This is a genomic window from Microbacterium sp. (genome assembly GCF_041641055.1).
Lineage (GTDB): Bacteria > Actinomycetota > Actinomycetes > Actinomycetales > Microbacteriaceae > Microbacterium.
The window spans coordinates 139,699-251,742 of the sequence record NZ_JBEPZB010000001.1 but is presented as its reverse complement, the minus strand read 5'-3'; the positions used below and the strand labels follow the sequence as shown (position 1 = coordinate 251,742).

The 112,044-nt window shown below is 69.0% G+C and carries 113 protein-coding genes and 1 pseudogene (1 of these 114 only partly in view); 71 read left to right on the top strand and 43 right to left on the bottom strand.

Annotated features, from left to right (window positions below):
• Both kdpA and ACESK8_RS01150 read right to left on the bottom strand, forming a co-directional pair.
• A protein-coding gene (gene kdpA, locus ACESK8_RS01155; RefSeq protein ID WP_372966934.1) for a potassium-transporting ATPase subunit KdpA crosses the window boundary here: on the bottom strand, positions 1-1,201 show its 5' portion. 485 nt of this gene lie to the left of the window's left edge; the window shows 1,201 of its 1,686 coding nt (coding positions 1-1,201); its start codon is at positions 1,199-1,201; the stop codon falls past the left edge of the window.
• On the bottom strand, positions 1,201-1,290 hold the full coding sequence (locus ACESK8_RS01150; protein WP_056276367.1) for a potassium-transporting ATPase subunit F: 90 nt from the start codon (positions 1,288-1,290) through the stop codon (positions 1,201-1,203). Before ACESK8_RS01150 ends, kdpA begins: the two co-directional genes overlap by 1 nt.
• A 468-nt stretch (positions 1,291-1,758) precedes the next feature.
• On the opposite strand from ACESK8_RS01150, the gene ACESK8_RS01145 reads away from it, so the two are divergent.
• Positions 1,759-3,129 carry an RNA polymerase sigma factor gene (locus ACESK8_RS01145; RefSeq protein WP_372966933.1) on the top strand — a complete coding sequence of 457 codons (1,371 nt, stop codon included), beginning with the start codon at positions 1,759-1,761 and terminating at the stop codon, positions 3,127-3,129.
• Positions 3,126-3,482: a YciI family protein gene (locus ACESK8_RS01140; protein ID WP_060928286.1), complete on the top strand. Its 357-nt coding sequence runs from the start codon at positions 3,126-3,128 to the stop codon at positions 3,480-3,482. Before ACESK8_RS01145 ends, ACESK8_RS01140 begins: the two co-directional genes overlap by 4 nt.
• Positions 3,483-3,531: 49 nt before the next feature.
• On the opposite strand, the gene ACESK8_RS01135 is transcribed toward ACESK8_RS01140, so the two are convergent.
• The 3 genes from ACESK8_RS01135 to ACESK8_RS01125 form a co-directional block, all read right to left on the bottom strand.
• Entirely contained in the window at positions 3,532-4,122 is a 591-nt protein-coding gene (locus tag ACESK8_RS01135; RefSeq protein ID WP_372966932.1) for a GNAT family N-acetyltransferase, read from the bottom strand.
• Between the two features lie 199 nt (positions 4,123-4,321).
• Positions 4,322-6,286, bottom strand: coding sequence for an APC family permease (locus ACESK8_RS01130; protein WP_372966977.1), 1,965 nt, complete (start codon positions 6,284-6,286; stop codon positions 4,322-4,324).
• A gap of 227 nt (positions 6,287-6,513) precedes the next feature.
• The gene (locus ACESK8_RS01125) at positions 6,514-6,873 is read right to left on the bottom strand and encodes a nuclear transport factor 2 family protein (protein WP_372966931.1); all 360 of its coding nucleotides are present in this window, start codon (positions 6,871-6,873) and stop codon (positions 6,514-6,516) included.
• 106 nt (positions 6,874-6,979) lie between these two features.
• Here ACESK8_RS01125 and ACESK8_RS01120 point away from each other — a divergent pair, with 106 nt between their 5' ends.
• From ACESK8_RS01120 to ACESK8_RS01100, 5 genes are all read left to right on the top strand, one after another.
• Positions 6,980-7,678: a GTP pyrophosphokinase family protein gene (locus ACESK8_RS01120; protein WP_372966930.1), complete on the top strand. Its 699-nt coding sequence runs from the start codon at positions 6,980-6,982 to the stop codon at positions 7,676-7,678.
• A gap of 378 nt (positions 7,679-8,056) precedes the next feature.
• On the top strand, positions 8,057-8,326 hold the full coding sequence (locus ACESK8_RS01115; RefSeq protein ID WP_060928277.1) for a hypothetical protein: 270 nt from the start codon (positions 8,057-8,059) through the stop codon (positions 8,324-8,326).
• A 115-nt stretch (positions 8,327-8,441) separates the two neighbouring features.
• Positions 8,442-10,061, top strand: a complete 1,620-nt coding sequence (locus tag ACESK8_RS01110; RefSeq protein ID WP_372966929.1) for a molybdopterin-dependent oxidoreductase — start codon at positions 8,442-8,444, stop codon at positions 10,059-10,061.
• Positions 10,062-10,101: 40 nt separating this feature from the next.
• A complete protein-coding gene (locus tag ACESK8_RS01105) occupies positions 10,102-10,590 on the top strand; it encodes a molybdenum cofactor biosynthesis protein B (RefSeq protein WP_372966928.1) in 489 nt (162 codons plus the stop codon).
• Positions 10,587-11,027 (top strand): molybdenum cofactor biosynthesis protein MoaE, encoded by a 441-nt coding sequence (locus ACESK8_RS01100; RefSeq protein ID WP_372966927.1) that lies wholly within the window; start codon positions 10,587-10,589, stop codon positions 11,025-11,027. The genes ACESK8_RS01105 and ACESK8_RS01100 overlap by 4 nt, the downstream gene beginning before the upstream one ends.
• Before the next feature lie 262 nt (positions 11,028-11,289).
• On the opposite strand, the gene ACESK8_RS01095 is transcribed toward ACESK8_RS01100, so the two are convergent.
• The 4 genes from ACESK8_RS01095 to ACESK8_RS01080 are packed head-to-tail and all read right to left on the bottom strand — an operon-like array spanning position 11,290 to position 14,013.
• On the bottom strand, positions 11,290-11,526 hold the full coding sequence (locus ACESK8_RS01095; RefSeq protein WP_372966926.1) for a MoaD/ThiS family protein: 237 nt from the start codon (positions 11,524-11,526) through the stop codon (positions 11,290-11,292).
• The gene (gene moaC / locus ACESK8_RS01090) at positions 11,523-12,002 is read right to left on the bottom strand and encodes a cyclic pyranopterin monophosphate synthase MoaC (protein WP_372966925.1); all 480 of its coding nucleotides are present in this window, start codon (positions 12,000-12,002) and stop codon (positions 11,523-11,525) included. Before moaC ends, ACESK8_RS01095 begins: the two co-directional genes overlap by 4 nt.
• Entirely contained in the window at positions 11,999-13,246 is a 1,248-nt protein-coding gene (gene glp, locus ACESK8_RS01085; RefSeq protein ID WP_372966924.1) for a gephyrin-like molybdotransferase Glp, read from the bottom strand. Before glp ends, moaC begins: the two co-directional genes overlap by 4 nt.
• Complete coding sequence (locus ACESK8_RS01080) at positions 13,243-14,013, bottom strand: ThiF family adenylyltransferase (RefSeq protein ID WP_372966923.1); 771 nt, start codon at positions 14,011-14,013, stop codon at positions 13,243-13,245. The genes glp and ACESK8_RS01080 overlap by 4 nt, the downstream gene beginning before the upstream one ends.
• 149 nt (positions 14,014-14,162) lie before the next feature.
• Between ACESK8_RS01080 and ACESK8_RS01075 the strand changes: the two genes are divergently transcribed.
• From ACESK8_RS01075 to ACESK8_RS01060, 4 genes are read left to right on the top strand one after another with little or no spacing between them, the layout of a single operon-like run.
• A complete protein-coding gene (locus tag ACESK8_RS01075; RefSeq protein ID WP_372966922.1) occupies positions 14,163-14,555 on the top strand; it encodes a molybdopterin-binding protein in 393 nt (130 codons plus the stop codon).
• 1 nt (position 14,556) lies between these two features.
• A complete protein-coding gene (modA, locus tag ACESK8_RS01070; protein ID WP_372966921.1) occupies positions 14,557-15,336 on the top strand; it encodes a molybdate ABC transporter substrate-binding protein in 780 nt (259 codons plus the stop codon).
• On the top strand, positions 15,333-16,121 hold the full coding sequence (modB, locus tag ACESK8_RS01065) for a molybdate ABC transporter permease subunit (RefSeq protein WP_372966920.1): 789 nt from the start codon (positions 15,333-15,335) through the stop codon (positions 16,119-16,121). Before modA ends, modB begins: the two co-directional genes overlap by 4 nt.
• On the top strand, positions 16,118-17,167 hold the full coding sequence (locus tag ACESK8_RS01060; RefSeq protein ID WP_372966919.1) for a sulfate/molybdate ABC transporter ATP-binding protein: 1,050 nt from the start codon (positions 16,118-16,120) through the stop codon (positions 17,165-17,167). The genes modB and ACESK8_RS01060 overlap by 4 nt, the downstream gene beginning before the upstream one ends.
• A 122-nt stretch (positions 17,168-17,289) precedes the next feature.
• On the opposite strand, the gene ACESK8_RS01055 is transcribed toward ACESK8_RS01060, so the two are convergent.
• Positions 17,290-17,484, bottom strand: a complete 195-nt coding sequence (locus tag ACESK8_RS01055; RefSeq protein ID WP_372966918.1) for a hypothetical protein — start codon at positions 17,482-17,484, stop codon at positions 17,290-17,292.
• 185 nt (positions 17,485-17,669) lie between these two features.
• Between ACESK8_RS01055 and moaA the strand changes: the two genes are divergently transcribed.
• Positions 17,670-18,755, top strand: coding sequence for a GTP 3',8-cyclase MoaA (moaA, locus tag ACESK8_RS01050; protein ID WP_372966917.1), 1,086 nt, complete (start codon positions 17,670-17,672; stop codon positions 18,753-18,755).
• Positions 18,756-19,055: 300 nt separating this feature from the next.
• On the opposite strand, the gene ACESK8_RS01045 is transcribed toward moaA, so the two are convergent.
• Together ACESK8_RS01045 and ACESK8_RS01040 are read right to left on the bottom strand one after the other, a co-directional pair.
• The gene (locus ACESK8_RS01045) at positions 19,056-20,270 is read right to left on the bottom strand and encodes an amidohydrolase (protein ID WP_372966916.1); all 1,215 of its coding nucleotides are present in this window, start codon (positions 20,268-20,270) and stop codon (positions 19,056-19,058) included.
• Positions 20,271-20,280: 10 nt separating this feature from the next.
• Positions 20,281-20,928 (bottom strand): TetR/AcrR family transcriptional regulator, encoded by a 648-nt coding sequence (locus tag ACESK8_RS01040; RefSeq protein WP_372966915.1) that lies wholly within the window; start codon positions 20,926-20,928, stop codon positions 20,281-20,283.
• Between the two features lie 168 nt (positions 20,929-21,096).
• Between ACESK8_RS01040 and ACESK8_RS01035 the strand changes: the two genes are divergently transcribed.
• The 6 genes from ACESK8_RS01035 (at position 21,097) to ACESK8_RS01010 (ending at position 28,940) form a co-directional block, all read left to right on the top strand.
• Positions 21,097-22,767: an ABC transporter substrate-binding protein gene (locus ACESK8_RS01035; protein WP_372966914.1), complete on the top strand. Its 1,671-nt coding sequence runs from the start codon at positions 21,097-21,099 to the stop codon at positions 22,765-22,767.
• Between the two features lie 73 nt (positions 22,768-22,840).
• Positions 22,841-23,665, top strand: a complete 825-nt coding sequence (locus tag ACESK8_RS01030) for an ABC transporter ATP-binding protein (RefSeq protein WP_060927632.1) — start codon at positions 22,841-22,843, stop codon at positions 23,663-23,665.
• Positions 23,662-24,468, top strand: coding sequence for an ABC transporter ATP-binding protein (locus ACESK8_RS01025; protein WP_060927631.1), 807 nt, complete (start codon positions 23,662-23,664; stop codon positions 24,466-24,468). Before ACESK8_RS01030 ends, ACESK8_RS01025 begins: the two co-directional genes overlap by 4 nt.
• Complete coding sequence (locus tag ACESK8_RS01020) at positions 24,465-25,553, top strand: ABC transporter permease (protein WP_372966913.1); 1,089 nt, start codon at positions 24,465-24,467, stop codon at positions 25,551-25,553. Before ACESK8_RS01025 ends, ACESK8_RS01020 begins: the two co-directional genes overlap by 4 nt.
• A 1-nt stretch (position 25,554) precedes the next feature.
• The gene (locus tag ACESK8_RS01015) at positions 25,555-26,694 is read left to right on the top strand and encodes an ABC transporter permease (RefSeq protein WP_372966912.1); all 1,140 of its coding nucleotides are present in this window, start codon (positions 25,555-25,557) and stop codon (positions 26,692-26,694) included.
• Positions 26,694-28,940: a glycoside hydrolase family 3 N-terminal domain-containing protein gene (locus ACESK8_RS01010; RefSeq protein ID WP_372966911.1), complete on the top strand. Its 2,247-nt coding sequence runs from the start codon at positions 26,694-26,696 to the stop codon at positions 28,938-28,940. Before ACESK8_RS01015 ends, ACESK8_RS01010 begins: the two co-directional genes overlap by 1 nt.
• A 37-nt stretch (positions 28,941-28,977) precedes the next feature.
• On the opposite strand, the gene soxR is transcribed toward ACESK8_RS01010, so the two are convergent.
• Entirely contained in the window at positions 28,978-29,460 is a 483-nt protein-coding gene (soxR, locus tag ACESK8_RS01005) for a redox-sensitive transcriptional activator SoxR (RefSeq protein ID WP_372966910.1), read from the bottom strand.
• 79 nt (positions 29,461-29,539) lie between these two features.
• Between soxR and fdxA the strand changes: the two genes are divergently transcribed.
• The 4 genes from fdxA to ACESK8_RS00985 all read left to right on the top strand — a co-directional run bounded on the left by fdxA (position 29,540) and on the right by ACESK8_RS00985 (position 31,500).
• On the top strand, positions 29,540-29,866 hold the full coding sequence (fdxA, locus tag ACESK8_RS01000) for a ferredoxin (protein WP_060927626.1): 327 nt from the start codon (positions 29,540-29,542) through the stop codon (positions 29,864-29,866).
• Positions 29,863-30,387, top strand: coding sequence for a flavin reductase family protein (locus tag ACESK8_RS00995; RefSeq protein WP_060927625.1), 525 nt, complete (start codon positions 29,863-29,865; stop codon positions 30,385-30,387). The genes fdxA and ACESK8_RS00995 overlap by 4 nt, the downstream gene beginning before the upstream one ends.
• Positions 30,388-30,397: 10 nt before the next feature.
• Positions 30,398-31,027: a superoxide dismutase gene (locus ACESK8_RS00990; protein WP_372966909.1), complete on the top strand. Its 630-nt coding sequence runs from the start codon at positions 30,398-30,400 to the stop codon at positions 31,025-31,027.
• A gap of 158 nt (positions 31,028-31,185) precedes the next feature.
• Positions 31,186-31,500, top strand: a complete 315-nt coding sequence (locus ACESK8_RS00985; RefSeq protein WP_372966908.1) for a YciI family protein — start codon at positions 31,186-31,188, stop codon at positions 31,498-31,500.
• Between the two features lie 33 nt (positions 31,501-31,533).
• On the opposite strand, the gene ACESK8_RS00980 is transcribed toward ACESK8_RS00985, so the two are convergent.
• The 4 genes and pseudogenes from ACESK8_RS00980 to ACESK8_RS00965 form a co-directional block, all read right to left on the bottom strand.
• Complete coding sequence (locus ACESK8_RS00980) at positions 31,534-31,938, bottom strand: arsenate reductase ArsC (RefSeq protein WP_372966907.1); 405 nt, start codon at positions 31,936-31,938, stop codon at positions 31,534-31,536.
• A gap of 79 nt (positions 31,939-32,017) precedes the next feature.
• Complete coding sequence (locus tag ACESK8_RS00975) at positions 32,018-32,416, bottom strand: low molecular weight phosphatase family protein (protein WP_372966906.1); 399 nt, start codon at positions 32,414-32,416, stop codon at positions 32,018-32,020.
• Positions 32,413-32,805: a low molecular weight phosphatase family protein gene (locus ACESK8_RS00970; RefSeq protein ID WP_372966976.1), complete on the bottom strand. Its 393-nt coding sequence runs from the start codon at positions 32,803-32,805 to the stop codon at positions 32,413-32,415. The genes ACESK8_RS00975 and ACESK8_RS00970 overlap by 4 nt, the downstream gene beginning before the upstream one ends.
• 120 nt (positions 32,806-32,925) lie before the next feature.
• Positions 32,926-33,111, bottom strand: a pseudogene (locus tag ACESK8_RS00965) (ArsR/SmtB family transcription factor); the annotation flags it as partial.
• Positions 33,112-33,159: 48 nt separating this feature from the next.
• Between ACESK8_RS00965 and ACESK8_RS00960 the strand changes: the two are divergent.
• The gene (locus tag ACESK8_RS00960) at positions 33,160-33,921 is read left to right on the top strand and encodes an MIP/aquaporin family protein (RefSeq protein ID WP_372966905.1); all 762 of its coding nucleotides are present in this window, start codon (positions 33,160-33,162) and stop codon (positions 33,919-33,921) included.
• 10 nt (positions 33,922-33,931) lie between these two features.
• Entirely contained in the window at positions 33,932-35,317 is a 1,386-nt protein-coding gene (locus ACESK8_RS00955) for an FAD-dependent oxidoreductase (protein ID WP_372966904.1), read from the top strand.
• A 62-nt stretch (positions 35,318-35,379) separates the two neighbouring features.
• On the opposite strand, the gene ACESK8_RS00950 is transcribed toward ACESK8_RS00955, so the two are convergent.
• A complete protein-coding gene (locus ACESK8_RS00950) occupies positions 35,380-36,684 on the bottom strand; it encodes an NAD(P)-binding domain-containing protein (protein WP_372966903.1) in 1,305 nt (434 codons plus the stop codon).
• A gap of 83 nt (positions 36,685-36,767) precedes the next feature.
• Between ACESK8_RS00950 and ACESK8_RS00945 the strand changes: the two genes are divergently transcribed.
• The 3 genes from ACESK8_RS00945 to nhaA all read left to right on the top strand — a co-directional run bounded on the left by ACESK8_RS00945 (position 36,768) and on the right by nhaA (position 38,662).
• A complete protein-coding gene (locus ACESK8_RS00945) occupies positions 36,768-37,109 on the top strand; it encodes an ArsR/SmtB family transcription factor (RefSeq protein ID WP_372966902.1) in 342 nt (113 codons plus the stop codon).
• A 35-nt stretch (positions 37,110-37,144) separates the two neighbouring features.
• Positions 37,145-37,318 (top strand): hypothetical protein, encoded by a 174-nt coding sequence (locus ACESK8_RS00940; protein ID WP_167347480.1) that lies wholly within the window; start codon positions 37,145-37,147, stop codon positions 37,316-37,318.
• A gap of 63 nt (positions 37,319-37,381) precedes the next feature.
• Positions 37,382-38,662 (top strand): Na+/H+ antiporter NhaA, encoded by a 1,281-nt coding sequence (gene nhaA / locus ACESK8_RS00935; RefSeq protein ID WP_372966901.1) that lies wholly within the window; start codon positions 37,382-37,384, stop codon positions 38,660-38,662.
• Positions 38,663-38,701: 39 nt separating this feature from the next.
• Here the strand turns inward: nhaA and ACESK8_RS00930 are convergent, their stop codons facing one another.
• The 3 genes from ACESK8_RS00930 to ACESK8_RS00920 all read right to left on the bottom strand — a co-directional run bounded on the left by ACESK8_RS00930 (position 38,702) and on the right by ACESK8_RS00920 (position 42,957).
• Positions 38,702-40,174, bottom strand: a complete 1,473-nt coding sequence (locus tag ACESK8_RS00930) for an alanine/glycine:cation symporter family protein (RefSeq protein WP_372966900.1) — start codon at positions 40,172-40,174, stop codon at positions 38,702-38,704.
• A gap of 46 nt (positions 40,175-40,220) precedes the next feature.
• Positions 40,221-41,228, bottom strand: coding sequence for a LacI family DNA-binding transcriptional regulator (locus ACESK8_RS00925; RefSeq protein WP_372966899.1), 1,008 nt, complete (start codon positions 41,226-41,228; stop codon positions 40,221-40,223).
• 67 nt (positions 41,229-41,295) lie between these two features.
• Positions 41,296-42,957, bottom strand: coding sequence for a glycoside hydrolase family 13 protein (locus ACESK8_RS00920; RefSeq protein ID WP_372966898.1), 1,662 nt, complete (start codon positions 42,955-42,957; stop codon positions 41,296-41,298).
• Positions 42,958-43,095: 138 nt separating this feature from the next.
• Between ACESK8_RS00920 and ACESK8_RS00915 the strand changes: the two genes are divergently transcribed.
• Positions 43,096-43,524 (top strand): DUF1761 domain-containing protein, encoded by a 429-nt coding sequence (locus ACESK8_RS00915; RefSeq protein WP_372966897.1) that lies wholly within the window; start codon positions 43,096-43,098, stop codon positions 43,522-43,524.
• Here the strand turns inward: ACESK8_RS00915 and ACESK8_RS00910 are convergent.
• Positions 43,521-43,967: a VOC family protein gene (locus tag ACESK8_RS00910; RefSeq protein WP_372966896.1), complete on the bottom strand. Its 447-nt coding sequence runs from the start codon at positions 43,965-43,967 to the stop codon at positions 43,521-43,523. The genes ACESK8_RS00915 and ACESK8_RS00910 overlap by 4 nt on opposite strands.
• Positions 43,968-44,139: 172 nt before the next feature.
• Between ACESK8_RS00910 and ACESK8_RS00905 the strand changes: the two genes are divergently transcribed.
• On the top strand, positions 44,140-45,405 hold the full coding sequence (locus ACESK8_RS00905; protein ID WP_372966895.1) for a hypothetical protein: 1,266 nt from the start codon (positions 44,140-44,142) through the stop codon (positions 45,403-45,405).
• Positions 45,406-46,138: 733 nt separating this feature from the next.
• On the opposite strand, the gene purQ is transcribed toward ACESK8_RS00905, so the two are convergent.
• From purQ to ACESK8_RS00890, 3 genes are all read right to left on the bottom strand, one after another.
• Complete coding sequence (gene purQ / locus ACESK8_RS00900; RefSeq protein WP_372966894.1) at positions 46,139-46,846, bottom strand: phosphoribosylformylglycinamidine synthase subunit PurQ; 708 nt, start codon at positions 46,844-46,846, stop codon at positions 46,139-46,141.
• Complete coding sequence (gene purS, locus ACESK8_RS00895) at positions 46,843-47,091, bottom strand: phosphoribosylformylglycinamidine synthase subunit PurS (protein ID WP_060927613.1); 249 nt, start codon at positions 47,089-47,091, stop codon at positions 46,843-46,845. The genes purQ and purS overlap by 4 nt, the downstream gene beginning before the upstream one ends.
• Before the next feature lie 81 nt (positions 47,092-47,172).
• The gene (locus ACESK8_RS00890; protein ID WP_060927612.1) at positions 47,173-47,703 is read right to left on the bottom strand and encodes an adenine phosphoribosyltransferase; all 531 of its coding nucleotides are present in this window, start codon (positions 47,701-47,703) and stop codon (positions 47,173-47,175) included.
• 300 nt (positions 47,704-48,003) lie between these two features.
• On the opposite strand from ACESK8_RS00890, the gene ACESK8_RS00885 reads away from it, so the two are divergent.
• The 5 genes from ACESK8_RS00885 to ACESK8_RS00865 all read left to right on the top strand — a co-directional run bounded on the left by ACESK8_RS00885 (position 48,004) and on the right by ACESK8_RS00865 (position 53,919).
• Positions 48,004-49,320, top strand: coding sequence for an ABC transporter substrate-binding protein (locus tag ACESK8_RS00885; RefSeq protein WP_060927611.1), 1,317 nt, complete (start codon positions 48,004-48,006; stop codon positions 49,318-49,320).
• A gap of 115 nt (positions 49,321-49,435) precedes the next feature.
• Complete coding sequence (locus ACESK8_RS00880; RefSeq protein ID WP_372966893.1) at positions 49,436-50,545, top strand: carbohydrate ABC transporter permease; 1,110 nt, start codon at positions 49,436-49,438, stop codon at positions 50,543-50,545.
• Positions 50,542-51,432 carry a carbohydrate ABC transporter permease gene (locus ACESK8_RS00875; protein WP_060927609.1) on the top strand — a complete coding sequence of 297 codons (891 nt, stop codon included), beginning with the start codon at positions 50,542-50,544 and terminating at the stop codon, positions 51,430-51,432. The genes ACESK8_RS00880 and ACESK8_RS00875 overlap by 4 nt, the downstream gene beginning before the upstream one ends.
• 5 nt (positions 51,433-51,437) lie before the next feature.
• On the top strand, positions 51,438-52,868 hold the full coding sequence (locus tag ACESK8_RS00870; protein WP_372966892.1) for a glycoside hydrolase family 1 protein: 1,431 nt from the start codon (positions 51,438-51,440) through the stop codon (positions 52,866-52,868).
• A gap of 55 nt (positions 52,869-52,923) precedes the next feature.
• The gene (locus ACESK8_RS00865) at positions 52,924-53,919 is read left to right on the top strand and encodes a LacI family DNA-binding transcriptional regulator (RefSeq protein WP_060927607.1); all 996 of its coding nucleotides are present in this window, start codon (positions 52,924-52,926) and stop codon (positions 53,917-53,919) included.
• Between the two features lie 93 nt (positions 53,920-54,012).
• On the opposite strand, the gene ACESK8_RS00860 is transcribed toward ACESK8_RS00865, so the two are convergent.
• The gene (locus tag ACESK8_RS00860; RefSeq protein WP_372966891.1) at positions 54,013-54,810 is read right to left on the bottom strand and encodes a DUF1266 domain-containing protein; all 798 of its coding nucleotides are present in this window, start codon (positions 54,808-54,810) and stop codon (positions 54,013-54,015) included.
• Between the two features lie 117 nt (positions 54,811-54,927).
• Here ACESK8_RS00860 and ACESK8_RS00855 point away from each other — a divergent pair, with 117 nt between their 5' ends.
• A complete protein-coding gene (locus ACESK8_RS00855; RefSeq protein WP_372966890.1) occupies positions 54,928-55,593 on the top strand; it encodes a TetR/AcrR family transcriptional regulator in 666 nt (221 codons plus the stop codon).
• Between the two features lie 34 nt (positions 55,594-55,627).
• On the opposite strand, the gene ACESK8_RS00850 is transcribed toward ACESK8_RS00855, so the two are convergent.
• Positions 55,628-56,284, bottom strand: a complete 657-nt coding sequence (locus ACESK8_RS00850) for a GntR family transcriptional regulator (RefSeq protein WP_372966889.1) — start codon at positions 56,282-56,284, stop codon at positions 55,628-55,630.
• Positions 56,285-56,458: 174 nt separating this feature from the next.
• Here ACESK8_RS00850 and ACESK8_RS00845 point away from each other — a divergent pair, with 174 nt between their 5' ends.
• Genes ACESK8_RS00845 through ACESK8_RS00825 form a run of 5 tightly spaced genes read left to right on the top strand, consistent with a single transcriptional unit; the run spans position 56,459 to position 62,611 of the window.
• A complete protein-coding gene (locus ACESK8_RS00845) occupies positions 56,459-57,736 on the top strand; it encodes an NRAMP family divalent metal transporter (RefSeq protein ID WP_372966888.1) in 1,278 nt (425 codons plus the stop codon).
• A gap of 4 nt (positions 57,737-57,740) precedes the next feature.
• The gene (locus tag ACESK8_RS00840) at positions 57,741-58,505 is read left to right on the top strand and encodes a LamB/YcsF family protein (protein WP_372966887.1); all 765 of its coding nucleotides are present in this window, start codon (positions 57,741-57,743) and stop codon (positions 58,503-58,505) included.
• A 1-nt stretch (position 58,506) separates the two neighbouring features.
• Complete coding sequence (locus tag ACESK8_RS00835) at positions 58,507-59,307, top strand: putative hydro-lyase (protein WP_372966886.1); 801 nt, start codon at positions 58,507-58,509, stop codon at positions 59,305-59,307.
• Positions 59,307-60,902 (top strand): carboxyltransferase domain-containing protein, encoded by a 1,596-nt coding sequence (locus tag ACESK8_RS00830; protein ID WP_372966885.1) that lies wholly within the window; start codon positions 59,307-59,309, stop codon positions 60,900-60,902. The genes ACESK8_RS00835 and ACESK8_RS00830 overlap by 1 nt, the downstream gene beginning before the upstream one ends.
• A complete protein-coding gene (locus ACESK8_RS00825; protein WP_372966884.1) occupies positions 60,899-62,611 on the top strand; it encodes a biotin carboxylase N-terminal domain-containing protein in 1,713 nt (570 codons plus the stop codon). The genes ACESK8_RS00830 and ACESK8_RS00825 overlap by 4 nt, the downstream gene beginning before the upstream one ends.
• A 163-nt stretch (positions 62,612-62,774) precedes the next feature.
• Here ACESK8_RS00825 and ACESK8_RS00820 read toward each other — a convergent pair whose 3' ends face one another.
• Both ACESK8_RS00820 and ACESK8_RS00815 read right to left on the bottom strand, forming a co-directional pair.
• The gene (locus ACESK8_RS00820; protein WP_060927061.1) at positions 62,775-64,130 is read right to left on the bottom strand and encodes a uracil-xanthine permease family protein; all 1,356 of its coding nucleotides are present in this window, start codon (positions 64,128-64,130) and stop codon (positions 62,775-62,777) included.
• A 250-nt stretch (positions 64,131-64,380) separates the two neighbouring features.
• Positions 64,381-65,259: a phosphoribosylaminoimidazolesuccinocarboxamide synthase gene (locus ACESK8_RS00815; RefSeq protein WP_372966883.1), complete on the bottom strand. Its 879-nt coding sequence runs from the start codon at positions 65,257-65,259 to the stop codon at positions 64,381-64,383.
• 207 nt (positions 65,260-65,466) lie between these two features.
• Here ACESK8_RS00815 and ACESK8_RS00810 point away from each other — a divergent pair, with 207 nt between their 5' ends.
• The 12 genes from ACESK8_RS00810 (at position 65,467) to ACESK8_RS00755 (ending at position 74,261) form a co-directional block, all read left to right on the top strand.
• Entirely contained in the window at positions 65,467-65,889 is a 423-nt protein-coding gene (locus ACESK8_RS00810) for a hypothetical protein (protein WP_372966882.1), read from the top strand.
• A 577-nt stretch (positions 65,890-66,466) separates the two neighbouring features.
• Positions 66,467-67,042, top strand: a complete 576-nt coding sequence (locus ACESK8_RS00805; RefSeq protein WP_372966881.1) for a hypothetical protein — start codon at positions 66,467-66,469, stop codon at positions 67,040-67,042.
• A 19-nt stretch (positions 67,043-67,061) separates the two neighbouring features.
• Entirely contained in the window at positions 67,062-67,328 is a 267-nt protein-coding gene (locus ACESK8_RS00800) for a hypothetical protein (RefSeq protein WP_372966880.1), read from the top strand.
• A 78-nt stretch (positions 67,329-67,406) separates the two neighbouring features.
• A complete protein-coding gene (locus ACESK8_RS00795; RefSeq protein ID WP_372966879.1) occupies positions 67,407-67,724 on the top strand; it encodes a hypothetical protein in 318 nt (105 codons plus the stop codon).
• A gap of 80 nt (positions 67,725-67,804) precedes the next feature.
• Positions 67,805-68,029 (top strand): hypothetical protein, encoded by a 225-nt coding sequence (locus tag ACESK8_RS00790; RefSeq protein WP_372966878.1) that lies wholly within the window; start codon positions 67,805-67,807, stop codon positions 68,027-68,029.
• A gap of 97 nt (positions 68,030-68,126) precedes the next feature.
• Positions 68,127-68,342 (top strand): DUF2945 domain-containing protein, encoded by a 216-nt coding sequence (locus tag ACESK8_RS00785; protein WP_372966877.1) that lies wholly within the window; start codon positions 68,127-68,129, stop codon positions 68,340-68,342.
• Between the two features lie 51 nt (positions 68,343-68,393).
• On the top strand, positions 68,394-68,942 hold the full coding sequence (locus tag ACESK8_RS00780) for a GNAT family N-acetyltransferase (RefSeq protein WP_372966876.1): 549 nt from the start codon (positions 68,394-68,396) through the stop codon (positions 68,940-68,942).
• Between the two features lie 81 nt (positions 68,943-69,023).
• Positions 69,024-69,650, top strand: a complete 627-nt coding sequence (locus ACESK8_RS00775; protein WP_372966875.1) for a PadR family transcriptional regulator — start codon at positions 69,024-69,026, stop codon at positions 69,648-69,650.
• Positions 69,647-71,221 carry a DHA2 family efflux MFS transporter permease subunit gene (locus ACESK8_RS00770; protein WP_372966874.1) on the top strand — a complete coding sequence of 525 codons (1,575 nt, stop codon included), beginning with the start codon at positions 69,647-69,649 and terminating at the stop codon, positions 71,219-71,221. The genes ACESK8_RS00775 and ACESK8_RS00770 overlap by 4 nt, the downstream gene beginning before the upstream one ends.
• A 121-nt stretch (positions 71,222-71,342) precedes the next feature.
• Positions 71,343-71,873: a GNAT family N-acetyltransferase gene (locus ACESK8_RS00765; RefSeq protein ID WP_372966873.1), complete on the top strand. Its 531-nt coding sequence runs from the start codon at positions 71,343-71,345 to the stop codon at positions 71,871-71,873.
• A gap of 247 nt (positions 71,874-72,120) precedes the next feature.
• Positions 72,121-73,536 (top strand): amino acid ABC transporter substrate-binding protein/permease, encoded by a 1,416-nt coding sequence (locus ACESK8_RS00760; RefSeq protein WP_372966975.1) that lies wholly within the window; start codon positions 72,121-72,123, stop codon positions 73,534-73,536.
• Positions 73,533-74,261, top strand: coding sequence for an amino acid ABC transporter ATP-binding protein (locus tag ACESK8_RS00755; protein WP_372966872.1), 729 nt, complete (start codon positions 73,533-73,535; stop codon positions 74,259-74,261). Before ACESK8_RS00760 ends, ACESK8_RS00755 begins: the two co-directional genes overlap by 4 nt.
• A gap of 501 nt (positions 74,262-74,762) precedes the next feature.
• On the opposite strand, the gene purD is transcribed toward ACESK8_RS00755, so the two are convergent.
• Positions 74,763-76,040 (bottom strand): phosphoribosylamine--glycine ligase, encoded by a 1,278-nt coding sequence (gene purD, locus ACESK8_RS00750; protein WP_372966871.1) that lies wholly within the window; start codon positions 76,038-76,040, stop codon positions 74,763-74,765.
• A gap of 604 nt (positions 76,041-76,644) precedes the next feature.
• A complete protein-coding gene (locus ACESK8_RS00745) occupies positions 76,645-77,325 on the bottom strand; it encodes a CoA pyrophosphatase (protein ID WP_372966870.1) in 681 nt (226 codons plus the stop codon).
• 277 nt (positions 77,326-77,602) lie between these two features.
• Here ACESK8_RS00745 and ACESK8_RS00740 point away from each other — a divergent pair, with 277 nt between their 5' ends.
• A complete protein-coding gene (locus tag ACESK8_RS00740) occupies positions 77,603-77,974 on the top strand; it encodes a sterol carrier family protein (protein ID WP_060927072.1) in 372 nt (123 codons plus the stop codon).
• An 80-nt stretch (positions 77,975-78,054) separates the two neighbouring features.
• Here the strand turns inward: ACESK8_RS00740 and ACESK8_RS00735 are convergent, their stop codons facing one another.
• The 3 genes from ACESK8_RS00735 to ACESK8_RS00725 are packed head-to-tail and all read right to left on the bottom strand — an operon-like array spanning position 78,055 to position 81,097.
• A complete protein-coding gene (locus tag ACESK8_RS00735) occupies positions 78,055-78,867 on the bottom strand; it encodes a heme ABC transporter ATP-binding protein (protein ID WP_372966869.1) in 813 nt (270 codons plus the stop codon).
• Positions 78,864-79,937: a FecCD family ABC transporter permease gene (locus ACESK8_RS00730; protein WP_372966868.1), complete on the bottom strand. Its 1,074-nt coding sequence runs from the start codon at positions 79,935-79,937 to the stop codon at positions 78,864-78,866. Before ACESK8_RS00730 ends, ACESK8_RS00735 begins: the two co-directional genes overlap by 4 nt.
• Entirely contained in the window at positions 79,934-81,097 is a 1,164-nt protein-coding gene (locus tag ACESK8_RS00725) for a hemin ABC transporter substrate-binding protein (protein WP_372966867.1), read from the bottom strand. The genes ACESK8_RS00730 and ACESK8_RS00725 overlap by 4 nt, the downstream gene beginning before the upstream one ends.
• A 161-nt stretch (positions 81,098-81,258) precedes the next feature.
• On the opposite strand from ACESK8_RS00725, the gene ACESK8_RS00720 reads away from it, so the two are divergent.
• Positions 81,259-84,711 carry an HtaA domain-containing protein gene (locus ACESK8_RS00720; RefSeq protein ID WP_372966866.1) on the top strand — a complete coding sequence of 1,151 codons (3,453 nt, stop codon included), beginning with the start codon at positions 81,259-81,261 and terminating at the stop codon, positions 84,709-84,711.
• A gap of 112 nt (positions 84,712-84,823) precedes the next feature.
• The gene (locus ACESK8_RS00715; protein ID WP_372966865.1) at positions 84,824-85,138 is read left to right on the top strand and encodes a potassium transporter Trk; all 315 of its coding nucleotides are present in this window, start codon (positions 84,824-84,826) and stop codon (positions 85,136-85,138) included.
• A 15-nt stretch (positions 85,139-85,153) separates the two neighbouring features.
• Here the strand turns inward: ACESK8_RS00715 and ACESK8_RS00710 are convergent, their stop codons facing one another.
• Entirely contained in the window at positions 85,154-85,786 is a 633-nt protein-coding gene (locus tag ACESK8_RS00710; RefSeq protein WP_372966864.1) for a zinc-binding alcohol dehydrogenase, read from the bottom strand.
• A gap of 91 nt (positions 85,787-85,877) precedes the next feature.
• Positions 85,878-87,485, bottom strand: a complete 1,608-nt coding sequence (locus ACESK8_RS00705; RefSeq protein WP_372966863.1) for an FAD-dependent oxidoreductase — start codon at positions 87,483-87,485, stop codon at positions 85,878-85,880.
• 156 nt (positions 87,486-87,641) lie between these two features.
• On the opposite strand from ACESK8_RS00705, the gene purM reads away from it, so the two are divergent.
• From purM to ACESK8_RS00690, 3 genes are read left to right on the top strand one after another with little or no spacing between them, the layout of a single operon-like run.
• Positions 87,642-88,772, top strand: a complete 1,131-nt coding sequence (purM, locus tag ACESK8_RS00700) for a phosphoribosylformylglycinamidine cyclo-ligase (RefSeq protein ID WP_372966862.1) — start codon at positions 87,642-87,644, stop codon at positions 88,770-88,772.
• Between the two features lie 6 nt (positions 88,773-88,778).
• On the top strand, positions 88,779-90,251 hold the full coding sequence (gene purF / locus ACESK8_RS00695) for an amidophosphoribosyltransferase (RefSeq protein ID WP_060927079.1): 1,473 nt from the start codon (positions 88,779-88,781) through the stop codon (positions 90,249-90,251).
• The gene (locus ACESK8_RS00690; protein WP_372966861.1) at positions 90,224-91,573 is read left to right on the top strand and encodes an MFS transporter; all 1,350 of its coding nucleotides are present in this window, start codon (positions 90,224-90,226) and stop codon (positions 91,571-91,573) included. The genes purF and ACESK8_RS00690 overlap by 28 nt, the downstream gene beginning before the upstream one ends.
• Before the next feature lie 30 nt (positions 91,574-91,603).
• On the opposite strand, the gene ACESK8_RS00685 is transcribed toward ACESK8_RS00690, so the two are convergent.
• Both ACESK8_RS00685 and ACESK8_RS00680 read right to left on the bottom strand, forming a co-directional pair.
• Positions 91,604-92,410 carry an MOSC domain-containing protein gene (locus ACESK8_RS00685; RefSeq protein WP_372966860.1) on the bottom strand — a complete coding sequence of 269 codons (807 nt, stop codon included), beginning with the start codon at positions 92,408-92,410 and terminating at the stop codon, positions 91,604-91,606.
• Positions 92,411-92,507: 97 nt separating this feature from the next.
• Complete coding sequence (locus tag ACESK8_RS00680) at positions 92,508-92,696, bottom strand: DUF3073 domain-containing protein (protein ID WP_045254362.1); 189 nt, start codon at positions 92,694-92,696, stop codon at positions 92,508-92,510.
• Between the two features lie 150 nt (positions 92,697-92,846).
• Between ACESK8_RS00680 and ACESK8_RS00675 the strand changes: the two genes are divergently transcribed.
• Positions 92,847-93,389, top strand: coding sequence for a universal stress protein (locus tag ACESK8_RS00675; RefSeq protein WP_372966859.1), 543 nt, complete (start codon positions 92,847-92,849; stop codon positions 93,387-93,389).
• Positions 93,390-93,520: 131 nt separating this feature from the next.
• Here ACESK8_RS00675 and ACESK8_RS00670 read toward each other — a convergent pair whose 3' ends face one another.
• Together ACESK8_RS00670 and ACESK8_RS00665 are read right to left on the bottom strand one after the other, a co-directional pair.
• The gene (locus ACESK8_RS00670) at positions 93,521-94,147 is read right to left on the bottom strand and encodes a PadR family transcriptional regulator (protein ID WP_372966858.1); all 627 of its coding nucleotides are present in this window, start codon (positions 94,145-94,147) and stop codon (positions 93,521-93,523) included.
• Complete coding sequence (locus ACESK8_RS00665; RefSeq protein WP_372966857.1) at positions 94,144-94,983, bottom strand: DUF4097 family beta strand repeat-containing protein; 840 nt, start codon at positions 94,981-94,983, stop codon at positions 94,144-94,146. Before ACESK8_RS00665 ends, ACESK8_RS00670 begins: the two co-directional genes overlap by 4 nt.
• Positions 94,984-95,170: 187 nt before the next feature.
• Between ACESK8_RS00665 and ACESK8_RS00660 the strand changes: the two genes are divergently transcribed.
• From ACESK8_RS00660 to ACESK8_RS00650, 3 genes are all read left to right on the top strand, one after another.
• Entirely contained in the window at positions 95,171-95,959 is a 789-nt protein-coding gene (locus ACESK8_RS00660; RefSeq protein WP_372966856.1) for a MerR family transcriptional regulator, read from the top strand.
• Between the two features lie 283 nt (positions 95,960-96,242).
• Positions 96,243-96,617 carry a hypothetical protein gene (locus ACESK8_RS00655; RefSeq protein ID WP_372966855.1) on the top strand — a complete coding sequence of 125 codons (375 nt, stop codon included), beginning with the start codon at positions 96,243-96,245 and terminating at the stop codon, positions 96,615-96,617.
• 4 nt (positions 96,618-96,621) lie between these two features.
• Positions 96,622-97,446: a nitroreductase family protein gene (locus ACESK8_RS00650; RefSeq protein WP_372966854.1), complete on the top strand. Its 825-nt coding sequence runs from the start codon at positions 96,622-96,624 to the stop codon at positions 97,444-97,446.
• A 47-nt stretch (positions 97,447-97,493) separates the two neighbouring features.
• On the opposite strand, the gene ACESK8_RS00645 is transcribed toward ACESK8_RS00650, so the two are convergent.
• Together ACESK8_RS00645 and ACESK8_RS00640 are read right to left on the bottom strand one after the other, a co-directional pair.
• The gene (locus tag ACESK8_RS00645) at positions 97,494-98,732 is read right to left on the bottom strand and encodes an ATP-binding protein (RefSeq protein ID WP_372966974.1); all 1,239 of its coding nucleotides are present in this window, start codon (positions 98,730-98,732) and stop codon (positions 97,494-97,496) included.
• 64 nt (positions 98,733-98,796) lie between these two features.
• Positions 98,797-100,326: an FAD-dependent oxidoreductase gene (locus ACESK8_RS00640; RefSeq protein ID WP_372966853.1), complete on the bottom strand. Its 1,530-nt coding sequence runs from the start codon at positions 100,324-100,326 to the stop codon at positions 98,797-98,799.
• A gap of 86 nt (positions 100,327-100,412) precedes the next feature.
• Here ACESK8_RS00640 and ACESK8_RS00635 point away from each other — a divergent pair, with 86 nt between their 5' ends.
• From ACESK8_RS00635 to ACESK8_RS00595, 9 genes are all read left to right on the top strand, one after another.
• Positions 100,413-100,802 (top strand): CrcB family protein, encoded by a 390-nt coding sequence (locus ACESK8_RS00635; RefSeq protein ID WP_372966852.1) that lies wholly within the window; start codon positions 100,413-100,415, stop codon positions 100,800-100,802.
• On the top strand, positions 100,799-101,158 hold the full coding sequence (locus ACESK8_RS00630) for a CrcB family protein (protein ID WP_372966851.1): 360 nt from the start codon (positions 100,799-100,801) through the stop codon (positions 101,156-101,158). The genes ACESK8_RS00635 and ACESK8_RS00630 overlap by 4 nt, the downstream gene beginning before the upstream one ends.
• A 139-nt stretch (positions 101,159-101,297) precedes the next feature.
• Positions 101,298-102,569: a sugar ABC transporter substrate-binding protein gene (locus ACESK8_RS00625; protein ID WP_372966850.1), complete on the top strand. Its 1,272-nt coding sequence runs from the start codon at positions 101,298-101,300 to the stop codon at positions 102,567-102,569.
• Between the two features lie 6 nt (positions 102,570-102,575).
• Complete coding sequence (locus ACESK8_RS00620; RefSeq protein ID WP_372966849.1) at positions 102,576-103,535, top strand: carbohydrate ABC transporter permease; 960 nt, start codon at positions 102,576-102,578, stop codon at positions 103,533-103,535.
• Positions 103,528-104,421, top strand: a complete 894-nt coding sequence (locus tag ACESK8_RS00615; RefSeq protein ID WP_372966848.1) for a carbohydrate ABC transporter permease — start codon at positions 103,528-103,530, stop codon at positions 104,419-104,421. The genes ACESK8_RS00620 and ACESK8_RS00615 overlap by 8 nt, the downstream gene beginning before the upstream one ends.
• A 3-nt stretch (positions 104,422-104,424) precedes the next feature.
• The gene (locus ACESK8_RS00610; protein WP_372966847.1) at positions 104,425-105,489 is read left to right on the top strand and encodes a LacI family DNA-binding transcriptional regulator; all 1,065 of its coding nucleotides are present in this window, start codon (positions 104,425-104,427) and stop codon (positions 105,487-105,489) included.
• 45 nt (positions 105,490-105,534) lie between these two features.
• Complete coding sequence (locus ACESK8_RS00605; protein ID WP_372966846.1) at positions 105,535-106,704, top strand: Gfo/Idh/MocA family protein; 1,170 nt, start codon at positions 105,535-105,537, stop codon at positions 106,702-106,704.
• A 112-nt stretch (positions 106,705-106,816) separates the two neighbouring features.
• A complete protein-coding gene (locus ACESK8_RS00600) occupies positions 106,817-107,428 on the top strand; it encodes a TetR/AcrR family transcriptional regulator (protein ID WP_372966845.1) in 612 nt (203 codons plus the stop codon).
• Positions 107,429-107,450: 22 nt separating this feature from the next.
• A complete protein-coding gene (locus tag ACESK8_RS00595; protein WP_372966844.1) occupies positions 107,451-110,708 on the top strand; it encodes an efflux RND transporter permease subunit in 3,258 nt (1,085 codons plus the stop codon).
• A gap of 239 nt (positions 110,709-110,947) precedes the next feature.
• Here the strand turns inward: ACESK8_RS00595 and ACESK8_RS00590 are convergent, their stop codons facing one another.
• Positions 110,948-111,844, bottom strand: a complete 897-nt coding sequence (locus ACESK8_RS00590; RefSeq protein WP_372966843.1) for an aldose 1-epimerase family protein — start codon at positions 111,842-111,844, stop codon at positions 110,948-110,950.
• Between the last annotated feature and the right edge of the window lie 200 nt (positions 111,845-112,044).

The following is a 112,044-nucleotide window of genomic DNA, read 5'->3' as shown; positions in this document are numbered from 1 at the left end:
GAGTGCGACCGACGAGCAGCCCGCCGACGAACACCGCGATGATCGCGAGCACGAGCATGCCGTAGAGGCCGGAGCCGACACCGCCGGGGGCGACCTCGCCGAGCATCATGTTGAGCATCGGCATCATGCCCCCGAGCGCCGTGTACGAATCGTGCATCGAGTTCACCGCGCCGGTCGACGTCAGCGTGCTCGCGCTGCCGAACAGGGTGGAGCCGAGGATGCCGAAGCGCACCTCCTTGCCCTCCATCGCCGCGCCCGCGAGCTCCGGAGCGGAGCCGCGCCCCGCGAGTTCCAGGGCCGACAGGGCGAAGGTCGAGATCAGGAAGATCGTTCCCATCACGGCGGCGATCGCGTAGCCCTGACGGTTGTCGCCGATGAGGCGGCCGAAGGTGCGGGGGAGCGAGAACGGGATCACGAGGATGAGCAGGATCTGGAGCATGCTGGTCCAACCGGTCGGGTTCTCGAACGGATGCGCCGAGTTGGCATTGAAGAAGCCGCCGCCGTTGGTGCCGAGCAGCTTGATGGCCTCCTGCGAGGCGACGGGCCCGCCGGGAATGCTCTGGGTGCCGCCGGACACGGTGGTCACATCGGTGAAGCCGGCGAAGTTCTGCACCACGCCGCCTGCGATCAGCGCGATCGCGGCGAGCAGGGCGATCGGCAGCAGGATGCGTCCGAGACCGCGGATCAGGTCGACCCAGAAGTTGCCGATCGTGGTCGACCCGCGGCGAGCGAGACCCCGGATCAGCGCGACGGCCACGGCCAGGCCGACGGCGGCCGAGACGAAGTTCTGCACGGTGAGTCCCGCGAGCTGGACGGTGTAGCCCATGGTCTGCTCGGGTGAGTAAGACTGCCAGTTGGTGTTCGCGACGAACGACGCGGCGGTGTTGAACGCGAGCCCCTCCGGCACGGCCGGGAGCCCGAGCGACTCGGGCAGGAAGCCCTGCAGTCGCTGCAGCCCGTAGACGAGCAGGAGCCCTGTGACCGAGAACGCGAGGACGCTGCGAGCGTAGGCCCGCCAGGTCTGCTCGGATGCCGGGTCGACGCCGATCAGACGGTAGAGGCCCCGCTCGACCTTCAGGTCACGCGGCGTGCGGAAGACGTGCGCCATGTAGTCGCCCATCGGGCGGTACAGCAGCACGAGAGCGACGATGAGGACGGCGGCCTGCAGGATGCCGAACCACAGTTCGGTGCCGGCGCCCATCAGAACTTCTCCGGGGCGACGAGCGCCACGACCAGGTAGACGACGGCGGCCACGGCGAGGGCGGCGGCGATGATCTCGAAGACGATCATCGTCGCTCCACCCCCGCAGCGATCAGGGAGACCAGGGCGAACAGCGCGAGAGTCAGCGCGATGTAGAAGATGTCGAGCACGAGACTCGATACAACTCTCTCCCCAGGCGCAGAATATCGATCCTCACGCTTTGCCTACGGGACCGTGCGGGATGCATACGGGATGCTCACGATTGCGCTCCTGCGAAGATCTTTCCGCGCTGCTGTCGCATCCGCCCCCTGCCGTTCGTGGTGAAGGTGAAGGGCGGCCGATCGGCTGTCCTCGACCACGACGGCAGGGGGATGACGTGTACAACGATCCGATGGTGGCGAACCTGGTCTACCGGCTCGAGGCGGAGGAGGCCGACGAGCAGATCGCGCGACGGCGCGCGGCTCTCCAGCATCCGGGACTGGTCCGGCGGCCGTCACTCGGGACTCGCGTCCGCTGCCTGTGGGCCCGCATCGCTTCCCGTGGGAACGGGGAACCGGGATGATCGTCCTGGAGGCAGGGCCGGAGCAGGCTCTGCGGGAGCGGGCGGAGGAGATCACGGATGCCGCGGAGCCGGGACTCGATGGAGAGACCTTCGTGAGCCTCGACGTCGAGGCGCGCGTCACGCAGGTGTACCGGGAGGAGTGGGCGCGGATCGTGGCGGGTCTCACGCGTCGGTGCGGCGACCTCGATCTCGCCGAGGAGATGACCGCCGACGCCTTCGCCGCGGCAGCGGAGCGCTGGCCGGAGGAAGGCGTGCCGCCGAACCCGGCCGGCTGGATCACCACCACCGCCTATCGCAAGGCGATCGATCGTCTCCGCCGCGAGTCGTTCCGCGACGCCAAGCACCGGGAGGCGCTGATGCTGCACGATCCCGAGCCGGCCGAGCCGACCGGAGTCATCGAGGATGACCGCCTCCGGCTGCTGTTCACGTGCTGCCACCCGACCCTGTCCCTCGAGGCGCGCGTCGCCCTGACCCTGCGGATCGTCGGCGGTCTCACGGTCGAGGAGATCGCGCGGGCCTTCCTCATCGGGGAATCCGCCGTCCGGCAGCGGATCACCCGCGCGAAGGCGAAGATCAAGAACGATCGGATCCCGTATCGGGTGCCGGCCGCCCAGGATCTGCGCGCCCGGATCGACGGCGTGCTCGCGGTGCTCTATCTCATCTTCACCGAGGGCCACTTCGCCTCGGGTCCCGATACGCCGCCGCTGCGCGACGAACTGACCACCGAGGCGATCCGACTCACGCGCCTGGTGCGCGAGCTCCTGCCCGACGACGCCGAGGTCACCGGTCTGCTGGCGCTGATGCTGCTCACGCAGTCACGCGCCGCGGCCCGGCTCTCCGACGAGGGCGAGCTCGTGCGCCTGGACGAGCAGGACCGGACGAGGTGGGATCGGGGGCTCATCGAGGAAGGCACAGCCCTCCTCGAGCGGATGCCGGACTCCGGGCGCGGGCGGTACGCGCTGCTCGCCGCGATCAACGCCGTGCATGTCGGGGCAGCGCACGCGGCCGACACCGACTGGGCGCGGATCGTCGGCCTGTACGAGCGGATGGAGCGCATCGACCCGAGCCCGGCCGTCACCCTCGCCAAGGCGGTCGCTCTCGCGGAGCGCGACTCTCCCGAGGAGGCCCTCGTGCTCGTGGAGTCGCTGCGCGCCCCGCTCGAGGATTTCCACGGCTTCCACGTGACCCGTGCGGAGCTCCTGCGTGCCGTCGGCAGAGCGACCGAGGCACGTATCGCGTACGAGCGGGCGATCACCCTGGCGGACAACACCGCCGAGATCGCCCACCTGACCCGGCGTCGCGACGATCTCGCGGCGCCATCCCCTCCCGGAGAGTCCGGGCGCACACCGAACGGAGAGAGCCGATGACCAGCAAGTACCTCGTGATCCACATGACCGACCCGACCGGCGGCACCATGCCGCAGGGCGAGGACCAGCGTCTGCTGGAGGACTGGGCGGACGAGGGGAGGTCTGCCGGGAGTCTGGGCGAGGGCGCGCCGGTCGCCGGTGCCGAGGAGGCGAAGTCGGTCGCCGTCCGGGACGGGAAGGTGCTCGTCACCGACGGACCGTTCCCGGAGTTCAAGGAGTGGTTCGCCGGCTACGACATCGTCACCGCGGAGTCGATCGACGAGGCCGCGAGCTTCATGGCGAAGCATCCGACCGCCGTGATGGGGCGGATCTACATCCTGCCGGTCGTGAAGCTGCCCTGGGATCAGGACTGAGCGCGCGCCCTGCCGTCGGCGTTCTTCGGGGCGCCGACGACGGGGCGGATCAGCGGGTCGGCCACTCCTCCGCGAGGATGCCGTAGCTCATCCCATCGAGCCACTCGCCCGAGCGGTGCAGCGCCGTCCTGCGGCTGAACTCCTCCCGGCGCATGCCGAGTCGCTCCATCAGCCGCCACGACGGCTCGTTGTCGGCGAAGCATCCGGCGTGCACGCGGCGCAGGCCCAGCGGTCCGAAGCACACGTCGATCACCGCTCTGATCGCCTCCGTCGCGTAGCCGCGTCCCGTGTGCGCGGGGTCCAGGACCCACCCGAGCTCGGCCTCGACGCCCTTCGCCGCATCGGCGACCTCGAGCTGCGCCCACGCATCCCCGAGCTTGATCATGATGTCGCCGATCGGCACGGGCGCGGTCGCGGGGTCCGGCAGCAGTTCGAGGATGTGCATCGCGGCGAGCCGCTCGGGGTCGAGGTAGCGCTCCCGGAAGGCCTCGATCGTGTCGGGTGCGAGTCCGAGCCAGCGGTTGACGTCGGGGAGCCGCCGCCACTGCCACATCGTGTCGATGTCGGACGCGGTCATCGGCCGGATCTGCAGTCGAGCGGTGCGGAGGGGCCAGACCTCGGTGTGCGGCGTATCGGTCATCGCCCCAGCCTACGAGCAGCCCGGTTGCCGGCATCCGTGTGGCCGCCGCTCCGGGCTCTGGTCGGGTGTCCCGATCTGCACACGATGCCCCGGACCGCACATGCTCGTGGTCGAAAGCTGTGCGATCCGGGGCACCGTGTGCAGACCGTACGCCGAGGCCGCCGGGATCCTGGGGGCTGTGCTCGCGCGCTGACCGCGGTCAGCTCTCCGGCGGCCCCTCGGGGCGATGCGCGCGGCGCCCGTTGACGACGACCGGGCGACCGGCGCGCTCCTGGCCCGGGAGGGGTCGCGACCGCCGACCGTAGATCAGCTCCGACGAGTCGAGCAGCCACGGCACGAGGGTGATCGAGACGCCGTGCACGAGCATCAGCTGGTTCGCGAGACGGCGCGAGCGCCGGTTGTGCAGGAACGTCTCCCACCAGTGCCCCACGATGTACTGCGGCAGGTAGACGGTCACGACCGACGAGCCGTGCTTCTCGCGGTACTGCTTGATGAACTGCGTGACCGGCTGGGCGAATGACCGGTACGGCGACTCGACGATCACCAGCGGGATGGGCACGAGGTGGTCGGCCCACTCCTTCTGCAGCTGGGCGGCGTCGTCGGAGGCGACGGCGACGTGCACCGCCAGAGTCTTGCCGTGCTTCGCCGCGACCGCGTAGTCGATCGCCTTGATGACGGGCTTCTGCAGGCGGTTGACGAGCACGATCGCCAGGTCGCCCGTCGCGCCGAACTTCGTGGTGTCATCGATCGCGATCTCATGCTCGACGTCGCGGTAATACCGCTTGACGCCCATCATCAGGAACGCGAGCACGGGGATCGCGAAGAACACCAGGTAGGCGCCGTGCGTGAACTTGGTGATCGTGACGATCAGGAGCACGAGCACCGTCATGACGGCGCCGGCCGAGTTGATCACGAGGCCGATCTTCGCCGAGCGGCGATCGGATGCCGAGGCGCCGTCGACCCCCGAACCGGGAGTCGTCTCGGCAGGACCGCGCAGTACGCGTCGCCAGTGCCGGACCATGCCGATCTGTCCGAGGGAGAACGACACGAAGACGCCGATGATGTACAGCTGGATCAGCGTCGTCAGCTTCGCCTGGAACACCACGAGCACGGCGATCGCGGCGATGCCGAGCACGATCATGCCGTTCGAGAACACCAGGCGGTCGCCGCGGGTGTTCAGCGACTTGGGCGCGTAGCCGTCGCGGGCGAGCACCGAGCCGAGCAGCGGGAAGCCGTTGAATGCGGTGTTGGCGGCGAGCAGCAGCACGCAGGCGGTCGCGGCCTGGATGATGAAGAACAGGATGCTGCCGCCGCCGAACGTCGCCGAGGCGATCTGCGCCATCAGGCTCGGCTGCGGGTTCGAGCAGTCGAAGCCGATCAGGTCGCACGGGTTCTCGGCGTAGTGGACGCCGGTGATCAGTGCGAGCGCCGTGAGCCCCGCGAACAGGCACGCCGCGATCGAGCCCATCAGCACGAGGGTGGTCTGGGCATTGCGGACCTTCGGGGTGCGGAAGGCGGGCACGCCGTTCGACACCGCCTCGACGCCGGTCAGTGCGGAGCACCCGCTCGAGAACGCCCGCAGGATCAGCAGGATCACCGCGGCCTGGCCGAGGTCTTCGGAGTGCACGGCGAATTCGGCGCTGGAGGCGACCGGCGCATCACCCAGGACCGTGCGGATGAGTCCGGTGACGATCATGAAGCCGACAGACGCGATGAACACGTAGGTCGGGATCGCGAAGACGAGGGATGCCTCACGCACCCCGCGCAGGTTCACGATGATGATGAGGATCACGAAGCCGACCGCGAGCTCCACCCGCAGGGGGTCGAGTCCCGGCACGGCCGAGATGATGTTGTCGACACCGGATGCCACCGAGACCGCGACCGTCAGGACGTAGTCGACCAGAAGAGCCGCCGCGACGATGACCCCGGGGATCTCACCGAGGTTCTTCGACGCCACCTCGTAGTCGCCGCCGCCCGAGGGGTAGGCCTTGATGAGCTGGCGGTAGCTCAGCACGACGACGATCAGCAGCACCACGACGGCGATCGCGACGAGAGGAGTGAACGACAGGAAGGTGAGTCCGCCGATGAGCAGGATCATCACGAGCTCCTGCGGCGCGTAGGCGACCGAGCTCAGAGCGTCAGACGCGAAGATCGGCAGCGCCATCTTCTTCGGAAGCAGCTGGTCGTCGACCTGCGCGCTCGTCAGAGGGTCGCCGATCAGGATGCGCTTCACGCGAGGGGGAGCGTCTGTGTTGTCCCTGGTTTCATCTGACACGTCCGGCGACGTTACGCCCGCGCACGCTTCTCTCACGGTTTCCTCACGGAATCCCTACAGGCGCTCGGGCGTCCCTAACGGAATCCTCACGCCGCGCGGCCAGGGGTGCGCGGACGTCACCCGCCGTGGGGGCGTGGCATGTACCACTCGGTGAACTCGGTCGCCCGGCCCTCGGCATCCAGGCGGATGATCCAGAGGTTGAGGTAGTCGCGTTCGGCGGGGTACTCGGTGCGTCCCTGGACGACGACGAAGCCCTCATGCTCGTGCAGCACCGACCACTCGAACGTCCAGGTGCCCGGATCGTCGAGATCCTCGAGCCAGCCGTCGACGATCACCTGACGACCGACGCGCGGCTCCGAGTCGGGACTCGTCAGGTATCGAGCATCCTCGGTGAAGAGCGCGCCGATGCGCTCCGGATCGTTCGATCGCCACGCCTCGATGTACGCCTCGGTACACTTCTCGCCTGCGCTGGTCATGTGCTCCGTTGTAGACCCGGCCTCCGACATCGTCAAGAGAGCGCCCGCCGATTTCTCATCGGCGATCCACAGCCCGTTCCGATCACGGACGCGTAACGTCGGAGGCATGACGTCCCTTCAGGTCACCGACGACGCCATCCAGCAGACTCGGGAGCTCCGCGATGAGTTCCAGCGCTTCCTGCGCGAGTACGAGTTCGGGATGCGGGAGGTCGAGACGAAGATCTCGATCCTTCGTGACGAGTTCACCCACCACCACGCGTACAACCCGATCGAGCACGTCAAGAGCCGGCTGAAGACACCCGACAGCATCGTCGAGAAGATCGCCCGCAAGGGGATCGCCGAGCCCGACTTCGAGCGCATCCGGGCCGAGATCACCGACATCGCGGGTGTCCGCGTGACCTGCAGCTTCGTCGCCGACGTGTACCGGCTGTTCGATCTGCTCACCGCGCAGGACGACGTCACCGTGCGTACGGTCAAGGACTACATCGCGACCCCGAAGGACAACGGCTACAAGAGCCTGCACGCGATCATCGAGGTGCCCGTGTTCTTGTCGACCGGAGCGCTGTCGGTGCCGGTCGAGGTGCAGTTCCGCACCATTGCGATGGACTTCTGGGCCAGCCTGGAGCACAAGATCTACTACAAGTTCTCCAATCAGGTCCCCTCGCACCTCGTCGAGAGCCTCACCGACGCCGCCGAGGCCGCCGCTGAGCTCGACAGCCGGATGGAGCGCCTGCATCGCGAGGCGCACGGCGTCCCGCAGCGGCAGCTCGCCCCGCCGCCGCCCCCGCGTATCGTCCAGGTCTGACCCGCGTTCCCTCGCGCGCCATGACTCCGGAGAAGTGAGCCGACAACCCGTCTGAGGGGCTGCTCGGGTGCAGTCGCTGCCGGATCTCCGGAGTTCTGGAGTTGCAGCGCGCTGCCTCCTGGCCGTTCCGGACGCCGCTCGTTCACGACTCAGCACGACCGCCGGTGCCGGGCCCGTATTCGGTGCTGAACTGTCGGTTCTCGACGGTTCGTGCTGAGTTGTGAACGCCCGGGCCGCCAGAACTCCGGAGAACTGGGCCGACAACCGGGCTGAGGGGCTCTCTCTGTGCGGTCGGTGCCGGATCTCCGGAGTTCTGGAGCAGCCACGCGCGAGAGCTCCGGTGTTGCGCGCGGTCGCGCCACCCTGGAGCATGGGCAGGTGGTGAAGACGCAGCTGCCCCCGGTCTCGGATCTCGAGCGAAGCCTCGTCGAGATCCCGGGTCTCGATCGCGGACGACAGCTGTGCGAGTGCGACCACGGCGACGACGAGGCCTACGCCGCGTGCGGCCGCAAGGCCAAGTGGCGGGTGACGGTCGACTGCGTGTGCGGGGAGAACCACCCGCGCCGGGTCGAGATCCTCTGCTCGCGCTGCCTGCGCACTCTGCGGCAGCTGCAGGATCGCGACACCATCACCGCACGTCGCCTCTAGGGACCGCCTCTCGCACCGTCTCCGATCGCGACGCATCAGATGCCGCGACCATCCGTTCGCGCGTCTGCTCCGAACAACCCGAGACCACACCGTCCTCGGTGCGAAGGAGCAGACCATGGCACAGCGCAGCACCGCGGATGAGCGCGGCACGGGCACACGGCACAGCAGGGGTAAGAGGTTCTTCTTCTGGGCCGCACTCTCGGGGGTCATCAGCGGACTCGTGTTCCTCGCCACGGCCGAGCTCTTCGCGTTGATCTTCGCGCGCTCGGCCAGCCCGATCCTCGCGGTCGGCGGATTCGTGATCGACATCGTGCCGCAACCGTTCAAGGAGTTCGCGATCGCCACTTTCGGCGAGTACGACAAGATCGCCCTGCTGGCCGGTCTCGGTCTCGCGGTGGTGATCGCGTCGGCGATCGCCGGCATCCTGCAGCTGCTGCGTCCCCCGCTCGGCGTGATCGCCCTGGTGGTCGCGGGCGCCCTCTCCACCGCGGCGATCGTGACCAGGGCCGGCGTCACGGCCCTCGCCTTCCTGCCGCCCGTGCTCGGAACGATCGCCGGATCGATCCTCATCGTCCTCCTGATCCGCCGACTGCAGAGGTGGAAGGCGGCTGCCGCCACCAGCGAGGAATCAACCAGCCAGGACGCCACAGAGCAGACCCCGAAGTCGCTGGGTCGTCGGCAGTTCTTCCTCCTCGCCGGGATCGCCGGGGTGTCGGCCGTGATCGTCGGCATCGCCTCGCGCACGGTGAGCATGACCGTCGCCTCGGTCGCGAACATCCGCGATGCGCTGAAGCTCCCGTCCCCGAAGTCCACCGTGGCGGTGCCGAAGGGCGCCGAGCTCGACATCCCCGGGCTGAGCACGCTCTTCACCTCCAACAAGGACTTCTACCGCGTCGACACCGCACTGACCGTGCCGACGATCGACCCGAGCACCTGGCGGCTCGTGATCGACGGCATGGTCGATCAGCGAGTGGAGATGAGCTTCCAGGACATCCTCGACATGGGGCTGGACGAGTACGTCATCACGTTGACCTGCGTCTCGAACGAGGTCGGCGGGGAGCTCGTCGGCAACGCGAGATGGCTTGGGGTGCCGCTGCGCGACGTGCTGAAGAAAGCCGGCGTGAAGTCGGGGGCCGACATGGTGCTGTCGAAGAGCGTCGACGGGTACACCGCGAGCACGCCGCTCTCGGCGCTGATCGATGACGGCCTCGATGCGATCCTGGCGGTCGGGATGAACGGCGAGCCGCTGCCGCTCGAGCACGGCTTCCCGGTGCGCATGGTCGTGCCCGGACTCTACGGATACGTCTCCGCCACCAAGTGGCTGACCGAGCTCAAGGTGACGACGTTCGACAAGGACGAGGCCTACTGGACGCCCCGCGGATACAGCGCCGAGGCACCGATCAAGTTCGCGTCCCGGGTCGACACCCCGAAGGTCGGTGAGGCGGTCCAGGCCGGTCGCATCCCGATCGCCGGCGTCGCGTGGGCGCAGTCGGTCGGCATCGAGCGGGTGGAGGTCCGCATCGATGAGGGCGACTGGGTTCCGGCCACGCTGTCGGCGCCGATCAACGAGGACACCTGGGTGCAGTGGTTCCTCGAGTGGGACGCCACGCCCGGAACGCACTACGTGGCTGTGCGGGCGATCAACAAGAACGGCGACCTGCAGATCGAGGAGCGTGCGCCGATCGCGCCGAACGGCTCATCCGGGTGGCAGCGCTCGCTGATCCGCGTCTCCTGATGCCGGTGCGAGGGGCAGGGCGAGCACCTAGGGTGGAGCCATGACGTCGCTCCCCGCCTGCGTGATCACCGTCTCGGACCGCTCCTTCGCCGGAGAACGAGAGGACAGGGGCGGCCCGATCGCCGTCGGTCTGCTGAGGGATGCCGGGTGGCACTGCCCGGATGCCGAGGTCATCGCCGACGGAGCGACCTCGGTCGCCGACGCCCTGCGTCGGGCCGTCGCCCGCGGCGTGCGACTGATCCTGACGACCGGCGGCACGGGTGTCGGTCCGCGGGATGAGACGCCGGAGGGAACCCGTCGGGTGATCACCCGGGAGGTGCCCGGTCTCGCCGAGGAGCTGCGCCGCAGCGGTCTCACCGACACCCCGCTGTCGGTGCTCTCCCGCGGTCTCGCCGGGGTCGTCGACCCCGCGGGTGCACTCGTGGTGAACCTGCCCGGATCGCCGCGTGCCGTGGCATCCGGTATTCCTGTCGTGCTCACCGTCGCCCGACATGTCGTCGACCAGGTCGAGGGCGGTGATCACTCGTGAACGAGGTGCGGATCGCGGCGATCTCCGAGGAGCCGCTCGACGTGGAGGCCCACCTGTCGGCGGTCGATGACCCGGCCCTCGGCGGCGTCACGACGTTCATCGGCCGCGTGCGAGACAACGACCCGGATGCGACGACGGTCGTGGTCGGCCTCGAGTACAGCGCGCATCCCGATGCGGAGGTCGCGCTGCGCGGCCTCGCCGAGCAGGCGGGGGCGGATGCCGTCGGCGATGCCAGGGTCGTCGTCGCCGTGAGCCACCGCGTCGGTCGTCTCGAGGTCGGAGACGCGGCCGTCGTGATCGCGGTCGCGGCCGAGCACCGGGCCGAGGCCTTCGAGGTGTGCCGCGCGGTGATCGAGGACATCAAGCAGTCGCTGCCGGTGTGGAAGCGTCAGGTCGAGTCCGATGGGTCCACGTCGTGGAAGGGCATCGGGGGCTGAGCCGGGTTTCGGGTCAGCCGGGTGGCGGCGTGTGCGCCTCCGCAGTCCGTGTGCGCTTCCGCAGTCCGTAAGCGCTTCCGGAGTCCGTTTCCGGCGTCCTGTGACTTGTGAAGCGCAAGGTGACTTGTGAAGCGTGAGGCGACTTGTGGGGCGTCCGCGAGCGCTTCCGCAGTCCGTGTGCGCTTCGGAAGTCCGTTTCCTGCGTCCGCGGACTTGTGAAGCGCATTGTGACTTGTCGGGCGACCGCCGGCCGGCCCGCGGGTCAGCCCCCGGCGAACGGCGGCAGCACGTCGATCAGCTGCGCGTCATCCAGCGGCCGGTCGTCGTCGCTGCGCACGCCGTCGACCATCACGGCGCACCGCGGAAGGATGTCGGTCAGCGCCGGATGGTCGGCGACGACTGCGGCCCGCAATTCCGCGAGAGAGCGCTCGCCGCGGTCCTCGGCGTCGGTACCCGCAGCCTCGGCGGCCGCCGCGAAATAACGGACTCGGGTGGTCATCGCGACTCTCCCTCGCGCACCCAGTCGCCCGAACGTCCGCCGGATTTCGCGACGATGCGCACATCCTCGATGACGACCGAGCGGTCGAGGCCCTTGATCATGTCGACGATCGCGAGGGCGCTGACCGAGACGGCGGTCAGCGCCTCCATCTCGACGCCGGTGCGGTCGGCGGTGCCGACGGTCGCCTCGACGTGCACGCCGTCGTCGACGATGTCGAGCTCGACCGAGGCGCGGTGCACGCCGATCACATGGGCGAGGGGCAGCAGAGCGGGGGTCGACTTGGCGGCCTGGATGCCGGCGATGCGGGCGACCGCGAGCACGTCGCCCTTGGGCGCGGTGCCGTCGCGCAGTGCGGCGATGACCTCGGCGCTGCAGCGCACGAATCCGCGCGCGGTGGCGGTGCGGACGGTCGGCTGCTTGCCGGTCACGTCGACCATGTGGGCATGGCCGGCCGAATCGAGGTGCGTGAAGCTCATCCGACCAGCATGACATCGATCGCGTCGCCCACGGCGACGGCCTCGACCTCGGCGGGTACGACGGCGAAGGCCTGAGCGCGGGCCAGGCCTCCGGCGAGGTGCGACCCCGACCCGCCGGCGGTCGCCGGGCGCACGGTCCTGTTCGCGAGGTCGACGACGGCGGGCAGGTATTGGCGACGTCCCGGTGGGGTGGTCCACGCCTCCGCGGCGGTGAAGGATGCGCGCGGGCGGTGGATCTCGGAGCGGCCCTGCAGCGCGAGCAGGGCCGGACGCACGAAGACCTCGAACGAGACCGCCACGCTCACGGGGTTTCCGGGCAGGCCGAACACCAGAGTGCCCGCGTCGAGCACGCCGAACGCCTGCGGCTTGCCCGGCTGCATCGCGACACTCGCGAACTCGACTTCGCCCCGTCCGTCGAACGCGCCGCGCACGGGTTCGTACGCGCCGGCGCTCACGCCGCCGGTGAACACGATGACGTCGGCGCCGCGTTCGACGGCGGTCGCCGTGACGGTGCGCACAGCATCCGCGTCATCGGCGACGCGGGCGACGAGCACGACCTCGGCGTCGGCATCCGAGACGAGGAGCTCCAACAGGGGCCCGTTGGAATCCGGGATGCGCCCGCGTTGTGCCGCTTCGCCAGGCGCGAGCAGTTCGCTGCCGGTCGATACGACGGCCACCCGGGGTGCGCGGGTCACCGCCACGCTGTCGACCCCGGCGGCGACGGCGGCGGACAGCTGGAATGCTCCGAGGCGCTCGCCGGCGAGCACCACCGCGTCGCCGGCGTGCAGGTCGGCGCCGCGGCGGCGGACGAACGCTCCGGGCTTCGTCGGCGCGTGCAGCACGCGCGCCTCGCCGAGTGAATCGGCGAGACCGCCGGCGGTGTCCTCGAACGGCACGATCGCGTCGGCATCGGTGGGCGTGGGGGAGCCGGTCATGATGCGCGCCGCTTCGCCCGCGGCCAGTGCCGGGTCGTCGGAGACCCCGGCGGGAAGGTCGGCCACCACCCGCAGAACGACGGGGTTCTCGGGGGATGCCGTGGCGACATCCGCTGCCCGCACGGCGAAGCCGTCCATGGCCGAGTTGTCGAAGAGCGGGATGTCGTGCGCCGCCGTCGCGGGTTCGGCGAGCGTGCGGTGGGCGGCGTCCCGGATCGCCCGTGTCTCGGCGGGCAGTGTGCGTACGGCATCCAGCACCCGCGCGAGCTGATCCTCGACCGACCGGCGCGGTCCGTTCGCGGCGCTCATGCCGACACCGCCGATCGGATCGCGATCTCGTGCTGTCGCGCCGTGAGGGAGTCGATGATCGCGAGGCGTCCGAGCAGCGGCTCGCCCGCGCCGGTGATGAGCTTCACGACCTCGCCCGCCAGCATCCCGCCGACCTGCACGCACAGCGCGCCCAGCACGCCGACCTGCGCGCAGCTGGGCGGCTCGCCCTCGGTGCCGAGCGGGAAAAGGTCAGCGAGTACGACGGGCGAGTGGCCTTCGGGGGGATTCGACCAGAACACGGTGGCCTGCGCGTGCCACTCCTGCACGGCACCCCACACAAGGGGGATGCCGAGGGCCTCGGTCGCGGCGGCGACGTCGCGGCGGGTCGCGAAGGAGTCGCTCGTGTCGACCACGATGTCGGCCCCGGCGAACAGGCGCTCGGCGTTCTCGGAGTCGAGTCGCTCGGATGCCGTCACGACCTCGGCACCCGGCGACAACGCGGTGATCGCCCGGGCGGCCGACGCGGTCTTGGGGCGGCCGATGTCCTCGACGCGGTGCGCGAGCTGGCGCTGCAGGTTGGTGAGCTCGACGATGTCGTCGTCGATCACGGTGATGCTGCCGACACCGGCAGCCGCGAGCGCGAGCAGCACCGGAGACCCGATCCCGCCTGCCCCGACGACCGCGACATGGGCGGCGGCCAGGCGCCGCTGCCCTTCTTCGCCGATGCCTGCGAGCACAGCATGCCGGGCGGTGCGCACGAGCTCAGCCGGATCGAGAGCGGGCGTGGGAGCGACGATCGGCTGCATGGCACCAGGCTATGCCCGGGGAGCACCCGTGCGGCCTGCGAGTCGGGTTCCGACCTCTGCCCTCCGGGGTGTGCGGCGCATAGCGAGGATCCTATCCGCGGATGCGGATTCATCGGCCATCTGCATCCGCATCTGCGGTAACCTCACATATGCAGACTTTTCGCATCGCCCGTGCCGCCGAACTGCTCGGCGTGAGTGACGACACCGTCCGGCGCTGGATCGACCAGGGTCTCCTTCCGACCACCGACGCGGTGCCGGCCGAGATCCCCGGTGACGCGCTCGCCGCGCGCGCTGTGGAACTCGCCGAGGAGGCACAGGCGTCGGATGATGCGCTCTCGAGTGCCCGGAACCGGTTCGTCGGCATCGTGACCCGTGTGCAGATCGACGGGTTGATGGCACAGATCGATGTGCAGTCCGGGCCCCACCGGGTCGTGTCCCTCATGTCCGCCGAGGCCGCGAGGGAGCTGCGCCTGGAGGTCGGCTCGCTCGCCACGGCATCCGTCAAGGCGACGCAGGTCGTCGTCGACGTGCCGAAGTCCTGACATGCGCACGTCCCTGCGCCGAACCCTCACCGCCGTCGCCGCCATGGCGGCGCTCGTGCTGACCGGGTGCGCGTCCGAGTCGCCCGCTCCGGCCGCGCCCGGTGCGGCATCCGAGAGCACTGTGGCCGGGGAGCTCACGGTGTACGCCGCGGCCTCTCTGTCGGCGGCCTTCGACGCTCTCGGAGACGCGTTCATCGCCGAGCATCCGGACGTGCGATTCAGCCCGGTCTACGACGGATCGTCGACGCTGGTCACCCAGTTGCTGGAGGGCGCCCCGGCCGACGTCTTCGCCTCGGCCGACGAGGCCACCATGGACAAGCTCGAGGATGCCGCGGTCGACCCGACCCTGTTCGCATCCAACACCCTCGTGATCGTCGTGCCGGCCGGCAACCCCGCGGATGTCGACAACCTCGCCGATCTGGCGGACGTCACCACCGTGCTGTGCGCCCCCGAGGTGCCGTGCGGCGCCGCCTCGGCGACGCTGCTCTCGAATGCCGAGGTCACGGTCGACGCCGCGAGCCTCGAGCAGAACGTCGCCGCGGTGCTCACGAAGGTCGCGGCCGGCGAGGCGGACGCCGGGCTCGTCTACGCCACCGATGCGATCGGCCGTGACGACGTCGAGGTGATCGTGCCCGACGGCGCGGGTGAGGTCGTCAACCGCTATCCGATCGCGACGCTGGCCGAGGCTGCGAACACCGAGGCGGCCGACGCCTTCGTCGCGTTCGTGCTGTCGGGTGAGGGCCAGAGCATCCTCGCCGACTTCGGCTTCGGGGCGCCGTGAGCACCGCCGGAGCGCCGGGTTATGCGCCACGGAGCCTGGCCGTCCCGGCGCTGATCGGCCTCGCGTTCCTCCTCCTGCCTCTTGCAGCCCTCGTCGCTCGCGTCGAATGGTCGACCTTCCTCGCCGATGTGACGTCGGAGGCCGCGCGCTCGGCTCTGCTCCTGTCGCTCGGCACCGGCATGGTCGCCACGCTGCTCTGCATCCTCATCGGTGTGCCGCTCGCGTTGACCATCGCCCGGTCAGGGCCGCGGACCGCCGCCCTGCTGCGAGCGGTCGTCACGGTGCCTCTCGTCCTGCCCCCGATGGTGGGCGGCGTCGCTCTGCTCTACCTGTTCGGACGTGCCGGCTGGCTCGGCGGACTCGGCATCGCCTTCAGCACCCCGGCCGTCGTCCTCGCGCAGACCTTCGTGGCGCTGCCGTTCCTCGTGCTCGCGGTCGAAGGGGCTGTGCGCACCTCCGGTGTCGAGTACGAGCGGACAGCCGCCGCGCTCGGGGCCGGACGTTGGACGATCCTGCGCCGCATCACGCTCCCGCTCGCAGCACCGGGGATCGTCGCCGGAGTGGTGCTGTGCTTCGCCAGAGCCATCGGCGAGTTCGGGGCCACCGCCCTCTTCGCGGGCAACCGCCCCGGGGTCACGCAGACGATGCCGCTCGCGATCTACACCGCCTTCAACGGGGCCGGGGTGACACAGGGAACCGCCGTCGCGCTCGCGCTGCTCCTGCTCGCCGCAGCGATCGTCGTGCTGCTGCTCGTGCGCGGCTGGCGACCGGGGGCCGCCCGATGAGCGCTGGCCTGCACGCCCACGTCGTCGTGCAGCGGGAGCATTTCACTGTGGAGGTCGCGCTGCAGGTGGCCGTCGGTGAGACGGTCGCCGTGATGGGTCCCAGCGGTGCGGGCAAGTCGACGCTGCTGCAGGCGCTCGCAGGACTCCAATCCCTGGATGCCGGGGAGATCGCGGTCGAGGGCCGGGTCGTCGATCGGGTCGCGAGCCCGCGGGTGCGGACGCCGCCGATGGATCGGGGCGTGGTGCTGCTCGGGCAGGAGCCGCGGCTCTTCCCGCACCTGACCGTGCGGGAGAACGTCGCCTTCGGGCCGCGTGCCGCACGCACTGACGTCCGCGCGGCGAGGAGCGGAGCAGACGACTGGCTCGCACGCGTCGGCCTGCCCGGTGCCGGCGATCGGATGCCGCGCGACCTCTCCGGAGGGGAGCAGCAGCGGGTCGCGGTCGCCAGAGCGCTCGCCGCATCCCCTCGCGTCGTGCTGCTCGACGAACCGCTCGTCGCCCTCGACCCCGAGACGGCAGGGGACATCAGGCGGATGCTGCGCGATCAACTCGTCTCGACCACCACCGTCGCGGTCACGCATGATGCCGCGGATGCTGTCGCGCTCGCCGATCGGCTGATCGTGGTCGAGACGGGGCGCGTCACCCAGTCGGGGCCGGTTCGCGAGGTGCTCGCCTCACCCGCATCCGGTTTCGTCGCCTCGATCGCCGGCGTGAATCGTCTGGTCGGGGTGGCGGACGGCGGAGGCTGGCGGCGCGGGGAGATGCGGCTGACCAGCGCGGATGCTGCGTCGCGGGCGCTCGCTGCGACCGACGGCGCTGCGCTCGCCGCGGTGTTCCGCCCGGGGGATGTGCGGATCGCCGAGGCGGGACCGGAGTCGTGGCCGGCCGTCGTGACCAGGGTCGAGCCGACCCTGGGCGGGGTGCGGGTCCACACCGACTCGGGCGCCGTCGACCTCTCGCTCGATGCGGGCGCGGGTGCGCGTGCGGGAGACGTCGTACGGCTGGGGATCGACCCGGCGCTGGTGCGGTTCGTCGCGGTCGGCTGACCGTGCGCAGGGCCGGCAAGGCACGTCGCCACGCCGTCTCAGGGAGTGAGGCCGACCGCTCGTGGTTCGCACCCGTCACGGGTCCCGTCGCCGTGTTCCCGGAACCACGCGGTCCGTCGGATCTACGCGTCTACGGACGCAGTGGCCCTCTCCTGACGCGTGTCGAGGATCCCTCGGATGAGGTACGCCGCGCTCGCCGCGAAGGTGACGACCACAGTCACGATCGACCACCAGGCCGACTGTGGGCCGAGCAGCAGCGACATGGCGATCATGAAGAACAGCCCCGCGGCCAGCAGGTGGTGGGAAGAGGAAGGCACGAGAACACCGTAGGCCGGGCAGCTGAGATGAGCAACCATGGCCGGGGTGACCGGTATCCGATCCGCGGACGATTTGCTTGAGGTGCCGACCTGCCAGGAGATCGTCAGCTGGATGAGGCGACGAACGGCCCGGCGGCACGACACGCGGGATAGTCTCGGAACATGTCGGGGAGTGGGAGACAGCGATGACGGCCGTGCCGGTCGTGATCGGAGTGCGCGCCCCGAATCCGGTGCACGCTGCCGACGCCGCGCCCGCAACGAGCGGCCTCGTCGACACGCATGGCCGCATCCACCGCGACCTGCGCATCTCGTTGACGGACAGGTGCTCCCTGCGGTGCACGTACTGCATGCCGGAGCAGGGCAACGAGTGGCTCGCTCGCACCAGCATCCTGTCGACGGATGAGATCGTCGAAGTGGCACAGGTCGCCGCTTCGCTCGGCATCCGCACCTTCCGTCTGACCGGAGGTGAGCCCCTGTTGCGCGCGGACATCGTGGAGGTCGTCCAACGGATCTCGCGGATCGAGGGCGAGGACGGCCCCGTCGAGGTCGCGATGACGACGAACGGCATCAGCCTCGCGCAGAAGCTGCCCGCGCTCATCGACGCCGGCCTCACGCGGCTGAACATCAGCATCGACACGGTCGACCGGCAGCGCTTCGCCGACCTCACGCGTCGTGATCGCATCGACGACGTTTTCGAGGGCATCGCGGCAGCGGCGGCATCCGAGCTCCGTCCCCTCAAGCTCAACGCCGTCGCGATGCGCGGCGTGAACGATGACGAACTGCCCGACCTGGTCGCGTTCGCGATGGAGGTCGGCGCGCAGCTGCGCTTCATCGAGCAGATGCCGCTCGACGCCGGCCACACGTGGGATCGCGCCTCGATGGTCACCCGCGAGGAGATCCTCGAGAAGCTCAGCGCGCGGTGGGATCTCGAGCCCGTTCCCGGTCGCGGCGGCGCGCCGGCGGAGAAGTGGCGCATCGACGGCGGGCCGCACGAGGTGGGTGTGATCGCGTCGGTCACCGCCCCGTTCTGCGGCGCGTGCGACCGACTGCGCCTGACCGCGGACGGGCAGCTGCGAAACTGCCTCTTCTCGAACGCGGAGTACGACCTGATCGGGGTGCTGCGCGGCGACTCGGCCGCCGATGCGGGTCAGCGCGCGGAGGGGATCGGCGCCATGCTGCGCTCGTGCGTGCACGGCAAGCTGCCCGGGCACGCGATCAACGACCCGTCATTCCTGCAGCCCGCCCGCGGCATGAACGCCATCGGCGGCTGAGTCAGCGTCCCTTCGCGTTCACAACTCAGCAGAGAACGCACGTTCCCGGGACTCACGCCGCGGTTTCGACCAGGTTCCGGCTGTCCATGCTGAATTGTGCACGGCTGGCCGCTGTCACGACGGCCACCTCGCTGCCGTGACCGAGTCCCGGTGTCGAGTTGCGGCGTCGAGCGCAAGTGGCGGAGTCAGCGCTGCGCCGCGTTCACGACTCAGCAGAGAACGCACGTTCCCGGGACTCAGGTTGCGGTTCCGACCCGCTTCCGGGCGTTCGTGCTGAATTGTGAACGGCGAAGGAGTAGCTCAGCCCAGGAACTCCCGCGCGGCGGCCGAAAGTGCCGTGACGCCGACCTCGATCGTCGGGTGGATCTCGGGCGCGAAGAACGGCGAGTGGTTCGTGGGGATGTCCTTGTCGAGCGTCCCGGCGGCGGCGGATGCAGCGAAGGTCGCCGCATCGATGCCGCCCCAGAACCAGAAGACCAGCGGCGCGCCCGTGTCGCGGGCGAACCAGGAGACGTCCTCGCTGCCGGTGAACATGCCGGGATCGATGACCGAGGTCTCGCCGAGCGCACGCTGCAGCGCCGAGGTCACGCGCGCTGTCGCGTCGACGTCGTTGATCGTCGGCGGCAGGGTGTGGTCGGTGCGGATCTCGGGCTCGCGCTCGGCTCCCGATGCCGCCGCCTCGGCCCGCACGATGCGCTCGACGCTCGCGAGCACCTTGTCGCGCATCTCGTCGTTCGGGTAGCGCAGGCTCAGCTCGAGCTTCGCCTCGGCCGGGATGATGTTGTTCTTCAGGCCCGCGTGGATCGAGCCGACCGTCACCACCGCGACATCGCGGGGATCGACTTCGCGCGAGGTGATGGTCTGCAGCCGCATGACGGTCGCCGCAGCCATGACCACGGGGTCGATCGTTGAGTGCGGGCGCGAACCGTGTCCGCCGCGTCCGTGCAACACGACGGTGAGTCCGTCGGATGCCGCCATCTGCGTCCCCGGGCGCACGCCGATGGTGCCGGCGGGCAGCGGGGTGACGTGCTGGCCGAGCACGATGTCGGGATGCGGCACGAGGTCACGCAGACCGGCGTCGAGCATGGCCCTGGATCCGGCGCCGTACTCCTCGGCGGGCTGGATCAGCACGACCACTGTCCCCGACCAGTCGGCCTTCTCGGCGACCAGCTTCTCCACGGCGCCGATCATCGCGGTGACGTGCATGTCGTGGCCGCAGGCGTGCATGACGGGCACCGTGTTGCCGGCGGGATCGATGCCGGTCGCGGTGCTCGCGTACGCCAGGCCGGTCTCCTCCGCGACGGGCAGGGCGTCCATGTCGGCGCGCGCCCAGACGACGGGGCCGTCTCCGTTGCGCAGGATGCCGACCACGCCGGTCACGCCGATTCCCTCGTGCACCTCGAGGCCGAGGTCGCGCAGGTGGGCGGCGGCGATGCCGGCGGTGCGCGTCTCCTGGAATGAGAGCTCCGGATGCTGGTGCAGGTCGGTGTAGAGCGCTTCGAGGTCGATCGTCATGGCCCCGAGCCTAGTCGTGGCGGTACGACTCCAGTGTGGGCCCCGGGTGCAGCACGCCGTTGACGATGGAGCGGATCGCGAACTCGCTCGCCTCGCCCAGGCCGAACACGTCGCGGTGCAGCAGCCACTGCAGCTGGAGTCCGTCCATCACGGCGAGGATGCTGGCGGCCGCGGTGGCGACGGTGTCGGGTTCGGTCACGCCCTCCTGGGCGCACAGCAGGTGGAACGCGTCGGTGACCTCGCGGCGGAGCGTCGTGTAGCGGTCTTCGAAGTAGTCGCGACCGGGGTGGTTGTCGGTCACCGATTCCGAGGAGAGCACGGTGTAGGCCTGCACGATGCCTGGACGCCGCTCGTTCGCGATCGCGGTGCGCACGAGGTGCAGGAAGAGCTCTGGTCCGCCGGGGATGTGCTTCTCGGCGAGTTCGGCGACATCGGCCTGGTCGCGGTAGGCGAGGACCTCGAGCAGCAGCTTCTGCTTCGAGCCGAAGTGGTGCAGCACGCCGGCGTGCGTGATGCCGACCTGCTCGGCGACGTCGGCGAGGGTGCCGTTGGTCGAGCCCTTGTTGCCGAAGATCTCGACGGCGGCTTTGAGGATCTGCTCGCGCTTCTCCCTCGTCGCGGGGCGGACGGTGGTGTTGCCGTCGGCATCCTTGGCCATGGTCCCCTCCTCTCCCTGTCGCATCCTGCACTGGATCGTACTTGCCAACTCTACTTACCAACGAGTAACCTCGCACCAGCTTACTTTCTCGCCAGTAAGCAAACTTCGTCGGATGCCCGAGCAGCCGGCAAGCCACACAGCACAACGACCCGTGCCCAAGGAGAAGCAATGAAGCTCAGAAAGTCCCTCATCGCCGTCGCGGCGATCTCCGCCCTCAGCGTCTCGGCCCTCGCCGGCTGCGCAGCGGGTGGAACCGATGACAGCGACGGCGCAGCCGGCGGTGGTGCGGCCCTGACGATCGCCAAGCCCGACGGTGCGATCACCACCGAATCGAACAACCCCTACGTCGGCGACTCCGCGGCGTCGAAGTACGGCTACGGCAAGGTCATCTTCGAGACCCTCGGCCTCGTGAACCAGACCGGCGACCGGGAGGTCACCCCCTGGCTCGCCGAGAGCATCGAGTGGAACGACGACTACACGGCCGTGACCGTCGTGCCCCGCAAGGACGTCACCTGGAGCGACGGCGAGCCCTTCACCGCCGACGACATCGTCTTCACCTACGAGCTCGTCTCGACCCCCGCGCTCGACACCGCCGGCCTCAAGTTCGAGGGAGCGACCGTCGACGGCGACGCCGTCACCCTCACCTTCGGCGAATCGAAGTACGTGAACCAGGCGCGCGTGCTGCACGTGCCGATCGTGCCGAAGCACATCTGGGAGAACCTCGACGAGCCGGCGACCGACCCCGTCAAGGGCGACGACCTCGTCGGCACCGGTCCCTACGCGATGTCCAACTGGTCGACCGAGTCGGTCACCCTCGAGGCGCGCGACGACTACTGGGGCGGCGACCTCGCCGTGCCCGAGCTGCACTACGTCTCGTACGGCGACAACACCGCGCTGACCACCGCTCTCGCGCAGGGCGAGGCCGACTGGGCGCAGGCGTTCATCCCGCAGATCCAGGAGCAGTTCCTCGACGCCGACCCCGAGCACAACAAGTACTTCGTGGCTCCGACCACGGGTTCGGCGACGCTGTTCATGAACCTGCAGCAGAAGCCGTTCGACGACGTGGCGTTCCGCCAGGCTCTGGCGTGGGTCATCGACCGCGACGCGTACGTCGACATCGCCCGCGAGGGTGCGAGTGAGCCGGTCTGGTCGGTCACGGGCCTCTCCTCGATCCTCGAGGACGAGATCCAGCCCGAGTTCGAGGGCGAGGAGTACTCGGTCGACGCCGACAAGGCCCGCGGCATCCTCGAAGACGCCGGCTACACCTGGGACGGCGACGCGCTCATCGACCCGGACGGCACCCCCGTCTCGTTCACTCTCTCGGTGCCCTCGGGCTGGAGCGACTGGAACACCGCACAGGAGCTGATCGCCGAGGACATCACCGAGTCGATCGGCGCCGAGGTCAAGATCGACATGCCCGACTGGGGCGGCTGGGCAGGCCCCCGCGACGACGGCTCGTTCTCGGCCATCATCCACTGGCTCGAAGACAGCGGCACGGCATACGGCCTCTACACCTCGACCATGGATCCGCGCTGGATCTCGCCCGAGGGCATCGCCGGATTCAACTTCGGACGTTTCGAGGACCCCGCCGCGACCCAGGCGCTGAACACCTACGCCAACGCGTCATCCGATGAGGAGCGCACCGAGGCGATCACGACGCTCGAGCAGATCTTCGTCGAGCAGGTCCCCGCCATCCCGCTGGGCGCGCACCCGCTGCTCGGCCAGTACAACACCCGCAACTACGTCGGATGGCCCTCGGAGGACGACCCCTACGCGTCGGGCGACCCGACCCAGCAGAACATCGTGATGATCCTCACGAAGCTGAAGCCGGCCGAGTAAGCAGTCCACGGAGGGGCGGATGCCGCGTGCATCCGCCCCTCCCACCGACCTCCCGACCGACGAAGGACCCCTCATGTCAGAACCTCTCCTCAGCGTGCGCGACTTCTCCGTCGTGTACGACGTCGATCCGCCCGTCGAGGCGGTGAAGAACGTGACGCTCGAACTGCAGCGGGGAGAGATCCTCGGTCTCGCCGGGGAGAGCGGATGCGGCAAGACCACGCTCGCCTACGGAGTGCAGCGTCTGCTGCGGGCGCCGGCCGTCATCGCCGGCGGCAGCGTGACGTTCCACGATGCATCCGGTGTCGACGTGGACATCAACGCGCTCGACGTGGATGCCATGCAGAAGTTCCGCTGGGACAAGGTGTCGATGGTGTTCCAGGGCGCCATGAACGCGCTCAACCCGGTCGCCACGATCGGATCGCAGCTCGAGGACGTCTTCGAGATCCACCGCCCGCAGATGACCCGACGCCAGCGCAGGGCGGAGGCCGAGGAGCTGCTCGAGATCGTCAAGGTGGGCCGCCAGCGCACCCGCTCGTTCCCGCACGAGCTGTCCGGCGGTATGCGCCAGCGCGTCATGATCGCGATGGCGCTGGCCCTGCGCCCGCAGCTGATGGTGATGGACGAGCCGACGACCGCGCTCGACGTGCTCGTGCAGCGCGAGATCCTGAAGCAGATCTCCCAGCTGCGCCACGAGTTCGGGTTCTCGGTGATCTTCATCACCCACGACCTTCCGCTGCTCCTGGAGATCAGCGACCGCATCGCGATCATGCGCGAGGGCGAGATCGTCGAGCTCGCCCCGGCCGAGCAGATCTGGACGAACCCGCAGAACGACTACACGAAGACGCTGCTGTCCTCGTTCCCCCGTCTCACCGGTGCGAGAGGAGTGCTGACCCGATGACGACCCTCGAGTTCGCCGACGTCACCAAGATCTACAACGTCCGAGGAGCCGGTCAGCTCAAGGCCCTCGACCGGGTCAGCTTCACCCTGGAATCCGGCCAGACGATCGGCCTGGTCGGCCAGTCCGGCAGCGGCAAGTCCACGATCGCGAAGATCCTCACCCAGCTCGAGACGCCCACCAGCGGCGCGGTGCGCCTCGACGGCAAGCCCATCCCGCGACGAGGCAAGGGCCTGCGCGCGTATCGCCAGCAGTTGCGGATGGTGTTCCAGGACCCGTTCGCCTCGCTCAACCCGTACCACTCGATCAGGTACCACCTCGAGCGCCCGCTCCGTCTCGACGACGTCGTGCCCAAGAAGGAGACCGAAGCGGAGGTGCGCAGGCTTCTCGAGCGTGTGCGCCTCGACCCGGATGCCGTGATCGACCGCCGCCCGCACGAGCTCTCGGGCGGACAGCGTCAGCGCGTGGCGATCGCCCGCGCCCTCGCCTCCCGGCCGTCGCTCCTCGTGGCCGATGAGCCGGTGTCGATGCTCGACGTGTCGATCCGCCTCGGGGTGCTCAACCTGCTCGCCGATCTGCAGCGCGAGGAGGGGCTCGGCGTGCTCTACATCACCCACGATCTCGCCACCGCCCGTCACTTCAGCGACAAGATCATGGTGCTCAATCAGGGTCGCGTCGTCGAGTACGGCGATGCCGACGACGTCATCCTCACCCCGCAGGACCCCTACACCCGCGAACTGCGGGCGGCATCGCCCGACCCCGACAAGCACTTCGCCACGACAGGCTCGCACGGAGGTGCCCAGTGACCACCGCATCCCCCCGCCTCGACCAGGTCGACGACGAGCGGCGTGACGCGCTCGAGGTCGGCACGACGGCCACCACCGCGCAGAAGGGGCGCGCCCTCGTCCCGTGGCGCTTCTTCGCCGGGCGGGCGGGTTTCTACCTGTTCACCCTGTGGGCCGCCATCACCATCAACTTCTTCCTGCCGCGCTTCATGAAGGGCGACGCGGTCAGCTCGTACCTCGCGCGCAACCGCAACATCAGCCCGGAGGCGGCGGACTCGCTGCGGGTGCTGCTCGGCATCGACACCGACAAGTCGATGTGGCAGCAGTACATCGACTACTGGGCGATGCTCTTCCGCGGCGACCTCGGCATCTCGACGCTGCACGGTCTGCGGCCGGTGGGGGAGGTGCTGGCATCCGCTCTCCCGTGGACGCTCGGCCTCGTCGGACTCGCGACGATCATCTCCTTCGCGCTCGGCACGGTCGGCGGCGCGATCGTCGGCTGGAAGCGCGGCAGCAGGCTCGACGCCCTCATCCCGATCACCACGTTCTTCAACACGATCCCGTACTTCTGGCTGGGTCTCATCGCGATCGCGATCTTCTCGTCGACCCTGAAGTGGTTCCCGTCGTCGCACGCCTACGACAAGGGGCAGTCGCCGGAGTGGAGCTTCGACTTCATCGGCCAGGTGATCATGCACGGCACGTTGCCGGCGGTAACGATCATCATCGCCTCGCTCGGCGGATGGATGCTGGGCATGCGCAACATGATGCTCACTGTGCTCGACGAGGACTACATCACCGTCGCCCAGGCCAAGGGCATGCCGAACCGCCGGGTGCTCTGGGCGTACGCAGCGCGCAATGCGGTGCTGCCGCAGATCCAGAGCTTCGCGCTGTCGATCGGCTTCATCGTCGGCGGGACGATCGTCATGGAGATGGTCTTCAGCTATCCGGGTGTCGGCAAGCTGCTGCTCGACGCCACCAACGCGAAGGACTTCGCCCTGATGCAGGGCGTCTTCCTCGTGATCACGCTGTCGGTGCTCGTCGCGAACGTCATCGCCGACATCGTCTACGCATACCTCGACCCGCGCACGCGCCAGACGGAGGCCTGACATGAGCGTTCCCACCTCGACCGGCACCGCGCCGGACGGCAGCACCATCCCCACCGGGATGCCGGAGACGGCGACCTTCCGCACCGCACCGGAGGCCGCGCCCACCCGCAAGACGTTCTGGTCGCAGCTCGCGCAGTCGTTCGCGATGTTCCGCAACCCGAAGTCGATCGCGGGACTGATCATCCTCGGCGCGTTCGTGCTGGTGGCGATCTTCGCCCCCCTGCTCGCGCCGTACGGGCCGACGCAGAAGGACCGCACAGCGCTGCGGCAGGCCCCATCGCTGGAGCACTGGCTCGGCACCACGCACATGGGCGAGGACGTGCTCAGCCAGCTCATCTTCGGCACGCGAGGCGTGGTCGTCGTCGGGTTCCTCTCCGCCATCATCGCCACCGTCATCGCGATCACGATCGGCGTCATCGCGGGCTACGTGCGCGGCTGGAAGAGCGAATCGCTGTCGGCGCTGACGAACGTGTTCCTGGTGATCCCCGGCATCCCGCTCATCATCATCGTCGCGTCGCAGTTCGAGAACCCGCCGCTCATCGTGATCGCCGCGGTGCTGGGCCTCACGGGCTGGGCGTGGGGCGCGCGCGTGCTGCGCGCGCAGACCATGTCGCTGCGCAACCGCGACTTCATCCAGGCGGCACGCGCCAACGGCGAGCCGCTGCACCGCATCATCACCGTCGAGATGCTGCCGAACCTGATGGCGCTGATCGCGTCGAGCTTCGTCGGCACCGTCACCGCGGCGATCCTCGGACTCACCACCCTCGCCTTCATCGGCGTGATCCCGGTGAGCAATCTCAACTGGGGGACGATCCTGTTCTGGGCGCAGCAGAACGGCGCCTTCCCGCGGCTGTGGTGGTGGTACGTGCCCGCAGGTCTCTGCATCGCGATCATCGGCGTCGCGCTGTCGCTGATCAACTTCGGGATCGACGAGTACGTCAACCCGAGGCTGCGGTCGGCAGGTGAGCGCGCCCGCGCGATGAAGAAGAAGGGGCTCGACGTGAATGCACCCGTGACGGCGGTGCGGAGCGTGCCGACAACCGAGTCGGGTACGGTGCAGAGCGCCGCGGACGACACGACAACTCCTCCGAAGACACAGCACACGAAGACACAGAACACGAAGACACAGAACACGAAGTGATGACCTCTCAGACCCTGACCGAAGCCCTGCCCTACCTCGACCCCGAACTGCCGATCGCCGCCCGCGTCGCCGACCTCCTCGACCGCATGACGGTCGAGGAGAAGATCGGTCAGATGCTGCAGCTCGACGCCCGCGACGACCTCGACGACCACGTGCTGGGTAAGCACGTCGGCTCGATCCTGCACACCTCGCCCGAGCGCATCCTGCGCGCGAACGAGCTGACGTCGCAGACCCGGCTGCGCATCCCGCTGCTCGTGGCGGAGGACTGCATCCACGGCCACTCGTTCTGGCCGGGCGCGACGATCTACCCCACCCAGCTCGGGATGGCAGCGACATGGGACGCCGCACTGGTCGAGAAGGTCGCCAGGGCCACCGCGATCGAGGTCGCGGCCACCGGCGTGCACTGGACGTTCTCGCCGGTGCTGTGCATCGCGCGGGATCTGCGCTGGGGGCGCATCGATGAGACGTTCGGCGAGGACCCGTTCCTGATCGGCGAGCTCGCCTCCGCCATGGTGCGCGGGTACCAGGGCGAGGGCCTCGACGACCCGACCGCGATCCTCGCGACCGCCAAGCACTTCGCCGGCTACTCCGAGACGCAGGGCGGTCGGGATGCCAGCGAGGCCGACATCTCGCGCCGCAAGCTGCGGTCGTGGTTCCTGCCGCCGTTCGAGCGCGTCGCCCGTGAGGGGTGCCGCACGTTCATGCTCGGCTATCAGACCACCGACGGGGTGCCGATCACGGTGAACGACTGGCTGCTCAGCGATGTGCTGCGCGGCGAGTGGGGCTACACCGGCACCCTCATCACCGACTGGGACAACGTCGGCCGAATGGTCTGGGAGCAGCACGTGCAGCCCGACTACGCGCACGCCTCGGCCGCCGCCGTGAGCGCCGGCAACGACATGGTCATGAACACCCCGGGCTTCTTCGAGGGCGCGCTCGAGGCGGTGGCGAACGGGCTGCTCGCCGAGGATGCCTTCGACGACGCCGTCGCGCGCATCCTGACCCTGAAGTTCGAACTGGGTCTGTTCGAGAACCCGAGACTTCCGCAGGCGGATCTGGATGCCGTGGTCGGCAGCGCCGTGCATGCCGAGCTCAACCTCGAGACCGCCCGTCGTTCGATCGTGCTGCTCGAGAACGACGGCCTGCTGCCGCTGGATGCGTCCGCGCCGCTGAAGGTCGCGGTCGTCGGGCCTCTCGCCGACGACGCGCAGACGCAGCTGGGCGACTGGGCCGGCGGCTCCGGACAGGCCGGCTGGCTCGACGGGCAGCCCCGCGAGATGATCACGACCGTGCTCGACGGTCTGGTCGGCGTCGACGGCTGGTCGGTGACGCACGCGCGTGGTGCCGACATCCTCACGCTCGAGGAGGACCCGCGCGGGGCGAAGTTCCCCGACGGTCAGCCCAGGCCGTCGGTCGTGGTGCCGAGCGCACCCGACGAGGCGATGATCGCGGAGGCCGTCGCGGCAGCCGAGGCATCCGACGTCGTGGTCGCGGTCGTGGGCGACCGGATCGAACTCGTCGGAGAGGGGCGCTCGACCGCGACCCTCGAGCTGATCGGCGGACAGAACGCGCTGCTCGACGCACTGATCGCGACGGGGAAGCCCGTCGTCGTGGTGCTGCTCGCGTCGAAGCCGCTCGTGCTGCCGGCATCCGTCTCGCGTGCCGCCGCCGTGATCTGGGCGGCCAACCCCGGGATGCAGGGCGGCCGCGCGCTCGCCGAGATCATCTCGGGTGCCGTCGAACCGTCCGGGCGCCTGCCGATCTCGTTCGCCCGCCACGTCGGCCAGCAGCCGACGTACTACAACCAGATCCGCGGCCAGCACGGCGACCGCTACGCGGACCTCACCCAGTCTCCGGCGTGGGCGTTCGGCGAGGGGCTGTCGTACTCGACCGTGTCGTACGCGGACCTCGCAGTCGTCTCGGATTCGCTCAGTGTCGACGACACGGTCGAGGCCGACGTGACCGTCACGAACACCGGGTCCAGACCCGTGCGCGAGACCGTGCAGGTGTATGTGCGCGACGCCGTGACGAGCGTCAGCTGGGCGGACAGGGAGCTGAAGTCCTACCGGCAGATCGACCTCGCTCCGGGGGAGTCGGCGCGTGTGCGGGTCGCAGTGCCGGTCGCCGAGTGCTCGATCGTGGATGCCGCGGGCGTGCGCCGGGTGGAGGCGGGAGCGTTCGAGCTGCTCCTCGGTCCGTCGTCGCGCGACGAGGTGCTGCTGAGCGCGCCCTTCACGGTCGTCTGAGCCGGCGGGGCGTCTGAGGCGGGCGGGGTGTCCCGGCTCAGGCGTCTTCGTCCCGCAGGCGCTGCGGCCCCGCCCCCTGACTGCCGAGCGCGTCGTCGGGGTTGAGCAGCCCGCACGCCTTCATCGACAGGCAGCCGCAGCCGATGCATCCGGTCAGCTCGCGCTCCAGCCGTTCGATGCCCTCGCGACGCTTCTCGAGCTCGCGCTTCCAGCGCCGCGAGGCCCGCTGCCAGTCCGCGTGACTCGGGGTATCGGCGAGCGGGACGTCGGCGAAGGCGTCCTGCACGTCCGAGAGTGGGATGCCGAGGCGCTTCGCCACGGTGATGAGCGACACCCGGCGCAGCATGTGCCGCGCATATCGGCGCTGGTTGCCGGCCGTCCGGGTCGAGGCGATGAGTCCGAGGGTCTCGTAGAAGTGCAGCGCGGAGGGGGCGACACCGGTGCGTCTGCTCATCTCGCCGATGGTCAACGGTTCGTCAGGGCCGTGCACGGCACGTCCCGCGTCGGTGTCAGAGCTCATCCGGACCCCCTCGATTTGACCTCAAGTGTACTTGAGGTCATACGGTGGCTACCGAGACCCGAACGGAGACCGCCACCCGATGACCTATGTGATCGCCCTCCCCTGCGTCGATGTCAAGGATCGTGCGTGCATCGACGAATGCCCCGTTGACTGCATCTATGAAGGCGAACGCTCGCTGTACATCCATCCCGACGAATGCGTCGACTGCGGGGCGTGCGAGCCGGTCTGCCCGGTCGAGGCGATCTACTACGAAGACGACCTCCCCGACGAATGGCAGGACTACTACAAGGCCAACGTCGAGTTCTTCGACGACCTGGGCTCACCAGGAGGCGCCGCGAAGCTCGGCGTCATCGAGCACGACCACCCGATCATCGCAGCCCTTCCGCCCCAGGAGACACCCGAATGAGCACTCAGCCGCATCCCGCCGCACCGGTTCCGTCCGAAGTCGGTGAAGGGCTCAAAGCCGCGTTCCGCGCGCATCCGGCGGGGGTGGCCATCATCACGGCGATGACCCCTGCCGGTCCGGTCGGCCTCACGGCGTCGAGTGTCGCATCCGTCGCGGTCGACCCGGCGGCGATCGTGTTCTCGGTGACCAGGGCCACCGGCAGCGCAGGCTCGATCCTCAACGCCGAGTCGTTCGTCGTGCACCTGATCGACGACGAGCATTCGGCTCTCGCGCAGAGCTTTGCGGTGAGCGGCGCCGACCGCTTCACCCCCGAGCAGGGGTGGAGCACCCTTCCGACCGGTGAGCCGTACCTCGCCGAGGCGCGCGCCGCGATGCGCGGTCACACGATGTCGACGGTCGCGGTCGGCTCCTCGACCGTCGTGGTCGCCGAGATCGACGAGGTGCTGCTCGGGCGGCCGGGCCGACCGCTGGTCTACCTCGACCGCCGATTCCACTCACTCCCCACCGATCAGAACGACTGAAAGGAACAGCATGTCCACTCCGTACACCCTTCCCGAGCTGCCGTACGACTACTCGGCGCTCGCCCCGCACATCTCCGGCAAGATCATGGAGCTACACCACTCCAAGCACCACCAGGCCTATGTCACCGGTGCGAACACGGCCCTCGAGCAGCTCGGTGCTGCCCGCGAGTCGGGCGACTTCGCTGCCGTGAACAAGCTCGAGAAGGACCTCGCGTTCAACCTCGGCGGTCACATCAACCACTCGGTCTTCTGGGAGAACCTGTCGCCCGACGGCGGCGGCAACCCCGAGGGCGAGCTGGAGGCTGCGCTGACCGACGCGTTCGGGTCGATCGACGCGTTCCGCGCGCACTTCACCGCGACCGCGCTCGGCGTGCAGGGCTCCGGATGGGCCGTGCTCGCGTGGGACAGCGTCGGCGCGCGACCCGTCATCTTCCAGCTGTTCGACCAGCAGGGCAACGCGCCGCTCGGCGTGACGCCGCTGCTGCAGCTCGACGTGTGGGAGCACGCGTACTACCTCGACTACCTCAACGTGCGCGCCGACTACGTCAAGGCGTTCTGGGAGCTCGTCAACTGGTCCGACGTGCAGCGCCGGTTCCAGACCGTGCAGGAGAAGACCGCAGGACTCATCGTCGCGCGCTGACCTCAGGCTTCCCTCTCGTCGCCGCCGACCACCTGTCGGGTGGTGCGGCAGTCTGCAGCCAGGATGTCGGCCGGTGCGTCATGAAACGCCCGAGCCGACGTCTTGAGCTGTGGAGGGTGAGCGCGTCCAGCGTCCACCGAGAGACGAAGAGGTCGATGATGAGCAGATTCCTGGTGCTGTACCGTTCGGCAGTGAGCGCCGCCGAGCAGATGGCCACGGCCGATCCGGATGCGGGTGCGGAGTCGATGAAGGCGTGGATGGACTGGTCCCAGCGTGCGGGCGAGTCGATCGTCGATCTCGGGTCGCCGACGCAGACCGTAGCGGGTGGCGAGTCCGGCTCGTTCATCGGCGGATACTCGGTGCTGCAGGCGGACGACCTCGACGGTGTGCAGCGAGCGCTCGACGGGCACCCCCACGTGGCCTGGGGCGGGACGATCGAGATCCTGGAGATGCTCGAGATCCCGGGGATGTAGCGGGACGGGAGGTCTCCAGGATCGGCGCTCCGCTCAGGCGAGCAGCTCGCCCGCGAGAGCCTCGATGCGCTGCCGGATCTCGTCGCGGATCGGCCGCACGGCCTCGATGCCCTGACCTGCCGGGTCGTCGAGCTTCCAGTCCTCGTAGCGCTTGCCGGGGAAGAACGGGCACGCGTCGCCGCATCCCATGGTGATGACGACATCGGATGCTTGCACAGCTTCGGTCGTGAGCACCTTCGGCTGCTCGGCGGTGATGTCGATGCCGAGTTCGCTCATCGCGTCGACCGCGACCGGGTTGATCTGATCGGCGGGCACGGAACCCGCCGACCGCACCTCGATGCGGTCGCCGGCGATGTCCCGGAGGAACCCGGCGGCCATCTGCGAGCGACCGGCGTTGTGCACGCACACGAACAGGACGGAGGGTGTGGTGGTGGTCATGGTGTCTCCAGGTGAGAGGGGGTCAGGGTGGGTGTCGCGGTCAACGGTGAGGTCCCGCGGCGCGCTGGTGGGCAATCCGTCATCGGACGAGCAGCGTCTCTCGGATCTTGTCCGACACCGCCTCTCGCAGGGGGCGTACGGCGTCGGCCTCCCATGACTCGGGGTCGGGGAACGACCATTCGAGTATCTCGCCGCGCGGCGTGGACGGCAGGGCGAGCCCGGACTTCATGAGGACCACGATGTCTGCGGCATCGAGGTCGTCGGGCGTGACGGCGCGCGGCGTTCGGTCGGAGATGTCTATGCCCAGCTCCGCGACGGAGGTGGCCACGGCCTTGTTCACTTCGTCGGCTGGAGCGAGACCGGCGGAATCGACGGTGAAGCGATCACCTGCGAGGTGCTCCAGAAGGGCGGCGCCGAGCTGAGAGCGACCCGCGTTGTGCTGACAGATGAACAGGACGCGGGGAGTGCGGTCGGTCATGTGGTCTCTTTTCGGTGCGGTTGAATGGCGGCGAGGCGGGGCGCCAACGCGGTGATGCGGCGTTCCAGCTCGTCGAAAGCGCTATCGAAGGCATCGTCCGTGCCGACGCGGACCGGGTCGGGGATGGACCAGTGCAGGTGGTCGGTGATGCCGATCTCTTCATGAGCGTTGTCGCAGACGGTGACCACGAGGTCAGACGTATGCCACACCGAATCGAGCGCCCGCGGGGACTCGTCAGGTAGATCGATCTCGCGACGACCGGCGACGGCGACGGCGCCCGCATGGATTCGATCCGCGGGATGGGTTCCTGCGGATGTGGCAGGGATGCTGCTGTGGGCCGACCACAGCGCCGCCGCGAGTTGAGACCGCGCCGAGTTCGCCGTGCACACGAAGACCACTCGGCTTGCGCGGTCGACGCGCCCCGGGGTGAGCCCGGCAAGAGCCGAGTCCAGGAGGTGGACGTAGTTGCGACGCTTGTCTGCTTCTGACCTCGACCGGGACACCATCCCGACCGACTCCAATGCGTTCAGATGATGAGTGACCAGGTTCGAGGGGAGCCCCAATGCGACTCTGATCTCGCTCGGGGACAGATCCCCGAGGGTGAGGAGATCCACGATGCGCAGCCGCGACGGGTCGCCGAGTGCGGCGTGCTTCGCGGCCCGCGCCTCTGCGTTCTGTTGTCCGTCACTGTTCATTACTTCAATGTTGACTGAAGTACCTGCTTCAGGTCAAGATGAGCCGACATGAATACCGCTACCTCCTCACCCCCGGTGCCTCATCGACCTCAGATCGTGCGCCGCGCCACTGCCGAGTTCGTCGGAACAGGCCTCCTCGTCACGATCGTGGTCGGTTCGGGTATCGCCGCGCATCGGTTGTCTCCGGGAGACGTCGGATTGCAGCTTCTCGAGAACAGCCTCACCACTGCGCTCGGTCTTGCGGTCCTGATCCTCATGCTCGGTCCCGTGTCCGGGGCGCACTTCAATCCCGCCGTGACGATCGCCGACTGGTGGCTGGGTCGCCGTGCCGGAACGGGTATCCCGGTTCGCGATGTCGTTCCCTATGTGCTCGCACAGATTCTCGGCGGGGTGTCCGGCACGCTTCTCGCCGGCGTGATGTTCGACACGGCACCGGCCTTCTCTGCCGATGACCGTGCGACGGGCGGCCACCTGATCGGCGAGGTGGTCGCCACTGCCGGGCTCGTTCTGTTGATCTTCGCGCTCGCTCGCGCCGGCAAGGCCTCTGTCACGGCGGCCGCCGTCGGCGCGTACATCGGCGCGGCCTACTGGTTCACGAGCTCCACGTCGTTCGCGAATCCCGCCGTGACGATCGCCCGGATGTTCACCGATACCTTCGCCGGCATCGCGCCGGCATCCGTTGTTCCATTCGTGCTCGCCCAGCTCGTCGGCGCCGGCCTCGGTCTCGCGCTCCTTCTCCTCTTCTACCCGACTGCCGCTCGCGCTGCGGACGACGTCGTGGTTCCCCAGCAGCTCGAGAATCGGCACTGAAAGGCACCCCATGCATCTTGTAGCGATCGGCGGAAGCGACGCCGGAATATCGACCGCCCTCCGAGCCCGCGAACTCGACCCGTCCGTCGATGTCACCGTCGTGGTGGCAGACGCATACCCGAACTTCTCGATCTGCGGCATCCCCTACTACTTCTCCCGTGAGGTGCAGCCCTGGCAATCGCTCGCGCACCGCACCCACGCGGATCTCGAAGCCACCGGCATGAATCTCCGCCTGAACACTCTCGCCACCGGCATCGACGTCGACGGCCGTCGCCTCACCGTCCGCGATGCGAACGGGACCCAATCGACGATCGCGTACGACGAGCTCATGGTCGGCACTGGAGCGTCCCCGTCGAGGGCCGGAATCGCAGGCCTCGACGAGCTGGGGCCTGACGACGGCGTGCACCTGCTGCACTCGATGGGGGACACGTTCGCGCTCGAGAGGTATCTCGATGACCATCAGCCTGAGACGGCGATCATTGTCGGAGCCGGGTACGTCGGCCTCGAGATGGCAGAAGCGCTCACAGTGCGGGGGCTCCGGGTCACCCAGCTCCAGCGCGGACCCGAGGTGCTTTCCACTCTCGACCCTGAACTCGGCTCTCTCGTCCACGACGAACTCACCCGACACGGCGTCGAGGTCATCACGCGCACTCGCGTGGAGGCCATCGTCCGCGACGCAGGGCGAATCGCTGTCACGGGAACCCGAGGCGGCGATGCATTCTCCCGCAGCGCTGACGTGGTGCTCGTCGTCGTCGGCGTACGCCCCAACACCGGCCTTCTCACCGCTGCCGGTGCGTCGACCGGCGCGGGCGGCGCCGTGGTCGTCGACGAGCGGATGGGCACGGGCCTCCCGCATGTCTGGGCCGCGGGTGATGGGGTCGTGACGCATCACCGTCTTCTCGGCGTCACTTACCTCCCGCTCGGGACCACCGCCCACAAGCAGGGGCGCGTCGCCGGAGAGAACGCGATCGGCGGCGACGCCCGGTACGCCGGAAGCCTCGGCACGCAGGTGGTCAAGGTTTTCGACGTCGTGGCCGCTCGCACGGGCCTCCGCGATCATGAAGCAGAGGGGGCAGGATTCGCACCACGAAGCCATACCGCGATGGCGGACGACCATAAGCGCTACTACCCGGGTGCGACACCCATCAGTATTCGCATCACGGGCGACACCGAGGATGGCCGTCTGCTCGGCGCTCAGCTCGTCGGCGCGCGCGGCGCAGAGATATCCAAGCGCGTCGACACCTACGCCACGTCGCTGCACCACGGGATGACTGTTGCCGCGATGAGTGACCTCGATCTCTCCTACACACCCCCGCTGGGCTCTCCCTGGGATGCCGTGCAGGTAGCGACCCAAGCCTGGGAGCGTGAGGCGGCTCCGCTGCTTCGCTCGTCGTAACCCGGTCGGGCGCTGGCCCCGCCTAGGAGCTTCTTCCGGTCTCAGCTCCTCGGCAGCCGCGATCAGCCGACGGTGACGGGGCGTGCTCCGATCTGCAGTACCGCCGGGGTGACGGCGCAGCATCCGTTCGAGGAGTCATCGAATTCTCCGGACCCCCCGCAGACGCCGGTCTCGGGGAGAGTGAGCTCATTGCGTGCGGCTGCGTCCTGATCCCCGGCGAGGTGGGCGGCCACGCTGCGGACCTGCTCATAGCCGGTGAGTGCGAGGAAGGTCGGTGCGCGACCGTAGGACTTCGCGCCGACGATATAGAGATCCGCCTCGGGCTGGGCGAGCTGGCGGGCACCGGTCGCGGCGACGGAGCCGCAGGAGTGGATGTTCGGATCGATCTCGGAAGCGATACCTGCGACCGCCTCGAGCGCGGGGTCGAGGTCGGTCCTGAGCTCTCGCAGAATCCCGGTGTCCGGCCGGAAGCCCGTCAGTGCGAACATCCGCCCGACAGCCGTCACCTCGCGTCCGTCTTCAGCGACGACCGTCAAGCCGGTATTGGTCTGACGGATCCCGGCAACACGGAATCCGGTCACGAGTTCCACCACACCGTCGTCGATCACTCTGCGTGCACGGGAGCCGAGTGCGGCCCGCTCGGGCAGCTCGTCTCCCACACCACCACCGAAGACGTTGGCGGCGCTCCCCCGACGCAGCAGCCAGGTGACGCGGGTTCCGGGCGACCGCCGGGCCAGTTCGCTCAGGCGAAGGACGGCGTGCGTGGCGGAGTGTCCGGCTCCGACGACGACGATGTGCGCACCCGCGAGCTCCGAGACATCGGCTGGGATGCGGTACGAGATCAGGTCCGACGCCTCGGCCTCGCCGAGGGCCGGGTAGCCGTCGGCACCCGCCGGGTTGGGAAGATCCCAGGTGCCGCTCGCGTCGATGACCGCGCGGGCGAGGAGTCGGGATTCGCTGCCGTCGGCATCGACCGTGTGCACGACGAACGGCTGGCTCCTGCGGCCTGCGTCGACGACCTTGTCGCGCCCCTGGCGGGCGACTCCGGTGACAGTCGTCAGGTAGTGGATCCGCTCGCCCAGAGCCTCGGCGAGAGGCGCCAGGTAGTCGCTCACCCACTCCGCACCGGTCGGGTATCCGGAGGCCGGTGCGCTCCACCCGGTCCGCTCGAGTAGGCGACGGGCTGCGGCGTCGGTGAGCTCGGGCCACGCCGAGAACAGGCGCACGTGACCCCATTCCGCGACGGCGGATGCAGGACCACTCCCGCGCTCCACGACGATGGCCTCTTCGCCACGCTCGACGAGATGCGCCGCTGCGGCGAGGCCCTGCGGCCCCGCTCCGATGACGACGACGGGAAGCTCAGACATCAGGACTCCTCAGATCGAAATTCTTCAATATGAGAAGCGTCGCTCACGTATCGAAGAATGTCAATACGTGCGATGATGGGGTCATGACGCTCCCGGTGACGATCGATCAGACGGCGTGCTGCACGTCGGGCACTGCGCCCGCGCTGCCCCTCGCAGAGGCTGAGCGGATCGCGCGACTCTTCAAGGCGCTCGGGGATCCCACGAGGGTCCGGCTGCTGTCGATGATCTCGTCCGCCGAGGCTGGTGAGGCCTGCATCTGCGACCTCACCGACCCGGTCGGACTGTCGCAGGGCACCGTCTCGCACCACATGAAGCTCCTGACCGATGCGGGCCTCGTCACGCGTGAGCAGCGCGGGAAGTGGGCGTATTTCGCCCTGGCCGACGGTGCGCTGGACGCCGCCGGCGAGGCGTTGCGAGGGCTCTGATCGGTCGCGCAGCCGCGGTCGATAGGCTGGAGACCATGGCCCTCCTCTCGATCGCCGGCTCGACGCGTGCTCCGCATGAGCTGCGTTCGGCGACGCCGATGAGGGAATGGATGCGTGTCGTGCTGCACCCGGGCACGAACGGCTGGACCAGCGTGTGGGGCACGCTCTCGCACGGTGAGATCGCGGGCTGCCCGCCGCCACGCTGCTAGACCGCGCCTCGAAGGGGTGCGGTCTTCCGCGCCGTCCACCCTTCTCCCGCGTGAGGTCTCGTCATGTCCGCTTCCCCTGTCCGCACCCGATCCCGTCTTCGTCTCGCCCCGCATGAGCTGTGGCGCGGCATCCGCTCCACCGCCCGCAGCGACGCCTTCGGCGGGGCGCTCCTGCTCGCCGCCACGGTCGCCGCGCTGATCCTCGCGAACACTCCCGCGGTGTCGTGGTACGAGTCCGTCCGCGACGCCACCGTCGGCATCCCCGCGCTGCATCTCGACCTGAGCATCGGCACCTGGGCAGCCGACGGCCTGCTCGCGATCTTCTTCTTCGTCGTGGGTCTCGAGCTGAAGGAGGAGTTCGTCACCGGCCGCCTGCGAGACCCCCGCCAGGCCGCGCTGCCGATCGCCGCGGCCGTCGGCGGCGTCATCGTGCCCGCGGTGATCTTCGCTCTCATCAACGCCGGTGATGCCGACGCCCTGCGCGGCTGGGCCATCCCGACCGCGACCGACATCGCCTTCGCGGTCGCCGTGATCGCCGTGGTCGGACGGTTCCTCCCGCCGGCGCTCCGCGTCTTCCTCCTCACCTTGGCGATCATCGACGACCTGATCGCCATCACGATCATCGCGACGTTCTACACCGACTCGATCAGCCTCCCGTGGCTGACACTCGCTCTGCTTCCGCTCGCGGGATTCGCCCTGCTCGTGCAGAAGGGCGTACGGGCGTGGTGGATCCTGATACCTCTCGCGATCGCGGTGTGGGTCTGCATCCACGCCGCCGGCATCCACGCGACCGTCGCCGGCGTGCTGCTCGGCTTCGTCGTTCCGGTCGTCCCCACCGAACGTGCGCGTGTGCCCCGGGGGGAGGATGCCGAGGGGCACCCGCTGTACGACGGTCTCGCACCCCACTTCGCCGACCGGTGGGGTGTCGTCGCGACGATGTTCGCCGTGCCTGTCTTCGCCTTCTTCGCGGCCGGTGTCACCATCGGCGGGCTCGACGGACTGCGGTCGGCGCTGACCGATCCCATCGCGATCGGGATCATCGTGGGACTCGTGCTCGGCAAGCCGATCGGGATCCTGACGACGACGTTCCTCCTGAGTCGCGTGCCGGCGCTGCGCCTCGACGAGTCATTGCGCTGGCCGGACCTCGCCGGGATGGCGTTCCTCGCCGGAATCGGATTCACCGTCTCGCTGCTCGTGGGAGAGCTCGCCTACGGGTCGAGTTCGGTCGCCGACGAGCACGTCAAGATCGGCGTGCTCCTCGGATCTCTCATCGCCGCGATGGTGGGCGGACTCGTCCTCGCACGGCGGAGCGCGCTGGCCCGACGGGAGCGGCTCGACGTCTGAGGTCGCGGGGGCCGACAGAGACGGCCCCCGCGAGCAAGGTCAGCGGCGTCGCGAGCGCTGCTCGCCCTGCACCGGGATCGGGCCGGTGACGCTCAGCTCGTCCTCCCAGCACTGGATGCCGGTGACCTCGGGCATCCGCGCACGGGTGAACACAGGATCGAGGCCCGCGCGGCGCTGCTCGGAGTAGTCGCGCAGCAGCTTGAAGGCGATGCCCGACAGCAGCGCGATCGCGACGAGGTTCACGATCGCCATGAGCCCCATGATCCCGTCGGCCGTGTTCCAGATAATGTCCGCCGACGCGATCGACCCGAGGAAGATGATCGCGACGACGAGCACGCGGTACGCCGTGAGGATCGACGGCCGGCTGCTGATGAACTCGATGTTCGATTCGCCGTAGTAGTAGTTGCCGAGGATCGAGCTGAACGCCAGCAGGAAGATGATGATGCTGAGGAGGATGTTCGACCACTCGCCGAGGTTGCTCACGATCGCGTTCTGGGTGAGGCCGATGCCGCGAGTCGCGTTCGCCAGGTCCGGCGTCGAGACGAGGATGATGAACGCCGTGATCGAGCAGACGAGGAACGTGTCGAAGTAGACGCCGAGCGTCTGGACGAGCCCCTGCTTGACCGGGTGCGTGACCGCCGCACTCGCCCCGGCGTTCGGCGCCGATCCGAGGCCGGCCTCGTTCGAGAACATGCCGCGCTTGACGCCCGTCATGATGATCGTCCCGAGCGCGGCGCCGACGACCTCGTTGAATCCGAATGCCTGGGTGTAGATAGAGGCGAAGACCTCGGGGAGGCGCTCGAAGTTCAGGCCGACGATCACGAGGCCGAGCAGCAGGTACCCCAGGGCCATGGCGGGCACGACCGCCTGCGTGACGCTCGCGATGCGACGGATGCCCCCGAAGACGACGAGTGCGGTCAGGATGGCGAGGACGATGCCGACCACCCACGGGATCCAGTCCACCTCGCCGCCGAAGCTCGATGACACCGTGGCGCTGATCGTGTTCGCCTGCAGGGAGCTGAACGCGAAGGGGAAGCAGACGATCAGGATGACGGCGAAGAGGATGCCCATCCAGCGCGCCTTCAACCCGTGCTGCATGTAGTACGCGGGGCCGCCGCGGAAGCCGTCCTTGTCGCGGACCTTGAACGCCTGACCGAGCGTCGACTCGATGAAGCTCGAGGCCCCGCCGATGAACGCCATCGTCCACATCCAGAAGATCGCACCGGGGCCGCCGATGGCGATCGCGGTGCCGACGCCCGCGATGTTGCCCACGCCGACGCGGGATGCCGCTGAGATCGTGAACGCCTGGAACGCGGAGACGGACTGCGGCTCGCCGTTCTCCTTGCGCGGGGTTCGGTCGGTGAGGGTGCGGAACATCTCGGGGATGAGGCGGAACTGCACCACGCCCGATCGCAGGGTGAAGTACAGGCCGAGGAGCACGAGGATCGGCAGCACCACCCACGTCCACAGCCCATCACCGGCAGAGAGCACGAAGTCGTTGAGCGCGTCCATCGCATCAGTATGGCGGCATGCCGCCCTGGGCGGGGAGATTCTCTCGCTACACGCGTCGAGCCGTCGTGCCGCGCACGTTCAATTCGTACGGCAGGGCGGCAGGGATGCCCGCGGCATCCCCCTCCGTGAGCTTGGCGAGCACGGCATCCGCGGCTCGCTCGCCCTGCCCCAGCGGGAACTGGTCGACCGTGGTCAGGCGGAAGAACTCGCCGAGCTCGTGGCCGTCGATGCCGACGATCGACAGGTCCTCCGGCACGGCGAAGCCGAGGTCGCGGGCGGCGAGGATCGCGCCGATCGCCATCTCGTCCGACGCGGCGAACACCGCCGTCGGGCGGGGACCCGGCCTGCCGAGCAGCTGCTTCGCGGCGCGGTAGCCACCCTCGACCGTGAAGTCGGCCGGTTCGAGGAAGGCGGGATTCAACGGGATGCCGGCCTTCGCCAGCGCTTTCTCGAAGCCCTGGCGACGGTTGGTCGGGATGTGGAAGTCGATGTCGAACTCGGGGTTCGCGCCGATATGGGCGATGTCGCGATGGCCGAGACCGATCAGGTGCTCGGTCGCGAGCTGGGCCACGGCGACGTCGTCGACCGTCAGCGTGTCGAGCTTCGGATTCGGTCCGCCGATCGCGATCACGGGAAGCCCCAGATCGAGCAGGTACTGCGTCTCGTCGTCGTCGAGCTCGATCGAGACGGCGATCACAGCATCCACCCGCTGGCGACGCAGGAACGTGTCGAACACGTGCCGGCGCACGTCCTTGTCGGCGGTGATGTTGTAGAGCGTGATGTCGTAGCCCTCGCGCATCAGCGCGGACGAGACTCCCGAGAGCACCGTGCTGAAGAACCAGCGATCGAGGAAGGGCACCACCACGCCGACGTTGCGGGTGCGCCCGGATGCCAGGCTCGACGCCCGCGACGAGACGACGTAGCCGAGCGCTGCCGCGGCCTCCTGTACGCGCGAGCGCGCCGATTCCGAGACGTGACCGCGACCGCTCAGCGCGCGGGAGACCGTCGCGGTCGACACCCCGGCGAGCCGGGCGACCTCATCGATGCTCGCCATGGGGATCCTCTCTGCGGCGGAGGGGCCGCGACACCGGATCGGATGCCGCGGCCCCACCGCGTGCGGCTTACGCCGTGGTGTACCAGACGGCCGAATCGACCGGCAGCGACGTGCCCTCGAACGGCTGGCTGCGGACCAGCACGGTCGCGTCGGCCGGCAGCTCGATCGGCTCGGTGCCCAGGTTCGCGACGACGTGCACGGCACCACGGCGGAAGGCGACGGCGTGCGCGCCGGCATCCTCCCAGACCAGCGAACCGCTGCCGAAGTCGTGCTCGCGGCGCCCGGAGAGCAGCTGCTTGTAGAGCGAGAGGGTGGAGGTCTCGTCCTTCTCCTCGACCTCGCGGGAGTAGGCGGCCCAGTCCGCGGGCTGCGGGAGCCAGGAGGCGCCGGTCTCGTTGAAGCCGAATGCCGGAGCATCCGCCTCCCACGGCAGCGGGACGCGGCATCCGTCACGGCCGTAGCGCTCGCCGTTGGTGCGGAACCAGGTCGGGTCCTGACGGAACGCGTCGGGGATATCCATCGCCTCGGGCAGACCCAGCTCCTCGCCCTGGTACAGGTAGGCGGATCCGGGCAGGGCGAGCATGACGGTCGTCGCGGCACGGGCACGGGCCAGGCCGATGGCGGTGTCGGGCTTGTCCGGGGTGTTCGGCCCGATGCCCTCACCCTGGGGGTTCTCGGCGGTGAGCGCGAGACGCGAGGCGTGGCGGACCACGTCGTGGTTCGACAGCACCCAGGTGCTCGGTGCGCCGACCGCGCCGAACGCGTCGAGCGACTCGCGGATGACGTCGCCCAGGGCCTTCGCATCCCACTCGGTCATGAGGTACGGGAAGTTGAAGGTCTGGTGCATCTCGTCGGGGCGCACCCACAGGGCGGTCTGCTTCAGCGTCGGCATCCAGGCCTCGCCGCACAGTGCGCGGTCGCCGTCGTACTCGGCCAGCACCTTGTGCCAGTCGCGGTAGATGTCGTGCACGCCGTCCTGTCCCCAGTACGGCACGTTCGCCTCGCCGCCACCCATCGAGTCGGCGTCGGCCGGCGGGGTGTAGTCGGGCAGGCCCTCGGCCTTGATCATGCCGTGGGCCACGTCGACGCGGAAGCCGTCGACGCCGCGGTCGAGCCAGAAGCGCAGGATCGAGCGGAACTCCTCGCGGACCTCTTCGTTGTTCCAGTCGAAGTCGGGCTGCGTGGGGTCGAAGATGTGCAGGTACCACTGGCCGGGCGTGCCGTCGGCCTCGGTGACGCGCTCCCACATGCCGCCGCCGAAGACGGACTCCCAGTTGTTCGGGGGCAGCTCGCCGTTCTCGCCCTTGCCGTCGCGGAAGATGTAGCGCGCGCGCTCCGGGCTTCCGGGCGCGGCCTTCAGTGCCGCCTGGAACCAGGCGTGCTGAGCGGACGAGTGGTTCGGGACAAGGTCGACCACGACACGGATGCCGCGGGTGTGCGCCTCGTTCAGCATCGTGTCGAAGTCGTCGAGCGTGCCGAACAGGGGGTCGACATCGCGGTAGTCGGCCACGTCGTAGCCGGCATCCCGCTGCGGGCTCGTCATGAACGGGCTCAGCCAGATCGCGTCGACGCCCAGCTCCTTCAGCGAGTCGAGCCGACTCGTGATGCCCGGCAGGTCGCCGATGCCGTCGCCCGAGGCGTCGGCGAACGAACGGGGGTAGATCTGGTAGATGACCGCGCTGCGCCACCACTCGGAACCGGGGGCTGCGATCTGCTCAAGCTGTGCCATGGCATCAGATTAGTGCAAACGCTTACATGATTGCCATAACCGTGATCGAATCGATTCGGGCATGTGATATTCCACGTCGCTCCGTGGCCGCTTGCAGGCTGGGAGTATGCTTCGGGCATCCGACGACTGGAGGCTGTCATGGTTCCCGAGATCAACTACTGGGCGGTGCTGCTGGCCACGGCCTCGAGCATGATCGTCGGCTCGATCTGGTACGCGCCGAAGGTGTTCGGCACGCGCTGGTCGAAGCTCGCGAACGTCGACATGGATCGGCCGGGTTCGAGCGCGACCATGGCGATCATCACCACGGTGTTCGTCAGCTTCGCGACGGCGTGGGTGCTGGCCGGAGCATCCGCCATCGCCTGGCACTTCTACGACGGATCCTTCTTCTGGGCGGCGGTCGTCACCGGCGTCCTGCTGTGGGCGGGATTCACCGCGGCCCGGTTCATCACGCACGACGCGTTCGAGGGGCGCCCGACGGCGCTGACGACGATGAACATCGCCCATGAGCTCGTCACCATCGTGGTGATGTCGCTGATCATCGGGGTGTGGCCCCCGGCGCTGGGCTAACCGGACGTCGTCTTCGTGAGGTCCTGCGCGAACATCAGCAGGATCCCGCTCGGACCGCGCAGGTAGGTCAGCTTGTACACGCCCTGATAGTCGGCGACGCCTCGCAACGGGTGGTGCCCGTGCCTGGCCGCGATCGCGAGGGACTCGTCGATGTCGTCGACGGCGAACGCGATCCGGTGCATGCCGATCTCGTTCGGCAGGGTGGGCTCAGTCTCGATCGCATCCGGGTGGATGTACTCGAACAGCTCGATCTGCCCGTGGCCGTCCGGCGTCTGCAGGACGGCGATCTTCGCATGATTGCCGTCGAGGCCGACCGCGGTATCGGCCCACTCGCCGCTGACCTCGTCGCGGCCGAGCACGCTGAGGCCGAGGTCGGTGAAGAAGGCGATCGTGGCCTCCAGGTCGCGGACGGCGATGCCGACGTTCTCCAGGGTGATGGGCATGGGGGCATGCTACTCGCGGAGTGCGACCGCGCACTCGGGACGCACGCGCGACGAAAGTGTAGACCTTCGCCTCTTCCGCCCGTACTTCCTGGTATGCGAGCATTTTGCTCGTGACCTGCCGGTCGCCCGCGAGCCGTGCGCTCGGATCGCGGCTCAGACCGAAGGGGTCTTCATGTCGGGTCCGTCGCGCCGCTCCGCTCCGTGGATCGTCGCCGCCGCCCTCGTCGCGGCCGCACTGTTCGCGGGAGCGGCGACCGCAGCCTCCGGCGACTCCTCGACCGACGACCCGGCGGCCGACGGCGCAGCCCCCGATCCGACGCTCTCCGTCTCGCTGGCGTACGAGTTCCTCGATGCCCGCGTCGACCAGTTCTGCGACGGCGCAGGGCACTGCCTGCCGCGCAGCTACGAGGGCGGATTCTTCACCGACCTGCCGACCTGGGACTTCACGCCCTCGTTCGTCTACGACGACGCCCTCGTCGTGATCGCGTACACGGCTCGCGGGCTGCCCGACGACATCCGCCGCGCACAGACCGTCGGCGACACTCTCCTTTTCGTGCAGGAGAACGACCCGATCGGCGACGGACGTGTTCGCACGTCGTACGAGCCGCACGGCATACGGCAGGGGCGTGTCGAGATCACCGGCCCCGGCACGTTCACCGGCAACCAGGCCTGGGTGGGCATGGCTCTCGCGCGGCTCTTCCACGCGACCGGGGAGCAGAAGTACCTCGACGGCGCGCTGCAGCTCGCGCAGTGGATCCAGACGAACACGGCCGACATGGTGCGCGCGCCCTTCGGGTACACCGGCGGGCAGCTCGAGAACGGTTCGTCGCTGGAGTGGAAGTCCACCGAGCACAACAGCGACATCGCCGGATTCTTCACCCAACTGGCGGAACTGACCGGCGATCCCGTGTGGGGCGAGCGTGCGGCTGTCGCGAGCGGGTTCGTCGCGGCGATGCAGAGCGCGGATGGCCACGTCGACACCGGGACGCTGCTCGACGGCTCGACCATCAACACGCGTCCGATCCCCCTCGATGCGCAGACGTGGAGTTCGCTCGCCACGGGCGACCCCCGGTACGACACGTCGTTGGACTGGACGCTCGACAACCTGATCGCGACGGACGGTCCGTACGAGGGACCGTCGATCAGCGACACCGATGTGTCCAAGGTCTGGTTCGAGGGCAGCGGTCACCTGGCGCTGGCGCTCCAACTGCGGGATGCGCCCGGTGACGCCGACCGCGCCGAGTCGCTGCTCAGCAGCATCCGCCTCGGTCAGCGCGACGCGCCCAACGGCGACGGCAAGGGGATCGTGGCGACGTCGACCGACGGCCTGGACTCGGGGTTCGGCGACCTCTACTACGCGAGCCTGCACACCGGTGCGACGGCCTGGTACCTGCTCGCGGCCGCGGGCGACAACCCGTTCGAGCTGCCCGCCGACTGACCGGCCGCCGTCACCTCCGCCGCCGTCACCTCCGCCGCCGTCACCTCCGCCGCCGACCTCCGCCGCCGTCACCTCCGCCGCCGACCTCCGCCGCCGTCACCTCCGCCGCCGACCTCGGTGCGGGGTCAGTTGCGCATGCTGCGGGCGGTGCGGGGTCAGTTGCGCATGCGGCAGGCACGTTTCGGATGCGCTATTGACCCCGCCAGGCCACATGCCAGCCGCGCACGCACGGTCGGCGTCACGGGCGCGGGGTGGCTCATCGGTGCGGGGTCAGTTGCTCACGTTGCGGGCGGTGCGGGGTCAGTTGCGCATGCTCCAGGCCCGTTTCGGATGCTCTATTGACCCCGCCAGGCCACATGCCAGCCGCGCACGTACGGCGGCGTCACGGGCGCGGGGTGGCTCATCGGCGGGGGGTCAGTTGCGCATGCTGCAGGCGGTGCGGGGTCAGTTGCGCAGGCGGCGGGCGGTGCGGGGTCAATTACGCACGCGGCAGGCCCGTTTCGGATGCTCAATTGACCCCGCACGGCCATACCCGCGCGCACGCACGTCGGCGTCACGGGCGCGGGGTGGCTCATCGGTGCGGGGTCAGTTGCGCACGCTGCGGGTGGTGCGGGGTCAGTTACGCACGCTGCGGGCGGTGCGGGGTCAGTTGCGCACGCGGCAGGCCTGTTTCGGATGCCCTATTGACCCCGGCAGGCCACATGCCAGTCACGCGGAAGGACGTGCGCTGCGCTTACGCGGCGACGCGGGCGACGGCGGCGATCGCGCTGGTGAAGAAGTCCAGCCCGTCGACGCCCGAGCGCATGGCGACGGTCGTGTCCGGACCGAATCCGGCCTCGGTCGCATGCTCCGGATGCGGCATCAGCCCCACGACGTTGCCGGCCTCGTTCGTGAGTCCGGCGATGTCGCGCAGCGAGCCGTTGGGGTTGACGCCCGCGTAGCGGAACGCCACGAGTCCCTCGCCCTCGAGACGGTCGAGCGTCTCCTCATCGGCGATGTAGCCGCCGTCGGCGTTCTTGAGCGGGATCGTGATCTCCTGGCCCGTGCGGAAGCGGTTGGTCCACGCGGTGTCGGAGTTCTCGACCGTGAGCTTCTGATCGCGACGCACGAAGTGCTGGTGGTCGTTGCGGATCAGTCCGCCGGGCAGCAGGTGCGCTTCGACGAGCATCTGGAAGCCGTTGCAGATCCCGAGGATCGGCATGCCCTTGGCCGCGGCATCCTTGACCTCGGCCATGATCGGCGAGAGTGCGGCGATGGCGCCGGCGCGCAGGTAGTCGCCGTAGCTGAATCCGCCGGGAAGCACGAGGGCGTCGACGCCCTCGAGGTCGTGCGAACCGTGCCACAGTGCGACCGGCTCGGCACCGGCGATGCGCACGGCGCGCTGGGCGTCGCGGTCGTCGAGCGAGCCGGGGAAGGTGACGACGCCGATGCGCACGGTCACTCGGCGACCTCGATGCCGACGACGTCCTCGATCACGGAGTTGGAGAGCACCTCGTCGGCGATGCGACGGGCCTCGGCGAGCACCTCGTCGGTGACCTCGCCGTCGACCGTGAGTTCGAAGCGCTTCCCGATGCGCACATCGGAGAATCCCTCGACGCCGAGCCGGGTGAATGCGCCGGACACGGCCTTCCCCTGCGGGTCGAGCAGTTCGGGCTTGGGCATGACGTCGACGACGATGGTGGGCATGAACGGCTCCGGAAGTCGCGGGCGGACGGGCGCGTCAAGTCTACCGGCTTACGTGAGTCGGCCGACGCGGTCGGTCGAGCCTCAGGCGTGGAACACGGTGTGCAGGTCGCCGATCGCATCGCGACCGCCCAGACCGTCGATCTCGAACAGCACCGAGATGCCGATGACGTGGCTGCCGAGGCGCTCGACCAGCTCGCGTCCCGCGGCCAGCGTGCCGCCCGTGGCGAGCACGTCGTCGATCAGCAGGACCCGGGATCCGGCGGGCAGGTCGTCGTGCATCTCGATCGTGGCCGTGCCGTATTCGAGGGCGTAGTCGACGGATGCTGCGGGTCGGGGCAGCTTGCCGGCCTTGCGGATCGGGATGAGTCCGACCCCGGCGGCGATCGCCGCAGTCCCGGCGAGGATGAACCCGCGCGCCTCGATTCCGGCGACCACGTCGAACTGGCCGGCGAACGGGGCGATGATCGCCTCGGTGGTGGCCTGCAGCGCCTCGGCGTCGGCGAGGAGGGGCGTGATGTCGCGGAAGACGATGCCCGGTTCCGGATAGTCCGGGATGCTGCGGATCAGCGATGCGGCGCGGACGAGGGCGGGGGAGAGTTCGGTGTCGGGCACCGGTCAAGGGTACGCCGCGTCCACAACTCCGGAGAATCGCATCGCAACTGGGGCACACAGGGCTGAGGGGGCTCGTGCAGCCTCGCTTTCCGGAGTTATGGAGTACATGACTCGGGCTTGACAGCGTGGGAGCGCTCCCATAGAGTCGCTGGACAGTGCGTGGGAGCGCTCCCACGAGATTCTCGGGAAGACCTCACGAGAAATCGTCGTAGGAACCTCGCCGCACAGTCCCGAGCACCACCGCACCACCCCGAGCACCACCGCACCACCACCGCACGACCCACCACAAAGGAGTGAACTGTGAACACACGTGCCCGCAAGCGGATCCTCACGGCAGCAGCCGCGGCATCCGTCTCCGCCCTGGCTCTCGCCGGCTGCGCAGCTTCCGGCCCTGAGAGCGGCGACGGCGCCGCCAGCGACGAGAAGGTGACCCTGACGATCACCACGTTCGGCACCTTCGGATACGAAGACCTCTACAAGGAGTACGAGAAGGCGCACCCGAACGTCACGATCGAGGCGACCAACATCGACACCGGTGGCAACGCGCGCACCGACGTCTTCACCAAGATCGGCGCAGGCTCCGGCCTCAGCGACATCGTCGCCATCGAGGAGGGCTGGCTCGGAGCGATCATGGCGGACGCGCCAGACACCTTCATCGACCTGCGCGACCACGGCATCGAGGACCGCAAGGGCGACTGGCTCGAATGGAAGTACGACCAGGTCACCGACCCTGACGGGCGCGTCATCGGCTACGGCACCGACATCGGCCCCAGCGGCATCTGCTACAACGGCGCCGCATTCGAGGCCGCCGGGATGCCGAGCGACCGCGAGTCCGTCGCAGAACTGCTGAACGGCGACTGGGAGAACTACTTCGCCGTGGGCCAGGAGTACACCGACAAGACCGGCAAGGCCTGGTACGACCACTCCGGTTTCGTCTGGAACGCCATGGTCAACCAGCTCGACGAGGGCTACTACACCGCTGACGGCGAGCTCAACGTCGAGGGCAACGACGAGCTCAAGGAGCGCTTCGAGATGCTCGGGGCTGCGACCGAGGGCGGTCAGTCGGCCGCACAGAAGGCATGGGACTGGAACGGCGGCAAGTCGTTCGTCGACGGATCCTTCGCCACCTTCGTCTGCCCCGGATGGATGCTCGGCATCGTTCAGGGTCAGGTCGAGGCCGGTGGCGGCGACGCGTCGACCGGGTGGGACTTCGCCGACGTCTTCCCCGGTGGCCAGGCCAACTGGGGCGGCGCGTGGCTGTCGATCTCGGAGTCCTCGCAGCACCAGGAGGCTGCGGCCGACCTCGCCGACTGGCTGACGCAGCCTGAGCAGCAGGTGAAGCAGTCCGCCGCGGCTGGCAACTTCCCCTCGACGATCAAGGCACAGGAGACCCTCGCGGCCGACGCGACGCCGAATGAGTTCTTCAACGGTGCGCCCACGGGTGCCATCCTCGCGGAGCGGGCCAAGGGCGTCGTCGCGCAGTTCAAGGGCGCAGACGACTCCATCATCCAGGAGAACGTCTTCGGCCCCGCCCTCAGCGGGTTGGACCGAGGCGAGACCGACACTCAGGGCGCCTGGGATGCCGCGATCGCGCTCCTGAACAAGCTGGTCGACTGAACCAGCCACCGCATCCGCTCCGGTCGCAGTTCGTGCCGCGTCGCCCTCACGGGCGGGCGACACGGATTGCGACCGGAGCACCTCGGACGCCCCGGACCAGGACCAAGGAAGAGCCATGACCCTCACCCATGAGCGCTCGGAGACGACGGTGGCGTCGTCGAAGCGCGCGAAGACCGCGACAGCGGATGCCGCATCGCGGCGTCCCTGGCGGCACCGCCTCTCGCGGTTCGACCAGAACGCTTCTCCGTACTTCTACATCTCGCCCTTCTTCCTGCTGTTCGGGTTGTTCGGTCTCTTCCCCCTGATCTACACCGTCTGGGTGGCCGTCCACGAATGGGATCTGCTCAGAGGCGAAGGCGAGTTCATCGGTCTCGGGAACTTCGCCGCGATCCTGGCCGATTCGATGTTCTGGAACTCGATCTTCAACACGCTGAGCATCTTCCTGCTGTCCGCGGTGCCGCAGCTGGCCGTCGCCCTCTTCATCGCCTACCTCCTCGACAGAGGCCTTCGCGCTCCCACGTTCTGGCGGATGAGTGTGCTGATCCCGTTCGTGGTGACCCCCGTCGCGATCGCCATCATCTTCTCGAGCATCTTCAACGAGGCTGACGGCCTCGCCAACAATCTCCTCAACCTCGTCGGCATCGCCGACCAGCAGTGGAAGGAGGACACCGCCCTGTCGCACATCGCGATCGCCGTGATGGTGAACTTCCGCTGGACCGGGTACAACGCCCTGATCCTGCTCGCCGCCATGCAGGCCGTGCCGCGCGACCTCTATGAATCGGCCGCCCTCGACGGGGCGGGAGCCGCCCGTCGCTTCTTCTCGATCACGATCCCGACGATCCGACCGACGCTCATCTTCGTGATCATCACCGCCACCATCGGCGGTCTGCAGATCTTCGCCGAGCCACGCCTGTTCGACGTGTCTTCCGCCGGCGGCATCGGCGGCAGCGACAGGCAGTTCCAGACGACGGTGCTGTTCCTGTGGGACCTCGCCTTCTTCCGCCGCGATCTCGGCCAGGCATCCGCCGTCGCGATCCTGCTGTTCGTGCTGATCGTCGGGATCGGGCTGATCAACTTCCTCATCTCGCAGCGCATCTCGACAGGGGATGCTCCGAAGAGCCGCGCTGCGCGCCGACGTGCGCGCAGCGCCACCACCGGCAGCGCCACCGACACGGCAGCTGCCGGTACGACGATCGCCACCACCACCGAGGAGAACGCGCGATGACCGCCACCCAGGCGCTGAGCGTCCCCGAGAAGATCCGGAAGCGCCGCGCGGCCGTCGGCGGCAACGCCGGCATCGGCAGCCGCCCCGGCTTCCTCACCTACGGCCTGCTGGCCGCGTTCATCATCGGCAGCGTCTACCCGCTGTGGTGGTCGGTCGTCGTGGCGAGCGGCACGAACGCGACGAGGGGCGAGACCCTGCCCCTGTTCCCAGGCGGGAACTTCTTCGCGAACGCCGCCAAGGTGTTCGATGCGATCCCGTTCTGGCTGGCTCTGGGAAACTCGTTCCTCATCTCCGGGATCATCACGGTGTCGGTGGTCACGTTCTCGACCCTCGCCGGCTACGCGTTCGCCAAGCTGCGCTTCAAGGGTCGTGACGGACTGATGATCTTCGTGATCGCGACGATGGCGATCCCGACCCAGCTCGGCATCATCCCGCTGTTCATGCTGATGCGCGAGCTCGGCTGGACCGGATCGATCGGTGCGGTCATCGTGCCGACACTGGTGACGGCTTTCGGTGTCTTCTTCATGCGGCAGTACCTGGTCGACGTGATCCCCGACGAGCTCATCGAGGCGGCGCGGATGGACGGCGCCAACCAGTTCCGCACGTTCCTCACCGTCGGCATCCCGGCCGCCCGTCCTGCCATGGCGATCCTCGGCCTCTTCACCTTCATGACGGCGTGGACCGACTACCTGTGGCCCCTGATCGTGCTCTCCCCTCAGAACCCGACGCTGCAGACGGCGCTCAGCCAGTTGCAGTCCGGCTACTACATCGACTACTCCATCGTGCTCGCCGGTGCGGTGCTCGCGACCCTTCCGCTGCTCGTCCTCTTCGTCGTGGCGGGCCGGCAGCTGGTCAGTGGCATCATGGCGGGCGCGGTGAAAGGATGACCCCTATGACCCGTGCCTTTCCCGAGAACTTCCTGTTCGGCGCCGCGACAGCGGCGTACCAGATCGAAGGGGCGGCTTTCGAAGACGGGCGCACCGCGTCGATCTGGGATGCCTTCAGCAGGGAGCCCGGTGCCGTGATCGGCGGCGACAACGGCGATGTGGCATGCGACCACTACCACCGCTATCCGCAGGACGTCGCTCTGATGAAGGAGCTCGGGCTGCAGACGTACCGCTTCTCGACCTCGTGGTCGCGCGTCCGGCCCGACGGCGGCGCGGTGAACGCGAAGGGCGTGGACTTCTACGAGCGCCTGGTCGACGAGCTGCTCGCGAACGACATCCTGCCCTGGCTGACGCTGTATCACTGGGACATGCCGCAGGCGCTGCAGGAGACCGGCGGGTGGACCAACCGTGACACCGTCGGACGCTTCCTCGAGTACGCCGGCACGATGTACGACGCTCTGGGCGACCGCGTGAACGTGTGGACGACCCTGAACGAGCCGTGGTGCTCGTCGTTCCTCTCCTATACAGGCGGGGAGCACGCGCCAGGTCACACGAGCGTCGCCGAAGGACTGCTGTCGGCGCACCACCTGCTGCTCGCCCACGGCGAGACCGTCCGCGAGCTCCGGGGACGTGACGAGAGCCTGAACCTCGGCATCACGCTGAACCACACGGTCGCAGACCCCGCCGACCCCGACAACCCTGCGGACATCGACGCGGCGCGCCGCGTCGACGGCCAGTTCAACCGCTGGTTCCTCGACCCGATCTACCGCGGCGTGTACCCCGACGACATCATCAGGGACATCAGGGCGGTGGATGCCGGCGCCGTGGCGCGGTTCGCAGAGGCCGTGCACGACGGCGACCTCGATGTGATCTCGCAGCGCATCGACACGCAGGGCGTCAACTACTACCACGGCGACCTCGTCGCGGGGGCTGCTCCCGAGGTGGCGCCGGTCGGCGGTGGCCCGGCGACCGACAGGCCGGGGCGCAGCCCGTACCCCTCGAGCGACGGCATCCATGCGGTCGAGCGCGGCCTGCCTCGCACCGCCCAGAACTGGGAGGTGCAGCCCGAGGGGCTCACCCGCCTGCTGCAGCGCATCTGGACCGAGTACGCCGAGCCCGCAGGGACCGTCCTCTACATGACCGAGAACGGCGCAGCCTACGACGACGTCGCCGTGATCGAGGACGGCGAGACGCGGGTGCACGACGAGGACCGCACCGAGTTCCTGCGCCTGCACCTCGGCGCGGTGCTGGATGCCGCGGATGCCGGGGTCGACGTGCGCGGCTACTTCTACTGGTCGATGTTCGACAACTTCGAGTGGGCGTGGGGCTATGACAAGCGGTTCGGCATCGTCCGCGTCGACTACGACACGCAGGAGCGGAGCCTCAAGGACTCCGGTCGGGAGTACGCTCGCATCATCGCCGCCCGGGCTCTCTGACGCCGGTCGGCGGCACGGGGCGCATCCGGCGTCACTGCCGGACGGAGGGAGAGTCGTGTCGTCACGAGCGACCATCGAAGAGGTGGCATCCGCTGCCGGGGTATCGCGGTCGACGGTGTCGCGCGTCGTGAACGGCTCGACGGCCGTGAGCCCCGAGGCTCTCGTCGCGGTCAAGCGCGCGATCGAGGAGCTCAGCTACGTCCCCAACCGCGCAGCGCGCTCCCTCGCTTCGAGGCAGACGCACGCGATCGCGCTGATCGTCCCCGAAGACACGACGCGTTTCTTCGGCGACCCGTTCTTCGCGGCGATCGTCGCGGGCATCACCGGCGCTCTGCGTGGCTCCGACTACCTGCTGAACCTGCTCATCGCGAGCGACGACCCCGGCGACAAGATGACGAGCTTCGTGCGCAACGGCGGGGTCGACGGCGCGCTCATCGTCTCCCACCACACGAGCGATGCGTTCATCGACCGCGTCGCCGACGCCGTGCCGGTCGTCTGGGGTGGTCGGCCGGTGCGGATCCGCGAGGGCGACTACGTGGTCGACGTCGACAATGTCGCCGGCGCCCGAGCAGCCACCGCCCATCTCATCGAGACGGGCCGCACGCGGATCGCGACGATCTCGGGGCCGATGACCATGGTGTCGTCCGTCGACCGAGTGCAGGGCTTCCGTGGGGCGCTCGCCGAGGCTGGGCTCTCGCCCTTCGCCGAGGAGGCGGGCGACTACAGCGAGACGAGCGGAGCGGATGCCGCGCGCCGCATCCTCGCGGCCGGTCGCCCCGACGCGATCTTCGTGGCGAGCGACCTGATGGCTCGTGGCGCTCTGACGGCTCTGCGTGCCGCCGGCATCCGGGTGCCCGAAGACGTCGCGCTCGTCGGCTTCGACGATTCGTCCGTGGCGGTGAGCACCGATCCGCCGCTGACCACGATGCGCCAGCCCATGTACGCACAGGGCGAGGCGATGGCGGCCGTGCTGCTCTCGCGCCTGGCCGGTCGCGACCCCGCGCACACGACGATCCTGCCGACCGAGCTCGTGGTGCGCGCCTCGTCGTAGCCGCAGAACGCAGCCGCAGAACGCAGCCGCAGGGAGGACGTCGATGCGGACCTGACGCCCCCTCCGGGTCGGCCCGCATCGACGGGTCTGTGCTCACCTCATCCGCGAGGAGGATCTGGCCTCGGTGGGAACATGCCAGGGCAGGGCCGCCCAGGGGGCTCCGCGGCGGGTCGCCGCCCGGAAGGTCTCCCACCCGTCGCCGAACTTGTCGAACGCCGTGTCGTCGACATCGCCGTCGCTCCAGTGCATGACGCGACCGGTGAGATAGCTGAGGCCGAAGTCCGCCCATGACAGGAACGAGCGTCTGGCGTCGCTGTTCACGCGATGGATGATCGCGCGGGCCTCCCCGATGTCGGCATGCCCGAGGGCGACGCCCCAGGTCGCCATCGCGACAGCCTGGCCGAGCGCGTAGGCGTCGAGTGTGCGCACGAACAGCTCGGGCGTGACGACCTCGGCGCCCACGTGCGAACGCACCTCATGCTCGACGCGCTCGATGCCGGCGACGAACGGGCCCGCATCCCGCGCGTCCCCTCCTTCCACGGTGATCGCGGCGAGCCACTCCTTCGCCGTCGGTGTCCGACCAGACGTGATGGCGAGGTGGTTGCGGATGCCGAGGTGCTGCACCCAGGCATGACGGCGTCGACGAGCGGTGGCGAGGAAGTCGATCATGTTCAGCCATTCGCCGCGCGTGCCGACCCCCCACTGATCGACCAGCACCTCGAGCCCGCTGCTGCTGAGGTAGGGCGCGGTCGGATCGTTCCAGGCTCCGGAGGGCAGGCTGCGGATCTGCATCAGGCCGAGGGCGAGCGCATTGGCGTCGGAGTCTGAGTCGGAGAACTGCTCGGACGGCGTGAGCCCGTGGGAGCGGGTGAACCATCGCGTGGGACTCATCACTCTCCCGGGGCCGTGGCGCGGAGGCCGCTCATAGCTTGAATAGCCGTTCAGTCGCTAATATATAGCGTCCCGGGGGGAAACCGAAGTCGTCCAATGCTGGGGAGCGGACACACCATGGCACGTTCAGACGATCAGAACCGGACCGCCCGCGAGCGATCGAGGGAGGCCATCCTCGATGCGGCCACCGCGCTGTTCGCGGAGCACGGCGTCTCCGGGGCGAGCATCGCGGCGATCACGCAGCGTGCAGGCGTCGCCCAGGGCCTGGTCAGCTACCACTTCGGGGGCAAGGATCACCTCGTCTCGGCCGTCGTCGATCGGTGGTTCGAGACGCTGTTCGGCATCCCCGAGGCAGAGGGTTCGGCCGATGAGCGCCTCGCCGGCATCATCGACGGAGCGCTGCTCGCGACCGGGTACGCCCTGCCCGTGCAGCGCGCGGTCTTCTCACTGCAGCAGCAGCCGAAGACGCACCGGCTGTTCGCGGAGTCCGAGGAGCGCCACGGCGAGCAGGCGAGGATCGCGGAGGACCGGGTGCGTGCCCTATTCGCGGCGCGAGGCGCCGCCGACCCGGCGCTCGAGGAGATCATGCTGCGCAGCACCCTGGAGGGGATCTTCATGAAGTTCGCCGTCTACGGCGACACCTTCCCCCTCGAGGACGCTCGCCGCTGGATGCATCGGCTCTACGGTCTGCCGGAGCCCGAGAGCGACCTGCCGCTGCCTCTCGCGCCTCGCGCTGAAGACATCCGCCTCCGTGCGACGGGGGCGCTGCGCTCCGAGGAGTGAGGATGCCTGCCGAGCCCGTGTTCGGCCGACCGACTCAGCCCAGCTGCATCCGGGCGAAGGCCCCGAGCACGACCCGCTCCGACTGCACGAGGTAGCGCTCGAGCTCCGCGGCGCCCGCCTGCGCACCGCGGGCGAGGAAGGTGTCGAGCACGGCGCGGTTCTTGCGGACGAACGGCTCGTGCAGAGATCGAGGGTCGTCGATCTTCAGGAAGGCGAGTCTCAGCTCTGCCGCCAGGTCGCGGTAGGTCCGTGCGAGCCGAGGGCTGTCGGCCAGGTCGACCAGGGCGACGTGGAACGCCATGTTGGCGCTGCCGACCGCGCGCCAGGTCTCGGTGTCGTCGAGGAGCGCATCCCGAGCGGCGGCCTCGGCGGCGAGGACCGCCTCCTGCATGCGCTGGACGGCGGGATGCTCCGGCTCCGACTGCTGGAGCGCGGTGCATTCGATGATCCGCCGCGCGCGGTAGATGTCGATGACGTCGGCGATCGACGGGGATGCGACCGACACGCCGCGGTGCGGGATGTGCTCGAGGAGCCCCTGCTCGGAGAGGGCGCGGAACGCCTCGCGCAGGGTGTTCCTGGCGACGCCGAAGTGCTCGGCGATCGCGGATTCCGACAGGCGCGAACCGGGGGCGAAGGCGCCGTCGATGATCTGCTGACGGAGCGCGTCGGCGAGCATGCCCTGCTGGTTCATGCCTTCATCGTAGGTGGCGGAGACGGTGGATCGTTCGAGGATCAGGCGTTCCGAACATGTGAAAGCAACGTCTTCGTAGCACAGCCGAAACAAAGTTGTTGAACAATAATCCCTATTCCGTTCTACACTGGGGGTCACTCGACACCCACCAACGACGATGGGAAATCCCCCGCAATGTCAGAGAACACCGCAGCCCCGCTGTCCGCCGAAGACGAAGTCCGGCTCTCCGCCGCGAAGAGACGCGCCGGCCGCAGCGCCGTGATCGGCGCCATCTTCCTGATGGCCACCAGCGCCATCGGCCCCGGTTTCATCACGCAGACCGCCACCTTCACCGCGACGATGGGGGCGGCGTTCGCCTTCGCGATCCTCGTCTCGATCCTCGTCGACATCGCCGTGCAGCTGAACGTGTGGCGGATGATCACCTCCTCCGGCATGCGCGCCGGGGAACTCGCGAACAGGGCCATCCCGTTCTCCGGCCACGTCATCGCCGTGCTCGTCGTCATCGGCGGTCTGGCCTTCAACATCGGCAACATCGCCGGTGGCGGACTGGGGATGAACGCGCTGCTCGGCATCGACCCCAAGCTCGGCGGTGCGCTCACCGCGGGCCTCGCGATCATCATCTTCCTCATCAAGAAGGCCGGGCCGGTCATGGACATCGTGCTCGTCGTGCTCGGTGTCGGCATGATCGTGATGACCGTGGTCGTCGCGGTGATCGCGCAGCCGCCGATCGGCGAGGCGCTGCGACAGACCTTCGTGCCCGACGAGCTCAACTTCGCCACCATCACCACGATCGTCGGCGGAACGGTCGGCGGATACATCACCTACTCCGGCGCCCACCGCTACCTCGACTCCGGTCACACCGGTCCCGAGCAGGCCGGTCCCGTGATGCGCGCCGCGGCGAACGGCATCCTCGTCACGGGTGTGATGCGGTACGTGCTGTTCCTGGCGATCCTCGGCGTGGTCGCCTCCGGAGTCTCGCTCGACCTGTCGAGCCAGGCAGCGAACCCCGCAGGGCAGGCCTTCGGCGCCGTCCTCGGCGACGCGGGGCTGCGCATCTTCGGCGCGATCTTCTGGGCCGCGGCGATCAGCTCCGTCATCGGTGCCGCCTACACCTCGGCGACCTTCCTCTCGACCTTCACGACGAAGCTCCGCGGCGGATGGCCGCTGCAGCTCGCCACCGTCGCCTTCATCGTCGTGTCGCTGATCGTCTACCTGTCGATCGGCACGGCGCCCGCAGCGATCCTCGTGTTCGTCGGCGGATTCAACGGACTCATCCTCCCGATCGGCCTCACGGTCTTCATGTACATCGGCTGGTTCCGCCGCGACCTGCTCGGCACGAAGAAGTACCCGATGGTGCTGCTCGTCGCCGGTACGCTCGTGACGCTGCTGACCTGGTACATGGGGATCGTCTCGGTCGGCCCCATCTTCGCCTTCCTCGGTATCGGAGCGTGACCCCATGACATCGATCGATCTGAACTCCGATCTCGGCGAGAACGTCCCCGACCGGATCGTCAGCGACGACGAGAGCATGCTCCGTCTCGTGACGAGCGCCAACGTGGCGTGCGGCTTCCACGCGGGGAGTCCGGAGGGCATCCGCTCGACGCTCGCCAGCGCCGTGGCCGGAGGCGTCGTGATCGGCGCGCACCCCGGCTACCGCGACTACGAGAACTTCGGTCGTACGAAGGTCGACATCGACTCGGCCACTCTGCAGGCGCACGTCGAGTACCAGCTCGGAGCGCTGATGGGTCTCGCGGCAGCCGTCGGCGGCACGGTCTCGTACGTCAAGCCGCACGGGGCGCTCTACAACACCATCGCGCGCGACGAGCGGCAGTCGAAGGATGTCGTGGCGGCGATCCGCGCGATCGATCCGAACCTGGTGCTCCTGGGCTTGGCCGGAGGCGTCGTGCTCGACGTCGCCGAGCGCGCCGGACTACAGGTCGCGGCGGAGGCCTTCGCCGACCGGGCGTACCAGCCCGACGGGCAGCTCGTCTCGCGCACCGAGCCGGGATCGGTGCTGCACGACCCGGCCGCCGTCGCCGAGCGCATGGTGCGCCTCGCCGCCGACGGAGTGATCCGGGCGATCGACGGCACCGACGTGCCCGTCAGCGCACAGTCGATCTGCGTGCACGGAGACAGCCCCGGCTCGGTCGCGATGGCGGCGGAGACGAAGCGGATGCTGCAGGACGCCGGCATCACGATCGCACCGTTCGCGGGAGTCTGACATGACCGTTCTCGCCACCCCCGACCAGCTGGCCGCCTCGCGTGCGGCCCGTGCCGCCATCCGTGCGGGGCACGCCGAGCCGACCAGCGGTGTCGCCGCCGGGCTGACGCAGGCGAACCTCATCTCGGTGCCGGCGGACTGGGCGTTCGAGACCCTGCTCTTCACCCAGCGGAATCCGAAGCCGTGCCCCGTGCTCGAGGTCGTCGAGCAGGGCCAGGTGGAGTCGGCGCTCGCGCCGGGCAGCGACATCCGCACCGACATCGGCCGGTACCGCATCTGGCGAGACGGCGAACTGGTCGAGGAGGTGTCCGACGCGACGGCGGCATGGGCGGAGCATCCGGACCTCGTCTCCTTCCTCATCGGATGCAGCTTCACCTTCGAATCCGGACTCGTGCAGGCCGGCATCCCGATCCGCCACCAGGAGCTCGGCCGCAATGTGCCGATGTACCGCACCGCCGTGGCCTGCACTCCGGCAGGCCGCCTGAGCGGCGAGATGGTCGTGTCCATGCGGCCGATCCCGGCGGACCGGGTGGCGGATGCCGTGCAGATCTCCGGACGGACCCCCGCCGTGCACGGTGCCCCGGTGCACATCGGCGATCCGGCCTCCCTCGGCATCGCCGACCTGTCGCAGCCGGACTTCGGAGACGCCCCTGAGGTGCGCGAGGGCGAGGTGCCGGTGTTCTGGGCGTGCGGCGTCACCCCTCAGGCCGCGATCATGGCGTCCAGGCCGCCGTTCGCCATCACGCACGCTCCCGGCTACATGTTCATCACCGATGTGCCGGATGCGGAGTACCTCGTCTGATGCGCATCCTCACGGCATCCGACCGCGCACTTCTCGTCGAGGCGGCCGACCTCGACGAGGCGATGCGGCTGAACCTCGCCTGGGACGGCGTGCGCGGCGTGGTCGAGCGGATCCCCGGGGCCCGCACCGTGCTCGTGCGCTTCGACCCCCTGGTGGTGTCGGCGGCCGATCTCCCCCACGCGCTCGCCGCGACCGAGATCGACGCCGCGCAGCTGCCGGCCACCGGCGAGGTCACCGTGCCGGTGCGGTACGACGGGGAGGACCTCGACGAGGCGGCATCGCTGCTGGGGGTGTCTGCGGACGAGCTCGTCAGCCGCCACCTCGCGGCGGACTGGAAGGTCGCCTTCTCGGGCTTCGCCCCGGGATTCGGATATGTGGTGAGCAGCGATCCGCTGTTCGACGTGCCCCGCCGCTCGTCGCCCCGCACGCGTGTGCCGGCCGGATCCGTCGCGCTCGCCGGTCCCTTCACCGGCGTGTACCCGCGCGAGAGCCCGGGTGGATGGCAGCTCATCGGACGTACGGATGCTCTGATGTGGGACATCGACCGTGACCCGCCGGCGCTGCTGTCGCCCGGCACGACGGTCCGGTTCGAGCAGGTGCGGGCGCAGGCCGTGATGGCGGAGAACGCAGATGACCGCGCCGACGCACGGGATGTCGCCGGACGCCACGCCGGCGCGAGCGCGACGGACCCGGATTCTTCGACTGCCGCTGAGGCTGCGATCGAGGTCGTGCGTCCGTCGATGCAGCTGCTGGTGCAGGATGCCGGTCGGCCTGGCTTCGCGGCGCTCGGCGTCTCGGCGTCCGGGGCTGCCGATCGTCGCGCCATGCGCGAGGCGAACCGCGCCGTGGGCAACTCGACGGGTGCGGCCGTGCTCGAGAGCGTCGGCGGTGCGGTGCTGCGGTTCCGCGGCGCCGGGGTCGCCGCCGTCACGGGCGCTGTCGGCTCTCTCGACCTGGTCGACGCCGACGGCGTGGGGCGGCGCATCGCGCATGGCGCGCCCTTCGCGACGGTGGACGGCGACGAGCTCACCCTCGCGCATCCGGTCAGCGGCCTGCGGTACGTCATCGCCGTCCGAGGCGGCCTGGCGGTGGAACCGGCGCTCGACAGCCGTGCGAGCGACACCCTCGCCGGCCTCGGACCTGCGCCCTTGGCAGCGGGCGACGTGCTCCGAGTGGGGAACGTCGCTCCGCATCCCGTCGAGCCCGAGGTGTCTCCGCGCGCTCTCCCGGAGCCCGGCGACCTCGTCGACCTCGAGATCACGCTCGGCCCTCGCGACGACTGGTTCACGGCGACGGCGCTCGACACCCTCACCTCTCAGGAGTGGACGGTGACGCCCCGCTGCGACCGGGTCGGCATCCGACTCGAGGGCGACGTGCCTCTGGAGCGGTCGATCAGCGGAGAACTGCCGAGCGAGGGCGCGGTCACGGGGGCGATCCAGGTGCCCCCGGACGGCCAGCCCGTGCTGTTCCTCCCCGACCACCCCCTCACCGGCGGATACCCCATCATCGGCGCCCTCACGGATCGCAGTCTCGACCTCGCGGGCCAGCTGCCGCCGGGCGCGCGCATCCGCTTCACCATCAAGGAGACCTCATGACCACGGTGCTGATCGCCAATCGCGGAGAGATCGCCGTGCGCGTCATCCGCGCCTGCGCGGAAGCCGGATACACCTCGGTCGCGGTCTACGCCGACCAGGATGCCGATGCACTGCACGTGCGGCTCGCGGATCAGGCCGTGGGGCTCGGCGGCGACACCGCCGCGACGACCTATCTCTCGATCGACGCGCTGCTCGCGGCGGCTCGGACGAGCGGAGCGGATGCCGTGCACCCCGGCTACGGATTCCTCTCGGAGAGCGCCGAGTTCGCGCGTGCCGTCGAGGCCGCCGGTCTCATCTGGATCGGTCCCTCACCGGACAGCATCGACGCGCTGGGCGACAAGATGACCGCCCGGCGCATCGCGCAGCGTGTGGGAGCGCCGTTGGCGGCGGGTACGGACGAGCCGCTGAGCGGCCCCGAGGAGGCCGTCGCGTTCGCGGAGGAGCACGGACTCCCGATCGCCATCAAGGCCGCATTCGGCGGAGGCGGTCGAGGCCTGAAGGTCGTGCGGGAGCTCTCCGAGGTCGCGGATGCGTTCGACGCCGCGACCCGCGAGGCCATCGCCGCCTTCGGCCGGGGCGAGTGCTTCGTCGAGCGGTTCCTCGAGAGTCCGCGCCACATCGAGGTGCAGGTGCTGGGCGACGGTCAGGGCGGCATCGTGGTCGTCGGAGACCGCGACTGCTCGATGCAGCGACGCAACCAGAAGCTCATCGAGGAGGCGCCGGCGCCGGGACTCACAGGCGATCAGCGCACGCGCTTCCATGATGCGGCCAGGGCGATCTGCGCCGAGGTGCAGTATCGCGGGGCGGGCACGGTGGAGTTCCTCCTCGCGGCCGACGGGACGATCTCCTTCCTCGAGGTGAACACCCGGCTGCAGGTGGAGCATCCGGTCACCGAGGAGGTGACAGGCACCGATCTCGTGCGCGAGCAGTTCCGCATCGCGTTCGGGGAGGGGATCTCGTTCTCGGAGACTCCGGCCCCGAAGGGCCACGCGTTCGAGTTCCGCATCAACGCGGAGGATCCGGGCCGCGGCTTCCTGCCGAGTCCCGGCCGCGTCGACGCGCTGCGGATCCCCGGCGGACCCGGCGTGCGCTGGGACAGCGGCATCGAGGCGGGCGACGTGGTGCAGCCGGCCTTCGACTCGATGATCGCGAAGCTCATCGTGCGCGCGGACGATCGTGACGCGGCGCTCGTGCGGGCGCGGCGAGCGCTGCGCGAGCTCTCGGTCGGGGGCCCGGCCACGGTCATCCCGTTCGACCTGCTCGCGCTCGACGACGAGGCGTTCGCCACCGAGACCTTCGCGGTGCACACGCAGTGGATCGAGAGCACCCTGTTGCCTCGGCTGGAGCCGCAGCCGCGGCCCGCCCCCGCACCGGACGCGGTGCTGCAGCGCTTCCCGGTCGAGATCGACGGGCGCCGGGTCGTGCTCGGACTGCCGATGGCCCTGCTCGCCGGCCTCGGCGGGCTGGCGGAGGGCGGCGCCGCGGCATCCGCGTCCGACCCGACCGAGCTGCGCTCTCCGACCCCGGGGACGATCGTGCGGTGGCTGGTCGACGACGGGGCGAGCGTGGCGGAGGGCGATCCGGTCGCCGTGCTCGACGCGATGAAGATGGAGACGACGGTCACCGCTCACCGCGCCGGCATCCTGTCGCACCGGGCCGAGCTCTCGGCCATGATCGCGGCCGACGGGGTGCTCGCCGTCATCGCCTGAGGTCGTCACCGCCGCGGCGCGAGGCGGTCGGCCCGCCGCGCGGTGCCGTCAGCCCGCGGCGCGGTGCACAACTCAGCACGAACCGGACGGATCAGGCGCAGACTGCCCTTGCGGCCGAGTTCTGGCGAGTCCATGCTGAGTTGTGCACGGCGGGCGTCGGTCTCTACGCCGGGTCGCCGCCCAGCGGTCCCACGGGCTCGAGCGGGCGAGGGTCGTCGGCGCCGGTCTTGCGCGCCCGGGCGATGAGGTTGCCCAGGTGGTAGATCAGGAGAGCGGCGACCGTGCCGAGCACGATGCCGCCGAACGAGAAGTCGCCGAGCTGCATCGAGAAGCCCGCGATGCCGATCACGAGCGAGACCGCCGCGGTGTACTGGTTCACCGGACGGGAGAAGTCGACCTTGCTGTCGACCCAGATCTTGATGCCGATGATGCCGATCAGGCCGTAGAGCGCGGTGGTCGCGCCGCCGAGCACGCCGGCGGGGATCGAGTTGAAGACCTCGCCGACCTTGGGCGAGAACGCCAGCAGGATCGCGAAGAGTCCGGCCACCCAGTAGACCGCGGTCGAGTAGACGCGGGTCGCGGCCATGACGCCGATGTTCTCGCCGTAGGTCGTGGTGCCCGAGCCGCCGAAACCGCCCGCGATCGTGGTGGCGACACCGTCCGCGATGAGCGCGCGCCCGGTGTGCTTGTTGATGGCCGGGTCCTCGGTCATCGTCGCGACGCCGCGCACGTGGCCGACGTTCTCGGCGACGAGCACCAGCACGACCGGCAGGAACATCGCGATGGTCGACCAGGTGCCGGGGGCGATGAAGTCGGGGAGCTGGAACGTCGGAAGGCCGACCCAGGGGGCGTCGGCGATGAGCTCAGCGGGAGTCTTGCCTCCGCGCAGGGCGTTGGGCACGTCGAACGAGCCGGTGAACGCGGCGTAGATGAAGCCCACCGCGACGCCGAGGAAGATCGAGATCCGGCCGAGGAAGCCGCGGAACAAGACCGCGAACAGGATGATCGCGACGAGCGTGATGGTGGCCGTCACCGGGTCGATCTTGAAGTTGTTCCAGGCGGTCGGGGCCAGGTTGAAGCCGATCAGCGCGACGATCGCGCCGGCGACCACCGGGGGCATCAGCGCGTCGACCCAGCGGAGGCCGGCGAACTGCACGACCAGTCCGACGACGGTGAGCAGGAGGCCCACCGCGACGACTCCGGCCAGGGCCGAACCCGTGCCGCCTGCCGCGACGGCGGCCGTGATCGGGGCGATGAACGCGAACGACGAGCCGAGGTAGCTGGGCAGCTGGTTCTTCGTGATGAGCAGGAAGATCAGCGTGCCGAGGCCGCTGAACAGCAGCGTCGTCGAGACCGGGAAGCCGGTCAGCGTCGGCACGAGGAACGTGGCTCCGAACATCGCGACGACGTGCTGCGCGCCGATCGCGATCGTGGCCGGCCAGTTCAGGCGCTCGTCGGGCGCGACGACGGCGCCGGGTGCGACGGTCCGACCGTCGCCGTGGGTCTTCCACAGGGGCATGCGGGCTCCTCAGGATCGGGGGAGTGGGAGTGCTGGAGCAACACTACCGATTCCTGAGTGTTGCCTGGGTGTGGCCGGGGGCGCTGGGTGCTGCCGCGCGCTACGAAGGAGAACTCGCGCTGCGAAGGAGAACTCGCGCTACGAAGGAGAACTCGCGCAACGAAGGGCCGCATCCGCCGATCGCCCCTTCGCTGGGTGAGATCTCCTTCGCAGCGCGCGAGAAAGGGAGGGATCGGGGCGGTACCGAGCCTCAGGCCCCGAGGCGCTCGATCAGCTCGCGGTAGCGAGCAGCGGTCCGCTCGACGACATCCTCGGGCAATGCGGGCGGCTCGCCCTGCTTGTCCCAGTTCGCGGCCAGCCAGTCGCGGACGATCTGCTTGTCGAAGCTCGCCATGCGCTCGCTCGGCGTCGAACCGGTACGCCAGGCCTCGGCATCCCAGTACCGGGAGGAGTCGCTGGTGAGCACCTCGTCGGCCAGGTGCAGGATGCCGTCGGCATCCGTCCCGAACTCGAACTTCGTATCGGCGAGGATCAGGCCCTTCTCCTCGGCGATCGCGGCGGCGCGAGTGTAGAGCGAGAGGGAGGCGTCGCGGAGCTCGGCCGCGCGCTCGGGACCGACGAGGTCGACGGTCTGCTCGAAGGTGATGTTCTCGTCGTGCTCGCCCATCGGCGCCTTGTAGGCAGGGGTGAACAGCGGTTCGGGCAGGCGGTCGCCGTTCTGCAATCCGGCAGGCAGCGGGATGCCGCAGACCGTGCCGCTCTCGGTGTACTCCGCCCATCCGGATCCGGTGATGTAGCCGCGCACGACGCATTCGATCGGCAGCATCTCGAGCGACTGCGCGAGCATCGCCCGGTCGGCGACGCTCGCCGGCAACTCTCCGTCGGCGAGGTGGTTGGGGACATCGCCGAGCTGGCTGAACCACCAGCGGCTGAGGCGGGTGAGCAGCGCACCCTTGTCGGGGATGCCGGGGGAGAGCACGAAATCGAACGCGCTCACGCGGTCGGAGGCGACCACGAGGATGCGGGTGTCGTCGGCGTCATCCGAGGCGTAGAGGTCGCGGACCTTGCCCGAGTAGATGTGGCGCCAGCCGGGGATGGTCTGCGCGTTGTTTTCGGAAGGTGTGCTCACCCGCCCATTATCGCGGGTCCTCGTGAGCGTCCTGCGGATCATCGCGGTGGGAGCCAGAACCCAATAGGTTGATCCTCGGATGCTCATCCATCATGTGCATCGATCGGAAAGCGCGTGAGCGCGCGAGCGCGTGTGACGGGGGACTGTATGGGTGGTATCCACCCAGCGAGGCGCTGGCGTCGCGGCGTAGCGGCCACGCTCCTGTCGATGGCTGCGGTGCTCTCCGGGTGCGCCGCTAGTGGTGGCGTCCCCGCAAGCGATATGACGCCTGAGGAACTGGTCGGAGCGTGGGACGTGCCGAGTCACGAGGGGGTGACACTCGTGATCCACGACGACCAGACCTTCGAGATGCGTGGTTGGCCTTCGAATCTGGGGTGTGATTCACCTGCGGCCGAATTTGTCGAGGATGTCGCCTGGGATGACGGCAGAGATTTCACTGGGACGTGGCAACTCGGACCGGAGGGGTACGAATACGATCTGAGTTTGTTCCCGGACGTCGATGCGTGCGCTGGGGTGTTCGCACTCAGTGTCTGGCACGTTGAAGGCGACTTGGTGATTCGGGACTGGCTGGGCCCGAATGCGGACGACAATTCCGCCAGTCGCCTGGTGGAGCTTTCGCGTGAGCAGTGAGATTCCGCGCCGATCCGGGGACGCCTCGGCAGTGATCTCGGGCATGGATGTCAGATCGAAGCCTCCCTGGGGAAGCGACGGGAGTGGAATGAGACTCGTAATCAGGTTGATTCTGCTGACTCTGACTTCGGTCCTGGTGGCGGCGATATCCGCAATATTGATGGTGGTGACACTGGTCGGATCAACGATGATCAGCAATCAAAACTGGTGGGGCCTCGTGTTCTCCACGTTTGCCCTGGCCGTTGTAGGTGCGATTCCTTCGCTCGTGATAGCGATATTCTTCACGATGCGAGAGTCGCGGGGCGCTCGGCGCCGACCTTGGTTCAGCGCTTTTCTCGCCGGCGCCTGCGCAGGCATTCTGCTCTTTGCGTCCTTGCTGCTTGGGGGAGGGGGTAACGCTGCGGTGCTCCTGGCTGTCCTCGTTTTCCTTCTGATCACTGCCGCGTATGGGGTTGTCGGGCGAGCACTCTCGGTTGCCCCTGTGCGCTCCCAATAGGGTGATCTTCGGATGCTCATCCATCATGTGCCCCGACCGGGAAGCGCGTGAGCGCAAGTTACGGGGGCGGTGATGTCCGGCATGCAGGTCCCCACGTGGAAGATCGAGGTCGCGGCACGATGGCTGGGGCCCATCGCAGCGGCGTTGCTGCTCAGCGGGCTCGCGGTGGGTGTGACGCAAGCGGGGAGTCCGGTGTTCGCCGTCGGTGCTGTGGTGGCCGCCGCACTTCTCGTCGGCCTCTTCGTCTTCAGATGGAGACGCGACAGCAGTCGTATTGCGCGGGTCAAGGAGCGCGAACTCGACCCGACGGTGCGCCTGTCGCGGGCGTTCGCGAAGGGCACTCTGACAGGACACCCGAGCGGTTCGAAGTCGTTCGGAAAGGGATGGTACGAGGTGACCGACGGCGACCTCGTGGTACTCGAAGAACCAGTTCCCGGCTCACGCCGAGAACTGCTGCGCTACCGCCTCGGCGATCTGGCTGAACCTCAGGTTCACCCCGTCCAGCGCGGGTGGGCAGTACCCCGTGTCGTCATCGGCACACCGGAGGGCGATCTCAGCTGGGAGCCGATGCATCCTTCGGGGTCGAGCTACCGTTTCGCCACTGACCGCCAGGCGCGTGGCGAAGCGCACGAAGTCCGACGCGCGGTGGCACTGTGAATGCGGTGGGCGGAGGACGATGATCTCCACCAGCTCGATCCTTCCGCTTCTCGTGCTCGGAATCATCGTTGTGTGTTCTGGGCTCCTGACCGTGCGCTTCCGTCGGCGACTGAACGACCACATCTACGAATCACAGAAGCGGATGTTCGGCGAGAAGGCCGCTCGTTTCTCCGCCGGGAGGCAGACGCCGTTCATGATGGGGGTGGTGGGGACAGCCGCGACCGCGCTCGGTAGTGCGATGGTTGTGGCCGGAGTGATCGGCGCGACCCAGTTCTTCGCGAGTTAGCGCACAGACGTCGTCATGGAGAGGCCTCGAGTCATGAAGCACTCAAGCGCGGAGACGGATGATCGTTGAATACAGGCTGTGGTGGATGAATGGGCGGTGGTGGCGGTGGTTGCGGTGCAGGAGTTAAGTGGTCCTGGTGGTGAAGGAGCGAGTTTGGTGCCCATAGCCCTTGTCAGCGGAGTTCTCCCGATCGTTATGGGGGTTTTGCTCATCTTTGCGAGGAGGCAGGTGCCGCGCCTGATCCACACGGGGCTGAAGAGGTTTTATGGCGAACCCGTTGCAGACACCTCGATGAACGAGCGCACCGGGCCGCGCTGGGTGGTGCTGGTCGGCTCTGCTCTCGTCGTTCTCGGAACGTTCGACGTGATGGAAGCGTTCGGCGTATTCGGGTCTTGACGGCTCGTGACGAAGTCCGATGCTCCGGTTACGCGCGGCGTGCTGAGTCTGAATGACCGAACTGAGGAAGGAGTCTTGAGATGCTGGTTTCGGGAGTCGTGTGCGTCGTGTTGGGCGTTCTCCTTGCGGTCTTCCACAAGCGCTACTGGCAGTTCTTGAGGCGGACCAGTGATCGACTGTTCAGCGAGGCACTCGCCGACGCAACCATGAACCGCGGGGAGAGCCCGAAGATGATCCTCGTCGTGGGGCTGGGCGCGGTCGTGATGGGATTGATTCAGATATCGTTCGGGCTGGACCTACTCTGACCGAGGGCCGTCACCCCACATCCCCTTCCGCCCGTGTCAAGGCCCGCCACCTTTCACCCTTGATCGGCGACGCTGGACCGGATCGAGTGGAGGAGACATGGCGACGGAGCTGTCACAAGGTGACCGCGTGAGCTGGAACACCCCGCAGGGGCGGACCAGGGGCACGGTGCAGGAGAAGCGCACGAAGGACTTCCGGTTCGCCGGGCAGAGCTTCACTGCATCCGACGATGAGCCCGCCTACATCGTGAAGTCCGAGAAGAGCGGCGACGAGGCCGCGCACAAGGGGTCAGCCCTCCGGAAGTTGCGCAGTTGACTCGACGGTGCCGAGACGCGCAGTGTCGGTGACCCTCCCTACCCTTGACGCGTGACCGACGACACCTTCACCGACCGCCTTCGACCGTCGCGACCGGTGCCGACCGACCTCGACGAGGTCTACGCGATCCAGCGCGATCCGCGGGTCTGGACGCACTATCCGAGCCTCCGCCACACGACTCGCGACGAGACGGTGCGAATGATGGAGCGCTGGGAGCGCAGCTGGAGCACCACAGGACTCGGGTCCTGGGTCGCTCGGCTGCGAGACACCGGGGAGGTGATCGGCAACGGCGGATGCACGCTGCTCGGCGGAGAGGTCTGGAACGTGGGCTACCGGATCGCCGCCGACCACCACGGGCGCGGTTTCGCGACCGAGCTGGCCCGGGCCGGTGTCGCGCGGGCGCGCGAGATCGACCCCGACCGGCCGGTGATCGCGTACCTGGTCGAACACAACACCGGGTCGGCGCGCGTGGCGGAGAAGCTCGGACTCGAGCTCGTGCATCGCGCACCGGAAGCTGGCAATCCCGACGCGGCCGCGATGCGGCTCGTATACGCAGACCGGCCACTCTCGCCGGCGCAGCTCCGGGCCACCCTGCAGTAGTCGAATGGACACCTGCGCGGTGTTGTCGGAGCGCTCATCGCGGGCGTATAGTCCACATGGACTATTTGAGAGGGGATGCGCGTGCCCAACGACACCACCGACCGCCTGACCCCGATGGGGGTCATGGTGCTCGCGCTGCTGAGCGAGGGTGACATGCATCCGTATGAGATGGTGCGGCTGATGCGCGCCCGCCGCGACGAGCGCCTGCTCTCCATCACCAACGGCACGCTCTATCACACGGTCGGACGCCTCCAGCGGTCGGGTCTCCTCGATGAGGTCGGCATCGATCGCGAAGGCAACCGCCCCGAGCGCACCACCTACACGCTGACGGATGCCGGCAAGGATGCGCTGCTCCGCTGGCTGCGCCGCGAGCTGTCGAGCATCGATCGGCCGACGGAGTTCCGGATCGCGCTCGCAGAGGCCCACAACCTCGAACGCCGCGACGTGATCGAGAATCTGCGGGTGCGTCGCGACGCCCTCGATGAGGCGCACGCCTTGCACCGCGACGGGCTGACCAGGGCTCGGCACAAGAACGTGCCCGAGCAGGTGCTCGTCGAGTTCGAGCGCCAGGAGGTGCTGCTCGAGGCCGAGCTGCGCTGGCTCGACTCGCTCCTCGATCGCCTCGACTCCGAGGCCTTCCCCTGGGGGCCCGACGCCTTCGAATACTCAGACCGCTACCGCGCACAGCGAAAGGCTGCACAGCAATGACCGATTCCTCTCGGACGGACGGCCGGCCCCCGGCATCCGCCTCTTCCGGTCCCTCGACCGGGACCTTCGCCGCAGGGCATCGCCCGGCGAGCCCCTGGCCGGCGCTCTGGGCGCTGGTCATCGGGTTCTTCATGATCCTCGTAGACACGACGATCGTCTCGGTGGCGAACCCGGCGATCAAGGCCGCCCTCGACCCGACCACCAACAATCTCGACAACGTCGTGTGGGTCACCAGCGCCTACCTGCTCGCCTACGCGGTGCCGCTGCTGATCACGGGCCGCCTCGGCGACCGCTTCGGCCCGAAGAACATCTACCTCATCGGACTCGCGATCTTCACGCTCGCCTCGCTCTGGTGCGGTCTGTCGAACTCGCTCGAGATGCTGATCGCGGCCCGCGCCGTGCAGGGCCTCGGGGCCGCGTTCATGACCCCGCAGACGATGGCCGTGATCACCCGCACCTTCCCGCCCGAGCGTCGGGGCGCCGCGATGGGGCTCTGGGGTGCCACCGCGGGCGTCGCGACTCTGGTCGGACCGCTCGTCGGCGGTCTGCTCGTCGACGGGTTCGGCTGGGAGTGGATCTTCTTCGTCAACATCCCCGTCGGGATCGTCGCGTTCGTGCTCGCCTGGCGGCTGGTGCCGAAGCTGCAGACCAGCCCGCACCGCTTCGACATCCTGGGCGTCATCCTCAGCGCCGTCGCCCTGTTCCTGCTGGTCTTCGGACTGCAGGAGGGGGAGAAGTTCGACTGGGGCGTGATCTGGGGACCGATCTCGGTGTGGGGCCTCATCATCACCGGACTCGTCGTGCTCGCCCTCTTCATCGTCCAGCAGGCGCGCACCCGGAGCGAGGCGCTCGTGCCGCTCGCGCTGTTCCGCGACCGCAACTTCTCGGGCGCCAACGTCGCGATCGCGGCCGTCGGCTTCACGGTGACCAGCATGTCGCTGCCCATGATGTTCTTCCTGCAGACCGCGCGGGGCCTCACCCCGACCGAGGCGGCGCTGCTCCTCATCCCGATGGCGGTGCTGTCGGGCGTGCTGGCCCCCTTCGCCGGCAAGCTGCTCGACCGCGTCGACCCGCGCATCATCCTCATCCCCGGCCTCCTGTGCGTCGTCGTCGCCCTCATCTGGTACTCGGCGCTGATCAACATGGACACCCCGATCTGGATGTTCCTGCTCCCCTCGGCCCTCATGGGCATCGGAAACGCAGGGATGTGGGGGCCGCTGGCGACCACCGCCACCCGCAAACTGCCGCCTCGCCAGGCCGGCGCCGGCGCCGGCATCTACAACACCACTCGCACGATCGGATCGGTCATCGGCTCGGCATCCATCGCGACGTTCATGCAGTCGCGTCTCGAGGCGAACCTGCCAGGGCTGTCCGACGCGCCGTCCGGCATCAGCGGCGGCTCGCTGCCGCCGGAGGTCGCCGAGGGCTTCGCCGCCGGCATGTCGCAGGCGATCCTGCTTCCCGCTTGCGTGGTGGTCGTCGCGCTCGTCGCATCGCTCTTCCTCGGTCGGTACGACAAGGCGGATGCCGCGGCATCCGCCCCCGCGGAGGCTCCGGCACCCGCGGCGTGACCCGCCGCTGACTCGGCGCTGCCTCTTCGCTGACTCGGCGTTGACGCGACCCGGGCCTTCCGCACGACCGTGCGGAAGGCCCGGTTTGCGACAGCGCCGGTCGGTGTGATCTCATCGGGCGATGACGATCGAGCTCACCAGGCCCACGACCGACCTCTTCGACAGCTGGGCGGAGGCGGTCGCCGAGTTCGGCGAAGGCCACATCGACGGGTCGGGTCTGCAGGCGCCGGTCACCCCGGATCGCGCCACACTCGACGCTCTGATCGAGAAGGCGGCGCTGCTCGCCGACACGACGGCGGAACTGCCTGACGACGCCGTGCACAACGACCTCTACTGGGTCGTCGACGACGGCGAGGTCGTCGGATTCCTGTCGTTCCGCCACGACCTCAATGAGTGGCTGCGCGAAGCGGGCGGACACATCGGATACTCGGTGCGGGAATCGCGGCGACGTCGGGGATATGCCTCGGCGGCCCTGCGGCTCGGACTCGAGCGCGCACGCGAGATCGGACTCGACCGGGTGCTGGTCACCTGCGACGACGACAACATCGGCTCGTACCGGACCATCGAAGGGGCCGACGGCGTGCTGCAGGATGTCAGCGACCAGTCCGCCCGGGGCCACGCGATGCTGCGCCGGTACTGGATCACCCTCTGATCCTCTGACCCACCCGGCCGCCGGTCGGCCTGTCCGACCGCGTGGGCCTGTCCGACCGCCCGCGTGGGCCGGCCCGAGGGCCCGGCGCGAGCACGGCCGACGCGCCGTCGCGGTTAGGCTGGATGGTCGACGACCGTCCCGGTGGCAGCATCCTGCCGCCCATCCGATCCGAGGAGCATCCGTCGTGATCCCACATCCCACCTCTGCGTCTGCGCGCCTGCGCACGCTCGGACGCACCGTCGGGGCGATGGCGCTCACGGCGCTCGTCGCGGCCGGCAGCCTGCTCGGCGGCGCATCCGCCGCCACCGCGGCCGTCGACAGCGAGACCTACGTGATCGGCACTGACACGACGTTCGCGCCGTTCGAGTTCACCGACGCGAACGGCGACCTCGTCGGTATCGACATGGACCTGCTGCGAGCGATCGCGAAGGACCAGGGCTTCGAGGTCGAGATCCGCCAGCTCGGGTTCGACGCGGCTGTGCAGGCACTGCAGGCCAACCAGGTCGACGCGGTCATGGCCGGCATGTCGATCACCGAGGAGCGCCAGAAGACGTTCGACTTCAGCGACCCGTACTTCACCAGCGGCATCCAGCTCGGCGTGCTCGAGTCCAGCGACATCGAGTCGCTCGACGACCTCGACGGCGAGGCCGTCGCCGTGAAGACCGGCACCCAGGGCCAGACCTTCGCCGAGGAGAACCAGGACGAGTTCGGCTTCCGCATCACCCCGTACCAGGACACCACCGACATGGTGGATGCCGTCAAGGCCGGCCAGGCCGTCGGCTACTTCGAAGACTTCCCGGTGCTCGCCTACGGGATCCAGCAGGGGTCCGGCTTCCGTCTGATCGGCGACCCCGAGCTCGGCGGCGAGTACGGCTTCGCCGTCAACAAGGGGCAGAACCCCGAGCTGGTCGAGATGTTCAACGAGGGTCTCGCCAACCTGCAGGAATCGGGCGAGTACGACAAGATCGTCGACAGCTACCTGTCCGGCGGCGAGGAGTCGACGCAGGCGACGGACATCTTCTCGGTCGCGGTCAAGTACTGGCCCGCGCTGATGGAGGGTCTGTGGCTCACCATCCTCGCGACGCTCGTCGCGATCGTCGCCGCGTTCATCCTCGGCCTCATCTTCGGCTTCGGACGCGTCTCGGCCTTCGCGCCGTTCCGCTGGGTGGCCACAGCGTACGTCTACGTCTTCCGCGGCACCCCGATCCTGGTGCAGGCGTTCTTCGTCTTCTTCGCCATCCCGCAGCTGTTTCCGGGTCTGACGTTCAACCCGTTCGTCGCCGGAGCCATCACGCTCTCGCTGAACACCGGCGCCTACATGACCGAGATCATCCGCGGTGGCATCCAGGCCGTCGACCCCGGTCAGGCGGAGGCGTCGCGCTCGCTGGGCCTCGGACACTGGAAGACCATGCGCAAGGTCGTGCTGCCGCAGGCGTTCCGCATCATGATCCCGTCGTTCGTGAACCAGGGCATCATCACCCTCAAGGACACGTCGCTGATCAGCGTCATCGGCCTCGCCGAGCTCACTTTCGTGTCGCGTCAGATCATCGCCTCGACCTACCTGTCTGCTCAGGTGCTGACGATCGTCGCCATCATCTACTTCGTCGTGATCACGCTGCTGACGCTGCTCGCGAACCGCCTGGAGAGGAAGTTCAACGCATGAGCAAGATCGAGGTCAGGGACCTGCACAAGTCGTTCGGCGACAACCACGTGCTCAAGGGCATCGATCTCACGGTGGAGGACGGCGAGGTCGTCGCGGTCATCGGACCGTCGGGTTCGGGCAAGTCGACCCTGCTGCGCTGCCTCAACAAGCTCGAGGAGCCGACGTCCGGACATGTGATCGTCGACGGCGTCGACCTCACCGACAAGAGCGTGAAGCTCGACGAGGTGCGCCAGCGGATCGGCATGGTGTTCCAGCACTTCAACCTGTTCCCGCACATGACCGTGCTCGAGAACATCACGCTCGCCCCCGTGGAGCTCGGCAAGCTGTCGAAGGCTCACGCGAAGGAGCGCGCGCTGGCGCTGCTCGATCGCGTCGGCCTCGCCGAGAAGGCGGACGCGAGGCCGGCATCCCTCTCCGGTGGCCAGAAGCAGCGCGTCGCGATCGCCCGCGCGCTCGCCATGGATCCCGAGATCATGCTGTTCGACGAGGCCACCAGCGCCCTCGACCCCGAGATGGTGGGCGAGGTGCTGCAGGTCATCCGCGACCTCGCGTCCGGCGGAATGACGATGGTGCTCGTGACCCACGAGATGGGCTTCGCGCGCGAGGTCTCGGGTCGCACCGTCTTCATGGATGCCGGCGTCGTCGTCGAGGAGGCGCCGCCGGCCGAGCTGTTCGGTGCCCCCAAGAACGAGCGCCTGAAGGACTTCCTCTCGAAGGTGCTCTGACGGTTGTGTCGAAGGCCCCCATCCGGTTCGGGTGGGGCCTTCGTCGTGCCGGGAGGGTGTGGTGTCCCGGTGCGGTGTCCCGGTGTGGTGTCCCGGTGTGGTGTCCCGTCTGCTGCGCACAGCTTCGGAGATGCGGCGAGGCTCGCCGGGTGAGGGGCGGATGCTGCGGCGTGGCGAGGCCGCAATCCGAAGCTGTGCCCGGTGAAGGGTGTGGTTGGTCGGGTGTGTCGGGTCTGATGTTCCGTCCAGTGCGCACAACTTCGGAGATGCGGCGCGGCTCGCCGGGTGAGGGGCGGATGCTGCGGCGTGGCGCGCGCGGGATCCGAAGCTGTGCCCGGTGAAGGGCGACGCCGGGGGCGGCGGGTCTGATGTCCCGTCCGGTGCGCACAACTTCGGAGATGCGGCGCGGCGCGCCAGGGGAGGGGCGGATGCTGCGGCGCGGCGCGCGTGGAATCCGAAGCTGTGCCCGGTGAAGGGCGATGCCGGGCCGGGGGCGGCGGGCTATTCGGCGACGCGAGCGGCGATATCGGTGCGGAAGTGCGACCCCTCGAGCGTGATGCGTCCGATGGCCTGATAGGCGCGGTCGCGCGCGGTGCGGAAGTCGGATGCCACGGCCACGACGTTCAGCACACGACCGCCCGTGGCGACGAGAGAGCCTCCCGGAGCATCCGGGCTTGCCGTCGCCGCATGCACGAGACGGACGCCCTCGATCGCGGCCGCATCGGCGAGCCCCTCGATCGGACGACCCGTCTGCGGCGCCTCGGGGTAGCCCTCGCTTGCGAGCACGACGGTGATGGCGACGTCGTCGCTGAAGACCGGGTCCGGCTGATCCTCGAGGGTGCCGGATGCCGCGGCGAACAGCAGTCCCGACAGTGGGGTCACGAGTCGCGGCAGGACGATCTGAGTCTCGGGGTCGCCGAAGCGGGCGTTGAACTCGATCACGCGGACACCGGCGGGAGTGAGGATGAGCCCCGCGTAGAGCAGGCCGATGAACGGGGTGCCCTCGCCGTCGAGCTGGCGGATCACCGGCAGGGCGACGTCGCGGGTGACCTCGTCGACGAACGCCTTCTCGCTGCCGAACTGGTCGGCGAGCCAGGGCAGCGGCGAGTAGGCGCCCATGCCGCCGGTGTTGGGTCCTTCGTCACCGTCGAATGCGCGCTTGAAGTCCTGGGCGGGACTCAGGGCACGTACCGTGTCGCCGTCGCTCAGGAAGAACAGCGACACCTCGGGGCCCGACAGGAACTCCTCGATGAGCACCGGACCTGAGGGCAGGTACTGCTCGGCGTGCACGAGTGCCTCGGCGCGGTCGGAGGTCACGACGACGCCCTTCCCCGCCGCGAGTCCGTCGGCCTTCACCACATGAGGGGCACCGAGCTCGTCGAACGCGGCCTCGACCTCGGCGACGGTGGTGGCGCGCACAGCGCGGCCGGTGGGTACGCCCGCGGCATCCATGATCCGCTTGGCGAACGACTTGGATCCCTCGAGTTGCGCCGCCGCCTTGCCGGGTCCGAACACGGGGATCCCGTGGGCGCGCAGCACGTCCGCCACTCCGGCGACCAGGGGGGCCTCGGGCCCGACGACGACGAGGTCGACGGCGTGCTCGTTCGCGAAGGCGGTGACAGCAGCCCCGTCGAGCATGTCGAGGATGACGGGGGTGGCATCCTGCGCCATGCCGGCGTTGCCGGGGGCGACGATGATCTCGTGCTCCGCCTGCTCTGCTCGCAGGGCGAGGATGATCGCGTGCTCACGGGCACCGGAACCGAGGACGAGGATCTTCACCTGTCCAGACTACCGACGCGCGGGCGCGGGTTTCGGCGGGTTGCCGACGGGTGCCCGGCGGGTTCTCGCCGCGCGGCGGTTCATAACTCCGGAGAACTGGACTGGTTGCGCGCAGATCGGGCGCTGTGCGTCCATCGGTGGCAAGATCTCCGGAGTTGTGGAGCAGAAGCAGCGGAGAGTCGGGCGTGGGTTTCGGTGAGAGCTGGGCATCCGGGCTGGGCATCCGGGCGGGTTGCGGGTGGGTGCCCGACGGGTTGCCGACGGGTTCTCGCCGTGCGGCGGTTCATAACTCCGGAGAACTGGACTGGTTGTGGGCAGGATCGGTCGCTGCGCGTCCATCGGTGGCCGGATCTCCGGAGTTGTGGAGCAGAAGCAGAGGAGAGTCGGGCGTGAAGTTCGGCGCGCTGCGGGCAGCCGGTGGGGCACTTGCCGGCCAGGCACGCGCCGTCGCCGGGGAGTTCTGCACCGGAGCGGGTTCAGAATTCAGCACAGAACTGCGCCGGGGGTGGTTCTGGGGCTTATGCAGGACCGCCGCCCGCATCGGTGCTGAGTTGTGAACGGGAAACCGGGGAGACCCGGAGACCGGGACGTCGAGGAGACCGGGTCAGAGCTCGATCGGCCGCTCGACAGACGGATCCCAGGGGAGGGTCCACCCGGTCGCATCGAACAGGGCATCGAGCACCATCGCGGTGAACCCCCACACGATCGTGCCGTCGATGTCGAAGGCAGGGCCGCGCCAGGTGCGACCCATCCGGTGGATCGTCGACGTGAATCGGCGGGCCGGATCGAGCAGTTGCGCCACCGGCACCCGGAACACGTCGACCGTCTCGGCGTGGTCGACCGCCGCGACGCGAGACGGCGACCGCCACCAGGCGAGCACGGGAGTCACGACGTGATTGCTCGCCGCGAGGGGCAGCTCATCGAGCGTCGCCAGGATCTCGACACCTGCCGGATCGAGTCCGGTCTCCTCTTCGGCCTCGCGCAGGGCGGTGGCGACGGCATCCGCGTCGGCATCCTCGCGTCTGCCGCCGGGAAAGGAGACCTGCCCAGGATGCGATGACAGGGTCGCCGCACGTCGCTGCAGCAGCACGTCGAGGTCGGCCGCGACGGTCAGCTCGTCGGTCTGAGCCGGCTTGCTGTCGAGGCGTCCGAACAGGACGAGGACGGATGCCGCATGCGCCGTCCCGACCACCGGAGGAAAGGGCCGCGCCCAGCTCTCTCGGCGCCCGGCGGCGGCGAGCAGTTCGGCTCGCGCTCCGTGCAGTGTCTCGGGATTCTGGCTCATCACCCTGAGCCTATGCCTGTGGACCGGGGGCGCGGCGTGCGCCTGCGCCGTCGAAATGCGCGTGCGAAGGCAGGATGCGGGGGATTCGGCCTTCGCAAGAGCACATCGCCTTCGGGGCCGTACGTCGCCGGGGGAACCGCACACCGGAGCCGCCCACCGCAGCCGCACACCGCAGTCGGGCTACCGCCACCGGCCTACGGCCACCGGCCTACCGCCACCGCCGCCCACCGCACCACACCGCCACCCGCCGGCGACCGGCGCGCGTACCCTGGATCCCATGCCCCCGAGGAAGATCGACATCGTCGACGGCCGGGCCGCTCTCGACGTGGTGCGACGAGCGGATGCCGCCGGCGAGAAGCCACCGCGCACCGCGCTCGCGACCGCTGTGCGCTACCTGCTGCAGCTGCTCGACGAGAAGGCTCCGGGCAACAGCGTCGAGGTGCGAGTGCCGCCGTTCGGTGCCGTGCAGGTGATCCAGGGTCCCCGCCATACCCGCGGCACTCCTCCGAACGTGGTGGAGATGGATGCCGCGACCTGGATCGCCGTGGCCACAGGAACCGAGCACTGGACGGATGCCGCCACCTCCGGCCGCGTCAGCGCCTCCGGCACCCGCGCCGATCTGGCCGCCGTACTGCCGCTGCGCCCCTGACCCCGGGTGACGCCCGCAGGACGACGCGATCCGTCCCGGGATCGGATCAGTCGGACGGCGCAGCCCGGCCCCCGAACCGGTCAGCCGAGCGGTGCGAAAGCAGAGCCGCGCCGAGCCACCACGAGCGGCACCCCGGTGGCCGGATGCGGGAACACGTCGACGGCCTGACCGTAGACGGCTTCGATCCGCCCGGCGGTGAGCACCTCCGACGGCGCTCCCGTGGCGGCGACCCGCCCCTCCGACAGGAGTGTGACCCGATCGGCGTGGGCCAGCGCCGCGTTGAGGTCGTGCAGCACGATGGCGACGGCCATGCCGGCATCCGCCTGGCCGCGGATCAGCCGCATGACGTCCTCATGGTGCTTCAGGTCGAGCGCGGCCGTCGGCTCGTCCAAAAGCAGGATGCCGGTGCTCTGCGCGATCACTCGCGCGAGCGCGACCCTGGCCCGCTCGCCGCCGGACAGCGAGGTGACCGCACGGGAGGCCAGCCCCTGCACCTCGGTCGCCTCCATCGCCGCCGCGACGATCTCGTCGTCATCGGCCGCAGCACCGGTGCGCGCCCACGGCGCGCGCCCCATGCGCACGACCTGCTCGACGGTGAAGGGGAAGGACACCGCGTTCTCCTGCAGCAGCACCGCCCTCGCGCGCGCCAGTGCCGCGGGACGGATGCCGCCGATCGGCGCCCCATCGAGCACGACCTCCCCCGAGCGAGGGATCACGTCGCCGGACAAGACCCCGAACAGGGTCGACTTGCCGGCACCGTTGGGTCCGACGAGCGCGTGGATCTCACCTGCCCTGATCTCGATGGACGCGTCGTCGAGGATCGCGCGCCCGCCGCCGACGAGCACGGTGACGCCGGTCGCCTGCATCCGCGTCGCTGCGCGCTCGCCGCTCATGCCCATCCTCCCGACCTGCGTCGCGTGCGCACCAGCAGCCACAGGAAGAACGGGCCGCCCACCAGGGAGGTGATCATGCCGATGGGGAGGTCGGCGAGCGGCACGGCAGTGCGGGCGACGAGGTCGGCGACCGCGATCAGGAGTGCTCCGCCGAGAGCCGAGGCGATCATGAGCGGCAGGTGGGCGGGTCCGATCAGCATGCGCATGAGGTGCGGCACCACGAGCCCCGCGAACCCGATGATCCCGGCGAAGGCCACGGCCGCGCAGACGAGCACCGCGACGGTGACGATCACGACCATCCGCAGCAGCTCGACGGGGACCCCGAGGTGTCGGGCGGTGCGCTCGCCGAGGGCGAAGAGGTCGAGCTGTGCGGAGACGACCAGGGCGATGACGACGCCGATCGCGACGAGCGGGGCGACCAGCGCGACGTTCGACCAGAGCGCTCCGTTCAGTGATCCGAGCTGCCAGAACACGATCTGCTCGCGGGTCGACGTCGTGCCGAGGAAGGTCAGGAACGCCATCCCGGCGCCGGCGATCGCATTGATCGCGATGCCCGTCAGCAGCAGCGTGACGACTTCGGTGCGTCCACCGGATCGACTGATGAAGTAGACAGCGAGCACGGCGGCGAGTCCGCCCAGGAACGCGAAGGCGGGTGTCGTCCACATGCCGAACGAGGCCAGGCCGAGGGTGATGCTCGCGGCCGCTCCGAGCGCCGCGCCCGAGGAGACGCCGACGACTCCGGCATCCGCCAGCGGGTTGCCGAAGATCGCCTGCATGAGCACGCCCGAGACGGCGAGAGCGGCTCCGACGAGCAGGCCGAGCACCAGTCGGGGGAGGCGCAGGTTGTAGATCACGCCGTAATCGGTCGCCTCGGCGGGAGCCCAGGCGGTGTCGATGCCGATCCCGCGCAGTAGCACGCCGATCAGGTCGGTCGGGGAGAGCGAGTACTGCCCGCTCGTGATCGAGAGGATGCAGGTCGCGAGGAGCGCGACCGTCAGACCGGCCACGACGAGCGTGAAGCGGAGCCCGCGGTGCCGGGTCGGCACGCGGGTGACGACCTCGCCGCTCACGTCGCGGGCTCGGAGGGCTCGGAGGGCGCGGGGTCGGAGGCAGAGCCGGACGCCGAGCCGGATGCCGGCGCGTAGAGGGCGCGAGCGATGGCGGCGATCACGTCGGCCGAGCGCGGACCGAAGCTCAGGATCTCGCTGTCGGCCATGTCGATGACGCGACGGTGGGCGCCTGCCGGCGTCTCCGCGATCGCCGGGATGCGCTCGATGAGCCCGTCGATCCCGTCGACGGACTCGAGCCCGTCGGTCATCATGACGAGAACATCGGGCTTCGCGGCGACGAGCGCTTCGGCGGTCATCGGCTTCATCCCCTCCCACCCGATCTCGGCGGCGACGTCGACTCCGCCGACCGCGTCGATGAGGGAATCAGCGCCGGAGTCCTCGCCGAAGATGTAGTAGATGTTGGCGTTGCCGCGCACATAGAGGAAGAGCATCCGCGCTCTGTCCTCGACGTCGGCCGGCACGACCTGGGCGATCTCGGCCCGTGTCGTCTCGAGGTCGGCGTCGAGGCGCTCGATCAGTGCGGCACCGCGGCGGGGGACCCCCAGCGCGGTGGCGATCTCGGTGACCAGCTCATCCGTGGTGTCGAGGCGTCGGTCGCTCGAGATCACGACGATCGCGATGCCGGCGTCGCGCAGCTGCTGGCGGATCTCCTTCGGCCCGATCGTGGTGTCGGTGAGGATGACCGTGGGCGCGAGTTCCAGGATCGCCTCGGCGTTGAGCGTGTGCCCGGTCTTCGTGACCACGGGCAGGTCCTCTGTGCCGGCGAACCCGGTGGATGAATCGCGTCCGACGACCTGATCGCCGAGCCCGAGAGCGAAGACGGTCGAGGCGATGGTGCCCGAGATGTCGATGGGCAGGATGCGGTCGACATCGGTGATCTCGACCGTACGACCTTCGCTGTCGGTGACGGTGACCGGCAGCTGGGGGGCGCTGTCGTCGTCCACGGGGTCGATCGCCTGGCTCGACAGGCAGGCCGTGGAGCCGCCGGTCACTGCGCGGACGTCGTCCACGAGATCGAGGTCGGCGAGGGGGACGGATGCCTGCGGGCAGCTCTCCGCGGCACTCGCCGCCGGGGGCGATCCGGTCGCAGCAGGACCCGCGCAGCCCGCCAGGGCCGCCGCGAGCACGGCGGAGAGGAAGACGGCGGGGAGGCGACGCATTAGGCAAGGCTATCCTAAAACTTGACTCGCTCTCGACGTCGCCCCTATGGTCGAGAGAGCGGCTTACTTAGCCAAGCCTAACCAATACTCACCCCTTCGCCCGACTGCACAGCGGCACCGCCGGCGCGCGTCTGCTCTGCGTGCCCGGTGCCTGGAGAATCGTGAACGCCACAGCCTCAGCACCCACGGAGAGTCGCCGCATACGCGTGCTGCTCGCCGCCTTCCTCTCGTTCCTCCTGGTCGCGGCCGGCGCGGTGATCGTCCCGCCGGCGCACGCGGCCGACGGCTCCGTCACAGCCTCGGTCACGTCGGCAGGCAGCGCGGGTCTCACCGTGCAGGTCGAGGCGACCGGTCTCCCCGGCGTCCCGAGCGTCTACGCGGCACTCATCGTGAAGGGCACCGAGAGCGGGCTGTCCGGTCCGGGTGGCGGATACGCCGCGTTCGCGCAGCCGTTCCCGGCGGTGACCGCCGGAGCGACCTCCTTCACCCTGACCGCGCCGGCCGGCTCGCTCGACCGCACCCAGGTGTACGAGGTGCTGATCTGGCAGCAGCACTCCATCCCGAACGCGGAGACGATCTACGCCCGCGGCGACGTCGCGGTCTCCGGCCCTCAGTGGGACTCGGTCTTCGGAGCGGCGCCGACCGACCCTGGAACGGACCCCGGTACGGACCCCGGAACTGACCCCGGCACGGACCCTGGAACGGACCCCGGAACCGATCCTGGAACGGACCCTGGAACGGACCCCGGAACCGACCCTGGAACTGACCCCGGCACGGACCCCGGCACGGACCCCGGCACGGACCCGGGCACCGAAGAGCCGACCGAGCCGTCGATCGCGGTGTTCCTGGCCGATGGCTCGACGCCCGTGGGAACGACTCCTCTGAAGGCGGGCGACAAGGTCGTCGTGAAGGGCTCCGGCTATGACCCGACCGCGAACGTGGGCGGACGAGGGGTGCCGATCCCGGCGAACCTCCCGCAGGGCACGTACGTCGTGTTCGGCAACTTCGCCGCCACCTGGCAGCCCTCGTCGGGAGCCGCGAGCTCGACCCGCTCGGTCGGCGCGCAGGCCTGGGCGCTGTCCGAGACCGTGCTCAACCAGGTTCCGGCGCAGTACCAGGCCGCGATCCGCGGGCAGTGGGTCGACATCGCGGCCGACGGCACCTTCCAGGCGACGCTGACGCTGAAGGATGCCGCAGCCACCCCCGGCTCCTACGGCATCTACACGTACGGCGCCGGCGGCGTCACCAACGCCGCGCAGGAGAAGAGCGTCCCGCTCGCCTACGGCCCGACCCCGACCCTGACCGCGACCGTCACAGCGGCCACCGCAGCCGACGGCCTGACCGTCACGGCGGCGGGCGCGAAGCTCGGCAGCGTCACCGGGGCCTACGTCGCCCTGATCGAGAAGGGGACGGAGACTGAGGTCACCGCCGGTGGCGGATTCCTCGCGATGCAGTACGTTCGCGGCATCACCGGTGGAGCTTTCACCGTCGACTTGACCGCGTCGGCCGACACCCTGGATCGCACCAAGACCTACGAGGTCATCGCCTGGCAGCAGCACACGATGCCGAACGCCGGCACGATCTACGCCCGTTCGACGGTCGCGATCAGCGACGCCCAATGGAACGCTCTCCTGCCCGCCCCCGTACCCGCCGTCACGACGACGGTGAAGTCCGCCACCGCGGCCGGCGGGCTGACGGTCGCGGCGGCAGGCACCGATCTCGGCGCCGTCACGGGCGCCTACGTCGCCCTGATCGAGAAGGGCACCGAGGCGGACGTCACCGCCGGGGGTGGGTTCCTCGCGATGCAGTACGTTCGCGGCATCACCGGTGGCGCCTTCAGCGTCGACCTGACGGCCCCGGCCGACACCCTGGAGCGCACCAAGACCTACGAGGTCATCGCCTGGCAGCAGCACACGATGCCGAACGCCGGCACGATCTACGCCCGATCGACGGTGGCCGTCACCCCCGCGCAGTGGGACGCGATCACGGGCAAGAAGCCGGAGACTCCGAAGCCTCCGACGAAGCCCACGACACCCGCCAAGCCCGCGGCCACCGTGCCCGGCGGCCTCCTGCGGTGGGGCATCTCGACGTCGTTCACGGAGTATGTGGTCGGCGACATCGCGAAGGGCGCGATCGACGTGTCCGGCGGCGCGACCCGGTCGGGCGGACGGTTCCAGTTCGGGCAGACCGTCGGCGGCGACTACGACCGCGCGAGCGGACTCGGCAGCGTCGTCTATCGCGGGGCGGTGCGCTTCACCGGGCACGGCGGCGTGCTCGACGTCACGGTCTCGAACCCGCAGATCCGCATCACCTCCGCACAGTCGGCGACCCTCTCCGTGACGCACGCGCGTGCGACCGTCCCGTTCGCGACGCTCGATCTCTCGAAGGCCTCCGTCGTGAAGGCCAACGGAGCGGTCACATACGCTGCGGCCCCGGCCAGCCTCACGGCGGCCGGTCGCGACACGGTGCTCTCGGGCTTCTCGACGAACCTCGACCCCGTCTCGTTCACGATCGGATCGGTCGCGGCAGCGCCCTCCGGCACCACCGGCACGGTGGCGGCCGCGGTCGTGAAGACCAAGCGGGAGATTCCGTCGACGCCCCCGGCGACCCACGGCATCGTGATCGCCGAGAGCGAGCTCGCGGCGCTGCAGTCTGGACGGTCGGCGACGTTCACGGCATCCGGATTCGAGCCGAACGAGACCGGCATCCGGGTCGTGGTGTACTCCACGCCCGTGCTGCTCGACACCGTGACCGCGGATGCCGCAGGCGTCGCGACCTGGACGGGCACGCTGCCCGCAGGGCTCGAGGACGGCGCCCACACGCTGACCCTGCAGGGGTCCGTCGACCGCGGTCTGGCGTTCACTCTGACCAGGCAGACGGCGGCGCTCGGCGCCTGCACGGTCGAGGGCGCCACGCTCCAGTGGGGGTACAAGGAATCGTTCCGCACCTACATCGAGGGCATCGCCGCCGGCGGCTGGACCCTCACGGACGTCACCTACGACTACCCCGACTACGTGTGGACCGGCGGCACCGGCTCGTTCGACGACGAGACGCGCACGGGGCTCGTCACCTTCGGCGGCAGCATCCGGTTCACCGGTCACGGCGGCGCGCTCGACACGACGCTCGCCAACGCGCGGCTCGAACTCGCCGGCGACACCGGGTACATCGTGTTCGACGTGCTCGGCACGACGCAGGACGGGCAGAGCGTCGACCAGAAGGGCGTGCGTCTCGCCGAGTTCGATCTGGCGGATGCCGCCGTCGTCGACGGCAGCCTCTCGCTCGACGAGGTCGGAACCACACTCACCGAGGCGGGAGCAGCGGCCTTCGGCACCTATGCCGCAGGCGAGGAGCTGGATCCCCTCACTGCGGTACTCCCTGTCGATTCCGCGTGCGGCGTCACCGCCCCCGCGGATGACGCCGACGAGTCGGAGGGCACGGCGGCTGCGGCATCCGTCACGGCAGCGACCGTGCCGGACGGTGCGCCGATCTGGCCGTGGATCGTCGGCGGACTGCTGTTCGTGGCGCTGGGCGTGGGAGGCGGCGTGCTGATCGGCCGCCGCACCGCACGCGGCGCTCGGGGCGACGAGTCGAGCGAGTTCGCGACCGAGGTCTGACCCGCAGGACCGCACCGCCCTCCCCGCACCGCCCTCCTCGTAGCTGCGAGAAGGGCGGTGCGCTGTGCAGACGGGGGGAGCGAGCTGCGGCCAACGGTGGGAGAATGGATGCATGTCCTCCCACGATTCCTCCCAGACGGTCGAGGCGACGGTCCGTCGCGTGCCGCGCTTCGGCGTGTTCATGGCCATCGGCGTCGTGCTCGGGATCATCGCCGCCGGCATCCTGACGATGGTGGGCAGCTATGAGCCGTCCGAGGCCGTCAACGTCGTCTACCCGCCCGGTCAGGTGTTCGGGTTCCTGCTGCTGTGGACCGTGCCGATCGGCTTCGCCCTCGCGAGCATCGTGGCCCTCATCCTCGAGCGGGCCGCGCGTCGGCACGACCACGTCGTCAGGGTCGAGCACGAGACCATCATCGAGCGCGACTGACCCCGCCGCCCGACGTCACGCCAGTTCGGCGATGATCGGCCGGATCGCCGCGTCGAACGACACGACGTCACGACGCAGCCCGTCGGTCACCGCGACCGTGAGGGCGCCGATCCACCAGATGCCGCGCTGCGAGAACGGCAGCACCTGCACGTTCAGCTCGAACGAGTGCGCGCGCCGGCCGATCTCCCGCTCGAACTCGGCGATCGCGCTGGCGTACGCCCGGTAGGCCTCGCCGCCGATCGTCCCGCCGCCCGACCTGCTCGCCATCGAGCTGCGGATCGACGACACGTAGCGGTCATGCGCGACGCGGGCGAAATGCATGGCGGATGCTGCGTGCGGCGCGATCGCCTCAGCCAGTTCCTCCGCTCCGGTGGCCGGCAGCGCGACCAGCGTGTCGAAGCCGTCGATCAGCTCCAGCGGGACCCCCGATGGATGCGCTCGCGGCTCGACCGTCATGTCCCAGTAGTCGCGCCACTGCTTCTCGAGCTCGGGCGTCACCTCGGCGGCATCCGGTGCTCTGACGGGCAGGTCTCGCAGGCTGGGCAGGTCCTCAGGGGCCCGGATGCCGAGCGATTGCCGCAGTGCGAGCGCGACGAGCACCGGGACGCTGGCGTCTTCGCGAATCAACCACTGCGGCTTGTCGGCCATGGCCCCATCGTAGGAGACGCTCCGGTCATCGGGGCAGTGCCAGTCCAGGTCGGGCGGCGGATCCGCGACCGAGCGAGCCGTGTCCAACCCCTCAGAACGCCAGGGCGCGGTGGACGGACGCCACCGCGCTGGATCCCTCGCCGACGGCGGCGGCGACCCGCTTCATCGATCCGCGCCGCACATCCCCGGCAGCGAACACTCGCGGGGCCGACGTCTCGAAGGGCAGTGGTTCGCGACCGAGGCCCTGCCACTGGTCGAGGGTCTGCACTGCGACGTCCGTGCCCGTGCGGATGAAGCCCTCGGCGTCCCGGTCGAGTGTCGGCAGCCAGGAGGTCGCCGGCGTCGCCCCGATGAAGCAGAACAACCCGCGGGCATCCACGTCCCCGACGCTGTCGATGCGCACCGAGCGCAGCGTGTCGTCACCGTCGAGGGCGACCACGTTCGACGAGGTGTGCACCCGCACGCGGGAGTCGTCGGCCAGACGGTCCGCCAGGTAGCTCGACATCCGGGAGCCGAGGTGGTCGCCCCGCACCACCAGGTGCACCGGAGAGCCGTGGGCGGCGAGATAGAGCGCCGCCTGGCCCGCGGAGTTCGCCCCGCCCACCACCACCACGGGCTTGCCCTGCACCTGGCGGAGCTCGAGCGGCGTCGCCGCGTAGTACACGCCGGAGCGCTCGAAGTCCTGCCAGCGATCCAGTTCGAGGCGGCGGTACGCGGCACCGGAGGTGACGATGACGCTCCGCGCCCGAATGAGGCGGCCGTCCGAGAGCGCGACGTCGAGCAGGTCGGCCGCGACGCGGGTGAGCCCCACGGCCTCGCACGGCGCGTACACCCGCACCCCGAACTTCAGCGCCTGCAGGATGGCCTGGCCGATCAGGTCTTCGCCGCTCACTCCGAACGGGAAGCCGAGGAAGTTCTCGATGCGCGAGGTAGCCGCCGCCTGGCCGCCCGGTGCCACCGCGTCCAGCAGGACCGTGCTCAACCCCTCCGAGGCGCCGTAGATCGCCGCCGCGAGACCTGCCGGCCCTCCGCCGACCACGACGAGGTCGACGATCTCGTCGGCCTGCGCGTGATAGCTGAGGCCGAGACGCTCGGCGACCAGCCCGGGGGTCGCGCGCTTCAGCGGCTCTCCCTGGATGAAGGCGACGGGGAGGTCGGCGATGGTGATCTCCTGCGTGTCGAGCGTCCCGAGGTCATCGGGCGGCAGCGCCACGGCCTTGTGCACGAGGTCCAGGCGCTCGGCGAAACGGCGCAGCGCCAGGAAGTCGCTCGACGTCGTCGTGCCGACGAACTTGAGCGTCATGGCGGCCGGCCCCGTGCGCAGCGACTCCCGCCGTGCCCACAGTGCGTGGAGGATGAGGTCGCACAGGGCGTCGTCCTCGTTCATGAGCGTGCGCAGTCCCGCCCGAGTGACGCGGTGCACGCGCCCCGGCTTCGTGACCCGGGCGGAGAGGAACGCTCCCTGGCCGTTGAGCAGTCCCAGCTCGCCGGCGAAGGTGCGCGGGCCCATCGTCGTGATGACCGCCTCGTCGACCCAGCGCAGGGCGTCGCGGACGATCTCGACCTCGCCGGATTCGATCGCGATCAGGTCGTAGCCCGACTCGCCCGTGCGGAAGACGTAGTCGCCGACCGCGACGTCCTCCGCGGTCCCGGCCGAGACGAGTCGTTCCCACTGCTCGTCCGTCAGCGTCGGCGACATCACGGGATCAGAGGCGGCTGTCGGCGGACGATCGGGCATGGAACCTCCGGGGGTCGTGTCTCACCGCCAGTGTGCTCCGCCGGGGCTCATCTGTCCATGGACCAGGACCGGGACTCCTGGTGAGACCCCGCACCTGCCGGGCGGTAGGCTGGAGGGGTGGCTGCCTCCCCCACCAATCCCTATTCCGAAGCCGGCGTCGATACCGCTGCAGGCGATCTCGCCGTCGAGCTGATGAAGTCCTCCGTGCGCGCGACGCACGGCCCTGAAGTGCTGGGCGGTGTCGGCGGATTCGCCGGACTGTTCGACGCGAGTGCGCTGCGCGACTTCCGTCGCCCGCTGCTGGCGACGAGCACCGACGGCGTCGGCACGAAGGTCGCCATCGCGCAGGCCATCGACAAGCACGACACGATCGGCCAGGATCTGGTCGGCATGGTCGTCGACGACATCGTCGTCGTGGGGGCGAGGCCGCTCTTCATGACCGACTACATCGCCTGCGGCAAGGTCTTCCCGCAGCGCATCGCCGACATCGTGCGGGGCATCGCCGAGGCGTGCTCCGCCACGGGCACAGCCCTCGTCGGCGGCGAGACGGCAGAGCACCCCGGTCTGCTCGGCCCGCGCGACTACGACGTCGCAGGAGCCGCGACCGGCGTGGTCGAGGCCGACGGCATCCTCGGTGCCGACCGCGTGCAGGACGGCGATGTCGTGCTGGCGGTCGCATCCAGCGGACTCCACTCCAACGGCTACTCCCTCGTGCGCCACATCGTGACGAACGCCGGCATCGGATACGGCGACAACGCCGCCGACTTCGGCAAGACCTGGGGAGAGGCCCTCCTCGAGCCGACGCGCCTCTACACGCTGCCGCTGCTGCGTCTCATCGAGAAGCTCGGCGGTGCGACAGGAGCGGGCGGCGTCCACTCCCTCAGCCACGTCACCGGCGGCGGCATCGCGGCGAACCTCGCCCGTGTGCTCCCGCAGGGCAGCTGGGCCGAGGTCGACCGCAGCACCTGGTCGCCGAGCCCGGTCTTCCGGGTGCTCAGCGACATCGCCGGGTCGACGCTCGAATCCGCCGAGGGCACCTGGAACCTCGGCATCGGATTCCTCGCGGTGATCTCGGCGGAGACGAAGGATGCCGCGATCGCGGCCCTCGAGGCCGAGGGCATGCCGGCGTGGCAGGTCGGCACGGTGGGCTTCGGCGCACGTCCGGCAGGAGAGTTCGAACAGGGCGCCAAGGGCGTCGACGGTGGAGCGGTGCGCCTGGTCGGCGCCTACGCGGACGGAGCGAAGTAAGAGTCCATGTGCGGCATCGTCGGAATGGTGGGCTCTGCCCCGGTCAATCAGGACATCTACGACGCACTCCTGCTGCTGCAGCACCGCGGTCAGGATGCGACAGGCATCGCCACCGCTGAGGCGAACGGTGTGATGCACAACGCCAAGGCGCAGGGCATGGTGCGCGAGGCGTTCCGCACCCGCGACATGCGCGCGCTGCTCGGCAACGTCGGACTCGGTCACGTGCGCTACGCGACCAAGGGCACGGCCTCGAACGAGGAGGAGATGCAGCCGTTCTACGTGAACGCGCCCTACGGCATCATCCTCATCCACAACGGCAACCTCACCAACACGCGTGAGCTCACGGCCGACATGGCCAAGCGCGACCGCCGTCACCTCAACTCCTCGAGCGACACCGAGTTGCTGCTGAACGTCCTCGCCGGCGAGCTGCAGAACACCACCTCGACCGTCGATCTCGACTCCGAGCGCATCTTCGAGGCCGTCGAGCGCACACACGAGCGCATCGAGGGCGCGTACGCGGTCATCGCGGTGATCGCCGGCTACGGTCTGCTCGCGTTCCGGGATCCGTTCGGCATCCGTCCGCTGATCCTCGGGCGCCGCCCCTCGACCGTCGCCGGTGCCGAAGGCCGTGACGAGTGGGTCGTGACCAGCGAGTCGCTCGTGCTCGAGAACGCCGACTACGAGGTCGTCCGCGAGGTCGAGCCCGGCGAGGCGATCTTCATCACGAACGAGGGCGAGCTGCACAGCCGCCAGTGCGCGAAGGATGCCACGCTCGCGCCGTGCGCGTTCGAGTACGTCTACCTCGCTCGTCCCGACTCGGTCATGAACGGCGTCTCCGTGTACGAGTCGCGGCTGCGCATGGGCGACCGGCTCGCCGACACCATCGCCAAGCACGTGCCGATGGACAAGATCGACGTCGTCATGCCGATCCCGGACTCGGCGCGCCCCGCGGCGATGGAGGTCGCCCGCAAGCTGGGCATCGAGTACCGCGAGGGCTTCTACAAGAACCGCTACGTGGGTCGCACGTTCATCATGCCGGGGCAGGCGGTGCGCAAGAAGAGCGTGCGCCAGAAGCTCAACGCCATGTCGACGGAGTTCCAGGGCAAGAACGTGCTCCTGATCGACGACTCGATCGTGCGCGGCACGACCTCGAAGCAGATCATCCAGATGGCCAGGGATGCCGGTGCCACCTCCGTCACGTTCGCCTCGGCGGCGCCGCCCGTGCGGCATCCGCATGTCTACGGCATCAACATGCCCTCCCGCCACGAGCTGATCGCCCACGGCCGGACGATCCCCGAGATCGCCGAGGAACTGGGCTGCGACCACCTCGTGTACCAGGAGGTCGAGGACCTCAAGGCCGCGATCACCGAGGGATCTGTGCTCAGCGACCTCGACATGAGCTGCTTCGACGGCCGGTACGTCACCGGCACCGTCAGCGACGAGTACCTCGCGTGGGTGGAGGGGTCGCAGACCTCGTGACCTCGGGGGCGCAGCCGCTCTGGCGAGGACGCGCGCTGGCGCTGATCGGCATCGTGCTGGTCGCCTTCTCGCTCCGCTCCGCCGTGGCATCCCTGTCGCCGGTGCTGGATCATGTGGCCGAGGATTTCCCGGTCTCCTCCGTGGTGGTCGGACTGATCGGTGCCGCACCGCCGGTCTGCTTCGCCGTGTTCGGTCTGCTCACGCCGCTGTTCGAGCGGCGCTTCGGGCTGGAGCGGGTGGCCGTCGTCGCGATCGCCCTGATCGCGGCCGGACTCCTGCTGCGCAGCCTCGCGGGCGACTCGACGTCGCTGCTCGCCGCGACCGCCGTCGTGTTCGCGGGCGTGGGCTCCGGCAACGTGCTGCTGCCTCCGCTGGTGAAGAAGTACTTCGCCGATCGTCTCGGCCTGATGATGACGGTGTACTCGACCACCATGGCGGTGTCGACCTTCGTGCCGCCGCTGGTCGCCGTGCCGCTCGCCGACTCGGCGGGCTGGCGGGTCTCGCTGGGGCTGTGGGGCGTCTTCGCCGCGATCGCACTCGTGCCCTGGGTCACGATGCTGGTCACGAACCGCGCGGATGCCGTCGCCGCAGCACCCACCAGGAGCGCCGATCTCCCCGGGGCCGCACCGGATGACGTCGCAGGCGACGCGACCGCCGACGATGACGCCTTCGTCGCGACGGGTCCGATCTCCACCGCTCCGGCGAACCCCCGGGTGTTCGGTCGGCTGTGGAGGCTGCCGATGGCGTGGGCGATCGCGCTGGTGTTCGCGGCCTCCTCCACGCTCGCGTACGTGTCGTTCGCCTGGCTGCCGACCATCCTGATCGACGTCGGCGGCGTGACCCCCGCGAACGCCGGTCTGATGCTGTCGCTCTTCGGCCTGATGGGTCTCCCCTGCTCGCTGCTCGTGCCGATCCTGATCGTGCGCTTCCAGGCGACCCGGCCGGTCTTCTTCGTCGCGATCGCCTGCGGCCTGATCGGCCTCGCCGGATTCCTGTTCCTGCCGACCGTCGGACTGCCGCTCTGGGTGGTGTTCTTCGGCCTCGCCCCCGGACTGTTCCCGCTCGCACTCGTGCTGCTGAGCATCCGTGCCCGCACACCGGAGAGCGCTGTCGCGCTCAGTGGCTTCGTGCAGAGCATCGGCTATGCGGTCGCGGCGGTGTTCCCGCTGCTGATCGGGCTCCTGCACGACGCGACGGACAGCTGGCAGATCCCGCTGTGGCTGCTGGTGGGCGTGCTGATCGCGGTCATCCCCGCCGGATGGATCGCCGGCCGTCGGCGCACGATCGAAGAGGACTGGGAGCGCCGGCACGGACGCTGGTGACCGGCGGGGCCGTTCTCTCTGCTTGTCGGCTCAGCTCGCGACGATGCCATCCCCGATGCTGATCGTTCCGGACGTCACGGCACTCTCCGCAGCGGGGAGCAGGAGGCGGCCGAGCGTCGGCTCGCTCTGACCGACGACGCCGGTCAGCGTCGTGAGCACCTTGGCATCCCGCACGCCGCTGTCGGGGTTCGCGTGTGTCGCGAGACACCGGACGATGGGACCTTCGGTCTCGAAGGACACGGCGCCGACCTGCACTCGACCGGTCCACGCGAGTTCGGACCACGCGGGCACGCCGTCGATCACGATGTTCGACCGGAAGCGTCGGTCATCGATACCCAGGCGTAGGGCGTCGCCGAGCGCATCCACGCTCGCCCGGCTGTGCACCGAGACGTACCCTCGTGCCCGGTCCTGGAACCGCGACGTCGTGCCGTCGCCGACCAGGACGAGGGGGAGTCTGCCCGGGCGCCGGAGGCGGCGACCGTCGGGAGTCGCCAGGACGAAGTCGGCGACGGCATCCGCGAGATCCCTCCGCCCTGCGTCGTCGAGTCCCGCCTCGACGAGAACCGATCCGGCGTGCTCGATCCGCACCAGACGCCGGTCGTCGTCGTAGGCGGTGCGGAGCGCTGCGACGGAGGGGAAGTCCTGCAGCGCGAGGCCTTTCGCCTTGGGCCAGTAATCCAGACCGTCGCGGTCTTCCGGCGTCACGGCGTCGGCGAAGCGGAACGCGAGCACGCGGTCGCCGGCCACTCGCCCATCCGGCTGCACCGTCAGAGAGTCGACCGACTCAGGTGTCATTCCCTTGATGGGGTAGCGGTAGAGAGCGGTGACGCGAGGCATGCGCCGATTCTCTCAGGTGCGGAAAGGTCTTCTCATCCGGGCACGACGAAACCCCCGTGCGACGCACGGGGGATTCGACGACGAGCAGAAAGGGCGGTCAGGCCTTTTCGAGCTCGTCCTCGTCTTCGTCTGCATACTCGTCGGCCCACTTGTCGACGTATGCGTCTTCAGAGTCGCTCGGGTGCGCGAGTTCGCGCTCGAGCGCCGAGTAGTTCACCGACGGACTGAACGACTTCAGTTCGCGGGCGATCTTGGTGTGTTTCGCCTTTTGACGGCCACGGCCCATGCCTGAGACCCCCTCACGAGTTAAGCTGCGGGCAACCAGGGGCCCGAGTCATTCACGACACCGGCTGAAGGCCGGTAAGAGTAGCATTCAGAATAGCACGCGGCCAGACCGCACTGGCCCGTTTGGCAGCTGGTGAAGGGAGCGATCGTCATGACCGACAACACCTCCACGGCTTCGGAAGAGGCCGCCCAGAACGCGACACTGCAGAAAGCGGTGATCGTGGGGATGCAGCCGGGGCAACCCGCTCGCGTCATCGAGGAGGCCGCGCGATTCGCTCGGCTCCTCCGGGTTCCTCTCGTCGTCGCCCATGTCGACGTCACCCGGTTCGTGACCTATGAGGATCCGGACGGATACGTGCACTCGGCGCCGATCGACATCAACTTCCAGGCCGGCACCGCGGAGTTCGAGGCGGTGCAGTCCGAGGCGGCTGCCGCACTCGACGGCACCGGCCTGACCTGGACGGCGCGCCAGCTGGTGGGCGACCCTGCTCTCGCCATCAAGCAGCTCGCCAACAAGCTCGATGCGCAGCTCATCGTCGTCGGCACGCGCAAGCGTGGGATCGGAGAGTCCATCCGCGAGTTCTTCACCGGCTCGGTGGCCGCGCGCCTCGCTCATCGTCAGCATCGGTCCGTGCTCGTGGTGCCGCTGCAGGAGCCGGTTCCCGACGAGCAGCCGGAGATCTGGACGGAGTGAGTCCCGGGCGGGTGCTGCCGCCGCTGACTGCCGACTGCCGCTGCCGAAAACAGGACGACCGCTCCGCATCAGGAGGATCCGTGAGGTCCTGTCCTGATCCGGAGCGGTCGTCCTGATCTCAGCGCGGCGGCTCAGCGCCCGAGCGACGCCAATGCCGAGGTGATGCCTTTCGCTGCGGCATCCAGCCCGTCCTCCAACTGGGAGACGACGGATGCGGGCAGCGTGCCGCCCTTCGCCACGTGCGTGCGGAGGTCGGTGCGGACCCGTGCCCGGAAGGCGTTGATGACGGCATCCGCTCGGTGCATCTCCTCGCGGCTGACGAGACGCTCATCGTCGCTCGCCGTGCGCGGGCGGGACTTGGATGCTGCCCGGTCGTCCTTCTCGGCGGAGGCGAGGTCGGCCCGCAGGCTCTTCATGGCCTCCTTGACGCTCTGGCGCACCTCGTTGGCGATCAGCCGGACCGAGTCGGTGAGCCCGGCCTCGATGCCGGCGAGGTCACCCTCGCGCGACGCCAGTTCGGCGCGTCCGGCGTCTGTGATCGCGTAGATCGTGGTGCGCCCGTCGACCGTCTTGGTGACCAGCCCCTCCTCCTCGAGTTTCGCGAGCCGGGGGTAGATGGTGCCGGCGCTGGGCGTGTACGTGCCGCCGGTGCGGTCGGTCAACGCCTGGATGATGCCGTAGCCGTGCTGGGGCGCTTCGGCGAGCAGCGAGAGCAGATACAGCCTCAGGTCGCCGTGGGAGAAGACTGCGGGACTCATGCTTCCCACTCCTCGTCGTTCGTGATCGATGCCGGCGAGCGACGCAGGACGGTGACGCCGCCGGAGACGGAGTTGGCGCGCAGGTCGACGAAGCGTCCGGCCAGTTCGCCGGTCGAGCCGGTGTAGCTGTTGAGTCCGGACGAGCCGCGCTCGACGCCGTCGATCAGCAGGCGGCCGCTCAGCGAGCGGACGACGTAGTTCGCGGCGAGCGACTCGTCGAGGCGCACCGTGGTGCCGCCCGACACCGAGTTGACGTTGATGGTGTTGACGTCGCCCGCGGCGTCCACGAGCGTCGACCCGGAGACGATGTCGACCGTCGCACGGCGGATCGTGCCGGTGACGGCGACGTCGCCCGAGACGCTGTTGGCGCTGATCGAGCCGGTGAGCCCGCGCACCTGCACGTCGCCGGAGACGGAGTTCACGGTCAGGTCGCCGATCAGGGTGTCGACGATGAGGTCGCCGGAGACCGTGTTGAGGCGGGCGTCGTTGCGGATGCCCGAGATGAGCGCTCCGGCGCTGACGACGCCGAGGTTCAGCGCGATCGAGCGGGGGACGGCGACGCTCACCTCGGCCTTGGGGCCGCCGGAGCCGAAGTTCCGGAACACCTCGAGGAAGTTGTCCCAGCCGAGCTGCGGGTGGTCGATCTCGACCTCGCCGTCGTTCGCCTCGATGCGGAGGTCCTTGGTGGTGACACCGTGCACCTCGATGCGGATGCCTGGTTCGTCGTGCGCGATGACGTCGACCTGACCGCCGACCAGGCCGATCTTCAGTCGGGTGACGTTCTCGATGTCGATGACGCGTTCTTCGCCCGGGGCGATGAGCCACTTCTCGGTCATGTCTGCTTCTCCTGGTTCGAGGGATCACGATATATCGTGTCTGCACAGCGTAACACGATATATCTCGAATCTGTCAAGACGGTCTGCGGGTCCGAGCGGAGATGCCCTCAGCACGGGCTTGACCTTGACGTAACGTCAACTTCTACCGTGGAATCATCGATGAACGGATTCACGGAAGGAGGACGAGATGACCGGTCGTGATTGGTCGATCCAGGAGATCGCCCGACTCGCTGGCACCACCAGCAGAACGCTGCGTCACTACGACGACATCGGCCTGCTGCGACCGTCGCGCGTCGCCCACAACGGCTATCGCCACTACGACGAGTCCGCGCTCGTGCGGCTGCAGCGCATCCTGCTGCTGCGCGAACTCGGCCTCGGCCTGCCGCAGATCGCCGAGGTGCTGAACCCGGCCACTCCGCGGCAGAGCGAGGAATCCGCTCTCGAGACACACCTCGCGCTGCTGCGCGAGGAGCAGAACAGGCTGGCGCGGCAGATCGCGTCGGTCGAGAACACCATCAACGCATTGAAAGGAGGGGAGGAGCTCATGGCAGAGAACATGTTCGACGGCTTCGACCACACGCAGTACAAGGAGGAGGTCGAGGAGCGGTGGGGTCGCAAGGCCTATGCCGACAGCGATCGCTGGTGGCGAGGGATGTCCGACGCCGAGCGCGCTGAGTGGCAGCAGCGCGTCTCCGACCTCGGTCGGGACTGGATCGCCGCCGCCGAGAGCGGTGTCGATCCGGCATCCGCCGAGGCGCAGGACGTCGCCCGCAGGCACGTCGAGTGGCTGACCGGCATCCCGGGCACGCCCGCGTCGGTCCCGGGAGGCGACGTCAAGGGGTACGTCATCGGACTCGGTGAGATGTACGTCGCCGACCCGCGCTTCGGCGCGAACTACGCGACGTCGGCCGGGGGCACCCAGGGTGCCGAGTTCGTCCGTGACGCGCTCCGCGTCTACGCAGAGAGCGCCCTGTAGCGGCCGCCCGCCGCATCCGCCGCATCCGCCGCTTCCGCCGCATCCGCCGCTTCGTGCGGGGTCACTAACGCATCCCAATCGCCCGATTCCGGTGCGTTTTTGACCCCGCACGGGGTGGCCGGTGCGTTTTCGACCCCGGCACGGGGTGGCCGGTGCGTTATTGACCCCGCACGGGGTGGGTGGTGCGTCGCCGCCCGCACCGCGAGACACCGAGGCTTTGCACAAGTCGAGACACCGGTGCAAGGCCGCGAGCGGATGCCGGGGGTGGGCGTAGGGTCAGGACATGGCCCGCCGACGCAGACGCACGGATGCTGCGCCGCTGTTCGTCGGCGCCGCTGCGGCGTATGCCGCCAACTGCGCGCTGGGCACTGCCGTGGCGATGCGCGTCATCGACACGAGGAACTTCCGCTGGGTCCACCACGCGATGTACATCGCCACGTGCGTCACCTCCGCCGCCGCGTTCTCGGCGATCCTCTGGGGTCGCCCCAGGCAGGCGAGCCGCCGCGCCGCACTGGCCCTCGCGCCGGCAGCGGTCCCGCTGGCCGCCATCCCGTACCTCGGCACGCACAGCCGGCGGCATCCGCTGATCGCGCTCGCCGCAGCCCCCTTCATCGTCGCGGGCCTCGTGTGCTCGCGCCTCGCCACCGACCGGAAGTGAACGCATGGAACTGCTCGACGCCATCCGCCGCCGCAAGACCACGAACGGGCCTTTCCTGCCCGATCCCGTGTCGGAGGAGCACCAGCGCATCCTGCTCGAGGCCGCTGGCCGAGCGCCGTCCCAGCTGAACAGCCAGCCCTGGCGCTTCGTGGTGATCGAGAACCGCGACACCATCGACCGGATCGCGCGCATCTCGGGGGAGAGCATGACGGAGGCGATGTCGAACGGCACGTTCTTCGAGCGCTACAAGCCGTACTTCCGCTTCAGCCAGGCCGAGATGGAGGAGAAGCGCAGCGGGATGCTGTTCGACAAGCTCCCCGCGCCGCTCCGCCCGTTCACCAGCCAGGTGTTCACGAAGCGCGGCCAGAAGCTGATGAACACGTTCGGAGTGCCGAAGACCCTGGGCGAGGAGAACCACAAGCTCGTCGCAGGCTCACCCCTGCTGCTCGGCGTGATGCTGGACCGCAGCGAGTACCGCCCCGGTCAGCTGTCGTCCTTCTACTCGGTGTTCAGCATGGGCGCGGCGATGGAGAACGTCTGGCTGACGACGGTCGAGCTCGGCATGGGCATCCAATTCATCTCCTTCCCGATGGAGGTCCCCGGGCGCTGGGACGAGATCATCGAGCTGCTGCGCGTGCCGGACGACCTCGAGCTCATGGCCGTCTACCGTCTCGGGTACCTGCCGCCCGAGCAGCGTCGCCCCGCGATCGACTGGTCGAGCCACCAGCGCAAGCTCGCCTCGCAGTACGTCTTCCGCGAGAACTGCGAGGAGCCGCAGCAGGGCTGGGATGCTCCGCCGCCGGGCGCGGGGGCGCCGATGGCGAGCTAGCCGCTAGCCTCGGCTCGCTTCACCACACGCGATTAAAGACGGTGTCGTCAGTCGTTGGTCGGCGTGGACGACTTCCGGGACTTCAGCGGGGGCACCTCGAGCCTCGGGATCGCTCGAATGAGGAACTTGTCGAAGTGGGGCACAGTGAACGCGGCGTACCCGTGCTCCGGCGTGTACAGCAGTCCCATGTTGATCAGCTCGGCGCGCGTAGGGCCGAGGTTCTGCGAAGTGCGTCCCATCACGTCCGCCACGTCCGAGGCTTTCTGTGGCTCTGCGCCGAGCTGCGCCATCGCCCGCAGATAGGCGCGCTGCATCTCGGTCGCGCGATCGAGGCGCACGCGGAAGAACGACTCATCGAGCTTGGATTCGTAGGCGGGGATGGCTGCCAGGACGTCATCGCGCGAGATGACCGGACCGTCCGACACGGTCCAGACGGCGTATCCGAGTTCTTGGAGGAGATAGGGATAGCCCCCGGTGAGTGACAGGGCCTCGTCGAGTGCGTCGTCGTCGTATCCGACTTCTTCGTCCGCTGCGGGCTGAGCGAGGGCGGCTCGGGCATCGTCCTCGAGGAGGTTGCCGATCGATGGGAACTTGAAAAGTCTCTCTGCGTAGGACTTCGCGTCGCCCGCGAGCTCGGCGATCTGTGGGAGCCCTGCTCCGACAAGGGTCACGGGAAGATTCCGCTGCACCATCTTGTGCAGCGCTTCAATCATCGCGCCCAGTTGGAGGCGGCTGAGAAACTGCACCTCGTCGAACAGCAGCACCACGCCGCGGCCTCTTTCCTTAGCGGCTTCGCCGAGCGCGACAAGTACGTCCACGAGGTCGAGCGCCAGGTTCGCGTGATCAGCGAAGCCCTCGGCCGCATCGACATCCAAACCGGCGGTCCATGCGCCGGACGCATCGACAGTGAGCGTGAACGATCGCAGCACCGCTGCAGCATGGGTGAAGCGATCGGTCCACTTCGCTTTCGGCGACAGCTCGAACAACGCTGTGCGCAGCTTCGATGCCAGAGCGCCTCGGAAATGAGCTTCGTCGTTCTTGCTGACCTCGAGCTCGACCACCACCCAATCCTTCGCGAGAGCCTTGGTTCGAAACTGCCCGAGAAGAACCGTCTTCCCTACCCCACGGAGGCCGGTGATTATCATCGATTGCTCGGTTCGACCGCGTTCGATGCGTGCGAGGAGCAGATCGAACGATCCAAGCTGGTCGTCGCGTCCGACGACAACCTGAGGTTCGGCCCCTGCGTTGGGGGTGTATGGGTTGGTGAGAGCCTGCACGACCCTGATGTTGTCCGCTTTAGTGCGTTTTACTGGAATTCAATAAAGCTCTATAAAGTCAATAAATTGAGCCTCAACTCCCGCTGGTGCGGGGCAGCGGCTTCAGGTCCTGCAGCGCCGGACCTTCGATGCGGGTGCCGTCCGCGGTGAATCGCGAGGCGTGCAGCGGGCAGTCCCAGGTGCATTCCGCGTCGTTCCAGTCGAGCACGCCGCCCAGGTGAGGGCACACCGCGGACACCGCCCGGGTGACTCCGTCGACCGTCGAGATGCCGACAGGTCGCCCGCCGCGGTTGGCGACGACGCCCTCGCCCTCGGCCGGTCTCGGAACGGGCACGGGTGTCGCCTCGGCCTGCACCCAACCGCTCGTGGCGGCGGCGGCGACCTTCGCGCCCTCGACCGCACCGCGCGCGAGGTCGGCGGGTACCGTCAGACGGGTGCCGATCTTGACCATCCACGACGGACGATCGTGCCACCCCGCACCGAGGATCTCGGTGGTCAGGCGCAGGGCGGCGGCCGGGGCGTTCGACAGCCCCCACTTGGCGTAGCCGGTCGCGAAGCGGATGCGGCCGAGTCCGCGCGGCATCGCGCCGACGAAGGGGATCTGGTTGTGCGACTCGTAGTCCTGCGCCGACCAGCGGTGCGTCTCCTCGGCATCCGGGAAGTACTGCCGCGTCCACTCGACCAGGTCGTCGACGGCCGCCTTCTCGCCGTCCGAGCGTCCGACGGCGTGCCCGTTGCCACCGACGACGAGCTGCGCTGCCGTGCCGGGGCCGTCGGCGGTCGAGACGGGACGGATCGACCGCGACGGGCTGTCGACCGAGATGAAGGTGCTCGCCGGGACCTGGCTGGACGTGCGGAACGAGACGCAGTACGAGCGGAACGCGCGCATCTTGCTGAAGTACAGCCCCCGGTCGAGGATCGGATACCCGGTCGCGATCACGATGTGCTCGGCGAACAGGGGACCCACCGGCGTCTCGACGCGAGGTTCGGGGAGGGCGTGGGTCGCCATGACCCTGACTCCGGTGTGCAGGGTGCCGCCCGCAGCGATCAGCTCCTCGGCGAGGGCCTGGGCCACGCGGGCCGGATCGATCGTCACCTGGTCGTCGAGCGCGACGGCGCCGGATGTGGGGAAAGCCGCGTCGGACAGCTCGCCGCGCGTCAGCATCCGCGTGGCGAGTCCCGCCTCGCGGGCCGCCGAATGCACCTCGCGCACAGCCTCGAGCCCGTCGGACTCCTGGGCGTACGAATGATCCACGCGCCTCTCGTACGGGACTCCCGCGTGGTCGGCGAAGGCGACCAGCCAGTCCATGCCCTCGCGATTGCCCTCGACATACGCCTGCACGAGAGAGGCGGAATGATGCCTGCGGATCTCGGCGAGCCGCTGCCCCTGCAGCAGCGTCAGCTTGCCCGTGTTGCCCCCGGTGGCGAGCTCCGCCACCTGACCGGCCTCGATCACCGCGACGTCGAGGCCCGCGCGGGTCAGCATGACGGCGGTGGTGAGTCCGGTGAGTCCGGCACCGACGATGATGACGTCGTGACGTGCGCCGGGGTCGAACGGGGTCCCGGTGGGCGGAGTCCGGTCGAGCTTCCACAGTGGCTTCATGTCCCCAGTGTTCGTCCGGGCGGCGCCGATGCCCACCGGGTTGACATTCGACGGATGCCCCGCAAAGGCGCGGATAGAGTGGCGGCGTGACCCTGCGCCGACTCCTTCTCGTGTTCGCGGGCGGCAGCATCGGCACAGCGATGCGGCTCGCGATCGGGCTGTGGATGCCGGATGAGGGCGGCATCCCTCTCGCCACCCTCCTGGTGAACGTGGTCGGGTCGCTGCTGATCGGCGTCCTCGCCGCGCGGCTGCCCTCCACTGCCGAGATGCGGGTCTTCCTCGGAACCGGCGTGCTCGGCGGCTTCACGACCTACAGCGCCTTCATGACGGGGACGATCGCCCTCTGGGCGGCCGCACCGCTGCTGGCCTTCGCCTACGCCGCGGGGAGTCTCGTGCTGGGCCTCGCGGCGGCGGCTGCGGGCCTGGTCATCGGACGCCCGCGCGGCTCCGGGCGCCCCACTGGAGCCGACTCGTGACCCCGCTGCTCTTCGTCGCGGCCGCGCTCGCCGGAGGAGTGGGCGCCATGCTCCGCTACGCCCTCGACGTCGGGGTCGCGAAGATCGCCGGGCGGCGCTTCCCCTGGGGCATCCTCGTGGTGAATCTCACCGGCTCGTTCGCCCTCGGCCTCGTGACGACGGCGATGCCCGCGCAGCTGATCCTCCTCGGCGCGGGACTGCTCGGCGGATACACCACGTTCAGCACGGCGATGCTCGACGCGGTGGCGCTGTGGCGCGACGGGGAGCGCGCGGCATCCGCAGCGAACGCCATCGGCATGCTGCTGCTGGGGCTGCTCGCCGCAGCGCTCGGGATCGCCCTGGGCTCGGCGCTCTGACCCGCGCGCAGTTCACGGAGTTCGTCCTTGCGGCCCGCCGGATTCCCGGCTAGTCTCCTTGCTAATCGTTTAACTGCTAATCGTTTAACATCTTGATCCGGCTCGAACGATTCCCCCGCACCCGTCAAAGGAGACACCGATGCCCCGCACCTCCCGCCGCGCCCTCGGCGCCCTCGCCGCCTCCGCGGCTGCAGTCCTCGCGCTCAGCGCCTGCTCGTCCTCGACCGGAGGTGAGAGCTCGTCCGGTGGCGACGTCACGCTCAGCTACGCGATCTGGGATGAGAACCAGAAGCCGGCGATGGAGGACATCGCGGCCGCGTTCGAGAAGGAGAACCCGAACGTCACGATCGACATCCAGGTGACGCCGTACAAGGAGTACTTCACCAAGCTCCAGACCGCGGCGACGGGCGGTTCCGCCGCCGACGTGTTCTGGATGAACGGCCCGAACTTCCAGCTCTACGCCTCGAACGGCCAGCTCGCGCCGCTCGACGATGCCGGAGTGGATGCCGCCGACTACCCCCAGGGACTCATCGACCTCTACACGTTCGACGGGAAGCTCTACGGCGCTCCGAAGGACTTCGACACGGTCGCCCTCTGGTACAACAAGGCCCTCTTCGATGCCGCAGGCGTCGAGTACCCCTCCGCGGGGTGGACGTGGGATGACTTCACCGCCGCCGCTGCCGCGCTCACCGACCCGGCCGCTGGTCAGTTCGGCGTCGCCGCGAGTCAGTACGGCCAGGAGAACTTCTACAACTCGATCGCCCAGGCCGGAGGCGAGGTCATCTCGGCCGACGGCACGGAGAGCGGCTACGGTTCGCCGGAGGCCCTCGCGGGCATCGAGCTGTGGACCGACCTGATCGAAGCCGGCTCCTCGCCCACCGCGCAGCAGATGACGGACACCAATCCGGAGGACTTCTTCCTCTCCGGCAAGGTGGCCATGTTCCAGAACGGCTCGTGGGCGGCGATCGCGTACGGCGACAACGCCGAGATCGCCGACTCGGTCGATGTGGCGCCGCTGCCCACAGGACCCGAGGGCAACCAGAGCGTGATCCACGGGGTGGGCAACGTGGCCAACGCGAAGAGCGCTCATGTGGCGGAGGCGAAGGCGTTCGCCGCCTTCGCGAGCGGGGAGGAGGCCGCGAAGATCCAGGCCGAGACCGGCACCGTGATCCCCGCGTTCAACGGCACCCAGCAGGCCTGGGTCGACGCGCTGCCGCAGTACGACCTGCAGGTCTACATCGACGCGCTCGAGACCGCCGTCCCGTACCCGGTCTCGAAGAACACGTCCGCGTGGACGAGCATCGAGAGCGAGGTGCTGTCGCAGGTCTGGTCGGGTGCCGTCGCGCCGAAGGAGGGTCTGAAGGACCTCGCTGAGCAGATGCAGGCGGCCCTGGACGCCGAGCAGGAGTAATCGATCATGACCGCCGTCGCGTCCAGGACGCACGCCTCGACCGAGCGGATGCCGGAGGCCACGAGCCCCGGCATCCGCCGTCGCCGGCGCACCCCGGGAGCATCCCCCTGGTGGGCTCTCGTCTTCATCGGACCCACCGCGCTGGGCATCGCCGTCTTCTACCTCTGGCCGACCGTGCGCACGCTCATCATCTCGTTCACCCGCTCCGGTCCGTTCGGCGGCGCGGAGTGGGTCGGCATCGAGAACTACGCGCGGCTCTTCCAGGATCCCGAGCTGATCGGAGCGCTGCGCAACACTGCGATCTACACGGTCATCGCCCTCATCGGCATCCCTCTCGCCGTGGGTATCGCCGCGCTGCTGAACACGACGGGCCTCCGCGGCCGCAGCGCGTACCGGACCCTCTACTTCATCCCCGTCGTGACGATGCCCGCGGCGATCGCGCTCGTCTGGCGGATGATCTACAACGGCGACTACGGCGTCCTCAACGCCGCGCTCGGCACGGTGGGTATCGACGGCCGCAGCTGGCTGACCGACCCGAACACCGCCCTCGTCGCCATCGCCGTGGTGGGCATCTGGGCGGGGCTCGGCACCAACATCGTGATCTTCCTCGCCGGTCTCCAGGGCATCCCCGACACCATCATGGAGGCGGCCGACCTCGACGGCGCCGGCCCCGTGCGCAAGTTCTTCTCCATCACGATCCCCCTGCTGTCGCCGTCGATCTTCTTCGTCAGCGTCATCAGCGTGATCGGCGCGCTGCAGGTCTTCGACCTCATCTACATGATGCTCGGCCGCAGCAACCCGGCCATGCCCAACACCCGCACCGTCGTCTACCTGTTCTATGAAGCGGGCTTCCTCGACAACGACCGCGGATACGCCGCCGCCGTCGCCTTCCTGCTGCTCGTGATCATCCTGCTGCTCACGGTGGTGCAGTTCCGTCTGCAGAAGAAGTGGGTGCACTATGAGTGAGCTCTCCCTCGACACGCGCGCCGTCGTCGGCGCCCGCCCGGACCGCTCGCACCGCAAGCCGGGCGTGCCGCGCAACCGCGGCCTCTGGATCGTGCACGCGATCCTGCTCGTCGGCGCCGTGCTGATGGTCTTCCCGTTCGTCTGGCAGCTGCTGACCTCGTTCAAGACGCTGTCCGACTCCGTGCAGGTGCCGCCGAGCCTCCTGCCCCGCGAGTGGGTGTTCACCAACTTCGCCGAGGTCTTCGACTCGATGCCGTTCGCTCAGATGTTCGCGAACTCGGTGCTCCTCACCGTCGGCCGCACGGTCGGGCAGGTGGTGCTGTGCACCATGGCGGGCTACGCGTTCGCGCGCATCCCCTTCCCCGGCCGCAACGCGCTCTTCGTCGTGTTCCTCTCCGTGCTCATGGTGCCCTCGCAGCTCTACCTGCTGCCGCAGTACGAGATCATCCAGTCGCTGGGCTGGCTGAACACCCTGCAGGCGCTCATCGTGCCCGGCATCTTCAGCGCGTTCGGCACGTTCCTGATGCGTCAGTTCTTCATGTCGATGCCCGCGGAACTCGAGGAGGCCGCGCGCATCGACGGAGCGAATCCGTGGCAGACCTTCTGGCGGATCATGGTTCCGCTCGCGAAGCCTGGCATCATCGCTCTCGTGGTGTTCACTGTGCTGTGGTCCTGGAACGATCTGCTCTGGCCGTTGATCGTGACGACCGACCCCGCCAAGATGCCGCTGTCGGTCGGGCTCTCGCAGCTCGTCGGCATCCACGGCACCGACTATCCGGTGCTGATGGCAGGAGCGCTGCTCGCGACGCTGCCGATGCTGGTCACGTTCATGATCCTGCAGCGGCAGTTCATCCAGGGCATCGCCTTCAGCGGATCGAAGGGCTGACCGATGGCAGAGCGCAGGCAGCAGGCGACGACGTCGCGGCGACCCACCCTCCGGATGGTCGCTGAGCGGGCGGGGGTCTCGACCGCCACGGTGTCGTACGTGTTCTCGGGGCGGGCGGGCGCCGCCTCCGGCGCCGGAGTGGCGGAGGCCACTGCGGCGAAGGTCCTCGCCGCCGCCGAAGAGCTCAACTATCGTCCGAACAGCGCGGCACGCACGATCCGCACCGGACGCAGCGGCATGGTGCAGCTCTCGCTGCACATGCTCAGCGACCCGTGGTCGCTCGCGGTGGCCGACGCCGTGAACGTCGAGGCGAACAGGCACGGCCTCACGACGCTCATCCTCGCCGACGGCGACTGGCACGCGGCACTCGACCGGGTGGAGAGCGACGTCGCCTACCTCGACGGCGTGGGGATCGATCAGGATGCCGAGCGCAAGCTCGCCGACCTCGTGCGCCGCGGTCAGCGTCTGGTCGTCTTCTCCGAGCACCTGGAGCCTGCGGGGTTCGATGTGGTGCGCTCGGATGCGATCCCGGGATGCGAGATCGCGATGGACCACCTGCTCGAGCGGCACACGGCGATCGGATGCCTCGCCGCAGAGGGCGCCGTGCGCCTCGCTCCCAGCCAGGTCACCCGGTACACGCCATACCTCGAGAAGATGGCGGCCGCCGGCATCGACGTCGACCCTGACTGGACGGTCACCTACACCGAGGGGCAGGCCAGCGCCTTCGCCGCCGCCGTGCAGCTGCTGTCGAGGGACGACCGACCCCGTGCCATCTACGCGACCACCGACTTCGCCGCCATCGCGGCGATCAACGCGGCGCACATGCTCGGACTCCGCGTGCCCCAGGACGTCGCCGTGATCGGCGTGGGCAACACCCCCGACGCGCAGCTCGTCGCCCCCACGCTGACCACGGTCGGGCCGACGGACTTCTACGAGCGGCAGGCGCGCATCATCATCGACCGCGCGCTCGCCGCAGACGACTCCGCAGGGCAGCTGCACGAGTTCGCCTGGTCGCTCTTCCCCGGTGCATCGACCGATCTCGACGCCCCCACCCCTCACTCGCGCTGACGCGGTCGTCAGCGCGCACACGACTCGACTCCCAGAAGGACCACCGTGGATCTCACCATCGGACTCATCGGCTTCGGCGCGCGCGCCACACTCCGCGAGGAGGTGCACCGCCCCGGTCGGGGATCGCGCATCACCGCGGTCTGCGACCCCTCGGAACGCGCTCGCGACGACGCACGACGCCTGCTCCCCGACGCTCTCGTCACCGACGATCTGGACGAGCTGCTCGCCTCGGGCATCGACGCCGTCATGGTGCTCACGCCCGACGACACGCACGCCGCCCTCAGCATCCGCGCCCTGGAAGCGGGCGTCGCGGTGTTCTGCGAGAAGCCCCTCGCGATCGACCTCGCCGACGCCGACGCGATGCTCGAGACCGCCCGCCGCACCGGCAGCCGCCTCTACATCGGGCACAACATGCGCCACATGCCCGTCATCACCCTGATGCGTGGACTGATCCAGGACGGCCGGATCGGCGACGTCAGGGCCGTCTGGGTGCGCCACTTCGTCGGACACGGCGGCGACTACTACTTCAAGGACTGGCACGCCGACCGACGACGCACCACCGGCCTGCTGCTGCAGAAGGGCGCGCACGACATCGACATCATCCATTGGCTCGCCGGCGCGTACACCGAGCAGGTGGCCGCGATGGGCGAACTCAGCGTCTACGGCGACATCACCGATCGACGCGAGCGGGTCGGCGAGCGGATGCCGGACTGGTTCAGCGTCGACAACTGGCCGCCCACCTCGCTCACGGGGCTGAACCCGGTGATCGACGTCGAGGACATCTCGATGGTGAACATGCGGCTCGCCGGCGGCATCCTCGCCTCGTACCAGCAGTGCCATTTCACCCCGGACTACTGGCGCAACTACACGGTGATCGGCACCGAGGGGCGCATCGAGAACTTCGGTGACACGGCGGGCAGCGAGGTGCGGCTGTGGAACCGGCGGCACCGGGGCGCGGCCGACGCGGACGAGACGTTCATCGTCCCCGAGGCCGCGGATGCCGGACACGACGGTGCCGATGCGCTCCTCGTCGCCGAGTTCCTCCGCTTCGTGCGCGACGGGGGAGTGACCGAGACGTCACCCGTGGCCGCTCGCGAGGCGGTCGCCGCCGGCATCCTGGCGACGGAATCGCTGCGCGGTGACGGCTCGTCGATCGCGGTGCCCCCGCTGGATGCCGATCTCGTCGCCTACTTCGAGCGGGGTCAGGTCGAGTAGGCGCCAGCCCCGATTCTCACTGCGCGCACCGGGCGAACCCTCAGGTTCGGAATGCAGAATGTACAAAAGTACATGTACTCGCGTACAGGCATGACGGCATCGGGGGTTGGGGATGAGCGAGGGCACACGCCGCCGTCGTGATCCCGAAGCGCGCCGCCTCGCGATCGTCACGGCTGCGGCCGAGCTGATCGTCGAGATCGGCGTCGATGCCCTCACACATCGTAAGGTCGCGGCGAGGGCCGGCGTGCCGCTCGGTTCGACGACGCAGTACTTCGCCACGCTCGACGATCTGCGCAATGCCGCGATCGGCGCGCTCGCCGCCGAGATCGAGGCGCGCATCGACGAGACCCGGCGTGCCGTGGTCGTCGAAGGGGTGACGCCGGAAGGTCTTGCCAGACTCGTGCGGCGCGGCCTCGAAGACGCGCACGCCATCCAGGCCGATCGTGCCGTGGTCACCGCCGCCGTCCACGATCCGCGGGTGCGCGCATTCGCTCGGCAGTGGTCGGACGAGATCGTGGGATTCATCGCACCCGTGCACGGCGTGAACCGGGCCCGCGCGGCCGCCGTCTTCATAGACGGCGTACTCTGGCACTCTCAGATCCACGACGAGCCGCTCGACGAAGAGCTCATCCGCGACGCCCTCGCCGGGATCCTGACCCCCTCTCCGGCGTCCGCTCCCGCATCCACCGACGCTGCTTCCGCTGCTTCTGCTGCTTCTGCCTGATCCGACCGAGAGAGAACCCGCCTTGTCGAAACTCGCCGTCCTGAGTCTCAAGAACCGCGCACTGATCGCACTGATCACGATCGTCGCCGCCGTGTTCGGCGGGCTCGCTCTGACGAACCTCAAGCAGGAGCTCATCCCGTCGCTCGAACTGCCCAACCTGATGGTCATGACGACCTACCCCGGCGCCTCGCCCGAGGTCGTCGAGAACGACGTCTCGACGCCGATCGAGTCGGCGATCCAGGGCGTCCCCGGGCTCGAGGGCACGACGGCGACCAGCACGACGAACGCCTCGATCGTGCAGGCGACCTTCGCCTACGGCACGAACCTCGCGACCGCCGAGCAGAAGATCCAGCAGGCGCTCAACCGCATCTCCGGCCAGCTGCCCGAAGACGTGAGTCCGCAGGTGCTGACGGTGTCGATCGACGACTTCCCGGTGATCCAGGTGGCGGTGACCGGGTTCGAGGACGCGGAGAACGCGCAGGCCGAACTGCAGAGCGTGGCCATCCCCGACCTCGAGGACGTCGACGGGGTCAACGCCGCCGAGATCATCGGCGGGGTCGGACAGCGGATCACGATCACCCCCGACGTCGCGAGGCTCGCGGCGGCAGGGCAGAGCACGCAGGCCATCAGCACGGCGCTGCAGCAGAACGGCACCCTGTTCCCCGGCGGCGACATCACCGAGGACGGGCAGACGCTCACGGTGCAGACCGGGGCGAAGATCACCTCCGTCGAGGAGATCGCCGCCCTGCCGCTGGTCGGCACGAACGAGACGATCGGCGACGTCGCCAGCGTCGTGCAGGAGACCGATCCGGTGTCGTCGATCTCGCGCGTCGACGGCGAGGACGCGTTGTCGATCTCGATCACGAAACTGCCGGCCGCGAACACCGTCGAGGTGTCGCAGGGAGTCATCGCCGCGCTCGACGAGATCGGCGAGGCCTTCCCGGATGCCGAGTTCACGATCATCTTCGACCAGGCGCCGTTCATCGTGCAGTCGATCGAGACGCTCGCGACCGAGGGGCTGCTCGGGCTCGTGTTCGCGGTGATCGTCATCCTCGTCTTCCTGCTGTCGATCCGCTCGACGCTCGTCACGGCGATCTCGATCCCGACGAGCGTGCTGATCACCTTCATCGGCCTGCAGGCGTTCGGCTACTCGCTCAACATCCTCACCCTCGGTGCGCTGACGATCGCGATCGGCCGCGTGGTCGACGACTCGATCGTCGTGATCGAGAACATCAAGCGCCACTACGTCGGCGATGCCGACAAGGGCGATGCGATCCGTCTCGCGGTGCGCGAGGTGGCGATGGCGGTGACCTCATCGACCATCACGACGGTCGCGGTGTTCCTGCCGATCGTGTTCGTGGGCGACATGGTGGGCGAGCTGTTCCGGCCGTTCGCGATGACCGTGTCGATCGCGATGGTCGCGTCCCTGCTCGTCTCGCTGACGATCGTCCCGGTGCTCGCCTACTGGTTCCTCCGCCCCGGCAAGCCGCTGCTCGACGAGGACGGCGTGCAGATCGACCCGGAGGATCCCGCCGCACCGCCGACCTGGCTGCAGCGCCAGTATCGGCCGATCCTCGGGTGGACCCTCAAGCACTCGGGGCTCACCGTGATCCTCGCCGTCGTGGTGCTGGGCGCCACGCTCGCCGCCGCTCCGCTGATGAAGGTCAACTTCCTCAGCGACTCCGGTCAGAACACCATGACCGTCACGCAGGATCTCGGTCCGACCGCGAGCCTGGAGACCAAGTCCGAAGCGGCGATCGCCGTCGAGGATGCGCTGCTCGACATCGACGGCGTGACGCACGTGCAGGCCTCGATCGGATCGAGCGGCTCCGCGCTGCGGGATGCCTTCTCGGGCGGGGCAGGCGTGACGTACTCGGTGCTCACCGACGGCGACGCCGATCAGGAGAAGCTGCGTGCCTCGGTGCAGGACGCGATCGAAGACCTCACCGACGTCGGAGAGGTCTCGGTGGCGGCATCCGCCGGCCTCGGCTCGAGCGACATCGAGATCTCGGTGTCGGCGTCGAACGCCGACGACCTGCAGACCGCGACCACCGCCGTGGTCGACGAGCTCGACGGGCGGGACGGCATCGGCCAGATCACCGACAACCTCGCGGCCGCTCTGCCGTACCTCGCCGTCGTCGTCGACCGCGATGCGGCCGCCCAGCGGGGTCTGTCGGAGGCGGCGGTCGGCTCCATCGTCTCGAACACGATGCGCCCGCAGCAGCTCGGATCCGTCGAGATCGACGACACCGCGCTCACCGTCTACCTCGCGACGTCCGAGCCGCCGGCCACCGCGCAGGCGCTGCGCGAGCTCGCGATCCCGACGCCCCTCGGCGTGGTGCAGCTCCAGGACATCGCCGCCGTCGAGGAGCGCAACGGCCCCACCTCCATCACCACGGAGCAGGGACGCCGCACCGCGACGATCACGGTGCCCCCGGCATCCGACAACCTCGCCGTCGCCACCCAGTCGGTCACCGCGGCGCTCGCCGCCGTCGACCTGCCGGACGGCGCCTCGGCCGAGGTCGGCGGAGTCGCCTCGCAGCAGGCCGACTCGTTCTCGCAGCTCGGACTCGCGATGCTCGCGGCCATCCTGATCGTCTACGTCGTGATGGTCGCGACGTTCAAGTCGCTGCGCCAGCCGCTGCTGCTGCTCGTCTCGGTGCCGTTCGCCGCGACCGGCGCCATCGTGCTGCAGATCGTCACGGGGGTGCCGCTCGGCGTCGCATCGCTGATCGGCGTGCTGATGCTGATCGGCATCGTGGTCACGAACGCGATCGTGCTCATCGACCTCGTGAACCAGTACCGCGAGAAGGGGCTGTCGACGATCGACGCCGTCAAGGCCGGTGGCGAGAAGCGTCTGCGGCCGATTCTCATGACGGCCCTCGCGACGATCCTCGCCCTCACCCCGATGGCACTCGGCGTGACCGGCCACGGCGGGTTCATCTCGCAGCCGCTGGCGCTCGTCGTGATCGGCGGGCTCATCTCCTCGACCGTGCTGACACTCATCGTGCTGCCGACGCTCTACAACCTCGTGGAGGGGGCGAAGGAGCGGCGCCGGGCGCGGCGAGCCGGGTCGGGCGACGACGGGTCTGCAGCGGTCGAGGGCGATGGTCCGGCGGACGGACCGGTCACCTCCGGTGGAACCGGTGCTTCGAGTGGTGCCGTTCCTGCGGGTGGTCTGGCGCCGGCCGCTGCGGGATCTTTGGGCTCGGCATCAGGTTCTGAGCTGCCGCACGCGAACCAGCTGACGCGACGGGAGCTGCGCGAGCGCGGCGAGTAGCCGCGACTCCGCGTTCGGTATTCAGCACGGCTGCGCCTGACGCCCGCCCGGAACCGTTTTCCGGGCGGGCGTTCGCCGTTTCCTGCTGAGTCGTGCACGCGGCCCGGCCGGAACCCCGGGAAGTCTTGCTCACGGGGCGTGCCACAACTCCGGAGATCCGGGCGCGAAGCGCCGACGTCGGCGTGATTCGGCGACGCCGGGCACGCTTCTCCGGAGTTCTGGAGCCGCCGCGGCCGTGGTCAGTCGAGCGTGATGCCCCATTCGAGGGTCCAGGTCTCGCCAGGGGCGAGCCGGCGCAGGCCGACACCGCTGTTCAGGGCATCGGCGGGAGCGGTCATCGGCTCGATCGCGACGGCGAGCGTCTGACCTGGGTACTTCTCGGTCGTGAAGACCTGCACGAAGTCGAAGCCCGCACCCTGCCAGAGGGTGAGGCGGCGGCCGTCGGGAGCGGTCAGCGAGTGCCGTACGAGTCCGTCGGCATCGCGCTCGAGGTCCGTGAATCCGGTGTCGAGGCTGACATCGCCGATCCGGACGCCATCGAGCAGCGAGGCATCCGCTGCTCGTGCACCGGTGGGGAGCATCCGCTCATCGGTGTCGACGGCGGTCTGCGCCGGCACCCGCAGCACGAGGTCGTGCGGATCGACATCACCGATCGTGAGGAAGGGGTGCGTTCCGAGTGCGACCGGCGCGGCGGTGGCCGAACGGTTGGTCAGCGCGTGCGTGACGTCGATGCCGTCGGCGCGCAGCACGTAGGTCACGCTCGTCTCGACCACGTAGGGGTAGCCGGTCTGGGGGAAGATGGTGGCGCTGAGGGTGGTCGCCGACGCCGAGTCCTCGATGTCATACGCGACGAATCGCAGCAGCCCGTGGCTGGCGTTCATGAACTTGGGCTCGGTGATCGCGAGCTGCCGTTCGGTGCCCTCGTCGCTCCAGAGTCCGTCGCGCACCCGGTTCGGCCAGGGCACGAGGACGACGCCGGAGCACGACGGGGTCGGCGCGTCGAGCGGGTACGGCGCGATGAGGTCGACGGATCCGATGCGGAGGGAGCGGAGGGATGCGCCGACCTGAGCGATCTGCGCGCTGACGTCGCCGAGCTGGAGGTGCACCTGTGTGCCGGTGGGGGATGCGGAGTTCACTCCGCCATCGTATGGCGAGCAGCATCCGCGATGGGGCTGGGCGGTTTTTCAGGTGCGACCGCTACACTTGATGCGTCGGCTTCGGACACCCGCGCATGGCGCGGACGTTTTTGTGTAAGAAGTGTGAGTCCAGGGGCCGATGGTGAGCGTCGCTCGACGCTAATCAACCATCACATGAATGGCCCCGGCCGCTGACAGTC

Coding starts and splice junctions, on each gene's coding strand:
- ACESK8_RS01150 (WP_056276367.1), bottom strand. CDS start 1,290: ATGATCGTCTTCGAGATCATCGCCGCCGCCCTCGCCGTGGCCGCCGTC.
- ACESK8_RS01145 (WP_372966933.1), top strand. CDS start 1,759: ATGATCGTCCTGGAGGCAGGGCCGGAGCAGGCTCTGCGGGAGCGGGCG.
- ACESK8_RS01140 (WP_060928286.1), top strand. CDS start 3,126: ATGACCAGCAAGTACCTCGTGATCCACATGACCGACCCGACCGGCGGC.
- ACESK8_RS01135 (WP_372966932.1), bottom strand. CDS start 4,122: ATGACCGATACGCCGCACACCGAGGTCTGGCCCCTCCGCACCGCTCGA.
- ACESK8_RS01130 (WP_372966977.1), bottom strand. CDS start 6,286: ATGGCGCTGCCGATCTTCGCGTCTGACGCTCTGAGCTCGGTCGCCTAC.
- ACESK8_RS01125 (WP_372966931.1), bottom strand. CDS start 6,873: ATGACCAGCGCAGGCGAGAAGTGTACCGAGGCGTACATCGAGGCGTGG.
- ACESK8_RS01120 (WP_372966930.1), top strand. CDS start 6,980: ATGACGTCCCTTCAGGTCACCGACGACGCCATCCAGCAGACTCGGGAG.
- ACESK8_RS01110 (WP_372966929.1), top strand. CDS start 8,442: ATGGCACAGCGCAGCACCGCGGATGAGCGCGGCACGGGCACACGGCAC.
- ACESK8_RS01105 (WP_372966928.1), top strand. CDS start 10,102: ATGACGTCGCTCCCCGCCTGCGTGATCACCGTCTCGGACCGCTCCTTC.
- ACESK8_RS01095 (WP_372966926.1), bottom strand. CDS start 11,526: ATGACCACCCGAGTCCGTTATTTCGCGGCGGCCGCCGAGGCTGCGGGT.
- moaC (WP_372966925.1), bottom strand. CDS start 12,002: ATGAGCTTCACGCACCTCGATTCGGCCGGCCATGCCCACATGGTCGAC.
- glp (WP_372966924.1), bottom strand. CDS start 13,246: ATGAGCGCCGCGAACGGACCGCGCCGGTCGGTCGAGGATCAGCTCGCG.
- ACESK8_RS01080 (WP_372966923.1), bottom strand. CDS start 14,013: ATGCAGCCGATCGTCGCTCCCACGCCCGCTCTCGATCCGGCTGAGCTC.
- ACESK8_RS01075 (WP_372966922.1), top strand. CDS start 14,163: ATGCAGACTTTTCGCATCGCCCGTGCCGCCGAACTGCTCGGCGTGAGT.
- modA (WP_372966921.1), top strand. CDS start 14,557: ATGCGCACGTCCCTGCGCCGAACCCTCACCGCCGTCGCCGCCATGGCG.
- ACESK8_RS01060 (WP_372966919.1), top strand. CDS start 16,118: ATGAGCGCTGGCCTGCACGCCCACGTCGTCGTGCAGCGGGAGCATTTC.
- moaA (WP_372966917.1), top strand. CDS start 17,670: ATGACGGCCGTGCCGGTCGTGATCGGAGTGCGCGCCCCGAATCCGGTG.
- ACESK8_RS01045 (WP_372966916.1), bottom strand. CDS start 20,270: ATGACGATCGACCTCGAAGCGCTCTACACCGACCTGCACCAGCATCCG.
- ACESK8_RS01040 (WP_372966915.1), bottom strand. CDS start 20,928: ATGGCCAAGGATGCCGACGGCAACACCACCGTCCGCCCCGCGACGAGG.
- ACESK8_RS01035 (WP_372966914.1), top strand. CDS start 21,097: ATGAAGCTCAGAAAGTCCCTCATCGCCGTCGCGGCGATCTCCGCCCTC.
- ACESK8_RS01030 (WP_060927632.1), top strand. CDS start 22,841: ATGTCAGAACCTCTCCTCAGCGTGCGCGACTTCTCCGTCGTGTACGAC.
- ACESK8_RS01025 (WP_060927631.1), top strand. CDS start 23,662: ATGACGACCCTCGAGTTCGCCGACGTCACCAAGATCTACAACGTCCGA.
- ACESK8_RS01015 (WP_372966912.1), top strand. CDS start 25,555: ATGAGCGTTCCCACCTCGACCGGCACCGCGCCGGACGGCAGCACCATC.
- ACESK8_RS01010 (WP_372966911.1), top strand. CDS start 26,694: ATGACCTCTCAGACCCTGACCGAAGCCCTGCCCTACCTCGACCCCGAA.
- soxR (WP_372966910.1), bottom strand. CDS start 29,460: ATGAGCTCTGACACCGACGCGGGACGTGCCGTGCACGGCCCTGACGAA.
- fdxA (WP_060927626.1), top strand. CDS start 29,540: ATGACCTATGTGATCGCCCTCCCCTGCGTCGATGTCAAGGATCGTGCG.
- ACESK8_RS00995 (WP_060927625.1), top strand. CDS start 29,863: ATGAGCACTCAGCCGCATCCCGCCGCACCGGTTCCGTCCGAAGTCGGT.
- ACESK8_RS00990 (WP_372966909.1), top strand. CDS start 30,398: ATGTCCACTCCGTACACCCTTCCCGAGCTGCCGTACGACTACTCGGCG.
- ACESK8_RS00985 (WP_372966908.1), top strand. CDS start 31,186: ATGAGCAGATTCCTGGTGCTGTACCGTTCGGCAGTGAGCGCCGCCGAG.
- ACESK8_RS00980 (WP_372966907.1), bottom strand. CDS start 31,938: ATGACCACCACCACACCCTCCGTCCTGTTCGTGTGCGTGCACAACGCC.
- ACESK8_RS00975 (WP_372966906.1), bottom strand. CDS start 32,416: ATGACCGACCGCACTCCCCGCGTCCTGTTCATCTGTCAGCACAACGCG.
- ACESK8_RS00960 (WP_372966905.1), top strand. CDS start 33,160: ATGAATACCGCTACCTCCTCACCCCCGGTGCCTCATCGACCTCAGATC.
- ACESK8_RS00955 (WP_372966904.1), top strand. CDS start 33,932: ATGCATCTTGTAGCGATCGGCGGAAGCGACGCCGGAATATCGACCGCC.
- ACESK8_RS00950 (WP_372966903.1), bottom strand. CDS start 36,684: ATGTCTGAGCTTCCCGTCGTCGTCATCGGAGCGGGGCCGCAGGGCCTC.
- ACESK8_RS00945 (WP_372966902.1), top strand. CDS start 36,768: ATGACGCTCCCGGTGACGATCGATCAGACGGCGTGCTGCACGTCGGGC.
- ACESK8_RS00940 (WP_167347480.1), top strand. CDS start 37,145: ATGGCCCTCCTCTCGATCGCCGGCTCGACGCGTGCTCCGCATGAGCTG.
- nhaA (WP_372966901.1), top strand. CDS start 37,382: ATGTCCGCTTCCCCTGTCCGCACCCGATCCCGTCTTCGTCTCGCCCCG.
- ACESK8_RS00930 (WP_372966900.1), bottom strand. CDS start 40,174: ATGGACGCGCTCAACGACTTCGTGCTCTCTGCCGGTGATGGGCTGTGG.
- ACESK8_RS00925 (WP_372966899.1), bottom strand. CDS start 41,228: ATGGCGAGCATCGATGAGGTCGCCCGGCTCGCCGGGGTGTCGACCGCG.
- ACESK8_RS00920 (WP_372966898.1), bottom strand. CDS start 42,957: ATGGCACAGCTTGAGCAGATCGCAGCCCCCGGTTCCGAGTGGTGGCGC.
- ACESK8_RS00915 (WP_372966897.1), top strand. CDS start 43,096: ATGGTTCCCGAGATCAACTACTGGGCGGTGCTGCTGGCCACGGCCTCG.
- ACESK8_RS00910 (WP_372966896.1), bottom strand. CDS start 43,967: ATGCCCATCACCCTGGAGAACGTCGGCATCGCCGTCCGCGACCTGGAG.
- ACESK8_RS00905 (WP_372966895.1), top strand. CDS start 44,140: ATGTCGGGTCCGTCGCGCCGCTCCGCTCCGTGGATCGTCGCCGCCGCC.
- purS (WP_060927613.1), bottom strand. CDS start 47,091: ATGCCCACCATCGTCGTCGACGTCATGCCCAAGCCCGAACTGCTCGAC.
- ACESK8_RS00880 (WP_372966893.1), top strand. CDS start 49,436: ATGACCCTCACCCATGAGCGCTCGGAGACGACGGTGGCGTCGTCGAAG.
- ACESK8_RS00875 (WP_060927609.1), top strand. CDS start 50,542: ATGACCGCCACCCAGGCGCTGAGCGTCCCCGAGAAGATCCGGAAGCGC.
- ACESK8_RS00870 (WP_372966892.1), top strand. CDS start 51,438: ATGACCCGTGCCTTTCCCGAGAACTTCCTGTTCGGCGCCGCGACAGCG.
- ACESK8_RS00860 (WP_372966891.1), bottom strand. CDS start 54,810: ATGAGTCCCACGCGATGGTTCACCCGCTCCCACGGGCTCACGCCGTCC.
- ACESK8_RS00855 (WP_372966890.1), top strand. CDS start 54,928: ATGGCACGTTCAGACGATCAGAACCGGACCGCCCGCGAGCGATCGAGG.
- ACESK8_RS00850 (WP_372966889.1), bottom strand. CDS start 56,284: ATGAACCAGCAGGGCATGCTCGCCGACGCGCTCCGTCAGCAGATCATC.
- ACESK8_RS00845 (WP_372966888.1), top strand. CDS start 56,459: ATGTCAGAGAACACCGCAGCCCCGCTGTCCGCCGAAGACGAAGTCCGG.
- ACESK8_RS00840 (WP_372966887.1), top strand. CDS start 57,741: ATGACATCGATCGATCTGAACTCCGATCTCGGCGAGAACGTCCCCGAC.
- ACESK8_RS00835 (WP_372966886.1), top strand. CDS start 58,507: ATGACCGTTCTCGCCACCCCCGACCAGCTGGCCGCCTCGCGTGCGGCC.
- ACESK8_RS00830 (WP_372966885.1), top strand. CDS start 59,307: ATGCGCATCCTCACGGCATCCGACCGCGCACTTCTCGTCGAGGCGGCC.
- ACESK8_RS00825 (WP_372966884.1), top strand. CDS start 60,899: ATGACCACGGTGCTGATCGCCAATCGCGGAGAGATCGCCGTGCGCGTC.
- ACESK8_RS00820 (WP_060927061.1), bottom strand. CDS start 64,130: ATGCCCCTGTGGAAGACCCACGGCGACGGTCGGACCGTCGCACCCGGC.
- ACESK8_RS00810 (WP_372966882.1), top strand. CDS start 65,467: ATGGCTGCGGTGCTCTCCGGGTGCGCCGCTAGTGGTGGCGTCCCCGCA.
- ACESK8_RS00805 (WP_372966881.1), top strand. CDS start 66,467: ATGCAGGTCCCCACGTGGAAGATCGAGGTCGCGGCACGATGGCTGGGG.
- ACESK8_RS00800 (WP_372966880.1), top strand. CDS start 67,062: ATGATCTCCACCAGCTCGATCCTTCCGCTTCTCGTGCTCGGAATCATC.
- ACESK8_RS00790 (WP_372966878.1), top strand. CDS start 67,805: ATGCTGGTTTCGGGAGTCGTGTGCGTCGTGTTGGGCGTTCTCCTTGCG.
- ACESK8_RS00785 (WP_372966877.1), top strand. CDS start 68,127: ATGGCGACGGAGCTGTCACAAGGTGACCGCGTGAGCTGGAACACCCCG.
- ACESK8_RS00770 (WP_372966874.1), top strand. CDS start 69,647: ATGACCGATTCCTCTCGGACGGACGGCCGGCCCCCGGCATCCGCCTCT.
- ACESK8_RS00765 (WP_372966873.1), top strand. CDS start 71,343: ATGACGATCGAGCTCACCAGGCCCACGACCGACCTCTTCGACAGCTGG.
- ACESK8_RS00760 (WP_372966975.1), top strand. CDS start 72,121: ATGGCGCTCACGGCGCTCGTCGCGGCCGGCAGCCTGCTCGGCGGCGCA.
- ACESK8_RS00755 (WP_372966872.1), top strand. CDS start 73,533: ATGAGCAAGATCGAGGTCAGGGACCTGCACAAGTCGTTCGGCGACAAC.
- ACESK8_RS00745 (WP_372966870.1), bottom strand. CDS start 77,325: ATGAGCCAGAATCCCGAGACACTGCACGGAGCGCGAGCCGAACTGCTC.
- ACESK8_RS00740 (WP_060927072.1), top strand. CDS start 77,603: ATGCCCCCGAGGAAGATCGACATCGTCGACGGCCGGGCCGCTCTCGAC.
- ACESK8_RS00735 (WP_372966869.1), bottom strand. CDS start 78,867: ATGAGCGGCGAGCGCGCAGCGACGCGGATGCAGGCGACCGGCGTCACC.
- ACESK8_RS00725 (WP_372966867.1), bottom strand. CDS start 81,097: ATGCGTCGCCTCCCCGCCGTCTTCCTCTCCGCCGTGCTCGCGGCGGCC.
- ACESK8_RS00715 (WP_372966865.1), top strand. CDS start 84,824: ATGTCCTCCCACGATTCCTCCCAGACGGTCGAGGCGACGGTCCGTCGC.
- ACESK8_RS00710 (WP_372966864.1), bottom strand. CDS start 85,786: ATGGCCGACAAGCCGCAGTGGTTGATTCGCGAAGACGCCAGCGTCCCG.
- ACESK8_RS00705 (WP_372966863.1), bottom strand. CDS start 87,485: ATGTCGCCGACGCTGACGGACGAGCAGTGGGAACGACTCGTCTCGGCC.
- purF (WP_060927079.1), top strand. CDS start 88,779: ATGTGCGGCATCGTCGGAATGGTGGGCTCTGCCCCGGTCAATCAGGAC.
- ACESK8_RS00685 (WP_372966860.1), bottom strand. CDS start 92,410: ATGCCTCGCGTCACCGCTCTCTACCGCTACCCCATCAAGGGAATGACA.
- ACESK8_RS00680 (WP_045254362.1), bottom strand. CDS start 92,696: ATGGGCCGTGGCCGTCAAAAGGCGAAACACACCAAGATCGCCCGCGAA.
- ACESK8_RS00675 (WP_372966859.1), top strand. CDS start 92,847: ATGACCGACAACACCTCCACGGCTTCGGAAGAGGCCGCCCAGAACGCG.
- ACESK8_RS00670 (WP_372966858.1), bottom strand. CDS start 94,147: ATGAGTCCCGCAGTCTTCTCCCACGGCGACCTGAGGCTGTATCTGCTC.
- ACESK8_RS00665 (WP_372966857.1), bottom strand. CDS start 94,983: ATGACCGAGAAGTGGCTCATCGCCCCGGGCGAAGAACGCGTCATCGAC.
- ACESK8_RS00660 (WP_372966856.1), top strand. CDS start 95,171: ATGACCGGTCGTGATTGGTCGATCCAGGAGATCGCCCGACTCGCTGGC.
- ACESK8_RS00655 (WP_372966855.1), top strand. CDS start 96,243: ATGGCCCGCCGACGCAGACGCACGGATGCTGCGCCGCTGTTCGTCGGC.
- ACESK8_RS00650 (WP_372966854.1), top strand. CDS start 96,622: ATGGAACTGCTCGACGCCATCCGCCGCCGCAAGACCACGAACGGGCCT.
- ACESK8_RS00640 (WP_372966853.1), bottom strand. CDS start 100,326: ATGAAGCCACTGTGGAAGCTCGACCGGACTCCGCCCACCGGGACCCCG.
- ACESK8_RS00625 (WP_372966850.1), top strand. CDS start 101,298: ATGCCCCGCACCTCCCGCCGCGCCCTCGGCGCCCTCGCCGCCTCCGCG.
- ACESK8_RS00620 (WP_372966849.1), top strand. CDS start 102,576: ATGACCGCCGTCGCGTCCAGGACGCACGCCTCGACCGAGCGGATGCCG.
- ACESK8_RS00615 (WP_372966848.1), top strand. CDS start 103,528: ATGAGTGAGCTCTCCCTCGACACGCGCGCCGTCGTCGGCGCCCGCCCG.
- ACESK8_RS00610 (WP_372966847.1), top strand. CDS start 104,425: ATGGCAGAGCGCAGGCAGCAGGCGACGACGTCGCGGCGACCCACCCTC.
- ACESK8_RS00600 (WP_372966845.1), top strand. CDS start 106,817: ATGAGCGAGGGCACACGCCGCCGTCGTGATCCCGAAGCGCGCCGCCTC.